Origin of the sequence: Pseudomonas sp. 86_A, assembly GCF_017491705.1 — a bacterium.
GTDB lineage: Bacteria > Pseudomonadota > Gammaproteobacteria > Pseudomonadales > Pseudomonadaceae > Aquipseudomonas > Aquipseudomonas koreensis.
Window position 1 is genome coordinate 112,765 of the sequence record NZ_JAFGYS010000003.1, and the last position, 115,343, is coordinate 228,107.

Consider the following 115,343-nt stretch of genomic DNA (forward strand, 5'->3'; position numbering starts at 1 on the left):
CTTTGCCCCGGCGACTGGCGCTCAAGGGTCGCGAGTGCGGTGCTCGACGGCAGCAGCGAAATGCGTTCGTCGCTGGTCGACAGCAGCAACTGCCCGGGCAAGCCTTGCGGCACGCTGCCCTTGTGCAGAAACAGGTCGTAGTTGCTGTGTTCCAGGCTGTCGGGGTCGTAGCCGAAATAGCTGGTCATCGAGCCGTGCGGGTCGAGATCGACCACAACCACGCGCTTGCCCGCCTCCGCCAGCAATCCGGCTAAAGCGATGGAAGATGTGGTTTTACCGACACCACCCTTTTGATTGGCGACTGCCCAGACTCTCATTCAGTTCGTTCCTCCCGGCCGAGATGCTCGACCGAGACATAGCTCAGCGTATTAATGCGGGTGACGGAGAATTGACGGCACTCTCGCGTCCCGGCGTCTTGACCGGGGTCGGTGCAGTTTGTGTGCCAGCGCGCTTCAATGCCGCGTCCGGTTGTGCATTCGCGGTTCCGGTGCCGGTCAGACTGCGGCGCACATCGAGATTGCGCGACACCACCAGCACCACCCGACGGTTTTTCGCGCGGCCCTCGGCCGTGGCGTTGTTGGCCACTGGCTGGAACTCGCCGTAGCCCACCGAGGCCAGACGGCCGGGGTTCACCCCCTGCATCGCCAGCATCCGCACGATGCTGGCCGAACGCGCCGAGGACAGCTCCCAGTTGGTCGGGTACTGCGCGGTGCGAATCGGCTGATCGTCGGTAAAGCCTTCGACGTGGATCGGGTTGTCGAACGGTTTGAGGATCGCCGCCACCTTGTCGATGATGTTGAAGGCGATGTCGCTCGGCATGGCGTCGCCGCTGCCGAACAACAGGCTGGAGTTGAGTTCGATCTCGACCCACAACTCGTTGCCGCGCACGGTCATCTGGTTGGAAGCGATCAGGTCGCCGAACGCGGCGCTGATGTCATCGGCGATGCTTTTCAACGGATCGCTGGCCCCGGCGATACCGGCGTCGACCTGCTCGGCGTCCTTGACCAGCGGCTTGGCCGGGGTCACGGTCTTCGGTCGTTCATCACCGATCGGGATCGGCTTGAGCGAGCGGTCGGAGTCGGTGAAAACCCCGATCAGCGCTTCGGAAATGACCTTGTATTTGCCTTCGTTGATCGACGAGATCGAGTACATCACCACGAAGAACGCGAACAGCAGCGTGATGAAATCCGCGTAGGACACGAGCCAGCGCTCGTGGTTGACGTGTTCTTCCTGATGCCTGCGACGGGCCATGAGGTTATTCCCTTAATCCATGAAGCCTTGCAGCTTCAACTCAATGGAGCGAGGGTTTTCACCTTCGGCGATCGACAAGATCCCTTCCAACAACATTTCGCGATAACGCGACTGCCGCAACGCGATTGACTTGAGCTTGGCCGCCACCGGCAGCAACACCAGGTTGGCACTGGCAACACCGTAGATTGTGGCGACGAAGGCCACGGCGATGCCGCTGCCCAGCTGGGTCGGATCGGCGAGGTTGCCCATCACGTGAATCAGGCCCATCACCGCACCGATGATGCCGATGGTCGGCGCGTAGCCGCCCATGCTTTCAAAGACTTTGGCGGCTTCGATGTCGCGGGCTTCCTGGGTGTAGAAATCCACTTCGAGGATGCTGCGGATCGCTTCCGGCTCGGCGCCATCGACCAGCAGTTGCAGGCCCTTGCGCGAGTAGTTGTCCGGTTCGGCATCGGCTACGCCTTCCAGCCCGAGCAGGCCTTCCTTGCGTGCGGTGAGGCTCCAGTTGACCACGCGGTCGATACCGCCGGCCAGGTCCACCCGCGGCGGAAACAGGATCCAGGCGAGGATCTGCATGGCGCGCTTGAAGGCGCTCATCGGCGATTGCAGCAGCGCGGCACCGATGGTGCCACCGAGGACGATCAGCGCCGCCGGGCCGTTGGCCAGCGCGCCGAGGTGACCGCCTTCAAGGTAGTTGCCGCCGATGATGGCGACGAACGCCATGATGATCCCGATAAGGCTAAGAACATCCATCAGATACACGCCTCGACGATGTGCTTGCCGATGTCGTCCAGGCCGTACACCGCGTCAGCCAGATCGGCTTTGACGATGGCCATCGGCATGCCGTAGATGACGCAGCTGGCTTCGTCCTGCGCCCACACCGAGCTGCCGCCCTGCTTGAGCAGACGCGCGCCTTCGCGGCCGTCGGCGCCCATGCCGGTCAGCACCACCGCCAGAACTTTGTCACCGTAGGACTTGGCGGCGGAACCGAAGGTGATGTCCACGCACGGTTTGTAGTTCAGACGCTCGTCGCCCGGGAGGATTTTCACCGCGCCACGGCCGTCGATCATCATCTGCTTGCCACCCGGCGCCAGCAGCGCCAGGCCCGGACGCAGGATGTCGCCATCCTCGGCTTCCTTGACGCTGATGCGGCACAGCTTGTCCAGACGCTCGGCAAACGCTTTGGTGAACGCCGCCGGCATGTGCTGGATCAGCACGATCGGTGCCGGGAAGTTCGCCGGCAACTGGGTCAGCACCCGTTGCAGGGCCACCGGGCCGCCAGTCGAGGTGCCGATGGCGACCAGTTTGTAGGCTTTGCGTTTCGGTGCCGGCGACGAAGCGCTGGCCGCCGGGGCGCGGCTGGCAACAGGTGCAGGCGCAGGCGCCGGACGTGTCGGAGCGCTGCTGCCGTGGCTGCTGAAGCTCGATGCCGGCGGAGCCGGCGCAGGCGTCGGTGCAGCGGCCGGAGCCGGCGCACTGTAAGCACTGAAACGACGATTACTGCGCGAGATGCTGTGAACCTTCTCGCACAGCAGTTGCTTGACCTTCTCGGGGTTACGCGAGATGTCTTCGAAATTCTTCGGCAGGAAATCCACCGCGCCAGCGTCCAGCGCATCCAGGGTCACCCGGGCGCCTTCATGCGTCAGCGAGGAGAACATCAACACCGGGGTCGGGCAGCGCTGCATGATGTGCCGCACCGCCGTGATGCCATCCATCATCGGCATCTCGTAGTCCATGGTGATCACGTCCGGCTTGAGGGCCAGGGCCTGATCGATCGCCTCTTTACCGTTGGTGGCCGTGCCGACCACCTGGATGCTCGGATCCGCTGAAAGAATTTCCGAGACGCGGCGGCGGAAAAAACCCGAATCGTCCACCACCAGGACTTTGACTGCCATAAACACTCCATTAGGTGCAGCGGGACGTTGTCGCCCCGCCGCCCCGGATTCAAATACGCCGTGCGGCGTAACGCTTGAGCATGCTTGGAACATCGAGGATCAGAGCGATGCGGCCGTCACCGGTGATGGTGGCGCCGGACATGCCCGGAGTGCCCTGCAGCATTTTGCCCAATGGCTTGATGACCACTTCTTCCTGGCCGACCAGTTGATCGACAACGAAGCCGATCCGCTGGGTGCCCACCGAAAGGATCACCACGTGGCCTTCGCGCTGCTCTTCGTGAGCGGCGGAGCTGACCAGCCAGCGCTTGAGGTAGAACAATGGCAGCGCCTTGTCCCGCACGATCACCACTTCCTGGCCATCCACCACGTTGGTGGTCGACAGGTCGAGGTGGAAGATTTCGTTGACGTTGACCAACGGGAACGCAAACGCCTGATTGCCGAGCATCACCATCAGGGTCGGCATGATCGCGAGCGTCAGCGGCACCTTGATGACGATCTTCGAGCCCTGGCCCTTGGTCGAGTAGATGTTGATCGAACCGTTGAGCTGGGAAATCTTGGTCTTCACCACGTCCATGCCGACACCGCGGCCGGACACGTCGGAGATCTCGGTCTTGGTCGAGAAACCCGGGGCGAAAATCAGGTTGTAGCACTCGGTATCGCTCAGGCGATCGGCCGCATCCTTGTCCATCACACCGCGTTTTACCGCGATCGAACGCAGGACGTTCGGGTCCATGCCCTTGCCGTCGTCAGAGATCGACAACAGGATGTGGTCGCCTTCCTGCTCGGCCGCCAGCACCACACGACCGCCACGGGCCTTGCCCGACACTTCGCGTTCTTCCGGCGACTCGATGCCGTGGTCGACGGCGTTGCGCACCAAGTGGACCAGCGGGTCGGCCAGGGCCTCGACAAGGTTCTTGTCGAGGTCGGTTTCTTCACCCACCAGTTCCAGGTTGATCTCTTTCTTGAGCTGACGCGCCAGGTCGCGAACCAGACGCGGGAAGCGTCCGAAGACCTTCTTGATCGGCTGCATCCGGGTCTTCATCACCGCGGTCTGCAAGTCAGCCGTGACCACGTCGAGGTTCGACACGGCCTTGGACATGGCTTCGTCGCCGCTGTTCAGACCCAGGCGCACCAGACGGTTACGCACCAGTACCAGCTCGCCGACCATGTTCATGATTTCGTCGAGACGCGCGGTGTCGACCCGCACGGTGGTCTCGGCTTCGCTCGCCGGTTTTTCCGGTGGCGGATTTGCCGGAGCACGGGCCGGCGCCGGTGCCGCAGCGGCAGCCGGTTTTGGCGTTTCAGCTTTTGGCTCAGGCTTGGGCGCAGCTTTCGGCGCGGCGGCCGGAGCGGCAGCCGCCTTGGCAGCTGGCGCAGCGACTGTCGACGCGGAGCCGGCGGTCGCCGCGCCTGCATCGAACTTGCCTTTGCCGTGCAATTCGTCGAGCAACGATTCGAATTCGTGATCGCTGATCAGATCACTGCCGGCAGCCGCCGCTGCCGGCGCGGCTGGCGCAACCGGTGCCGAGGCGATCGCCGACTCCAGCGCTTCAACGGCAAAGTTGCCCTTGCCGTGCAACTGGTCGAGCAGCGCTTCGAATTCGTCGTCGGTGATGTCCGAGCTGTCGCCTGCAGCAGGCGCCGCCGCAGCAGTGGCTGTCGGTGCGACAGCGTCCGGCGCGAACTGGCCTTTGCCGTGCAACTGATCGAGCAACGACTCGAATTCAGCGTCGGTGATTTCATCGCTGGCGGCCGCATCGGCAGCCGGCGCAGGTGCAGCAGCGGCCGGGGCTTCGGCTTCGGCCTTGGCGGCGTTCAGCGAATCCAGCAGCTGTTCAAATTCGTTATCGGTGATGTCGCCCGAATCGCCGGCATCGCTTTCGACGACCAGTTCTTCGATCATCTCGGCCACCGGCGAAGCCGGGGCTTCATCGGCCGATTGCGGCTCGGCCAGACGCGCCAGCGCGGCCAGCAGTTCCGGAGTCGCAGCCGTGATCGGGGCACGTTCACGGACTTCGCTGAACATGCCGTTCACCGCGTCCAGTGCTTCAAGCACCACGTCCATCAGTTCTGCATCAACGCGACGCTCACCCTTGCGCAGGATGTCGAACACGTTTTCGGCGATGTGACAGCACTCCACCAGCTCGTTGAGCTGAAGGAAGCCGGCGCCCCCTTTTACAGTGTGGAAACCGCGAAAAATTGCGTTGAGCAGATCTGCGTCATCCGGGCGGCTTTCCAGCTCGACCAGTTGTTCGGACAGTTGCTCAAGAATCTCGCCGGCCTCAACCAGGAAATCCTGAAGGATCTCTTCATCGGCGCCGAAGCTCATTAATGGGGTGCTCCTACAGGTCTAAAAACCCAAAAAACCTAAAATTCCAAAACTCTAGAATCCGAGGCTGGATAACAAATCGTCCACATCGTCCTGACCGGACACAACGTCTTCTCGTTTATCGGCATGAATCTGCGGACCTTCACCCTGCGAGAGATGTTTTTGTGGATCTTTTTCTGCAAGCATCGCGGCGCGGTCATGTTCGATGCCCGCAAAGCGGTCGACCTGACTGGCCATGAGCACGAGTTTGAGCAAATTGCTTTCGACTTCGGTGACCAGTTGGGTCACACGCTTGATCACCTGACCGGTCAGGTCCTGGTAATCCTGAGCCAGCAGGATGTCGTTGAGGTTGCTCGACACCGCACGGTTGTCCGTGCTGCTGCGCGACAGAAAACCGTCGACCCGGCGCGCCAGTTCGCGGAACTCTTCAGCCCCGACCTCACGGCGCATGAAACGGCCCCAATCGGTGCTCAGGGCCTGGGCTTCTTCAGCCAGGCCATTGACCACCGGGGTAGCGCTTTCCACCAGATCCATGGTGCGGTTGGCCGCGGCTTCGGTCAGCTTGACCACATAGCCCAGGCGTTCGGTGGCGTCGGTGATTTGCGACACTTCCTCGGCCTGCGGCATGTGCGGATCGATCTGGAAGTTGACGATCGCACTGTGCAGTTCGCGTGTGAGCTTGCCCACTTCCTGATACAGGCCGCGGTCACGGGTCTGATTGAGCTCATGGATCAGTTGCACAGCGTCGCCGAACCTGCCTTTTTCAAGGCTCTCGACCAGTTCGACCGCGTGTTTTTTCAGGGTCGATTCGAAATCGCCCTGTGAAGATTCTTTATGCTCCATAGCTCCCCCGCGCGTTCATCAGCCGATGCGTTCGAAAATCTTCTCGATTTTTTCTTTCAGCGCCTGAGCCGTGAAAGGTTTGACCACGTAGCCGTTTACACCGGCCTGGGCCGCTTCGATGATCTGCTCGCGCTTGGCTTCTGCCGTCACCATCAGCACCGGCAGGTGCTTGAGTTTTTCATCGGCACGCACGTGGCGCAGCAGGTCGATACCGGTCATGCCCGGCATGTTCCAGTCCGTTACCAGAAAGTCGATGCTTCCGCTGTTGAGCACCGGAATGGCAGTGGTGCCATCGTCGGCCTCGACGGTGTTGGTGAACCCCAGATCACGCAGCAGGTTCTTGATGATCCGCCGCATCGTTGAGAAGTCATCAACGATGAGGATTTTCATGTTCTTGTCCAATTCGACCTCCAAGCAGTCTTAAACGCGCCCAGCACCTGGACGCGCCATTTCAATCAATCCGGCAAAGCACTCGATGACTGTCTGGAGCACAACAGAGCAAGACCGGTGCCGTTCATCACCGCACCAGCCTCGTTCGCAGTGTCCCCACACTGCCTTCAGCGCGCTCGCCACTCCCCCAAACGCCCCCGCAAGCGGGCCGCGCACTGGCTGTGTAACTGGCTGACCCGCGATTCACTGACGCCAAGGACTTCACCGATTTCCTTGAGGTTCAGCTCTTCGTCGTAGTACAGCGCCAACACCAGTCGCTCACGCTCCGGCAAATTGGCAATCGCGTCCGCCAGCGCTGCCTGGAAGCGTTCATCTTCCAGATCGCGTGACGGCTCAAGATGAGCACTGGCGCCATCCTCGTGCAGCCCTTCGTGTTCGCCGTCCTGCAACAGGTCGTCGAAACTGAACAGCCGGCTGCCCAGCGTGTCATTCAAAATCCCGTAGTAATCGTCGAGACTCAATTGGAGTTCGGCCGCAACTTCGTGATCTTTAGCATCACGGCCGGTTTTAGCTTCAATTGAGCGAATTGCGTCGCTGACCATACGGGTGTTGCGGTGAACCGAGCGTGGTGCCCAATCCCCTTTGCGCACTTCGTCGAGCATCGCGCCGCGGATTCGAATGCCCGCGTACGTTTCGAAACTGGCGCCCTTGCTGGCGTCATATTTGGTCGAAACTTCAAGCAGACCGATCATCCCGGCCTGAATCAGATCCTCGACCTGCACACTCGCCGGCAAGCGCGCCAGCAAGTGATAGGCAATGCGCTTGACCAGTGGCGCGTAACGCTCGATCAACTCGTACTGCGCGTCACGTGCCGACTTCTTGTAGTAGTTCATACCGCTCGCGGTCATAACACAGGCCCTGCTGTTTGCTGCACGAGGCGCTCGACGAAAAACTCCAGGTGACCGCGCGGGTTGGCAGGCAGCGGCCAGGTATCGACCTTCTGCGCGATCGCCTTGAACGCCAGCGCGCACTTGGAACGCGGGAAGGCTTCATAGACCGCTCGCTGCTTCTGCACTGCCTTGCGCACGCTTTCGTCGTACGGCACCGCGCCGACGTATTGTAAGGCGACGTCGAGGAAACGATCCGTGACCTTGGTCAACTTGGCGAACAGGTTGCGCCCTTCCTGCGGGCTCTGCGCCATGTTGGCGAGGACGCGGAAGCGGTTCATGCCATAGTCGCGGTTGAGCAGTTTGATCAGCGCGTAGGCGTCGGTGATCGAGGTCGGCTCGTCGCAGACCACCAGCAACACTTCCTGCGCTGCGCGAACGAAACTGACTACCGAGTCACCAATACCCGCAGCGGTATCAATCACCAGCACATCGAGGTTGTCGCCGATGTCGCTGAAGGCCTGAATCAGACCGGCGTGTTGCGCCGGGCTCAGATGAACCATGCTTTGCGTGCCGGACGCGGCCGGCACGATGCGGATCCCGCCGGGACCCTGCAACAGCACGTCGCGCAGCTCGCAGCGGCCTTCGATCACGTCGGCCAGTGTACGTTTGGGGGTCAGTCCCAGCAGAACGTCAACGTTCGCCAGCCCCAGGTCGGCGTCCAGCAGCATGACCCGACGGCCAAGCTCTGCCAGCGCCAGAGACAAGTTCACTGACACGTTAGTCTTGCCGACGCCACCTTTGCCGCCGGTCACCGCGATCACCTGTACGGGATGCATGCTGCCCATGTTATTTCTTTACCTTGTCTTGCATAGACGGAGGCCACATTACTGGCTGCGCGTTCTCAACCGGAACAATGCATGGCAGACCATCGATGTAGGTACAAAAACTGTTCATTACCTCAGCCAACCTGCTTGGTCGGGCTGTGGTAGATATCAGCGAACATGTCAGCCATGGCTTCTTCGCTGGGTTCTTCCTGCATTTGCACGCTGACGGCGCGGCTGACCAGTTGATGACGCCGCGGCAGATGCAGATCATCCGGAATCCGTGGGCCATCGGTCAGGTACGCGACCGGCAATTCATGACTGATCGCCAGGCTCAACACTTCGCCAAGGCTGGCCGTCTCATCCAGTTTAGTCAGGATGCAGCCGGCAAGCCCGCAACGCTTATAACTGTGATAAGCGGCGGTTAGAACCTGTTTCTGGCTGGTGGTTGCCAGAACCAGATAATTTTTTGAACGGATGCCACGCCCGGCCAGGCTTTCCAGCTGCATGCGCAGTGCCGGATCGCTGGCCTGCAGGCCGGCGGTATCGATCAGCACCACGCGTTTGCGCAGCAACGGATCCAGCGCCTGCACCAGCGACTGGCCCGGATCAACGTGGGTCACCGGCACATTGAGAATCCGCCCCAGGGTCTTGAGTTGTTCCTGCGCGCCGATGCGGAAGCTGTCCATGCTGACCAGCGCGACATTCTGCGCGCCGTACTTGAGCACGTAGCGCGCGGCGAGCTTGGCCAGGGTGGTGGTCTTGCCCATGCCGGCCGGGCCGACCATGGCAATGATACCGCCCTCTTCCAGCGGCTCGACTTCCGGTACGGAAATCATCCGCGCCAGGTGCGCGAGCAGCATGCGCCAGGCCTGACGCGGTTCTTCGATGTCAGTGATCATCGCCAGCAGGTCGCGCGACAACGGGCCGGACAGGCCGATACGTTGCAGACGGCGATACAGGTTGGCTTGCGCCGGACGACTGCCCTGCAGTTGATTCCAGGCCAGGGTGCCGAGTTGCACTTCCATCAGCTCGCGCAGGCTGTTGAGTTCGAAACGCATCGAGTCCAGTGCACGCGGATCGACACCGCCGGACGCCTGTGCAGGTGCCGGGGCCGGACGCGCCGGGGCGGCGTAAGTCGGTTCGCTCAGCGGCTCGGCAGCGGTCAGCGGCAGGCCGGCCGTCAACGGCAGCCCGGCGAAGATCTGGCGATTGCTATTGCCATCGGCTTCGCCACGCAGGCTCAGCTCGGCCTGGGCGGTGACGATGCGCGACTGGGTCTTGCGCAGCTCATCTTCGAGTTCCATGTTCGGTACCCGTGGCGCCAGCGCCGACAATTTGTAATCCAGTGCCGCCGTCAACTCGACACCGCCGGCAATGCGGCGGTTGCCAATGATGGCGGCATCAGCGCCCAGCTCATCACGAACCAGCTTCATGGCCTGACGCATATCGGCGGCAAAGAAACGCTTAACTTGCATAAACCACTACCTCAGCCGTTGGGCCCTACTGTCGCAACGATGGTCACTTGCTTGTTGTCCGGTATTTCCTGGTAGGCCAGCACGTGCAGCCCTGGGACGGCGAGGCGGCCAAAGCGCGAGAGCATCGCGCGGATCGGGCCTGCTACCAACAGGATCACCGGCTGACCTTGCATTTCCTGACGCTGCGCCGCTTCGATGAGCGAACGCTGCAGCTTCTCGGCCATGCTTGGCTCCAGCAGAACGCCCTCTTCCGAGCCTTGTCCTGCCTTCTGCAGACTATTGAGCAATATTTGTTCCAACCTTGGTTCCAAGGTGATCACAGGCAGCTCGGAGTCAGTGCCTACAATGCTTTGGACGATGGCGCGGGATACGCCGACGCGTACGGCGGCCACCAACGCGGCGGTATCTTGACTCTTGGCGGCGTTGTTGGCGATCGCTTCGGCAATGCTGCGGATATCGCGCACCGGCACGTGTTCGGCCAGCAGCGCCTGCAGCACTTTGAGCAACTGCGACAGCGAGACCACACCCGGCACCAGCTCTTCAGCCAGTTTCGGCGAGCTTTTGGCCAACAATTGCATGAGTTGCTGCACTTCTTCGTGGCCGATCAGCTCACTGGAGTGCTTGTACAGAATCTGGTTCAAGTGGGTCGCGACCACGGTACTGGCGTCGACCACGGTGTAACCGAGCGACTGCGCCTGCGCACGCTGGCTGACTTCGATCCACACCGCTTCCAGACCGAAAGCCGGATCTTTGGCGGTAATGCCGTTGAGCGAGCCGTAGACCTGTCCCGGGTTGATCGCCAGTTCGCGGTCCGGGTAGATCTCGGCTTCGGCGAGGATCACGCCCATCAGGGTCAGGCGATAGGCGCTCGGCGCCAGATCGAGGTTGTCGCGGATGTGCACGGTCGGCATCAGAAAGCCCAGATCCTGCGAAAGCTTCTTGCGCACGCCCTTGATCCGCGCCAGCAATTGCCCACCCTGATTGCGATCCACCAGCGGGATCAGGCGATAGCCGACCTCGAGGCCAATCATGTCGATCGGGGTCACGTCATCCCAGCCCAGCTCCTTGGTTTCCATGGCGCGGGCCGGCGACGGCAGCAGTTCCTGCTGACGCTGAACTTCTTGCAGCGCCTGGACCTTGGCGACGTTCTGCTTTTTCCAGAACAGGTAAGCGCCACCGGCCGCCAGCGCAGCCATGCTCAGGAACGAGAAGTGCGGCATGCCCGGCACCAGGCCCATGACCGCCATCAGACCGGCCGCCACCGCCAAGGCTTTGGGCGAAGCGAACATCTGCCGATTGATCTGTTTGCCCATGTCTTCCGAACCGGAAGCACGGGTCACCATGATCGCGGCCGCTGTCGATAACAACAGTGATGGCAATTGCGCCACCAAACCGTCACCGATGGTCAGCAAGGCGTACACCTTGCCAGCGTCGGCGAACGACATGTTGTGCTGGAAGATACCGACGGCCATGCCGCCGATGAGGTTGATGAACAGAATCAGCAGGCCAGCGATGGCGTCACCACGGACGAACTTGCTGGCACCATCCATCGAACCGTAGAACTCGGCTTCCTGGGCCACTTCCTGGCGGCGCAGCTTCGCCTGGTTCTGGTCGATCAGGCCGGCGTTGAGGTCGGCGTCGATCGCCATTTGTTTGCCGGGCATCGCATCGAGGGTGAAACGCGCGCTCACCTCGGAAATCCGCCCGGCACCCTTGGTCACCACGACGAAGTTGATGATCATCAGAATCGCGAAGACCACGATACCGACCACGTAGTTACCGCCGATCACCACCTCACCAAAGGCCTGGATCACCTTACCGGCGGCGGCGTGGCCGTCCTGACCGTGGAGCATCACCACCCGCGTCGAGGCCACGTTCAACGCCAGCCGCAGCAGCGTCGCCACCAGCAGAATGGTCGGGAACACCGCAAAATCCAGCGGTCGCAGCGCGTACACGCAGACCAGCAGCACGACAATCGACAGGGCGATGTTGAAGGTGAAGAACACGTCCAGCAGGAACGGCGGCACTGGCAGCATCATCATCGCCAGCATGACCAGCAGCAACAACGGCACGCCCAGATTGCCTCGACTGAGGTCGGCAATGTTCGAGCGTGCGCTGTTGATTAACTGAGAGCGATCCACCGGTTTTCCCCGTTCCTTTAAAGCAAACTTTTGACGCCCAAAGCAGGCGCACGGCGGCTACTGCAAGAAGCCTTCCAACTTTTGCCGGGGAATGAAATAGAGAGGAAGGTGAACGCGACCAATGTAGGCCTTCGCCTGCTCGCGATGAGGATTTTCCAGTCAATACAATCAAACCACACAGACCGCTATCGCGAGCAGGCGAAGGCCTACAGGGAAATGCATTGCAAATGTCAGATTGAAATGCAATCCAAATGTGGGTGCGAGCCCGCTCGCGAAGGGGCCAGTGCAGTCAGCGCAAATCGTCTTTTAAACTCCGGCGTTTAAAAGACACCTTCAGACACGCCTCCAAGGCTACACATCCTTGCGCCATTGCCTACAGCTACGCCAGAATCCGCCGGCTTGTGCGCCTTGGGGGCGGGCTCTACTGTGGATAGGTCGCTGACGAATCAGCGATCGGGTCTCGCAGCCCGTCGATCTCTGGACGCACAACACCCGCTTTTTTATGGCGGCTGTACGTGGGAGACCTTCGGGTCTGCCGGTTCTAGAGTCCCGGTCTGCGACCCGCGTATAGCTGCCACCTCCTTTTCGTATCGCAGCGAAAGGTCGCGGGCCCATCGACTCTAGGAGCTTCACATGATCAAACCAACGCCAAACCCGCCCGAAACCGACCCCACCTCCCCCTACGAATCCCTCGATTCGAAAAAGCTCCACGATGCCGCCGACCGTGCGCTCGACCACTACCTCTGCACGCCCGGCTCCACTCCACCGCCGCGTAGAACCCGCAGGATGTACGCCGTTACCGCCGACTTCAAAAACGAGGAGTTGCTGGCCAACGCCTGCGAAACACTGGCTTCAGCCAGAACCATCACCAACGACTTTGCCCATCTCATACCCGCATCACAGCGCAGGACGCTGCAGGGTATCGCGCAACTGATAATGCTTGGGGAACTGGCGGTGAATCGAGTGCTGGATAATCTGGAGCTGCCGGACTAAGAAGTCAGGCAAGCCCCTGTGGCGAGGGAGCTTGCTCCCGCTGGGCTGCGCAGCAGACCCAAACCTGCCCACTCGATCCTCCAGGCCGACCGCGCGCTCTGGTTTCACGACTGCTGCGCAGCCGAGCGGGAGCAAGCTCCCTCGCCACGGTGATTGCGGCAGGAGCCTAAGCATCATTGGGTCGGGCATAAAAAAACCGTCGCACCGGTCAATCGGGGCGGCGGTTTTTTCATCACAGTGAGGTCAAGAATCGCGGCGCAAATCCGGCGGGATCGGCAAATCGTCCTTCAGCGAATCCGGACGCTTGCCCTAGCCGGCGCGGTACTGGCGGATCTGGTAAACGCAGGCCAGCACCTGGGCGACTGATTTCTGGAAAACTAATACTTCAGGTTCGTGGCTTCGCCATCAGCCTTTGATGGCTTATCGAATTCGACCGCATTACCCTTTTTGATCTTCACGCGCCCGGCCTCGGCCAATGGAATGCTGAACGGGTAATCCTGCGCAAACATGACGCCCGCCGCCGCCGCGCCAAAAGAAAACCCTTGCGCTACAGGATCTGCATCTGGAGTGATGGTGCCTTTGCCGGTTTTCGGATCATAACGATTGAACGTACCTTTCATTGCCTTGCTCCCTTACAGGCGCGCGAAATGCGCGGAATCACCGCGCAATCAAACGGCAAAATGAAGGCAAGCACACCTGTCAGAGTTGACAGGTCATGCCCGTTTTCAGACCAAAGGCATCCGTCTCGGGAAAATGTCGGCGCCTGGAATGACGCTTTCGCGAGCAGGCCATCCGAGGCGCAGCAGGATCAAGAATCGCGGCGCAAATCCGGCGGGATCGGCAGATCGTCCTTCAGCGGGTCCGGACGCTTGCCCTTGCCGGCGCGGTACTGGCGGATCTGATAGACGTAGGCCAGCACTTGGGCGACCGCCAGGTACAGGCCGCCCGGGATTTCCTGCTCCAATTCGGTGGAGTAGTAGATCGAACGTGCCAGCCCCGGCGATTCGAGGAGCATGACGTTGTTGGCGACGGCGATTTCGCGGATCTTCAGCGCGAGGAAATCGCTGCCCTTGGCCAGCAGCATCGGCGCCCCGCCCTTCTCCGCGTCGTACTTGAGCGCAACGGCGTAGTGGGTCGGGTTGGTGATGACCACGTCGGCGTCAGGAATCGCCGCCATCATCCGCCGTTGCGACATCTCGCGCTGGGTCTGGCGGATGCGCTGCTTGACCTCTGGCCGGCCTTCCTGATCTTTGTGCTCGTCACGCACTTCCTGCTTGGTCATCAGCAGTTTCTTGTGGCTTTCCCAGAGCTGCACCGGCACATCGACGGCGGCGATGATGATCAGGCCGCAGGCCAGCCACAGCGAACTCCAGCCAACCAGTGTCACGCTATGAATGATCGCCTGCTCAAGCGGCTCGTGGGCGATGCGCAGGAAGTCATCGATGTCTGCCGACAACACCATCAGCGCCACGAACAGCGTGATCAGAAACTTGGCCAGCGCCTTGACCAACTCGATCACCGCTTTCATCGAGAACATGCGCTTGAGGCCGGCGCCCGGGTTCATCCGGCTGAATTTCGGCGCCATGGAGCCCGCCGCGAACAGCCAGCCACCGAGGGAAATCGGCCCGATCAGCGCAGCCAGCAACAGGGTGATCATGACCGGCTGAATCGCCACCAGGGCGATCTTGCCCGAGACCAGCAGAAACGTGCCCATGGATTTCTCATCCATGATCACTTCCCGCGACAGCGTGAAATTCAGGCGCATCAGGTCCATCAGCTCCTGCGCCAGCAGGCCGCCGAAGATCAGCAGGCCGCCGGCCCCCGCGAGCATCACCGCCAGGGTGTTGAGCTCTTTGGAACGAGCAATCTCACCCTTCTCCCGGGAGTCCTTTTTACGTTTCTCCGTGGGGTCTTCTGTTTTGTCCTGACCGCTTTCGCTCTCAGCCATGCCTCAGCGCGCCCGTGCCAGTTCGCGTAGCAACTGCAAGGCCTCGGTGGCCAGCGGTTGATACTGATTGAGAATGTCCGCCAGACCGACCCAGACAATGAACAGGCCAAGGACCAGGGTCAGCGGAAAACCGATGGAGAAGATGTTCAATTGCGGCGCGGCGCGGGTCATCACGCCGAACGCGATGTTGACCACCAGCAGCGCCGTGACCGCCGGCAACACCAGCAACAGCGCCGCCCCCAGCACCCAGCCGAGTTTGCCGGCCAGCTCCCAGTATTGCGCCGTCATCAACCCGCCGCCGACGGGCAGCGTGGTGAAGCTTTCGGTGAGCACTTCGAAGACCACCAGATGGCCGTTCATCGACAGGAACAGCAAGGTCACCAGCATGGTGAAGAACTGGCCGATCACCGCCACCGAGACGCCGTTGGCCGGGTCGACCATCGAGGCGAAGCCCATGCCCATCTGGATCGCGACAATCTGCCCGGCCACGGCAAACGCCTGGAAGAACAGTTGCAGGGAAAACCCAAGCACCGCACCGACCAGAATCTGCTCGGCGATCAGCAACCAGCCACTGAGCGCAAGCGGACTGACCTCCGGCATCGGCGGCAGCCCCGGGGCAATGCACACGGTAATGGCCACGGCGAAATACAGACGTATCCGGCGCGACACCAACGTGGTGCCGAACACCGGCATGACCATCAGCATCGAGGCGACGCGAAACAGCGGCAACATGAACGCCGCCACCCAGCTACTGATCTGGGTGTCGGTCAGCTGAAGCAGCGATTGCATGGCTCAGCCGATGACCATCGGGATGTTTTTGTAGAGCTGGATGATGTATTCCATGAAGGTCTGCACGATCCACGGACCGGCAACGATCAGGGTCACCAGCATCACCAGCAGACGCGGCAGGAAGCTCAGGGTCTGTTCGTTGATCTGCGTCGCGGCCTGGAACATCGCCACCAGCAGGCCGACCAACAGGCTCGGCACCACCAGAATGGCGACCATCATCGTGGTCAGCCACAGCGCTTCACGAAAGATATCGACCGCAACTTCCGGCGTCATGGCGAAACACCCCCGAAGCTACTGGCCAGAGTGCCGATGATCAGCGCCCAGCCATCCACCAGCACGAACAGCATGATTTTGAACGGCAGGGAAATGATCAGCGGCGACAGCATCATCATACCCATCGCCATCAGCACACTGGCCACGACCAGGTCGATGATCAGGAACGGAATGAAGATCATGAAGCCGATCTGGAACGCGGTTTTCAGCTCGGAGGTGACGAACGCCGGCACCAGAATGGTCAGCGGTGCCTGATCCGGAGTGGCAATGTCGGTGCGCTTGGACAGGCGCATGAACAGCTCCAGATCGCTGGTGCGGGTCTGGGCGAGCATGAAGTCCTTGATCGGCACCTGGGCCTTTTCCACTGCTTGCTGCGCGGTGAGTTTTTCTGCCAGGTACGGCTGCAGCGCATCGTTGTTCACCCGGTCGAACACCGGCGCCATGATGAACATGGTGAGGAACAGCGCCATGCCGGTGAGGATCTGGTTCGACGGCGTCTGTTGCAGGCCGAGGGCCTGACGCAGGATCGAGAAGACGATGATGATCCGGGTAAAACTGGTCATCAGAATCACGGCCGCCGGAATGAAGCTCAGGGCGGTCATGATCAGCAGGATCTGCAGGCTGACCGAATACTCCTGCGCGCCATCGGCGTTGGTGCCCAGCGTGATCGCCGGGATCGACAACGGATCGGCGGCGAACGCCAGCGGCGCGGCCAGCATCAGGGCCAGCGTCAAGACGATGCGTAGCGCACCCATTACTTCTTATCCTTCTGATCCTTGCCGAGAATCTTCAGCAGATGCTGGGCAAATTCCGGGGTCGCTTTCTCGGCAGTGCTCGGCACCTGTACCGGCTCCTTGAGCACATGCAGTGCGGTGATGGTGCCGGGGCTGAGGCCAAGCAGAATCTGCTCGTTGCCGACCTGCACCAGCATCAGCCGATCACGCGGACCGAGAGCGCGGGAGCCGATCAGCTCGATCACCTGACCCTTGCCCGCAGGACCCGCCTGCTGCACCCGGCGCAGCAGCCAGGCGAGGAAGAAGATCAACCCCAGCACCAGCAACAGGCCGAACACCAGTTGTGTCAGTTGACCCGCCACGCCACTGCCGATTGCCGGCGCGACCGCCGTGGCGGTCGTTGCAGCAGGTTCAGCGGCCAGCACACTCAACGGCAGCGCCAGCAGCGCCCACAGGAACCGTTTCACTCAGCGCAGCTTCTTGATGCGTTCGCTTGGGCTGATCACGTCAGTCAGGCGGATGCCGAACTTCTCGTTGACCACCACCACTTCACCGTGCGCGATCAGCGTGCCGTTGACCAGCACGTCCAGCGGCTCGCCGGCCAGACGATCGAGCTCGATCACCGAACCCTGGTTCAGTTGCAGCAGGTTGCGAATGTTGATGTCGGTGCTGCCCACTTCCATCGAGATCGACACCGGGATATCGAGGATCACGTCCAGGTTCGGACCGTCCAGGGTGACCGGATCGTTGTTCTTCGGCACGCTGCCGAACTCTTCCATCGGCAGACGGTTGGAGCTTGCGGCGCCAGCGTCGGCGGCCAGCAGCGCGTCGATGTCGGCCTGGCTGCCATCACCGGTCTCTTCCAGGGCCGCAGCCCATTCGTCGGCCAGTGCCTGGTCGTCCTGGGCGTTCATTTCGTCGTTCATCATTTGTCCTCGGCGGGCAACAATTCAGTTAAATGCGTGGGGGTGAGCGCGCCGCTTCAGCGACGCTCGATCGGCTCGATCACTTGCAACGCGAGGTTGCCTTTGTGCGAGCCCATCTTGACCTTGAAGGCCGGTACGCCGTTGGCGCGCATGATCATGTCTTCCGGCATTTCGACCGGGATCACATCCCCCGGCTGCATGTGCAGGATGTCGCGCAGCTTCAACTGGCGGCGGGCCACGGTGGCGCCGATCGGCACGTCGACATCGAGCACGTCCTGACGCAGGGCGTTGACCCAGCGCTCGTCCTGATCGTCGAGGTCCGACTGGAAACCGGCGTCGAGCATCTCGCGCACCGGCTCGATCATCGAGTACGGCATGGTCACGTGCAGGTCACCGCCACCGCCATCGAGTTCGATGTGGAAGGTGGAGACCACAATCGCTTCGCTCGGGCCGACGATGTTGGCCATGGCCGGGTTCACTTCCGAGTTGATGTACTCGAAATTGACTTCCATGATCGCCTGCCAGGCTTCCTTCAGATCGACGAACGCCTGCTCCAGCACCATGCGCACCACACGCAGTTCGGTCGGGGTGAACTCACGCCCTTCGATCTTCGCGTGACGGCCGTCGCCGCCGAAGAAGTTGTCCACCAGCTTGAACACCAGTTTGGCGTCGAGAATGAACAGCGCGGTGCCGCGCAGCGGTTTGATCTTGACCAGGTTGAGGCTGGTCGGCACGTACAGCGAGTGCACGTATTCGCCGAACTTCATCACCTGGACGCCACCGACGGCGACGTCTGCCGAGCGGCGCAGCATGTTGAACATGCTGATGCGGGTGTAACGGGCAAAACGCTCGTTGATCATTTCCAGAGTCGGCATGCGTCCGCGGACGATGCGATCCTGGCTGGTCAGGTCGTAGCTTTTGACACTGCCGGGTTCGGCAGCGTTATCGGTCTGTACCAGACCATCGTCGACGCCATGCAACAGCGCGTCGATTTCATCCTGGGACAGCAGATCCTGCACGGCCATGTCGTGTTCCTACTGCAGTACGAAATTAGTGAAAAGCAACTGTTCGATCACCACTTTGCCCAGCTCTTTCTGCGCCACTTCCTGGACGCTGGCTGTGGCCTTCTGGCGCAACATCTCTTGCCCGACCGGGGTCGCCAGCGTGGCGAAATCCTGACCGGAGAAGAGCATCACCAGGTTGTTGCGGATCACCGGCATGTGCACTTTGAGCGCCTCCAGATCGGCCTGGTTACGCGCCAGCATGGTGATGCTCACCTGCATGTAGCGCTGACGGCCGTTCTGGTTGTAGTTGGCGACGAACGCCGGCGCCATCGGCTCGAAAATCGCTGGCTGCTTGCCGGTCGGCGCGGCTTCGGCCGCTGCGGCAGGCTTGCTCTGAGCACTGTGCATGAAGTACCAGGTCGCGCCCACGGACACACCGATCGCCAGCAGCAGAGCCACCACGATCAGGATGATCATCTTGAGTTTGCCTTTGGTCGCGGGGTCTTTTACAGCTGCTGCTTCACTCTTCGCCATGCCAATAATCCGTCACTATTCGGGTTTTCACAGTCGCACGGCAAGGCAAGAGCAAGTGTTATGCCAGAAGTGTCGGAGGAAGGGGCCTGCAAGAAATCGACGAGAGCCAAAAGCAAAAGATCACAGCCTTCGGCAGCTCCTACATTGGAAGGTGTACACCCTGTAGGAGCTGCCGAAGGCTGCGATCTTTTAGTGTCGCCGCAATCGTCAGGCGTAATAGTCGACCGCGCTGCTGCCAATCACGCTGGTGGTTTGCGCAGCGGCTTCAGCCACTGCCGCCGGCGCCAATTCTTCATCGGCCGAATCCAGACGCCCCCCAGCGGCGCTGGTGCGGCCACTCTGGCCCTGCTGCGCCTGTTCCTGGCCCTGCTGACCCTGCCAGCCACGGCTCTGGTCGGAGACGTTGACGTCGACCTGGCCCATGCCCTGCTGGGTAAACATGTCGCGCAGGCGGTGCATCTGGCCGTCGAGGGCTTCACGCACACTTGGGTGCGCACTCATGAACGTCACTTGGGTCTGCTGGTCAGGAACCATGTTGACCCGAATGTCCAGACGCCCGAGCTCGGCCGGCTGCAATTGAATGTCGGCAGCCTTCAGGTTGGCGCTCGACAGGTACATGACGCGGTTGACGATTTCTTCGGTCCAGCCGCTCTGGTGCATGGCGATCGGTTGGTTCACCGGCACCGCGTTCGCGGTTTTCGGGGTGGCCGCCTGGGTCAGCGCCGCCAGACGGTTGGCGAAATCATCGACACGGGTATCGCTGGTGGCGGACTTGAGATCTTTAAGGCCGTCGTCAATCAGGCCGCTGAAGGTTTTCTCGCCATTCTGACTGGTGCTGTCCTTGTCGGCCTGCACGTCGAGCATGCTGGCCATGCCGGCGGCAAAGGTCTGCGCCGAAGTCAATTCACCGTCGGCCTGAGTCTGGGCCGGCGTAGCCTTGGGTTGTGCCTGACTGCTGGCGGAAATATGCCCGCCCTGCTCCATCGCCATGCGCACCGCTGGCAGCGAGTCGAGGGGATCGGCCGCCGGGTCGAAATCGCTGTCGGTGGAGGCCGCCGGATCTTTGACCACCGCCGGCGCGACGCTAGCCGCCACCTGCGGTGTTTCGGCTTTGGCCAGTGCCGGGGTTTCAGCAACGGGGGCTGGCACCACGGGCGTGGTCACCAGCGGCTGGACGGTTTGCGCCAGGGCCGGATCCAGCGCCGGATCAACCGGGGTGGCATCGGCCACCGGCGTCTGCGCCGAGTCGGCGGCAGCATCGTCGCTGGCTTGCTGATCATCCGCCGCCGTCGAGGCTGGCTTGTCGGCAGGCAAGGCATTGCCGCTATCGGCAACGGTCTGTTGCGCGGCGGCAGGGGATGACTTGCCGGCGTCCTGTTTATTGCTGTTGTCGGCGACCTTGTCACGCGCCGGTTTCAACGAGTTATCGGTGCTGACGAGGGTCTTTTTCGGGCCCTGATCGGCGAACACCTGAGCGAAGCTTGAGGCCTTGTCCCCGGTGTCTGCGGCCATGACCGGCGCTTTCGCTGCAGCGGCTTGCGCTTTGGCCTGGGCGGCAGATTGAAGAAGAACATTGGGGGTCGCAGGCATGACACGGTCTCCGCTGCACTGGGATCGTAGGTACAGTTGCGGTGGGTTATTGCAAGTGTCGGGCCAGATTTGTCCGGCGCTTGAGAAAAGCGCCGGACGGCGGGATCAGTGAGTATGAGCGTGGTGTTTTTCGTTTTCGTAAACCGGGCGAACTTCGGCAAACTCAACGCTGATCTCAGCGACCAGTTTGACGATTTCCGTCGGGCTCTTGTCTTTGGCGCCCGACTCCAGTTGCCGGCAAAGCTCGGCCAGGCGAATGGCGCCCATATTGCTGGCGCTGCCTTTGAAGCTATGGGCCACCTCCGACAACGCCTTGGGATCCGCTGCATCTCGCAGCTCGACCAAGCGATTTTCGGAATCCGTCAGAAAGGTATCCAGAAGCTCTGGATAGCCGTCCTCCATCACTTCGCGCAACGCGTTCAGCGCGTCGCGATCCACATTTTTATCAGCCACTTGTTCACTCCTTGATCAAGAATTGCGCGAATTATGCCTCAACCTCCCAGGAAAACTCCACGCGGGCACTGCGACCTTCGTCCGACCAACTGGCGTTTCGACCCAGTTGCCGGACCAGACTGACGCCGCGCCCCGACAAACGGACGCCGTCCAGCGGCCGCTCCATGACCCGCGCCACATCAAAACCCTTGCCGCTGTCTTCGACACGAATCACCAGGCTGCCGCCCGCGCCTTGTGGCTGCACCTGCAAATGCACGCGGACAAAGCCCTCCTGCAGCGCCTCCAGCCGCTCGCTGCGCTGTTGATAGTAGCGAGTGAAACCTGCCGCATCGCGCTTGAGACTGGAATCCAGACCGAGCACGCCGTGCTCCAGCGCATTGGAATACAACTCGGCCAGCACGCTGTACAAAGCACCACTCTGCCCGCGCAGCCCATGCACCTCAAGCAGCAACTGCAACAGGAACGGCAAGGGATTGAAACGCCTGAGCGTGGCGCCGCGAAATTCGAAGCTCACCGACCAGTCGAGCGGGCATGACTGACCGCTGTCGGAATACACCGGCGTCGACGGCTTGACCTGCGCAGGTTCCAGCAGGCTGACCTCGACCATGCTGACATCGTCGCGCGCCTCGCCACGAAAGTCCTGCAGCGCCTGCTCGATATCCTCGAACAAGCGATCCGGCTCGCGATTGGCGGCGAACACCTGCTGCAAACGCTCGACGCCGAACAGTTGATCATTGGCATTGCTGGTGTCGATCACACCGTCGGACAACAGAAACACCCGATCACCGACGAGCATCGGATGCACTTGCGTACGGTCATCGAACGCCTGCACGCTCAGCACTCCCAACGGCAAATGCCGGGCCGCCAGCGGCACGCGCTCGCCGCTGGCAATCCGGTGCAGATAACCGTCAGGCATGCCGCCGTTCCACACCTCCACCGAGCGCCGCTGGAAACTCAGGCAGAGCATGGTCGCGCAGCAGAACATGTCCACTGGCAGGATGCGCTTGAGCTTGGCGTTCATTTCGCGCAGGGTCTCGGCCAGGCCGTAGCCCTTGGCGGTCATGCCGTAAAACACTTCGGCCAGTGGCATCGCCCCCACTGCGGCCGGCAAGCCGTGACCGGTGAAATCGCCCAGCAGCACATGCATGTCGCCCGCCGGGGTGTACGCCGCCAGCAGCAGATCGCCGTTGAATAACGCGTAGGGCGATTGCAAGTAGCGAATGTTCGGCGCGCTCAGGCATCCCGAGTGCGCAACCTTGTCGAACACTGCTTTGGCAACACGCTGTTCGTTGAGCAGATAATCGTGATGCCTGGCGATCTGGTCGCGCTGTTGCAGCACCGTGGCCTGCAACCGGCGCAAGCGATCCATTGCCTTGATTTTGGCGGCGAGAATCACTGGGTTGTAAGGCTTCGCCAGAAAGTCGTCACCCCCGGCGTCCAGGCAACGGGCCAGCGCTTCGCTTTCGGTCAGCGAGGTCAGGAAGATGATCGGCACCAGGGTTTCCCCCGCCAGCGCCTTGATCTGCCGCGCCGCTTCGAAGCCATCCATCACCGGCATCATCGCGTCCATCAGCACCAGATGCGGCTGTTGCCGACGAAAGATCTCGACCGCTTCTGCGCCATTGGCCGCCGTCAGCACCTGGTGGCCTTGACGGCGAACGATGGTGGATAGCAACAGGCGATCAGCGGCGCTGTCTTCGGCAATCAGGATCGTCAGCGGCTCATCTTGCATGGCGCTCAGGCCACGTCGAATATTTGTTCGAAATTGGAGATCGCAAGGATTTTACGAACATCGGCGTTAGCGTTAGTCAGCTTGATCTTGGCACTCTCTCCGCCAGCATGATCACGCAATAGCAGCAACATCCCAAGTGCAGAGCTATCGAGATAAGTGGCCTCTTTCAAATCCACTTCGATAAATCCGGGTTTCTGGCTTACTTTTTCATAAGACTCTCGAAACTCCTGATGCTTGGCAAAATCGAACCGCCCCCTGACCAAAATCGTCAGTTTTTGACCATCCTGAGAGACTTCTGTAACGACTGACATTGACTGGCTTCCTTGTCATTGACGAACGTGTACAAGGTTTAGCACTTGGACAGGTTTGGGGCAAGGCGGGAAGCCAGATCAAAAGATCGCAGCCTTCGGCAGCTCCTGCACCGATTATCTGTAGGAGCTGCCGAAGGCTGCGATCTTTTGATCTTGTTTAAAACGGCTCGTGGCGCGGCAAGCGCTGCGACAACTCGTCCAGCAGTTTCTGCTCGCGCTTGTCTTCAAGGCGTTGCGCTTCTTCGCGATAGCGCTGCACCAGCTTGCGCAAACCTTCGACCTTGGCGAACGCCTGCTGCCATTCCTCACGGGCCTTGTCGAGCTTGTTCTGGTGCCAGACCAGGCTCTGGCGCTGTTGGTCGATGGCGGTGTCCAGTTGCGCCAGAAAGCCGTGGTAACCCAGCAGCCATTGCCCGGACACCCCGTCGCTGCCGCGCACGATCCACTGTTCCTGATAATCGAGACGAAAGGCATCGAGGTCGGCGAGTTTGCTTTCGGCCACTTTGACCTGGCCTTGGAAATAGCCCAGCCGCTGCACGGCGGTTTTCTCGGCCTTCTCGGCCATTTCCACCACCGGCGCCAGACGTGCGGCGCGACTCACGGCCATCGCCGGTTACCCGCCTGCCGCCGGCGCGAACAGGGTTTCCAGATAGGCCTGGCTTTCGCCCATGTTGATCTTGTCGTTCAGCCCCTGACGCTGGTAGCGGGTCAGTTGCGGCTGCAGCGAGATCGCCAGGTCCGTCTCGCGATCACCGCCGGCCACGTAGGCACCGACGCTGATCAGGTCGCGGCTCTGCTGATAACGCGACCACAGTTGCTTGAAGTATTGCGCACGCTGCATATGCTCTGCCGAGACCACGGCCGGCATGACCCGGCTGATCGAGGCTTCGATGTCGATGGCCGGGTAGTGACCTTCCTCGGCCAGACGCCGGGACAGCACGATGTGACCATCGAGCACGCCCCGCGCCGAGTCGGCAATCGGGTCCTGCTGGTCATCGCCCTCGGACAACACGGTGTAGAACGCGGTGATCGAACCCCCGCCCTTCTCCGCATTACCAGCGCGCTCCACCAGTTTCGGCAGTTTGGCGAACACCGAAGGCGGATAGCCCTTGGTTGCCGGAGGCTCGCCGATGGCCAAGGCGATTTCCCGCTGGGCCTGGGCAAAACGGGTCAACGAATCCATCAGCAACAGGACGTTCTTGCCCTTGTCGCGGAAATACTCGGCGATTCGCGTGCAGTACATGGCCGCGCGCAGACGCATCAGTGGTGCATCGTCCGCAGGGGACGCGACGACCACGGAACGCTTGAGGCCTTCTTCACCGAGAATGTGCTCGATGAACTCTTTAACTTCTCGACCCCGCTCACCGATCAGGCCGACGACGATGATGTCGGCCTCGGTGAAGCGCGTCATCATGCCCAGCAGCACCGACTTACCGACACCGGTACCGGCGAACAGACCCAGACGCTGACCGCGTCCGACCGTCAGCAAACCGTTGATGCAACGGATGCCGACGTCCAGCGGGACGTGGATCGGGTCACGGTTGAGCGGGTTGATCGTCGGGCCGTCCATCGGCACCCAGTCTTCGGCTTTCATCCCGCCCTTGCCGTCCAGCGCACGTCCGGCACCGTCGAGCACGCGGCCGAGCATGCTCATGCCCATTGGCAGGCGACCGGTTTCCGCCAGCGGCACCACGCGGGCCCCCGGGGCAATGCCGGCGACGCTGCCGACCGGCATCAGGAATACTTTGCTGCCGGAAAACCCCATGACTTCCGCTTCCACCTGGGACGGGTGGTAGCTGTCATCGTTGATCACCAGGCAGCGCGTGCCCATGGCGGCGCGCAGGCCTTCGGCTTCGAGGGTCAGGCCAACCATGCGCAGCAGGCGGCCTTCGAGAATCGGCGCACCGGCGATTTCAATAGCTTCGGCATAGGTGCTGAGGCGCTTGGCGAAGCTGGTGCGTTCAAGGCGCATCGGCGGCGTCCGCGAGCGGTTCGTCAGGGGTAGCGGCCGACTTGGGTTCTTCCGGCAGGTCCAGGCTCAGATCCGGCGCGGCCGGGTGCAACGCCTGTTCGTGCAACTGGTCGAACAGCTTGCCCATGACCTGGGTGATACGGGTTTCAATGCTGGCGTCGATCCGGCTGTGCGCGGTTTCAACCCGGCAACCACCGGGCATCAGCGACTCATCCTCGACGATGCGCCAGGATTCTTCGTGACGCTCGCGCAAGGCCTTGGCCTGCTCGAAATCCTGCGGATTGACGTACAGACGCACGTTGTCCACGCCCAACGGCAACAGCTTGAGCGCGTCGCGCATGACGTGTTCGATCTGGCTGGAATCAATCGCCAGTTCGCGCTTGATCACCTGTTTGGTGATGTGTTGCACGAGGTCGACCAGCGACTTTTCGATCTGCGTGTCCTGCTCGGCGATGGGCTCGAACAGGTGCGTCATCAGTTGCTCGAGGCTGGCCAGTTTCGCCGCCAGCGCGACTTCCGCTTCCTGTCGCACCTTGAGCGTGGCGCTGTGAAAACCTTCTTTCTCGCCGATGCCGAAGCCCTCGTTGTAAGCCTCCTGACGGATGCTTTCGAGTTCTTCCAGAGTCAGTGGCTGGACTTCCTCCAGCGGCACTTCTTCCATTTCCGGCGGTTCGGGCTCCGGCTCCGGCTCGGGTTCCGGTTTTGGCGGATCGAAGCTGGGCATGGCCCAGGATTCGAAACCACGAACATCCCGGGCGCGGATCAGATCCGTCACTGACTCGTCATGCTTGTCCATGGGCTTAGATCATTTCCTCGCCACCCTTGCCACCGAGCACGATTTCGCCGGCTTCGGCCATGCGACGGGCAATGGTGAGGATTTCCTTCTGTGCGGTTTCCACATCGCTGACGCGCACCGGGCCTTTGGCCTCGAGATCGTCGCGCAACAGTTCGGCGGCACGTTTGGACATGTTCTTGAAGATCTTCTCCTTGACGCCTTCGTCCGAACCCTTGAGGGCCAGCACCAGCACGTCGGAGGACACTTCGCGCAACAGCGCCTGGATGCCGCGGTCGTCGACGTCGGCCAGGTTGTTGAACACGAACATGAGGTCTTCGATCTGACCGGACAGGTCTTCGTCGACTTCACGGATCGAGTCCATGAGCTGGCCTTCGATCGAGCTGTCGAGGAAGTTCATGATGTCTGCCGCGCGCTTGATACCACCCAGGGTGGTGCGCGAGGCATTCGAGTTGCCGGAGAACTGCTTCTCGAGAATCTGGTTCAGCTCTTTCAGTGCGGCCGGCTGCACGGTGTTCAACGAGGAGACGCGCAGGATGATGTCCAGGCGCACCTTGTGGTCGAAGTTGCCGAGCACTTCACCGGCCTGATCCGGGTCGAGGTACGCGACCACGATGGCCTGGATCTGCGGGTGTTCGTAACGGATCACGTCGGCAACGGCGCGCGGCTCCATCCACTTCAGGCTGTCGAGGCCGCTGGTGTTGCCACCGAGCAGGATGCGGTCGATCAGGCCGTTGGCCTTGTCTTCACCCAACGCCTGGGTGAGCATTTTGCGCACGTAGTCGTCGGAGCCGACGCCGAGGCTGGTCTGGTCGCCGACGATGTCGACGAACTCGCTCATGACCTGCTCGACCTGCTCGCGATGGACGTTGCCCATCTGGGCCATGGCCACACCGACACGCTGAACCTCTTTGGGGCCCATGTGGCGCAGCACTTGCGCGGCATCGGTCGAACCCAGGGACAGCAGCAGAATCGCGGCTTTGTCGACCTTGTTCAGTTTGGCGATTGCTGCTCGGTTATCACTCATCTGCGTTAATCCACTCTTTCACGACCTGAGCCACGCGACCCGGATCCTCGGCCACCAAGCTCTTGATTGCATTCAGTTGTGCGTCGTAACCCTCGCTCGGGCTAGGCAACAGAATGCTCTGCGGACCACCGAGGCTCACGCGGTCGTTGGCCAGGTCGCCGTCCAGGCCGCCCATGCCACCGAGTTCCACGTCGCTGCCCAGACCGGCCAGCTCCTTGCCTTTGCCGCCACCGGTGATGTTGTTCAACACCGGACGCAGCACACCAAACACCAGCACCAGGATGAACAACACACCCAGCACTTGTTTGACGATGTCCCAGAACCATGGCTGGGAGTAGAACGGAATATCGGCGACCACTTCACCGCGCTCGGCGGAGAACGGCATGTTGATCACGCTGACGCTGTCGCCACGGCTGGCGTCGAAACCGACGGCGTCCTGCACCAGACGGGTGAAGCGTGCCAGCTCATCGGCGCTCCACGGCGCACGGGTGGTTTCACCGTTGGCCGCATTGACCTTGACCTGATCGTCGACCACCACCGACACCGACAGACGATTCAGGCGACCCTGCTGCTGTTTGGTGTGGCTGATGGAGCGATCAAGCTCAAAGTTCTTGGTGGATTGTTGACGCTTGTCCGCCGGGTACGGTGCGAGCATCGGCTGGCCGGTGGCCGGGTCCATGATCTGCTGACCGTTGGCGTCAACCAATGGCTGACCTGGCTGGATCATGCCGCTGGAAGCTTGCGCACCACCGGTGGTTTGCGGTGCCGAAGCCGGCGCCGGCGGCTGGTTGCTCAGGGCACCCGGCACACCTTGCGGGCCATTGCTGGCGGTGCGTTGTTCGTTCACCGACTGCTCGCTGCGCAACGCCGGTTGGTCCGGGTTGAACTGCTCGGCGGTGGATTCGACGGCACTGAAATCGATGTCGGCCGAGACTTCAGCCTTGTAGCGATCGTTGCCCAGTACCGGTTGCAGAATGTTGTGCACGCGCTGGGTGAGCATGCTTTCCATGCGGCGGCTGTAATCGAACTGCTTGCCGGCCATGGTCATTTCGGAGTTCTCCGCCTGATCGGAGAGCAGGTTGCCCTTCTGATCGACGACGGTGATCTGCGATTTGCTCAGCTCAGGAACGGAGGTCGCCACCAGGTTGATGATCGCCACCACCTGACCCGGCTCCAGCGAACGCCCGGAATACAGCTCGACCAGTACCGAAGCGCTTGGCTTGCGTTCATCCCGCACGAACACCGAACTCTTCGGAATCGCCAGGTGCACGCGGGCGCCCTTGACGTTGTTCAGGCTGGAGATGGTGCGCGCCAGTTCGCCTTCCAGACCGCGACGGTAGCGCGTCGCTTCCATGAACTGGCTGGTGCCCAGACCCTGTTCCTTGTCGAGGATTTCGAAACCGATGTTGCCGTCGCTGGGAGTGACACCAGCGGCCGCGAGTTTCATCCGCGCACGGGACAGATCGTCAGCCTTGACCAGCAAGGCGCCGGAGTTCGGCTCGACGGTATAGGGAATGTCGGCGGAGGCCAGGGTGTCCATGACCTGCTTGGCGTCCATGCCGGCAAGGCTGCCGTACAACGGACGGTAATCCGGCTGCTGCGACCACAGCACCACGGCAAAGCCAATCGCCACGCTCGCAGCCAGGCCGACCAACAGGCCCACCTGACGCAGCATGGTCATCTCGGAGAGGTTTTCCAGGAAGGACAGGCCGAACAGCGGCGGTTTGCCGTCTATCGGGGTGGCCTTGGCCGGAACGTTATCGGCGACTGCTTCTGCCATGACTCAATCTCGTCCTTAAACCGGCATCTGCATGATGTCTTGATAAGCCTGAACCAGCTTGTTGCGCACCTGGGTCAGAGCCTGGAACGACACGCTGGCTTTCTGCGAGGCGATCATCACGTCGGTCAGATCGACGCCGCTCTTGCCGACTTCAAATGCGTTGGCCAACTGAGTCGACGCCTGCTGGGTATCGCTGACTTTGTTGATGGCCTGACCGAGCATGTCGGAAAAGCTGCTGCCCGCCAGTTCAGGGACAGCGGAAGTCGATTTCGGCGCAGACATGGCATCCATTTGCATGGCCTTCATGTCCATCATCAACCGATTAAATTCAATACCTTGGCTCATGGTCTACTCTCTTGGGCGGCCCGCAATTTTTTGACACTCACTCGGCGGGTACACAGGTGTTAGCAACAAGGGTGCCAGCTATCGGGCAGCCTTTCAGAAAAGCGCGTCCAAACATTCGCGTCAGCGATCAGGTGGCGAACAGATAGCCTTCGACGTCCATCCCGGCATCACGCATTTGCGCCAGCTTGTAGCGCAGGGTGCGCGGGCTGATGCCGAGTTTTTCCGCAGCCTCCTTGCGCCGGCCACGCTCGGTGCGCAGGGTGTCGATGATCATCTGAAACTCCCGGCGCCGCAGGTCATCACCCAGCGCACCGGCGGATTCGGCCTCGACTTCAATCTCGCGCACCAGCGGTTGCACCGGCGCAACAAGGGGCGCTGCGGTAAACGTCACCGCCCCCGTCAGACAGAAATCCTGCGGCTGAATCAACCCGCCCTGTTGGAGAATCAGCGCCCGTTGAATGGCATTATCCAGTTCCCGCACGTTGCCCGGCCACGGGTAACCGGTCAGGCAAGCCTGGGCTTCTGGCGAAAGTTTCGCCGCCGCATGCTTCATTTTATTGACGTGTTTGTTCAGCAACCGCTCAGCCAGCGGCAAGATATCGGCAGTACGCTCGCGAAGTGGACGCCAGGCCAGGGGGAAAACCGACAGACGGTAAAAAAGGTCTTCACGGAAACGCCCCGCCGCGACTTCACCCGCCAGATCACGGTTGGTGGTGGCGACCACGCGAATGTCCAGGGTGATGGGCTTGCGCGCGCCGACGCGCTCGACTTCGCGCTCCTGCAAGACCCGCAGCAACTTGGCCTGCAGGCCCAAGGGCATTTCGGAAATTTCATCGAGCAGAATGGTGCCGCCATCGGCCTGCTCAAACTTGCCGGCCTGCGCCGCAATGGCGCCGGTGAACGAGCCTTTCTCGTGACCGAACAGCGTGGCTTCGAGCATGTTGTCGGGAATCGCCGCACAGTTGATTGCGATGAATGGCTGGCTGGCACGATGGGAATGCTGGTGGATGTAGCGCGCCAGCACTTCCTTGCCGGTGCCGGACTCGCCGGAGATCAATACCGTGGAATCGCTGCGGGCGACCCGCGCCGCCAGCTCCAGCAACTGTGCACTGGCCGGCTCGACCGCCACCGGGCCTTCACTGTCAGCAATGCTGATACTGCCCAGGGCATGCCGCGACACCAGGTCCAGCAGCGCCTTGGGTTCAAATGGCTTGACCAGATAATCCGCCGCGCCCTGGCGCATCGCATCCACCGCACGCTCGACCGCGCCATGAGCGGTCATCAGCAACACCGGCAATTGCGGCTGCCGGGCACGCAGCAGTCCAAGCAGTTGATGGCCGTCCATACCGGGCATGTTGACGTCGCTGACCACCAGACTGAACGCCTCGCGCTCGACTGCCTTCAACGCCTCTTCGGCGCTGCCGACGGCGTGATAGTCGTGCCCGGCCAGTAACAGCGTATCGGCCAGCGCCTCGCGCAACGAGCGGTCATCCTCGACCAGCAAAACCTTGATGCCCATGACGTTTACTCAGCTCCCTGTGCAGCGGAAAACAACGGCAGGATGACCTGCGCGCACGTGCCGCGCCCGACCCGCGAGCGCAGCAGCAATTCTCCCTGATGCGCCCGCGCCACTGCCTTGACCACGGTCAGGCCGAGGCCGGTACCGGTGACTTTGGTGGTGAAAAACGGCTCGCCGAGACGCTCGAGCACCCTCGGCTCAATACCGCTGCCACTGTCGCTCACGCACAGGCGCAGGCTGTTGTCGCGGGTGTAACAATGCACTTTCAGGCGCACGTTGCCGTCACTGGCCTGAATCGCGTTTTCAATCAGATTCAAGATCGCCCCGACCAGCGTGTCGCGATTGCACAGCAATTCGCCGGCATGACTGTCGCACTGCCAACGAATTGGCAAATCCTGCACATGGGTCAGCGCCGCCGCTTGCAGCGACTGCATCAGGGCATTGGGGGTAATGCGGTCGGTCAATGGCAGCTCGCCCCGGGCGAACACCAGCATGTCGCGCACCTGATGCTCGAGCTCATGCAGACGCTCCTTGAGACGTCCGGCAAAGCGCTGCTGGGTGGCGACCGGCAGCTCCTGCTCAGTCAAATGACTGGCGTAGAGCAACGCGGCGGACAGCGGCGTGCGAATCTGATGGGCCAGCGAAGCGACCATGCGCCCCAGCGACGACAAACGCTCATGGCGCGCCAGTTGGTCTTGCAGATGACGGGTTTCCGTCAGGTCGTTGAGCAGCACCAACTGCCCCGGCTCGGCATCCAGCGAGCGGGTCGCAATCGACAGGCGTCGACCGTTCTTCAGGGAAATTTCGTGACCGTCGTCTTCACGCGGAGCGAAGCAACGGGCGATGACGTGACGCCACAACTCGCCTTCCAACGGCAACCCGAGCAGGTCGGTCGCCGCCGGATTGGCTTCGCGAACCATACCGTGGCCGTCAATTACGATGACACCACCAGGCAACAGATCGAGGAGGTTTTGCAGACGGTTGGCCAGGCGTTCTTTCTCGGCCAGCTCCTGCATGCGCTGGGCGCTGACCACCGCCAATTCGCCCTTGAGCTCGGTGACCCGGGCTTCAAGCATGCTGTAGGAATCGGTCAGCTGGCTGGACATCTGATTGAACAGCGCAAATGCGTGCTCAAGCCCCTGACGGCTCGTCTGCTCGACGGACGACGATTGCCCCTCGGCATTGGAGGCAGAAGACATCTGGGCGTGGGGCATTGTGTTCTCTCGCTTGGCTGACCGTCAGTTAAACGGAACGTTGCGAGGGATGTAGCAATACCCGTGCCTAAAAAAAACCGCTTATAAATGAAGAGCTTGAAAAACAGGCGTCAATCATCCGCCTGTTCATCGCCTTCGCGCCGGCTCATGCCGTACTTGCGCATCTTCTCCACCAGCGTGGTGCGACGGATACGCAGGCGTTCGGCGGCACGCGCCACGATGCCATTGGCGTCGTCCAGTGCCTGCTGGATCAGGCCTTGTTCCAGACCACCGAGGTAGTCCTTCAGGTCCAGGCCTTCCGGCGGCAGCATGGCGTTGGCGGTGAAGTCCGGGGTATGCCCGTTGATCGCCACACGCTCTTCGAGATCGCTGCGCAGGCTGTCGACCATCTGCTCGTCTTCGTCGTCGACGTAGCGGAATTTTTTCGGCAGTTCGACCACGCCGATCACCCCGTACGGGTGCATGATCGCCATGCGCTCCACGAGGTTCGCCAGTTCGCGGACGTTGCCCGGCCAGCCGTGCCGGCACAGCGACATGATCGCCGCCGAGTTGAAGCGGATAGAGCCGCGCTTCTCGTGCTCCATGCGCGAGATCAATTCGTTCATCAGCAGCGGGATGTCTTCGACGCGCTCACGCAGCGGCGCCATCTCGATCGGGAACACGTTCAGGCGATAGTAGAGGTCTTCGCGGAAGGTACCGATCTCGATCATGCTTTCGAGATTCTTGTGGGTCGCGGCAATGATGCGCACGTCGACGCTCTGGGTCTTGTTGCTGCCCACGCGCTCGAAGGTGCGCTCCTGCAGGACGCGCAGCAGCTTGACCTGCATCGGCAGTGGCATGTCGCCGATTTCGTCAAGGAACAGCGTACCGCCGTTGGCCAGTTCGAAACGCCCGGCACGGCTGGTGATAGCGCCGGTGAAGGCGCCCTTCTCGTGGCCGAACAGTTCGCTTTCGAGCAGTTCTGCCGGGATCGCCCCGCAGTTGACCGGGACGAATGGCGCGTCGCGACGCTTGGAATGGTAATGCAGGTTACGGGCGACCACTTCCTTGCCGGTACCAGACTCGCCGAGGATCAGCACGCTGGCGTCGGTGTCGGCTACTTGCTGCATCATCTGCCGCACATGCTGGATCGCCCGACTGGTGCCGACGAGGCTGCGGAACAGGTTGGGTTCACGATGACGACCGCGCTCGCGGGCCTGGTCGTACATCTCGCGATAGACCTGGGCACGGTGCAGGGAGTCGAGCAGCTTGCTGTAGCTGGGCGGCATTTCCAGGGTCGAAAGCACCCGGCGGCGCTGGTCTTCCGGCAGGTCGACGGAAGAATTATCGCCCATCAGCAAAACCGGAAGGAACTCATCCCACGTCGAGAGTGTCTTTAACAAGCCCAAAAGTGCACCCGGAGCATTGACCGTCCCGATCAGTACACAGATGACTTCACGACTTGATGACAAAGAGCCGACAGCCTGCTGCCAGTCATGGCTGCCGCAGGGTAAATTTTCTTCACCGAGAAAATTTAAAATCACCGCCAGGTCGCGGCGGCGGACGCTATCGTCATCGATCAGCAGAATTTTGGTTTCACGCCACATGCAATAGCAACTTCCCTAGTCAACTCAATGCCCGAAAAATGGGGCAAGCGAGACGCTTGCAGGACACCTTGTGCCTGTAGACGCCTGAAATCTGAAAACAGCCACTAGTTAAGTCAAAAAACCGTGCACAGTCAAATTTATGGCGCACATGTCTGGATTAACTGGGGGTTAATTAACCAAACAGATGGTAAACCTTTGCCGCCTTTTGCGCTTGGGTGATCTGCGACATCTCGTTGGCTATCGCCTGCCGCTCACCCATGGCCGCCTCCAGAAGCTCCTTGTAGACATGGAGCAACTCCTCAAGGTTATTGCGCAAGGCCTCCTCATCCAGCGAGGCCTCGACCATGACGTCTTCCATGCAGGAACGGCAAGCCAGATCCAGCTCGCCAATGGCTTCCCAGTTGCGTTCGGCCAGCGCGCTGACCAACGCTTCACGGGTATCGGCGATTCGCTGCAATACAAGACTCATGGTGCTCTCCTTTAAAACTGCGGAGCAGGCTCGGGAGCGATGGCATCCCAGCCTTCTTTTACCGTGCTCAGCAAGCCGGCAACCTCATCAAGAATGCGCGGGTCGCTGTTGATGTTGGCCTCGGCGAGGCGCTTCATCATGTAGATGTACAGCCCGTCCAGATCGGCCAGCTCATCGGCACATTTTTCCAGGTCCAGACCTTCGCGCAGGCCGCTGACAATGCCAATGGCCTTGCTGATCGAGGTGCACTTGCCAGGAATATCCTTGCGCTCGATGGCACCCTTGGCCTGAGCGATACGGGCGAGCCCGCCTTCCATCAGCATTTGCACCAGACGGTGCGGGCTCGCCTCGGAGGTCTGGGCGTGCGCGCCGACTTTCTGATATTGCCGAAGGGCTAACATTGGGTTCATGTTCTACCTCATTGCCACAATGACTCGTATAACCAGTGTATCGCCAACGAATCACAGAACTTTAGATCAAAAGACAAAAACCCGGCGCACGCCGATAAAGCGTAGCCGGGTTTTTGTCGTTCTTGCAGGTTACTTCGCGGACTGCTGAGCGTTCAGCGAGCTGAAGAACGACGTGATGTTACTGGCCGTCGCCTTCATCTGCCCAACCAGCAAGTCCATGGCGTTGTATTTTGCCGTCAACGTCTTGGTCAGGTTGGCAACACGCAGATCCAGCGCCGTTTGCTGTGAAGTCAGGTTACGCGTGTTGTTGTTCAGAATGCTCATGCGCTGATCAAGCAAGCCTGTAGCCGTAGGGAGACTACCAGCAGGAGCCTTCAGATAGGGGTCCACCGCCTTGTTCATGCGCGCCAGCAGACCGTTGGTGTCGTTGGTCCCGGTGAAGATCTGCTGAACCTGGCCGGCCTTCCCGGGCTGAGCCATGGTTTTGGTGAACGCAGCAGTATCAAACGTCAGGTTGCCGGTGTTGCGGTCGGTCATCACACCGATCTCCGACAGGTAGGACATAGTACCAGTCGCACCAGCACCAGGAGCGGTCAGCTGGCCACGAATGTCGGCGATCAGCGAACGCGGCAGGGAGTCACCGGTGAAAGCGGCCTGCACCGTCAGCTTGCCATCGGCATCCGGGGTCGCCTTGGACAGGGTGTCGATGGTGGTCTTCAGGGTGTTATAGGCATCAACAAACGCCTGAACCGAGGCCTGCAGCCCCTTGGTGTTGGTATCGACGCTGACAACGGTCGGCGTCGCCGCACCGTTAACGACAGGGCTGACAGTGGTCAGATTCAGGGTCAAGCCGCTGATTGCACCGCTGACCGTGTTGCTCTTGCTGGAGACCTGGAGGCCATCAATGGTCACCTTGGCATCTTGTGCAAGACCGTTGACGTTGCCAGAGGCGCCTGCCGCCGGATTTGTACCCATCGACTGAGTGCCGTCGATTTCCAGACCAGCAATCCCGCTGACAGAGAGGTCGGAACCTGCGCCAGTCTTGTTCGAGCTGATCACCAGGCGCGAAGCACCGCTGCTGTCGGTCACGATGTTGGCAGAAATGCCATTGGTGCCCTGAGCCGTGTTGATCGCGTCACGAGTGCTCTGCAACGTCGCATTGGCCGGGATGGTGACATTGTAATCAGTGCCATTCTGACTGATTTTCAGGGTACCACTCGGAATGGCACTGGCAGCACCGCCGGCGAAAGAAGCGCTGGCAACTTTCGAGCCAGTGGCCAATTGGTTGACGACAACGTTGTAAGTCCCCGAAACCGCGGTGTTATCGGAGGTGGCGCCCAGAATCGCTGTATTGCTCGAGGTCGCCGAGAAGCCGGCAAACGCCGGGTTGGTCTTGCTGCCCAGGTTGTTCATCGCCGTCTGGTACGCGGTCAGCGCACTCTTCAACGTGCCGACACCGGAAATCTTCAGGGTATTGGTTTTGGTCGCGGAATCGATCTGCGTCTGCTTCGGCGACTTGTCGGCGTTGACCAGCGCGGTCACGATCGCGCCGATGTCCAGGCCGGAACCCAGTCCGGAACCCGGTAGAATTGGACTTGCCATGTGCATCTCCCTTCAGATTGTTGCCAGACTTTTGACCCTTCCAGGCGTCATTAAAGAAAGACAAACACTATTCATGCCAGCTATCAGACTTTGGCGTCGAACAACACATGGCTTGCGTTGGCGAGGCTGTCTGCCAGCTTGAGTGCTTCTGCGGAGGGGATCTGGCGTACCACCTCACCCGTCTCGCTTGCGATCACCTTGACGATGACCTTGCCAGAGTGCTCATCGATCGAGAACTCCAGGTTACGCTTGATCGATTGGACGAACTTCTCGATCTCCTGCACCGCCAGTTTCAACTTGGCGTCATCCGTTGACTGACTTTTCCTGTCAGCGACCGGAGCATCTGCCTGCGCAACTTTGGGCGTCTCTGACGGCTTGTCAGCAACAGGTGTCGCTGGCTTGGGAGCCGGATAAGACACGTTAAGCTTTACGCTCATGTCCATGCTCATCACCCTCTAACGTAAAAAAGCGAGAGAGCGCGACCAGCGCACTCCCCCGCCTAAACTCAATCCGAAATTACTGAAGCAGCTTCAGTACAGCGGATGGCAGTTGGTTGGCTTGAGCCAGAACAGAGGTCGAAGCCTGTTGCAGGGTTTGCTGCTTGGTCAGGTTAGCAGTCTCTGCGGCGAAGTCGGTATCTTGTACGCGACCTTGTGCAGCAGTGGTGTTCTCGGTGATGTTCTGCAAGTTCTGGATGGTGCTGGTCAGACGGTTTTGCGAAGCACCCAGGCTGGCACGAGTTGCACCGATTGCAGCGATAGCGGCGTCGATTGCGGTGATCGCGTTGTCGATGTTCTGCGAAGCAGAACCAGCGCCAGTACCGGTAGTACCGGTCAGAACGACAGTACCGCTACCAACGGACAGGCTGACGGCGTCGAACTTGGAGCTCAGTACCAGGTCGATGTGGTTAGCCGAACCAGTGTTTGCGCCAACTTGCAGGGTTACAGTACCAGCCGAACCGTCCAGCAGGTTTTTGCCGTTCAGGTTGGTAGCAGCCGAGATACGGGTGATTTCGTCAGACATCTGAGCGAATTCAGCGTTGGTTGCGGTCTGGTCAGCGGTGCCGTTGGTGCCGTTACGTGCTTTAACAGCCAGTTCACGCATACGCTGCAGGATGTCGGTCGAAGCTTGCAGAGCGCCTTCAGCGGTCTGAGCAACGGAGATACCGTCGTTGGCGTTCTGGATGGCTTGGGTGTTACCACGGATCTGCGAGGACATACGGTTCGAGATCTGCAGGCCAGCAGCGTCGTCTTTAGCGCTGTTGATTTTCAGGCCGGAAGACAGGCGCTGCATCGAAGTCGACAGAGCGTCGGAAGCACGGTTCAGGTTCTTTTGAACGTTCAGCGACGTGGTGTTGGTGTTTACTGTTAAAGCCATGACGAATTCCTCGTTGGTTGGGTACTGCGGCTTCCGGCCCTGGCAACCGCCTGGAATGGCCTAGAGAACCTTCGTAATAGTTATCGTCGGGTTGGCAGGTTGCTTGAGGGCTTTTTGAAAAAATTTTGCCATCACCCTGCCACCCCAGCGAAAACAAAGGCTTAGCGCCCTCCCACTTGCGAAAAAATGACGCCATAAAACCGACCCGCGCGCAAAGCTGCGGGCCAGTGCGGTCGGTCACTTTGTCGATCGTGCTTTTTGCAACAACTCGACCAACTCATACTCCATCCAGTCCGCCAGCCCCAACCAGTCCTGACGCTCCTGACAATCGAGCATGTGCGTGAGTACATAGGCCCAGTCCTGCTGAATCTGTGCAGGCCTGGCTATCAGCAACTGCTGTGCGCCCTCGAACACGTCGACCATATCCAGCGCAGCCTCGACATCACGCCCCAGACGAAACAGCCCGGCGCACTGCCGGCACTCGTCGACGCATTGCTCAATCGTCGTCATTGCACAAACTCCTGATTGAACTGCGTCCCGGCGATCAAGGCGCCCGCCCGGCTGCTGTTGAAAAACTGCACCTGCGGGTGCGCGGCGATATAACGCTCCAGCACACACAGGTAACCGCGAAAATTCAGCTGGGTGCTGACCCGCTGACCATGGCCGTCCTGCACCCAGTGCCGTGCCTGGTCGACCCCCGGCCCCAGATCGCCGTCGTTCCAGCCGGCATGGGTCTTGTTCATCGGGAAGGCGAAGTCGGCGCCAAACAGGGTAATGCGCGACGCGCCCATCTTCACCGCCAGGTCTACCGCTGGATGAATTACGCTGCCGCCCACATGCAGCTGTCCGCGCGGGTACTGCTCACGCAATGCGGCGTAAACCGGGCTGGCCGAGTAACCGCCATAACGCTTGCCCTTCCAGGCTTTCAGCACCGCAGGATCGCTCATCGGCAGATACACCAGCGGGATGCCGGCGGAGTCCTCGAACGGCAAATGCCGAAAGCTGATGCGTTGATCGATGGTAACCACCAGATCCGGGACGATTCCGTGCTCGCGCAATGGCCGGTAAGCGGTATCGACGCAGATCAACAATGGACGCTCGGCCTGCGCACGCACCGCCGCCAGACGCTGGAAATGCCCTTCCAGGGTCGGCCCGGTGCCGATCACATAGATCTCCCGGCCATTGGCAGTTCCGAACAACTGCGCCACATCGTCATCGCCCAGCAACACCGGCAAGCAGTCCTGCAGCCGCTGTTGAATGAACGGCAAGTGCGGATCGAACTCACGATTGTTAAAGCTCAGGTGCACTTCGCTGACCAGCCGATCGCGGATCTTCGCGTTGAAGTCGTCAGCCAGCAGCATTTCCGCCGGCAGGGCGAAAAACGGTGTGCAGATGTCTGACAGATCACCGGCGTAGAACAGCTGCACGCGTGGATCTTCCAGCCATTGCCGTTGATCGAGGAGTTGCAGCACCAGTGCGAACAACGCGCCATTGAGGATATGCACATACAGCTGCTCAAGCCCGGCACGCTCCAGCAGCACCGTTGGCAAGTCGCCGAGGCCAGTACCATAGACATGCAACTGCGGTTTTTCCGCCAGGCTGGCGGCCTGGATCCGGGCTTCGTGGACCCGGTCGTGGCGACTGGTCAGTTGCACGCCATTGACACTGAGCGTCGAGCCCAATCCCTGCACCAGCTCGGCTTGAACAGCTGAACTGTCTTCCGCCATCAGCCGCTCGAACAACGCTGGCCAGCGTTGCTGGATGACCTGGGCATTGGGTTGGAAAAACTCGCTCATGACGCCTCGCGTTTCGTTCGGGCAAAAAAATAGCGTTCAAGGGTAACCTTGAACGCTATTTTTGTATCCGCCGTTTTTGCTTGGCTCAAGGACGATAGATGATCGCCGAGCCCCACGACAGACCGACACCGAAACCGCTGATCGCAATGCGCTGCCAGTCGGAATCGAGCACGTGTTTTTCCAGCAGCAGCGGCACGCTCGACGACACCGTGTTGCCAGTCTCGACCATGTCCTTGATGAACTTCTCTGGCTCGCCTTCAAAACGTCGGGCCACCGCATCGACGATCGCCGCACTGCCCTGGTGAATGCAGAACGCGTCGATGTCGTCAGCCTTGAGGCCCGAGTCGTCGAGCAATTCGTGCAAGTGCGCCGGAACTTTGAGCAGCGCGAAGTTGAACACCTGACGCCCGTTCATGAAGAACACGCCATCGGTGACTTTCAGGTGCGGTGCGCCGGAACCGTCGGTGCCGAACTTGGCCTTGCCCAGCGCCCAGGCAGGATCTTCGCCCATCCAGGTGGCGGTGGCGGCATCGCCGAACAGCATGGTGGTGTTGCGGTCTTCCGGATCGACGATTTTCGAATACGGGTCAGCGGTGATCAGCAGGCCGTTCTTCAGGCCGGCGGCTTCCATGAAGCCCTTGATCGCATAGATGCCGTAGACGTAACCGGAGCAGCCCAGAGAAATATCGAACGCCGCCACATTGGTCGGCAGACCGAGTTTGTCCTGGACGATTGCAGCGGTGTGCGGCAGACCTTCTTCGTCACCGTTCTGGGTGACGACGATCAGCGCGTCGATCGATTCACGTTTCAGTTCAGGGTTGTTGGCAAACAGCGCGTTGGCCGCTTCCACGCACAGATCGGAGGTTTCCTGTTCAGCGTCTTTGCGCGGCAGGAAGGCCGAACCGATTTTACCGAGGATGAATTCTTCATCCTTCTCGAATTTTGCACCTTGTGCGTAATTGTCCACGCCGGCTACAGGAACGTAGCTCGCAATGCTTTTTATGCCAATCATTACGGCTTCCCAATAAAAAACAGCCCAAAACCACCGCTCGCAAGGATTCGAGGGGCGCCGACAAACAGAAAACGGCCGCCACAAAGGGCAGCCACGGGGAGCGCAAAGGGCTATCACTGGAACCGATCAACGGCCAGGCGCCATCTCCCCGGTCAATACAATACAGTGAAGATGCGCGTTATGACTCGCAGGTCACGCTATTTTGCCGAATCGGGTGCAGATCGGGTTATTCGACCAACGACCAGTCCAGCGGCGTGCCGCGTTTGATCGCCTGGCGAGCGCGGCGTCCGAGAACGGCATCGGTGTGCTTGGGCGGCAAACCGAGACCGGGACGAATAGCCCGCAGATTGGCGGCAGTGAAGGGCTCACCGGCGGCCATGTCGGCGGTGACGTACAACGAGCGGCGATAGACCAGCGACTTGCGCTCGGCTTCGGTAACGCCGTAATGCACCTGGCCCATGGCCTGCCAGGCACGTTCGGTTTCGATGACCAGGCTGGCCAGCTCGGCGGGCTCCAGCGAGAAACTGGCGTCGACCCCACCCGCCGAACGGTCGAGAGTGAAATGCTTTTCCACCACCGTCGCCCCGAGCGCCACAGCGGCCACGGACACACCAACCCCCATGGAGTGATCGGACAGCCCCACCTCGCAACCGAACAGTTCACGCAGGTGCGGGATCGTGCGCACATTGCTGTTGAGCGGAGTCGCCGGGTAGGTGCTGGTGCATTTGAGCAGCACCAGATCCTTGCACCCGGCCTCGCGGGCGGCGCGCACGGTTTCGTCGAGTTCGGCGATGCTGGCCATGCCGGTGGAGATGATCAGCGGTTTGCCGGTCGCGGCCACACGGCGGATCAACGGCAGATCGGTGTTTTCGAAACTGGCAATCTTGTACGCCGGCACGTCGAGGCTTTCGAGGAAGTCCACCGCTGTGTCATCGAACGGCGTCGAGAACGCGAGCATGCCCAGCTCTTTGGCCCGGGCGAAAATCGGCGCGTGCCACTCCCACGGGGTGTGGGCTTTCTCATACAGGTCGTACAGCGAAGTCCCGGTCCACAGGCTGTTCGGGTCCTTGATGAAAAACTCGCCCTCGGCCAGATCCAGGGTCATGGTTTGCGCGGTGTAGGTCTGCAACTTCAAGGCATGCGCGCCCGCCTTGGCGGCGGCCTCGACAATCTGCAGCGCCACCTCCAGCGACTGGTTATGGTTGCCGCTCATTTCGGCAATGATGAACGGCGGCGCATCAGCACCGATCAGACGCTCGCCAATCTTGAAACTACTCATCGCGGTGATCCTTCAAAATCTTGGTGAACGCGCAGGCACTCTGGGTGAATCCGGCGTCGCGAAATACATTCAATGAGGGGCGATTGCCCGGCAGGACCTGCGCGGTAATGGCGGTCATCTGCGGCCAATGCTCGCGGACGAACACCTCACCTCGCGCCAGCAGCGCCCGGCCCCAGCCCAGACCGAAACGCCCCTCAAGCAGATACAGCGACACTTCAGCCTCGCAGCCGCGCAGGTCATAACGCAAGACGCCGACCGGGCCTTCATCGGCCTCGGCGATCAACAACAGACGCTGCGGATTGCGCAGGCTCGCATTCAGCCAGTTCAGGTGCTGCGGCCAGTCGATTGCGCCGCTTTCCAGTGACCAGCGGCGCACAGCCTCGGCATTACGCCCGTCGAACAGCAAGTGCGCATCGTCGAGGGTCGCCGGGCGCAGCTTGAGCACTGCACCGGCCAGCGCTGCCGCCACGCGCAATGCACCGCGCCCATCGACCAGTTGGCGTGACCGCTCGGCCAGACTTTGGCGCAGATAGACATTGCCGACGACAAAGCCGATCGCGTCGCGCAGATGTTCGACGCTGACCTGCTCGCGGGCGCCCATGAACACATGCGCCCCGGCGGCGGCCATGACTTCGCCATTGGCCTGCTGATTGTTCGATACCGCGATGCACAGGGTTGGCAGGCCCAGGGCCGCGCGCTCCCAACTGGTACCGCCGCCAGCGCCGATAAACAGGTCAGCCTCAGTCATGCGCTGCTGGAAATCGCTGACAAAACTGTGCAGGCGCCAGTGCGGCCGCGTTTCGGCCAGCGCCTGCATTTGCGTCCACGCCGGGTTGTCTGCGCCGGCGACGAAATCCACTTCCAGTTCAGCGAAATCCTGCAGCGCCAGCATCGCGTGATGGGTCTGCATCGCCGCATCGAAACCACCAAAATTCACCAGCACCCGCCGGGCCTTGGGTTGGATCGCGATGGCCGGGCAGACGAACTCTTCGCGCAGCATGGCGTAGCGCGGCCCGAGCAAGGTGCGACAGCCTTCGGGCAGCAGCGGCGCGTAATTCGCAGAGAGTCCGGAGAGGTTCTGATTGAGCAGCAGATCAACGCTGTATTGCCGGGTGGCAAGATCGTCCACCGCCGCAATCCGTGGCGCCCAGCGCCGGGCGGCCGTCTGCCAGTGATGATCCAGACCGTAATGGTCGGCGATGATCCAGTCAAATGCGGCGCGACCTGCCAGCAAGGCATCCAACGCATCAATGTCGGCCTGCCACGGCAGCATCGATTCGATGGCCTGTTGCGGGTCTTCGTCAGGGTATAAGTCTGGTAACGCGAAGGTTTCGAAACCCTCATCGCTCAGCGCATCGAGCCGATGCCCGGGTAATCGGCGACAGGCAAACGCCACATGACCACCCTGCTTGCGCAGCACCCGCGCCAAGGTCAGGCAGCGGGCAATGTGGCCGCTGCCGATGGTCGGCGAGGCATCAGCGCGGATCAACACTCTCATTACAGTTCTCCGCCGGCCTTCAATGCGGCGTAAAGGTATTCGGCGCGCTTCCAGTCTTCAAGCGTATCGATGTCCTGTACCAGATGCCGCGGCAGAATCACCGGCAGACTGGCGGGCGAATACAGCACCTCACCGCGCAACCAGGCCTCGCTGCGACCCCAATAGAACTGACCGGCATCCTGAAAGGCTTCGGGCAGATCCTGCGAACGGGTGTTGCGAAATTCTGGGTACAACGCGCTGAGCGCGCCCTGCCCATCAAGCGTCAGCGCCCGCTGCACCGGGAAACCAAAACTGCACACGGAGAACGTAAAGGCTTTGTTCGGGTGCTGCTCCAGCAACTCAAATCCCTGCCGCAGATACCGCGCCTGCAACAACGGCGCGGTGGCATAGATGCAGCATGCGTAATCGAAGGCCGGGAGCTGCTGCAAGGCATGCACGATCACCGCCGCGGTACCGGTGAAATCATCCGCCAGATCAGCCGGACGCAGGAACGGCACTTGCGCACCGTGGGCCAGCGCCAGCTCGGCAATTTCGGCGTCATCGGTACTGACCACGACCTGTTCGAACAGGCCGCTGTCGAGCGCCGTACGGATCGAGCGAACGATCATCGGCACGCCGTCGAACGGCAACAGATTCTTGCGCGGGATGCGCTTGCTGCCGCCACGGGCCGGGATGATTGCAACGCACGTCACGTCGTCCTACTCCTCAAGAACCAGCCGCCGCAATTGCTCGACCACGTAGTCCTGTTGTTCATCGCTCAGCAACGGATACAGCGGCAGGCTGATCGCCTCGGCGTAATAACGTTCGGCTTCGGGGAAGTCGCCCTCTTCGAAACCCAGGTCGCGGTAGTACGACTGCAAGTGCACGGGAATATAGTGCAGGTTCACGCCGATGCCGGCGGCGCGCAAGCCTTCGAATACCTGACGGTGGGTCAGGCCGATGCGCTCGGTCTGCAAGCGCACCACGTACAGGTGCCACGCCGACTCCGCCTCCGGTTGAGTGCTGGGCAAGGTCAGCGGCAGATACGCCAGCAAACGCTCGTAGCGCGCCGCCAGCTCGCGGCGACGGGCGATGAACCCATCCAGTTTGGTCAGTTGCGACAGGCCCAGTGCCGCCTGCAAATCGGTGATCCGGTAATTGAAGCCCAGCTCGATCTGCTGGTAATACCACGGGCCGTGGCTGGGTTCGCTCATCTGTTGCGGGTCACGGGTCATGCCGTGGCTGCGCAGGCGTTGCAGGCGCTCGGCCAGTTGCGGGCGATTGGTCAGGACCATGCCGCCTTCGCCACTGGTGATGATCTTCACCGGGTGGAAACTGAACACGGTCATCGCCGCAAACTCCCCGCAACCCACCGGACGCCCGGCGTAGCGGGCGCCCACCGCGTGCGAGGCATCTTCGATCACGGTGACGTTGTAGCGCTCGGCCAGTTCGGCAATCTTGCGCATGTCGCAGCTCTGCCCGGAGAACGCCACCGCCACCAGCACTTTCGGCAACGTGCCGTCCTGCTCGGCCTGATCGAGTTTGGCTTCGAGGGCGAAGGCATCGAGGTTCCAGGTCAGAGGATCGATGTCGACGAAATCCACATCGGCGCCGCAATAGCGCCCGCAGTTGGCCGAGGCCAGAAAAGTGTTCGGCGTGGTCCACAAGCGATCGCCCGGGCCAAGGCCGGCCGCGAGGCAGGCAATGTGCAGCGCCGCCGTGGCGTTGCACACCGCAACGGCGAAGTCGGCCTGGCATCGTTCGGCCATCGCCTGCTCGAAGCGCTCGATGCTCGGGCCCTGGGTCAGCCAGTCCGATTGCAGCACCTCGACCACTGCATCGATGTCCGCCTGATCAACGCTCTGCCGACCGTAGGGAATCATGCCGACAACTTCGCGTGCAGCTCGGCGATCTGCCCGACCGAGAGGTAATGCGGATTGGTGTCGGAGCGGTATTCGAAATCTTCACTCACCGGCCGGCCCCGTTCGCCGAGTTTGTCGATGGAGAAATCGACATCGACGCTGGTGAAACGGATCGACGGCTGGATGGTGTAGTGGTCCTCAAACTCCAGGGTCATCCGCGCATCGTCCAGCGGCACCATCAGTTCATGCAGTTTTTCACCGGGACGAATACCGACGTTCTTGTGCGGCAGTTGCTCGGCCATGCCCCGCGCCAGATCGACGATGCGAATCGACGGGATCTTCGGCACGAACACTTCGCCGCCATGCATCCGCGCGAAACTGTCGAGGACAAACTGCACACCATGATCGAGGGTGATCCAGAAGCGTGTCATGCGCTCGTCGGTGATCGGCAGCTCTGTCGCGCCATCGGCAATCAGCTTGCTGAAGAACGGCACCACCGAACCCCGCGAGCCCGCCACGTTGCCGTAGCGCACCACGGCAAAACGCGTCTGCTGCTCGCCGGCAATGTTGTTGGCGGCAACGAACAGTTTGTCCGACAGCAACTTGGTTGCGCCGTACAAGTTGATCGGGCTCGCCGCCTTGTCGGTGGACAGCGCAACGACTTTCTTCACGCCATTGTCGATGGCGGCGGCGATGATGTTTTCCGCGCCATTGACGTTGGTGCGAATGCATTCGGTCGGGTTGTACTCCGCCGCCGGCACTTGCTTGAGCGCCGCCGCATGCACCACGTAGTCGATGCCGCGCATGGCCTGACGCAGACGGTCGGCGTCGCGCACGTCACCGAGAAAGTAACGCATGCACGGCGCGTTGAACGTCTGCTGCATTTCGTACTGCTTGAGCTCATCGCGGGAGAACACCACCACGCGCTTGGGCTGGTATTGCTCAAGCAGACGGGCGATGAATTTGCGCCCGAACGAGCCAGTGCCGCCGGAGATGAAGATCGATTTACCGTTGAACATAGTGTGAATCCCGTTCCTTGTGCTCCCGGCTCAGGCGAGCAACTGCGCCCAGTTCAGCGACGCGTTGTCGTTCAGACCATAGCCTTTGCCATTCAGGCTGAGGTTGGCGTTGTACGCCTGATCCTGAGCAAACGCGGCAGCCCATTTTTCCTGCAGGGCAGCCAGTGCCTGCGGCGCTTGAGCAATCTCGCCCGGATGCAGAACCTGCACCGCTGGCGTCCACACCGTGAGGTAGCCGGCCTGGGCGGCGCTCAGGCACAGGTCGACATCGTTGAAGCCTTCATTGAAGGCGCTGTCGTCCAAACCGCCCAGCGCGTCGAACAGTGCTTTGCGCACCATCAGACACACGCCCGATACCGCCGAGCAGTTCTGGTCCACCGACAACCGATAGAGGTAGCCGTCAGCGTCGTGTTTTTCACCGACGAACGCCGAGCCCACCCCGCCGTTCATACCGAGGATCAGGCCGGCCTGACTGACTTTGCCGTCGCGATCGACCAGCTTCGGCCCCACCACGGCGACCTCCGGACGCAAGGCATGGTTCAGCAGCGAGTCCAGCCAGTTAGGGTTGACCACTTCCGCGTCGGCCGCGAGCAATACCAGATACTCACCCTGCGCCTGGCGGCCGGCGGCGTTAAGCAACGCCGCTACGCTTAGCGATTGATCGGCGCGCAGCACCTGGACTTTCGGATGCTGGTAAGTACCGAGCCAGTCATTGACCTCGGCCGATTGCGTGGCGGTGGTGGCGATCAGGATTTCATAATGGTGATAACGCGTGCGCAGTTGCACCCCGTCCAGACAGCGCTGCAGGGCTGGCAGGTCGTTGCCGGCCGGAATCACGATCGACACCAGAGGACGATCGCTGTGGTGGTAGTCGATCTGATAAATGCCAGGCACCGCCGAGGTGACCTTGGCCTTGTAGCCGCGATTGCCCAGATGACGCAGCAGCGCCAAGCGCTCATGAGCGTTTTCTTCCAGCGACGCGGCTTCGGTGATCATCAGCGGCTCGTCGAGGTGGGCCAGGCTGTTCAAACCGTGCTCTTCGACAATGCGCAGCAGCACGTCAAATTCCAGAGCCTTGCTGAAATCGGCACGGTAGCCGCCGATGTCGATCAGCGTGTCACGCCGCACCAGCCAGTGCCGCGCCATCAGCCCCGGCAGGCTCAAAAGCAGATCGAGGTTGAAGCCAGGACGGAACACATCCAGCAGTGCGCCCTTCTCCCCGCGTTGGATCTCGTCGGTGGAAACAGCACGGCAATCGCCGGCAGCCATCAACTCCAGGCTGGCGCGCAACAAACCACTGGCGGTGAACTCATCCCCAGCCTCAGCCAGCAGCAGCCAGTCGCAGGGCGACTGACTGGCGCTCTGATTGAGCTTGTCGACCAGATTGGCCGGCGTGACGCGGACAAAGTGCAACGTGTTCTGCGCCGTGGTGGCCGCCGGTGCTTCACCGGTGGTGAACACGACAATCCTGAACGCCTTGCACTGACCTTCGAGCAGGCTGTCGAGGCTGACCTGCAACTTGTCGATGTCATCGTCCAGATCCAGCAGAAAGATGCCGAACTGCGGGCCACCGCCGTTGGCCGCAAGGTGCTTGGCAATCGCTGCCGCCTGCGCGGCATCAGGCTGGCGCGAATCCAGCCACTTGAGCAGACGCCCGGACTGCATCTGGTCGAACACCCGATGGTGATCTTCCAGCGTCAACGCCTCAAGCCGGGCATTCCAGTCACGCATGCTCTGCGCTTCTTCATCCTCGCCGGCCAACTCCAGCTGTTGCGCCAGGCGCTTGACCACCGTGCGGTTGAACGCATTGAGGTCGTGCGCCTGCCACAAACGGTCGAGGACGCTTTCCGCGGTGTCGTTGTTGCGCGCTTGCAGCAGGTGCTCCTGACGGGTCCACACGCCTTCCAGGCCCTGCAATTGAATGCGTCCGGCCGGCATGGCGTGCAGCATGAATTCGAACTGCGCCAGACGATCGAAAAAGGGCTGGTTGTAAAACGGCATCTCGACGTATTGCAAAGGCCCGAACCGACGATCAGGCACTTTGAGCGACTGATTCCAGGTGGACTGGATAATCAGTTCGGCCGTCAATGCACGGCCACTTTGCAGGCTGTCGACCATCGCCTCGAAGCTCTGCAAGGCAAACGCTTTACCCTGTTGTGCATCGAGATCCTTGATACCGGTGGGCAGCGAGGCGAGGAATTCGGCAAACGCTTCACGCTCAGCGACCGATTTGGCATCCACGTATGTCAGCGAGTGATACACCTCGGTACTGTGCTCGGAGTTGCCATAGTTGATCTCGCGCACCACGTAAGGCATTGGCAGGATCCGCGCCTTGGCACTCGCCAGCAGGAAATACACGTGGCCGATTTCCTGCCACTGGAAATTGGTTCCCGCCGGCAATGCCGAGTGCCAGGTCTTCATCAGATCAGTACGGGTCACCGCATAGAACGGCGGAATGTACTGACTCATATAATCGATGACACGGTCCTGAGCCCGCTCGGACGCATAGTCCTCCTGAACTTTCTTGTCGCGGCGGTAATAGCTCACACCACCCGACAGCGTCAGGTACATCAGGCAATAGCCGTGGCACATGCCGTAATCCGGGTTCGCTTGCAGAAAACCGACGGACTCGGCCAGCGAATCGTGCAGGATAAAATCGTCGTCGGCCGCCAGCACCATGTACGGCGTGGTCAGGCGCTCCACGCCATACGCCAGTTTGGCCTGCATGCCCCAATAGGCGAATTGCGGCACGTGGTGATAATCGACCGCGGAAAAATCGCCTTCAGGACGCTCGGGTGTGGAGTCGAGCACCATGATCCGGCAGGGCAAGCTGCTGTAATACTTCACCGCCCGGCGCAGGAACGCCGGCCGATTGTGAGTAATCAGCACCACGGTCAACAGCTCGTTGAGCGGTAGCGCCAGTTCAGAACTGTACTTGCCTTGCATAACTTCTCTCCACAACCGGCGACTCGCCGAGATAACGCTTGGGTGATGTTGCGAATTAACGAACGCGACGCAGATAGCCGTCCGGCGCCACGGTGATCAGCAGCTTGTTCTGCAATTGCTGGTCGATCTCGAAATCCTGGTTCTCTTCCAGGTACTTCCACACTGCGGTTTTCGGGTTATCACCCGGGCCCCATGGGCGATCCGGGAAGAAATCGGCCGGCATGTCTTCGACCACGGTGTCCATCACCACGCAGTAGCTGTCGACCGAGACCAGCGGCGCGTACAGGCGCAGCTCTTCGAGCACGTGGTCGTGGGTGTGGTTGGAGTCGAGCACCAGAATCACCTTCTTGCCCTTGGCCGCAGCCTGCACCTGTGCGGCGATGGCCGGATCAATGCTCGAACCTTCGATCATCTTGATGCGCTTGGCCATCGGATGGCTTTCGATCGCTTCACGGTTGTGCGGGCGAATATCGAGGTCGATGCCCAGCACTTCGCCGTGGCCTTGCAGCTCAAGCAGGGAGGCGTAGTAGATGATCGAACCGCCGTGGGCGATGCCGCACTCGATGACCAGATCCGGCTTGACCTGCCAGATGATCTCCTGCATCGCCATCATGTCTTGTGGCAACTGGATGATCGGGCGGCCCATCCACGAGAAGTGGTAGCTGTATTTGTGTTTGGCCGATTCGTTGAAGAAATCACGGGCCAGGCCAGTGAGTTTCTGGTCGTCACCCTGCTGGGCGATCTGCTCGCGGCACTCGGCTTCGAAGGCTTGGTTGATGCTGTTGTCGGTCATGTTCAAAGTCTCAATGGTCACTGGAACGAAGCGCTATCGACGGCGTGATAGACGTAGCGTCCACCGGTCATCCGCTTGATTTCTTCGAGGTAATTGGAGTTCATCACAAATAGGTTGGCGCCTTCGGGCAAGGCATCCATGGCCTCTTGCGGCGAGGACACCCGCGCGCCGCTCAGTGGCAGATAACGCCCCTGTTTGGCCGGGTTGATATCCACCACACGGTCCACTGCCACACCCGCGCGTTGCAAGAACAGCGAATAGATCACGCCTTTGGACGACGCGCCCCAGATCGCCGAACCCTGCTCGGGCGCGGCCTGAATGATCTGCACCGCGCGGTCGAGACTGGCGGTGAAATCGTCCGGCAACGTCAGACGTGGCACCGGTTGCTCAGGGGTCAGGCGCAACGTCGACAGGTCGGCGACGATGTACAGGTATTGGCCACCAAACAGGTGACCGGCCTCGTGCACGGTGCCGAACATCCGGCGCAGGTCATCGAGGCGGAAATAATTGACGTGCTCGTAGAACAGGTCGAACCAGGCCTTGTGCTCGAGAATCCAGTCCAAGCACGGCACTTCGATGTAGATCTGCCCGCCCTGATTGGCTTCAGCGATCACCGCCAGAAAGCTCACCGGGTCTTCGATGTGTTCCAGCACATGGCGCAGGACGATGGCGTCCGCCGCCAGGCCGAGACCACGAGTGAACGGCGCTTTGATCACATCGGCGTTGTCGCCTTCGTAGGCCGGGTCGATGCCGGTGATCGAATAACCGAGGCCTTTGAGCAGCTCGAGAAAGTAGCCCTTGCCGCAGCCGACTTCGATCAGCTCCTGGCCCTTGAAGTGCCTGGCGATAATGCCTTCGACGTCGCTCAGGTGTTTCTGGAACTGCCCCGAATGCGCCTGCTCGTTTTGGTAGTCGGCGTCATAGCTGAGCTTGTCGGCATCGAACGCGGCGTTGAAGATCAGGCCGCTGCGCTCATCCTGCACCAGCAGCATGTCAGCGCTGGCCGAGGCCTTGGCCGATTCAGGGTCGGCAAAGGTGCGGTTCTGCAACACCGGCAGGTCGGTGATCCGATACAACTCGTGCCTCATTGCGGCTCTCCCAGTAGCTGTTGCAAACGCTCGGTCACGGCCCAGAACGCCAGCGGTTCGTGGGTCGGGTATGGGTAGTGGCCGAGGTTTAATTCGATGGACTTGCCGCGCTCACGCAGACGTTGTTCGACCAGCGCGCGCACCGATACCGGCTGACCGCTGGCGCAATTGATCACGCCGTTGAAATCGCGGTTTTGCACAATCTCGGCGAGGTAGCCAGCAGCGGTCTTGATCGGTAGAAAATCGCGAAGCTGTTCCCCCGCCGACATGTTGAACGACGGCTCGCCAGCATCGATCGCCCTGTCCAGCGCCGCCAACAGGCTGTTGGGGTTCTGCCCTTCACCATGCAGATAAAACAAGCGCGCCCACTGCAACGTAAACGGATGCTCCTGCTGCAAGTTCTGCAAAAACAGGTTCAGGGTGTGCTTGGCCAGACCGTATGGATTGCTCGGCTGTGGCTCGGCGAGTTCGCTGAGCGGGCCGCTCTGCATGCCGTATTCGAAGCAGGTGCCGGTCACCAGAACCTGCTGCACACCGGCCTCGACCGCACCTTTGATAAAGCGGTAGTCGGCCATCAGGTTGTGCTCGAAATGGAACAGCGCCCGATAGTTAGGCAGCCCCGGCCAGGCCAGATGCGCCAGCACGTCGACGCCAGCGGTCAGCGCAGCGATATCCAGTTCAGTTGCGTGAATATCCGCCGCGACGAATTCAACGTCGTTGATCCACGGCATGCTCGCCGCGGTTTCTGCGTTACGTGCCACCGCACGCACAGTGCAGCCACGCGCGAGCAACGCCGCGACCAGATGCCGGCCGACGAAGCCCGTGGCCCCGGTTACCAGCACCTTCACAGGACTTTCAACTCAGGCACGGCGATCACGAAGCGTCCGTCCCACTGCCGGACTTGCGCCAGTTGCTGACTGACTTCGTGCAGCAGGTTCCACGGCAGCACCAGCACGTAGTCGGGCTTTTCGATATCGATCTGCGCCGGTGCGACAATCGGGATCCGACTGCCCGGCAGGAACTTGCCTTGCTTGTGCGGGTTGGCATCGGCCACCCACGCCAGCAGGTCCGGTTTGACCCCGGCGTAGTTGAGCAAGGTGTTGCCTTTGGCTGCCGCGCCGTAACCGACCACACGCTTGCCGTCGGCCTTGGCCTGCAACAGAAAGCGCAGCAGCTCATGCTTGATGCGTTCGGCAGCCGGCGCAAGGGTCGCGTAGTACTCAGGCGTTTTCACCCCGGCATCGAGCTCGGCCTGCAGCTGTTGCTGCACCGCCGGCTGCACCGCGCGACGCTGACCGTCCCGGCGCTGCACGAACACCCGCAGCGAACCGCCATGAGTGTTCAACTGACTGACGTCGAACACTTCCAGACCGTTGCGTTCGCACAGGGTCTGCACGGCGGTCAGCGACAGGTAGGAATAGTGCTCGTGATACAGGGTGTCGAACTGCGCACCGGCCATCAGCGTCAGCAGTTGCGGAAATTCGAAAGTGGCGACGCCGGTCGGCTTGAGCAGCGTGGCGAAACCACCGAGGAAATCATTGATGTCCGGCACATGCGCAAGCACGTTATTGGCCGCCATCAGGTCGGCGCCCCAGCCTTCGCTTTTCAGCTGTGCGGCGCTATCGCGACCGAAGAACACTTCACGAATCTCCAGACCTTTTTCCCGCGCCGCTTGCGCGGTGCTGCGGGTCGGCTCGACGCCCAGGCACGGGATACCGCGAGCAGCGACGTACTGCAGCAGATAACCGTCGTTGGCCGCGATTTCAACCACACGGCTGTCGGCGTTCAAATCAAAGCGCTCGACCATCTCGGCGACATAGCGCTCGGCGTGGGCCAGCCAGGTGCTGGAGAACGAACTGAAATAGGCGTACTCGGCATCGAACAGGCTGTCGGCGCGGGTGTAATCCTCGGTCTGTACCAGCCAGCATTGCTGGCACACGGCGACCTTCAGCGGCACCCATTGCTCAGCCTGTTCCAAGCGCTCGGCGTGCACGTAGGCGTTGGACGGTGGCGAGGTGCCGAGGTCGATCAGCGGCAGGCTCAGCGGTGCGGCGCACCCACGGCAGTTCATAGACGCACTCCAGCAAAGTGTTGATCGAGCGCGGGATGGCTGGAATCACGCGCTGACAAATTATTGACAGGCAACGGCCAGGCAATCGCCAGCCGTGGATCGTTCACCGACAGACCGCCCTCATGCTCCGGCGCGTAATCGGCGCTGTGCAGGTAAAGCAGCTCGGCGTCGTCGCTCAGGGTCTGGAAGCCGTGAGCGAAGCCGGCCGGGATCAACAGGCTGCGACCGTCGCCAGCCTTCAGATGCTCGGCGTGCCAGTGCAGAAAAGTCTCGGAGTCCGGTCGCAGATCCACCGCCACGTCCCATACCTCACCGCGCAGGCAGGTGATCAGCTTGGCTTCCGGAGCGTTGGCATTCTGGTAATGCAGACCGCGCACACTGCCCTTCTCGCGGGTGCAGGAATGGTTGATCTGGCGGATGTGAAATTCACTGCCGAACGCGCTCAGGCTGCCCTCGCAGAACAGTCGGGCGAAGTGTCCGCGCTGATCTTCGAAACGCTTGTGCTGGACGCTGAACAATCCGGCCAGCGGCAACGCCTTCAAGGAAAACTCGCTCACAGCGCGCCTCGGTACAGGTTCAGTTGGCCGAGGGTCACGGCGCGCATGTCATCGCCGTTCTGCCACGCCAGGTGCCAGTCGAGGGTCTGGGTCAGGCATTGCTGCAAGGTCCAGCGCGGCTGCCAGCCCAACACCTGACGAGCGCGACTGCTGTCCAGGCGCAACAGACCGGCCTCGTGCAGTTCGCTTTTTTCGATGCGCAGACCGCGTGCCTGTGGCCAGCGGCCGGCGAGCAATTCGACCACTTCGCCGACGCTGCACATGTCGGCCTCGCCCGGGCCGAAGTTCCACGCCCCGGCGTATTCCGGGCCTTGTTCGTAGAGGCCGGCGGCCAGTTGCAGGTAACCGGCCAGCGGCTCCAGCGCGTGCTGCCACGGGCGCACGGCTTGCGGGTAACGCAAGGTCACCGGCTCGTCGGCCGTCCAGGCCTTGAGCACGTCGGGAATCAGGCGCTCAGGAGCAAAGTCGCCGCCACCCAGCACGTTGCCGGCGCGCGCGGTGGCCAGGGCCAGACCGTGTTCGGCGTACTTGTCAGCCGGGAAGAACGACGCCGCATAAGACTGCGCCAACAGTTCACAGCAGGCCTTGCTGCTGCTGTAAGGATCGTGGCCACCGAGGGCTTCGTCTTCGCGGTACGGCCACAGCCATTCCTTGTTGGCGTAGACCTTGTCGGTGGTCACCAGCACGCAAGCGCGCACGCAGCCGACCTGACGGATCGCTTCGAGCAGGTTCAGCGTGCCCATGACGTTGCTGGAGTAAGTCCCCAACGGATCGCGATAGCCTTCACGCACCAGCGGCTGCGCGGCCAGGTGCAGGACGATCTCAGGCTCGGTGTCGGCGATGGTCTCCAGCAACGCGCCGAGATCACGCAGATCACCGCGTTGATCGTTGATCCCTTCGTGAACCCGCGCCAGTTCATACAGGCTCGGCTCGGTCGACGGATCAAGGGCAAAACCGCTGACTTGCGCGCCGAGGCTTTGCAGCCACAGGGTCAGCCAACTGCCCTTGAAACCGGTGTGACCGGTGACCAGTACGCGCTTGCCGCGCCAGAAATCCGCACTCAGGCCCATTGCTTCCATGGGGCCTCCCCGCTCTGCCACAACGCTTCGAGGTGGTTCTTGTCGCGCAGGGTGTCCATCGGATGCCAGAAGCCTTCGTGTTCGAAGGCGTTCAGCTGTTCGTCCTCGGCCAGACGCGCCAGCGGTTCGGCTTCCCAAGTGGTTTCGTCACCGGCGATGTACGACAGGACTTTGGGCGACAGCACGAAAAAGCCACCGTTGATCCAGCCACCGTCGCCACGGGGTTTCTCGGTGAAACCCAGCACCTGATCGCCTTGCCGCTCAAGGGCACCGTAACGTCCGGGCGGCTGCACCGCGGTGACGGTGGCCAGGCGACCGTGGGCTTTGTGGTAATCGACGAGCTGAGCAATGTTGATGTCGGAAACGCCGTCGCCGTAGGTGAAGCAGAACGCCTCTTCATCCTTGAGGTAACGGCCGGCACGCAGCAGACGGCCACCGGTCATGGTTTCCTCGCCGGTGTCGATCAGGGTGACGCTCCACGGCTCGCTGTAGTTCTGGTGCACGTCCATGCGGTTGTTGCGCATGTCGAACGTGACGTCGGAGGTGTGCAGGAAGTAGTTGGCGAAGAAGTCCTTGATCGCATAGCCCTTGTAGCCCAGGCAAATCACGAAGTCGTGGATTCCGTGAGCGGAATACTGCTTCATGATGTGCCAGAGAATTGGCTTGCCGCCGATCTCGATCATGGGTTTGGGCTTGAGGTGCGACTCTTCACTGATGCGTGTGCCGAGGCCACCCGCCAAAATAACTGCCTTCATCGTCTCCCCTCTCGTTCGTCACCGAGCTGCGCATGGCTTTCTTGAGCGATGCGCGCCGTCTGGCTAACCCTTTTGCCGCCTGCGGCGCCGCTGCGATGACCGCGAGCGCTCGTTTTATGGCGATTTGAGGGGGACTTGCAGGAAACGCGCCAGCTCCGCGAGCGCCACGTCAGGTGCGCTGCGAGGCATGAAAAAAGGGATGAATCCAGCAGCGGATTCATCCCTTTCATTGCGTTGCATCAACAGATTGAGCGATTAGCCGAACATGGCGAACCCATCGACAGTCGCAGGCAGGTCGTAGACCTGGCCGTCGGCCGTCTGCAGATGCTCGATGTTGTTGAACCCGGCATACCATCCCGTCAGTTTCACGCCGCTGTCCGGCACACCGCTGCTGCCGTCGTTGGCACTGTGCAGGTAGGCGTCGTCACCGATGCGGGTGACGTTCAGCTGGCTGATGTTGGCGAGGGTGTTGAGGATCAGGGTGTCATTGATTTCCCAGCCCTCGTCCTGGATCGATACCAGCCCGCTGGTGTTCACGATATAGGTGTCTTCACCCGTACCGCCCAGTGCGATACCGCCAGTGCCCGACTGCCCCGCAAGGTTGAGGACCAGCACGTCATTACCGCCACCACCGGACAACAGATAGTTATTGCCGGTGCCGGTGAGCACGTCATAACCGTCATCACCAAAGGCACTGCCGTTGTGGACAGTGATGGTGTCATTGCCCTGGTCACCGTGAGCCACTGTACCCAGGTCATTCACGGCGCTGACGATCACGTCGTCACCCGAGCCGCCAGACAGTGTGTCGGCCTGCGCGACATCACCGTCGAGACCGGACTTCAGCCCGCCATAGAGGTGATCGTTACCATCGTTGCCATTGATCACATCGTCGCCGTTGCCACCTTCCAGGATTGCGTCTTCGCGGCCGGCATCCATCACATCATTGAAACGACTGCCTTGCAGACCTTCGACGTCGTAATACATGTCCCCTTCGGCCGTTCCGTTCTGGCCGAGCTTCCACAGCCCGACCACCACACCCGTATCGCTGTCGTCATAGCTGACGATGTCCGTCCCCGCGCCGCCGATGAAGACATCCCGTCCGGCGCCACCGTAGAACAGATCATTGCCGCTGCCGCCGAAGAGGTGGTTATCGGAATCGTTGCCATAACCAGTGAAATCGGCTGTGCCGGTGTAGGTCATTTTCTCGATGAACGGGTCCATCTTCATGACCGACAGGCTGGTGTACAGCTCGTCGTAACCCGGGCCCGAGTCTGACTCGATGATGGTCACACCCTCGCTGTTGATCGTGTAGACGTCGCTGCCCCAGCCACCTTCGAGCGTCACGCCACCGGAGTTGGCGGTGAAGTGATCGTCCAGATTGGTTCCGACAATCTTTTCCACATTGATCAAGATGTCGCCCTCGGCGTAACCGCCGGAACCGAAGCCCTTGCCATCACGAAACTCGATGCTGACCGCATCGTTGGAACGGCTGTAATCGACGGCGTCAAAGCCATCGGCACCGTCCATGACCATCGCGCTTGCGCCGGCGAAGATCACGTCGTTGAAGTTCGAACCTTGCACGGCCTCGATGCTCGAGTAGGTATCGCCGAATGCAATGCCGGTGGCGCCCCAAATGCTTGAGAGCTCGATACTGACGCCTTCAAGGCTGTCGGTGTAGCTGACGGTATCGAATCCTTCACCGCCAATGAACTGGTCGCCACCATCACCGCCCCACAGCACGTCATTGCCTGCACCGGCGACAATCACGTTCGCCTCGGCATTACCGTAGCCCTTGAAGTCGCCGGTGCCGGTGAAGGTCATCTTGTCGAGGAACGGGTCCATCTTCTGGGTGTTGACGCTGGTGCGCAGCTCGTCGTAACCGCCGAGCTCGTCTTCGATGATCGTCACGCCCTCACTGCCGATGATGTAAACGTCATCCCCGCCGCTGCCTTCCAGCGTGACGCCGGAAACCGAACTGGCAAGGGTGTCATCGAGGAAGCTGCCGACCACTTTTTCGATGGCAACCAGCGTGTCAATGGAACCATCTGCCTTCGTGACGCTGGCAAGCCCCTGGCGGATATCGACGCTGACGCCCGAAGACATGATTCGATAATCCACGGAATCAAAACCCTCGCCACCATCCAGCAGATCGGCTCCGGCAGTCCCCCAGATCTGATCATCCGATTCCAGTCCGAAGAGCTCGTCATTGCCTTCACTGCCGATCATGATATCGGCTTCACTCGTCCCATAAATCACTGCCATTTGCTTCTTCCTTGCATTGTTGTTGAATCCGGAAATCTGCCTCCCGGTAACAAGCCGATCACGCCAGCAGCAACCGTCCGAGGTCAGCGAATAGAGAAGTATCGACAGGAAAAGCGCTGTGCTTGAGGCTCTGCGGTAAAAAAGTGTCAATACTGATACAAACAGGATATTGAAGACGCAAAAAAGGCGACTCGAAAGTCGCCTTTTTCAGCAGTGCCGATCAATCCGCCAGCCAGCCGTTTTCCCAATAGCGCAGGTTGTCGCCCCGCAGTACGTAGTCGCGCAATACGATTTCTCGCAGCTCATCGCCCATGCGATAGCTCGCATCGGGATCGGCCAGGTGCATGCGGATCGCCTGCAGCCATTCATCGGTGCTGTTGGTCTTGACCCGGGTGCACGGCAGGTAGCCGCGATAGGCCTCGGTATCGGTGCAGACAACCGGGTAACCGCAGGCGCCATACTCCAGCAGACGCAGGTTGCTCTTGCAGTCGTTGAAGATGTGGAATTCCAGTGGCGCCAGCGCCAGATCGAGATTCAGGCTTGCCAGTTTGGCCGGGTAGACTTCCAACGGAATCACCCCGTGGAACTCATGCATGTAAGGGCGCAGATCATCCGGGCACATGCCGAAGAACACCCAGTCGACTTCGTTGGCCAGCTCACGCACGACATCGGCGATCACTGCCAGATCGCCGTGGTGGCTGGTGCCACCGCCCCAGCCGACCCGGGGTTTTTTCGAAGTGCGGCGCTGGCTGCGCAGGTCAGTCCACAAGTTGCGCGCAAGCATATTGGGGACGACGCGAATGTCGTGATGCATGTCCGACAAGGCGTTGGCCAGTGGCTGGGTTGATACCACCACCCGATCACACAGGCTGATGGCGCTGCGTACCATACGCTCCATTTCCTGTTTGTTGGGCATGTTGCGGATATGCGCATTGCGATGCGGAACATCGATCACATAATCATCGAGCTCAAAGATGCGCCGGGCATGGCAGAACTTCTTCAGCGGCGGAATTTCATCGATGGCGCTTTGCGAATAACGCCCTTGCAGGACAATCACATCCGGGGACTGGCGCTCGATATCAATGATCGACGGCAGGCCATAGCAAATCCGTCCTTCGGCACGGTTGGCCGCTTCCAGTTCGATCAGCGGCTGACTCATGCGGTAATGACCGATGGCCGAGGCGTTGATCGGCACGGCAAGCACGTTCGGCAACTGCGCCTGGGAAAAAGCACTCCAGCCGGTACGCAGTCCCGGCTCCAGGCTGAAGCTCGTCGCTCCAACGCCCTGTAACGCCAGATTGACGTTGAACGCCGGGTCACGGGCAATGCGCGGCAGCCAGCGCTTGTAGAATGTTTCCTGCTCCTGGAGTTGCAGTTGCTCCTCTTCTGCCCTCGCCTGAACACTGGGGCGTGCGCCCAGCGCCAGCAAGGCATAAGGGGTCCACACCACCAGGTATCCTTCCTGACCGATCCGCAGGCACAGATCCACGACATTCAGCGCCTGTTTCAAATCGTGCTCATCAAGCCCGGCAACAGATTCATAAACCGCCTTGCGCACCATCAGGCAGTCGCCACCCACGGCACTCAGGTCATGGGTCGCTTGCAGCCGGAACATGTAGCCATCCGATTGCAGCGACTGACCGTAGAACGGCAGACCCACCGCCCCCTGCAGACCCAGAATCAGACCGGCGTGCAGCACGCATCCATCGGGATTGAACAGCTTGGCACCGACCACGCCGACTTCAGGCCGCTGCGCATGATTGAGCAGTTCGTCGAGCCAGTCGGCCTGAGTGATTACCGCAAACGAATTGAGCAACAGCACGTATTCGCCGCGCGCCTGCCCTACCGCAAAATTATGCAGTGCCGCAGCGTTGCCCTGCTGCGGATAGCTCAGAACGCGGATCCGCTCCCCGCCCAATTGCGCCATGCCGTCCAGCCAGGCCCGCGCTTCAGCGCTTTGACTGCCGTTGTCGATCAATAACAGCTCGTATTCGGAGTAAGCGGTCTTTTCCAGCAGTGTTTCGACGCAGCGCTGCAAGGCAGCCGTCTGGTCTTTGGTCACGATAATGATCGACACCAGCGGACGTCGGGCGTGCTGGTAGTCAACGCGGTTGAGCAGCTCGGAACTGCCGCGACGAATGCCATGAGCCACTCCCAGACGCTTGAGATGGGCCTCAAGTACCCGCGGGTTTTGCTCGATGACCGCCGGAGCCGCGAGCCAGGCGGACAGATCGAAGGGCGATTGCAGCAGCACTTCAGCGACATGCCCGACCACCTGCGTACCGTCGCTCTCGACCATGCGCCACAGCACGTCATGTGGAGCCAGCTCAGCGAACGTCGGCTCGAATCCACCCAGCGCCATAAAGCGTTCGCGCTTGAACGCCAGCGCTCGCCCGACATAGGGGTAGCTGCGCAGCAGGTCGAGGTTGAAATCCGGTTTGAATGCCGGCTCTGCCGATTCGCCGTTGCGCAGGCTGCCTTCGTCGCTGTACAGGCACGTCAGCGCCGGGGAATGGGCGATACGCTCGGCCATGATCAACAACGCCGGTACTACCGGACGATCGCCGGCCTGCAACAGGTAGAACCAGTCGGCCCCTTCCAGCTGTGGCAACAACGCGTTGATCTGCGCCAGCCCGTCGTCCTGCAACGGCATGCGGAACACCCGACCATCGAGTTCCGCCTCGGAACAGGCAGTGGACAACACCAGGATCAGTTCCGGCAGATAATCCTGTGCAGCAAGCGCTTGCAGCGTGCGCTCGACGCCGTCGCGACTGCCGTCGCGATCAATGATGATCGGAACGATGCGCGGCTGATGCGACCAGCCAGCCAGGGTCTCCGGCAGCAACTTGCGCTGCCCCTCGGTAAGCACCCGACACGCCAGCCATTGCGCATAGAGCTCGGCAAAACTCCAGCTGTCGATACCGACGCACCATTCCTGGCGGCTCTGCTTGGTACCGAGCGTGCGGCTCAGGGGCAGCTCTTCCCAGACCCGCGGCGTCTCGTCGGCCTTGCTCAGCGGGATGTAGCGAACCCAGCCCGGCGCAGGCGCAGATTCGCCGCTGCGCGCCTTGAGCATTTGCACAATCCACTCGCGCTCGACTTCAACCGCATCTTTCATCGCCTGTTGGGCGCTCAAGCGCTCCGGGTACAGACGCTCGGCACTGAGCACATTGTTGGACACCGCCACATTGCCGCGCCGCATCAGGCAGATAAACAACGCGAAATCCAGGGTTGCGACAAAGCAGTGGCCTTCCTGGGTCAACGCCGGCAGCAACTCGACAAGATCTTCCCGACGGAACAGCGCATTGGTGAAGCCGCCCAGTACGTTGACCGGAAATTTTTCAAAGATGCCCAGCAGGTCGTCACCCTTGAACAGGCCACTGCTCGGCGATAGCGAAGTGTTTTCCAGGCGTGCCGGAAGGATGATGTCGTCGGCATCCCAGAACAGGCGCTGAGCCAGCACCAGCCGGACGTCTTCACGCACCATTTCCTGCGTTTGCTGTTCAATGCAGGCGGCGTAGAGATGGTCGTCGTCACACAGAAACTTGATGAATTGGCCTTGCGCCTGTTCCAGGCAGGCCTTGAGATTGCCGACCATGCCCAGGGTGCGCGGATTGCGCACGTAACGCACAGCTACGCCGGACTGCTCGACCACTGTCGCGACAATGGTTTCAATCTCGCTGCCGCGACTGTCGTCGCACACAATGATTTCGAGTGGGCCATACGTCTGGCTCACCGCACTGTTCAACGTCCGCTCGAAGAAGCGCGGATTGAAGGCGGGAATGACCAGACTGACGAGAGGAAGTGGATTCACGGCGGGCTCACAGGCGGTACGAGCCCGCTCGGTGAAGCGAGCCCATGAAACCGCAAAAAAACATTAACTGAGGGACGAGACAAACGGGCGCTTGCGCGCCCGTCCAGCGTCAGATCTTGTTGAACAGACCCAACTGGCTGATCTTGCTGAACGCCAGTTGCGAGGCTTGCAGCATGGTCTGCTGCAAAGTCAGGCGGGTCATCACCTCGGCCGGATCCGAATCACGGATCGACCCCTGAGTCGTGGTGTTGGCCTGGATCAGACTCTGGTTGGTGGTGTCCTGGTCATCCAGCGACTGCCCACGAGCACCGATCGAGGTCACCGCAGCGCCAATCTGGTTGGACGCGCTGTCGATGTTGCCCAGCGCCGACTCCATGGCCCCCTGGAATTTCTGTTTGACCACCGGATCGCCATCGACCGGCAGGTTCAGCGCCGTGATCATCTGGCCCAGGGTGTCGAGCACGTTCTGGGTCTGGTGGTTGTTGGACTGGATCGAGAACTGATCGCCTGCCCCCGGCGTACCACCAATGGCGAAGGTCACACCGGCAGCTGTGGCGTTGGTGCCGACCATGGTGCCCGACGACACTGGCTTGCTGTCAGCAGTCACAGGTGCCGCGTACAGGTCGAAATCGGTGGCGCTGGTGAACTTCAGCACTGCACCGCCGCCCGACGGGAAGGCCGCGCTGTAGTCCGCCTGGTTGGTCACGCTGGAGCCAGTGATAACGGCGGTCGACGGGTTGCCCGGGCTGCGCGCTGTGGTGAACGAGTCAGGCGTGGCCGCCAGCTGGAAGCTGTGACCGGCGATGACCGCGTCCGGGTTGGTATCGCCGGCCTTGAGGTTGATGTTCAACTTCATGTCGACGCCACGGAAGCTGACGGTCTGGTTGGTACCGTTGCTGTTGCTGATCAGACCGTTCTGGCTGGCCTCGGACGTTACGTCGTTGCCCAGGGCATCGGTGATCTTCAACTGAGTGCTGCTGAGGAAGCTGACGGTGTACGGCTGACCACCGGTGAACTTGGCGTTGTACGTCGCAGCGGTACCGACCGTGCCGTTGGACAGCACCACACGACCGTCATCCACCGCCGGAGCGGTCATGGTGGTCTGGGTGCGGCTGGTATTGATGGTCTGCTGGAAAGCGTCCCAACCGGTGGTGTTGGTCGCGACCGACATGCCGTCGCCAATGCCCAGGTTGATCTGGGTCTGGTCACCGTTGTAGGTGTAGGTGCCGTCGACGTTCTGCGAGTACGGCGCGGTATCGGTCTTGGAACCGGAGAACAGATAGTTGCCGTTGGCATCCTTGGAGTTCATCAGGCCCAGCACTTGTTGCTGAATCTGGCCCAGTTCCGCCGCGTACGCCTTGCGGTTATCGTCGGTGGCGATACCGTTGTTGGCCGCCAGGCCGATTTCCTTGGCGCGCTGCAACGCCGCGGTGATGGAGTTCAACGTGGACTCCTGCACGGTCAGCGCACTCTTGGTGGTGTCGATGTTGCCCTGATACTGGTCGAGCATCGCACTTTGCTGACCCAGCTTGAGCAGACGACCGGCGCCGATCGGATCGTCGGCTGCCGTGTTGATGCGCTGCAGACTGCTCGCTTCGTTGGCGGTCGCGACCGTCTTGCTGTAATTGCGCTGATATTGAGCAGCTTGCGTCGCGTAATACTGGGCGGTGGAAATGCGCATGAATTACGACTCCTTAAAGACTGTTGATCAGCGTGGCGAAGGTTTCCTGCGCAGCTTTGATGATCTGCGAAGACGCTGTGTAGTACTGCTGATACTTGACCAGGTTGCCGGTCTCTTCATCGAGGTTGACCTGGGACAGCGAATCACGCGCGCCTTTGGCCTGATCCAGGATCGCCGAGGTGGCCTCACTGTCCGATTTGCTCTGCGCCGCTTTGGTACCGACGTTGGTCACCAGCTTGTTATAGGCGTCGGTCAGGCTGATGCCTTTGCTGCCGGTGCCGGTGTCAACGGTCTGCTTGGTCTGCAGGCCGACCAGGGCTTGCGCGTTGCGGTTGTCGGACGAGGCCGCGCCGGTCAGGTTGATCGTGAAGGTTTCGCCGGACTTCGGCGTCGCGCCCACGGTGGTCTGCACGGTGAAAGTCTTCTGCACGTTCGGCGTGACCGTGGTGTCCATCACCGGCGCGCCGGTGGAGTCGACCATGCCGACCTTCAGGTTCAGGGTGTTGGCCTGCCCCGGCACGATGGTGCCCGAGCCGATGGTGTTGCCCTTGGCGTCGACCATGTTGTACGACTGGCTGCCGCTGGCGACCGCACCGAACACCAGTTTCACTGGCGTGGAGTATTTGAGCGCATTCTGCAACTCGGCCTGGGAGGCGGGGTTGTAGATATCGACCGTTTCAGCCAGCGTCGGCTGGGTGTAGGTGCCGGAATTGTTGGCACTGGCCACGCCGGTCAACGGTGCAGCTGCGGCGATTTTCTTCGGATCGGTCAGTACCGTCTGAATGCTGGTTGCCGCGTTACGGGTCGGGGTCACCTTGAAGGTGTCGCCAGCGCTCAGGGCGCCGCCGTTGAGGGCCAGGGTGAAGCCGTCGATCACTGGCGGTGGCGTGGTCGTGGTGCTGAAAGAGCCCAGGTCGGTGCCATCGGAGCGCTTGACCGAATAGTTGGTGGCGCTGGTGAAGGTCACCTGATAATCGCTGGTGGTCAGCTTGCCGGTGTCCTTGATGGTGACATCGAGATTGCCCGAGCCGGCGCTGTTGCCCGACTGCGCAATGCTGCGCTGGCTGATCAGTGCAGCACTGTTGATGTTGTTGAAAATCGCTGCGCCGAAGTCACCGTTCTTGTCGATGCCCTGGGCTTGTTGACTGTTGACCTGGTCGGCCACCACCAGCGCGACACGCCCCAACTCATTGAGCGACGGGTCGAGCACTTCTTTGCGATAGGTCAGCAGGCCACCGATTTCACCACCGCTCATGGCCGACGTGATGTCGATGACGCTGGAGCCGCGGTCCATCTGAATGGCCATGCGCGTCGGATCGTCTTTGCTCGGCACGGTGCTCAGGGTGTTAGTGGTGTTGCCGATCACCAGCGGTTGGCCGGTGCCGATATACACGTCAAAACTGCTGCCACGTTCAACGACCTGCGCACCGGTCAACTCGGAGAGCTGGCGCACCGCTTCGTTACGGGTGTCGAGCAGATCGTTCGGCTGGCCGCCGCTGGTGGAAATCTCGCCGATCTTCTGGTTCAGATTGGCAATCGAAGTCGCCAGCTTGTTGACCTGGGCCGTCATGTCGCCCAGGTTGCCATTGATTGTGGTGTTCTGATCGTTCAGCTGTTTGGCCAGGGCATTGAAGCGGCTGGTCAGGGCCTGCGCACCGGTCAGCACCGACTGACGGGAAGTGTCGTCGGTCGCCGAGGTTGCAACGCCTTGCATCGTGGTGAAGAACTTCTGCAGCACACCGGTCAGGCCAGTGTTGGTATCGGACAGCGAACCATCCAGCGCGGTGGCCTGGGCGCCGTACGCAGCCGCTTCGCTATCGAGCGAGGTGGCGGTATGCAGCTGGTTTTCGAGGTAAGAGTTGTAGACCCGGCGCACGTCGGCCAGGGTCGTCCCCGTACCGATGAAGACGTTGCCGAACTGTTGCGAGGCCTTGGTGCTCTGCACGGTTTGCTGGCGTGAATAACCGGCGGTGTCGACGTTGGCAATGTTGTTACCTGTCGTCGCCAGAGAGGAAGAACTCGCGGCCAACCCCGACATCCCGATATTGAGCAAACTCATGATTCAAACCTTACCGTATGTTTATAGAGGCGTCGTTGAAACGCCGGCCGCAGCGTAGTTTTCGAAACTGTTCATCTGCTTGGCAATCTGCGAAATCTTGGTCGCGTAGTTGGGGTCGGTTGCGTAACCGGCCTTTTGCAACTCGCGTACAAACTGTTCTGGGTTATCGGCCGACTTCACAACATCTTGATAGCGATTGTTGGTCTGCAGCAAAGTCACCAGATCGTGGAAACTGTCTTTGTACGAGGCGTAGGAACGGAACTGCGCCGTCTCCTTGACCATCTGCCCGTTGCGGAACTCGCTGGTGATTGCCCGGGCCGAATCGCCGGTCCAGTTGCTGCTGGCCTTGATGCCGAACAGGTTGTGGCTGCTGCTGCCATCCTGGGCGCGCATGACCGATTTGCCCCAGCCTGTTTCCAGCGCGGCCTGCGCCACCAGATAACGCGGATCGACACCGATACGGGCCGCGGCTTCTTTGGCCATCGGCAGCATGGTGTTGACGAATTCGTCGGCGGAGCTGAAAGCGCGCTTGGCCGGTGCCAGCGGAATCTGCGCCATCGCCCGACCGTAGATCTGCATCTGCCCGCCGGACGCTTTGGCGTCTTCGGCACGGGTCAGCCAGTCGCCGTTGTACAACGGGCCGGCGCCGGTGGCGGCAGTGGTCGCGGCACGTTGCGGCAAGGCATTGGCGACCGTCGGCGTGGCGGGCGGCACCAGACCGGCGAGCAAACGATCAGCCAGTTTCGGCGGCAGTGCCAGACGACGCTTGTTGATCATTTCCATGTCGTTGGCGTGCGCCAGCTGCGTGTTCGGCGCATGCAGCGAACGCGAGGCCCACAACGGACGCTCGCCATTGAGCCGCGACAACGGCCCGGTGCCCGTGGTGCCGGCAGCAATCGGCGTCGGCACTGCAGCGGCTTTCGCCGCTTCCTGCTTGGCGGCGGATGCGGCAGCAGCCTCACCCGGCGCCAGCGGTTTGTTCCTCGACATCTGCTTCATCAGCACGTCGGCCAGACCAATACCACCGCCCTCGCGGGACAGCGACACTGCCAGTTGCTGGTCGTACATTTCCTGATACTGCTTGGCGGCCGGGGTGTTCATCGGGTTGTCTTTACCCAACGCCTCGGTGGCCGAACGCATCGACTTGAGCATTTCGCCAAGGAACAGCGATTCGAACTCCTGCGCCACCTTGCGCATGTTCGCATCGCTGTTCTTGTCGCCGACCTTGAGCTGGTTCAGGCGATTGAGGTCGGAGTACGAACCCGAATCGCCAGTGCCCACCAGACTGCCTTTGCGCATATCCATGGTCGCCGGCCTCAGATCACAATCAGGTCGGCTTGCAACGCGCCGGCCTGCTTGAGTGCTTCGAGAATGGCCATCAGGTCACCCGGTGCCGCGCCAACCTGGTTTACCGCCCGCACGATCTCGTCGAGGGTGGTGCCCGGGCCGAACTTGAACATCGGCTTGGCTTCCTGCTGGGCGTTGACCCGCGAGCGCGGCACCACAGCGGTCTGGCCATTGGACAACGGGCCCGGCTGGCTGACGATCGGGTCTTCGGTGATGGTCACGGTCAGGCTGCCGTGGGTCACAGCGGCCGGCGAAACCTTCACGTTCTGGCCGATGACGATGGTGCCGGTACGCGAGTTGATGATGACTTTCGCCACCGCCTGACCCGGGTCGACTTCGAGGTTTTCCAGGATCGACAGATAGTCGACGCGCTGGCTCGGATCGAGCGGCGCAGTGACGCGGATCGAACCGCCGTCGATGGCTTGCGCCACGCCAGGGCCGAGCATGTCGTTGATCTTGTCGACGATGCGCTTGGCGGTGGTGAAGTCGGAACGGTTGAGGTTCAGGGTCAGGCTGTTGCCCTGGTTGAAACCGCTCGGCACCGAACGCTCGACCGAGGCACCGCCCGGGATACGACCGGCCGACGGAACGTTGACGGTGATCTTCGAACCGTCGCGCCCTTCGGCATCGAAACCACCGACCACCAGGTTGCCCTGGGCGATGGCGTAGACGTTGCCGTCGATCCCCTTGAGCGGGGTCAGCAACAGGGTGCCGCCGCGCAGGCTCTTGGAGTTACCGATGGAGGACACCGTAATGTCGACCTGCTGACCCGGTTTGGCGAACGCTGGCAGATCGGCACTCACCGACACCGCCGCGACGTTTTTCAACTGCACGTTGCCCGACCCTGGCGGCACCTTGATGCCGAACTGCGAGAGCATGTTGTTGAAGGTCTGCAGGGTGAACGGGGTTTGCGTCGTCTGGTCACCGGTGCCGTTAAGCCCGACCACCAGGCCGTAACCGATCAACTGGTTGGAGCGCACGCCGGAAATGCTGGCGATATCTTTCAGCCGCTCGGCGTGGGCACCAAAGGCTGCGGACATCATGGCCGCCGCCAGCATGAAGCTTTTCAGATTCAACGTAGCCACCTAGAAAGGGAACAGCGGGCTGAGGAAGAAACGGTCGAACCAGCCTGGCTGACTCGCATCGGCAAACGAGCCGGTGCCCGAGTAGGTGATGCGCGCATCGGCGACACGGGTCGACGACACGGTGTTGTCGGTGGCGATGTCATCGGCACGCACCAGACCTGCGATCCGCACCAGCTCGTCGCCGGTGTTGAGGGTCATCCACTTCTCGCCGCGCACAGCGATGATGCCGTTGGGCAGCACGTCGGCCACGGTCACGGTGATCGAGCCGGTCAGGGTGTTGCCCTGCGCGGCCTTGCTGTCGCCCTTGGTCGCACGGTCGCCGCTGTAGCCGACGTCGAGGCTCAGGTCGTTACCGCCCAACGGGTTGTTGGTGGTGCCGCCGCCGCCAAACAGCGAGGTCAGGCCGATGCCGGTCTTGCTGTTCTTGGCCACCTGCGAGTTGGCGTTCTTGCTCGCCTGAGTCTTCTCGTTCAGGGTGATGGTGATGATGTCACCGACCCGGAACGCCTTGCGGTCGCTGTACAGGTTCTGCTCGAAGCCGGCCTGATAGATCGAGCCGTTGTTGGCCGCAGACGGCAATGGCGTGCGCGGCAACACCGGGGCGTAGTAAGGGTCATTGGGCTTGGGCGTCGGTGCGACGCAGCCCGCGAGCGAGACGACCCCACCCAATGCCAGAACAGATACGAAGCGTTTCATGACCCTACCTCACGGTGTTGCTGGCGGCCTCATGGCCGCCCCATAGACTTGATTACAGATTCTGCGTTACGAACGAGAGCATCTGGTCGGCGGTGGAGATCACCTTGGAGTTCATCTCGTAGGCGCGCTGAGTGGTGATCATGTTGACCATCTCTTCAACGGTGCTGACGTTGGAACCTTCCAGGGTGTTCTGCAGCGTGGTACCGAAACCGTTCAGGCCCGGGGTGCCAATTTGCGGCGCGCCGGAAGCAGCGGTTTCCAGGAACAGGTTGTTGCCCACAGCCTGCAGACCGGCCGGGTTGATGAAGTCGGCGGTTTGCAGGTTGCCGATCACCTGAGCGGCCGGGTTGCCAGGCACAGTGATCGACACGGTGCCGTCGGTGCCGACGGTGAAGCTCTGGGCGTTGTTCGGGATGACGATGGCCGGCTCCAGGGCGAAGCCGCTGGCGTTGACGATCTGGCCATTGGAGTCGAGGTGGAAGGTGCCGTCACGGGTGTAGGACGTGGTGCCGTCCGGCTGCAGGATCTGGAAGAAACCGCGACCGTCGATGGCCATGTCCAGCGGCTGCTCGGTGGTTTGCAGGCTGCCGGCGGTGAAGTTTTTCTGCGTGCCGACGATGCGCACACCGGTACCCAGTTGCAGACCCGACGGCAGTTCGCTGTCCTGGGTCGACTGGGCGCCTGGCTGACGCTTGATCTGATACAGCAGGTCCTGGAACTCGGCACGGTCACGTTTGAAACCCGTGGTCGAGACGTTCGCCAGGTTGTTGGAAATGGTGGTCAGGTTGGTGTCCTGGGCGGACAGACCGGTTTTGGCAACCCATAGAGCCGGAAGCATTCGATTCTCCTCGTGCGCCTGTTTTACGGCGCGACGTTCTGATAATTAGCTGATCTGCAAGACCCGAGCCATGGCCTGGTCGTCGTCTTTGGCGGTGTTCATCATCTTGACGTGCAACTCGAACTGCTTGGCCAGGGCCAGCACCGACGTCATTTCTTCCACGGCGTTGACGTTGCTCGACTCAAGGAAACCCGACACCAGTTTGACGTTGGCGTCGGCCGGCGCAGGCTGGCCGTCCTTGGTGTAGATCGAGCCGTCGAGGCCTTTGTTGAGGTTCTTGATGTCCGGGTTGACCAGTTTGATCCGGTCGACTTCCGCCATGACGCGCGGGCCTTCGCCCATCGCACGAATACTGATGGTGCCGTCTTCGCCGACTTCGACTTGCTGCTCTGGCGGCACGGCGATCGGACCGCCATTGCCGAGTACCGGCATGCCGTTGCCGGCGCGCAGTACGCCGAGGGCGTCGATGTTGAGACTGCCGGTGCGCACGTAGCTTTCGCCGCCGTTAGGGTTCTGCACGGCAATAAAGCCGTTGCCGGTCACGGCCACGTCGAGGTCACGACCGGTCTGCACCAGTGAACCTGCGGTGAAATCGGTGGCGGGCCGTTCGCTCATGGCAAACGCACGCGCCGGAAAGCTGTCACCGAACACCGGCATCGAACGCGCCTGCTCCAGGTCGCGCTGAAAACCATTGGTGGAGATGTTCGCCAGGTTGTTGGCATGCGCCTTTTGCGCCAGTGCGTTCTGACTGGCGCCAGTCATTGCCACATAAAGGTACTTGTCCACACTCTTTCCTCTGCATGCCGGACGTTTGCCGCCCACCGCTGTACTGCTGAGCCATAAGCAATTTGCAGACCAACTTTTTTCTGGCGGCCTGCGGCCCGGCAAACAAAGGACTTGAGGGCAAGCGAGGGGAAATTTGAAATGTATCGAAGTCGAAAAACCGGCGGTGTTATGCCGCTTGGCGGCAATCCCGGTTCTCGCTGATGGAAACGGGACCTGTGGCGAGGGAGCTTGCTCCCGCTCGGCTGCGTAGCAGTCGTAAACCCGGCGAATGCGGTATATCTGATTCCACCCTATTGAATGGATTTGGGTTCGCTGCGCAACCCAGCGGGAGCAAGCTCCCTCGCCACAATGGTCAATCGGCTGGATCCTTACCGACTTCATACTCACGCAGCTTATTGGCAATCGTGGTGTGCGAAACCCCCAGCCGCTTGCCCAGTTGCCGACTGCTCGGGTGTTCGGAATAAAGGCGCTCCAGCACCGCTTTCTCGAAGCGCCCGACGATCTCGTCCAAACCGCCCTCCAGCGAAAAATCGCCAAGCGGCTGACGCACGCCATAATCCGGCAAGCGAATATGCTCCGCCTTCACGGTCCCGCCGTCACACAGCGACACCGCCTGAAACAGCACGTTCTCCAGTTGTCGCACGTTGCCCGGCCAGTGATAGTGACTGAGGCGATCCATCGCTGCCGGCGCCAGTTTCGGCAGTGAGCAACCGATCTGGCGGCTGGCCTGATCGAGGAAGTGCTCCACCAGCGGCGTCAAACCGTCGAGGCATTCGCGCAGCGGGGGAATGTGCAGCGACAGCACATTCAAGCGGTGATACAAGTCCTGACGGAACTCACCACGGGCGCACAGCTCGGACAAGTCGACCTGCGTCGCACAGATCACCCGCACATCCAGATACACCTCTTCGTCGCTGCCCACTCGACGGAAGCAGCCGTCCTGTAGAAAGCGCAGCAACTTGACCTGCAAACGCGGGCTCATTTCCCCGACGCCATCGAGAAACAGCGTGCCGCCTGCCGTCAGCTCCAGCAGGCCGAGCTTGCCTTCCGCACGCGCCCCTTCGAACGCACCGGGGCCGTAGCCGAACAGCTCGGTCTCGGCCATCGACTCCGGCAGCCCCGCGCAGTTGAGCGCCATCAACGGCGACTGTCCGCGTGGACTGGCGAGGTGGCAGGCGCGCGCCAGCAACTCTTTCCCGGTGCCGGTTTCGCCTTCGATCAACAGCGGCGCATCCAGAGGTGCCATGCGCCGCGCTTCGCGCACCACCGCCGCCATGACCTTCGAACTCTGGAAGATGCTGTCGAAGCCGCGCAGCTCCTGTTTACGAACGTTATAGATGCGCTCGCCGACGCGGTCGGCGCGGTGCAAGGTCAGTACCGCACCGGCCATGGCTTCGCTGTCGTCGTGTTCCGATTGCAGCGGCGCGATGTCGGCGAGAAAGATGTCGCCCTTGACCTTGACGCGCATGCCGTTGATCCGCGACTTGTTGGCGCGCACCAGTTCCGGCAGGTCGAAATCCTCGGCATAACGCGACAGCGGAATCCCCGGCACCTCGTCCACCCGCACCCCGAGCAACTGCGCCGCGGCGCGGTTGGCGGCAACGATCGAGCCGCCCATGTCGATCGACAGCACCGGGAATTCCAGTGCGCCGAGCAAGGCGTTCAACTCCATGTGCCGGCGCTCGCTGGGCATCAGCCCGACGCGCTTGACGCCAAACACCCCGGCAATCGCCTCGAACTTCGGCCGCAGCGCCTGGAACTGGATGTTGATCAGGTTCGGGCAGTGCAGGTAAATCGCATTGCCATGCTCGCCACCGACCTCGCCGCGCGCGACGTTGATCCCGTACTCCACCAACAGATTGAGGATGTCGCGCAGGATGCCGATGCGGTTCTGGCAGTGGACTTTGATACGCATATAAATGACCCGTGAAGACAGTAATACCTGTAGGAGTGAGCCTGCTCGCGATAGCGGTGGGTCAGTTGATATTGATGCTGACTGATACACCGCTATCGCGAGCAGGCTCACTCCTGCAAGGGAACGGCGCCAGACTTTTCTGTCGAGGGCGCAGATAGTTGTCAAGATTATGTGACAGCCACAACCCTTTTCAAACCTGCAAATCACCGCAAACGCGAGATACCCGCCAAAGCGTAACGATTTTTTTACGAAATCCGCTGATTTTTCCTACAAGGTGCGCCTGCAACCTGCTGCATCCCTCCCTGCTCTGAGGTAAATCTGACCCCATCGCTGGACATAACAAGAACGAATTCCCCTAGCAGGAGAGCAGTATGAAGCAGACGCAATACGTGGCTCGCGAGCCCGATGCGCAAGGTTTTATCGACTACCCCGCCGAAGAACACGCGGTGTGGAACACGCTGATCACCCGCCAGTTGAAAGTGATCGAGGGCCGGGCGTGCCAGGAATACCTGGACGGTATCGAAAAACTCGGTCTGCCCCACGACCGCATCCCGCAACTGGGCGAGATCAACAAGGTGCTCGGCGAAACCACCGGTTGGCAGGTCGCCCGTGTCCCGGCGCTGATTCCGTTCCAGACCTTCTTCGAATTGCTCGCCAGCAAACAGTTTCCGGTCGCCACCTTCATTCGTACCCGCGAAGAGCTGGACTACCTGCAAGAGCCGGACATTTTCCACGAGATCTTCGGCCACTGCCCGCTGCTGACCAACCCGTGGTTCGCCGAATTCACGCACACCTATGGCAAGCTCGGCCTGCAGGCCACCAAGGAAGAGCGCGTGTACCTGGCGCGCCTGTACTGGATGACCATCGAGTTCGGCCTGGTCGACACCCCGCAAGGCCAACGCATCTACGGCGGCGGCATCCTGTCCTCGCCCAAAGAAACCGTTTACTCGCTGTCGGACGAGCCTGAGCATCAGGCCTTCGATCCGCTGGAAGCCATGCGCACGCCGTATCGCATCGACATCCTGCAGCCGCTGTACTTTGTCCTGCCCAACCTCAAGCGCCTGTTCGACCTGGCCCACGAAGACATCATGGGCATGGTCAAGCAAGGCATGCAGCTGGGGTTGCACGCACCCAAGTTTCCGCCAAAACCGAAAGCCGCGTGATCCGCGACTTTTGCTGACAATTGAGTCTGTCAGTCGCCGTCACTTTGGTTTAGCGTGACGGCATTGACGGCCCGATCGCTTCTATAAAAAAAACACACTCGATTTCAGGAATCACACCATGTCCACTTTGAACCAAGCCCACTGCGAAGCCTGCCGTGCCGATGCGCCACAAGTCAGCGACGAAGAGCTGCCGATCCTGATCAAGCAGATCCCTGACTGGAACATCGAAGTACGCGACAGCATCATGCAGCTGGAGAAAGTCTTCCTGTTCAAGAACTTCAAACACGCTCTGGCATTCACCAACGCCGTCGGCGAAATCTCCGAGGCCGAAGGTCACCACCCGGGCCTGCTGACCGAGTGGGGCAAAGTCACCGTGACCTGGTGGAGCCACTCGATCAAGGGCCTGCACCGCAACGACTTCATCATGGCCGCGCGCACTGACGAAGTGGCCAAGACCGCAGAAGGACGCAAGTAATGCACTTCGACGCCATCGGCCGGGTACCCGGCGACCCGATCCTCGGTTTGATGGAGGCCTATGCGCAGGACAACAACCCGCGCAAGTTCGACCTCGGCGTTGGCGTCTACAAGGATGCCCAAGGCCTGACGCCGATCCCCGAAGCGGTGAAAATCGCCGAGGCGCGACTGGTCGAAAGCCAGGACACCAAGACCTACATCGGAGGTCACGGCAACCCGCTGTTCGGCAAGGTCATCAATGAGCTGGTGCTCGGCGCCGACTCGAAGCTGATCGCCGAACAGCGTGCCGGCGCCACCCAGACGCCGGGCGGCACGGGCGCCCTGCGTCTGGCCGCTGACTTCATCGCCCAATGCCTGCCGGGCAAGGGCGTGTGGCTGAGCAACCCGACCTGGCCGATCCATGAAACGATCTTCGCTGCGGCCGGGGTCAAGGTCAGTCACTACCCGTATGTGGGCAGCGACAACCGACTCGACGTCGATGCCATGCTCGCCGTGCTCAACGACGTGCCGAAAGGCGATGTGGTGCTGCTGCATGCGTGCTGCCACAACCCGACCGGCTTCGACCTGAATCATGACGACTGGCAACGTGTGCTGGACGTGGTGCGCCGCCGTGACCTGCTGCCACTGATCGACTTTGCCTACCAGGGCTTTGGCGACGGGATGGAAGAGGACGCATGGTCGACCCGACTGTTCGCCGCCGAGGTGCCTGAGCTGCTGATCACCAGCTCCTGCTCGAAAAACTTCGGCCTGTACCGCGACCGCACCGGCGCGCTGATCGTCTGCGCGAAAACCGCCGACAAGCTGATCGACATCCGCAGCCAACTGGCCAACATCGCCCGCAACCTGTGGTCGACCCCACCGGATCACGGCGCGGCAGTGGTCGCGACCATCCTCGCCGACCCGGAGCTGAAAGCTCGCTGGGCCGACGAAGTGGAAGCCATGCGCTTGCGCATCGCCCAGTTGCGCAGCGGCCTGGTCGAAGCGCTGGAGCCGCACGGTTTGCGCGAACGCTTTGCGCACATTGGCGTGCAACGCGGGATGTTCTCCTACACCGGCCTCTCGCCGGAGCAGGTAAAACAGCTGCGTGAGCATTACAGCGTGTACATGGTCAGCTCGGGCCGGGCCAACGTCGCCGGCATCGACGCCACGCGTCTGGCGCTGCTGGCCGAAGCCATCGCCAGCGTCAGCAAATAGTCCAGGCACCGCAATACTCCCGTAGGAGCTGCCGAAGGCTGCGATCTTTTGATCTTGTTTTTTACAAGCAAAGTCAAAAGATCGCAGCCTTCGGCAGCTCCTACATGTGTTTTGCGCTGACCTTAGGTTTGATCGTCTGGACCTCCCCTGCGGCCATCTGTCGCATTAATTTGAATTAAAAGTCTGATTGTCATTTTTCCTGCTGTATCCTGCGCAGGCTTTCAAGAAGCGCGGATCTACCAGATCTATCAACAGACTTAGCGAGGAGCGCAACCATGCACGAGATTCCTAATCTCCCCTTCCCAAGCCTGCACGTACCTGAGCAGACGACCACGCAACAAGCCGGTGCGGGGCAGCCCGAGCCGAAAGAAGCCGTTGAGAGCCGCCAGGCCGACAGCGAAGAGTAAAACCCCGCCGTACAGACCGTGTGGAAAGCGCTAAGATGCGCTTTCCACACTGCCTGAAACCCGAGCCCGCCATGACCGACGAATTCTCTGAAAGCCAAGCCGCCGTCCTGATCGGTGCCACCGAGAAAATGATCGAGATCTGGAACCGCCTCTCCCCGGAAAAACAGGCCGCCCTGCTCGCCCGTTTCGGCAGCGAAGAAAACGCCCTCGCCGCCCTCGTCACCACGCAACTGGTCGCCCCGGCCAAACCCTGATTCCACCACCCGGCAAATAGTTTTACTTTTCCCCGCCCCTGACGCATTCGCGCCGGTATCATAAGCAGCCTATCTAATCCTGCTTTGCCGTGGATCGTGTCCCATGTCGCCCTCTATGTCACAACCCCAGCGTCCCCTGGCGGTCACGCTGCAAGTCGTTTCCATCGTCCTCTTCACCTTCATCGGCTACCTGAACATCGGCATCCCGCTCGCGGTGCTGCCGGGCTATGTCCACAGTGACCTGGGCTTCGGCGCGGTGATCGCCGGGCTGGTGATCAGCGTGCAATACCTCGCCACCCTGCTCAGCCGCCCGTACGCCGGCAAGATCATCGACAATCAGGGCAGCAAACGCGCGGTGATGATCGGTCTGGCCGGTTGTGGCTTGAGCGGTGTGTTCATGCTGATTTCGGCCTGGACTCCGAATCTGCCGATGCTCAGCCTGATCAGCCTGTTGATCGGCCGTCTGGTGCTGGGCAGCGCGGAAAGCCTGGTGGGCTCCGGCTCGATCGGCTGGGGCATCGGCCGGGTCGGTGCGGCGAACACCGCCAAAGTGATCTCCTGGAACGGCATCGCCAGTTACGGTGCGCTGGCGGTTGGCGCGCCGTTCGGGGTGTGGCTGGTCGGCCAGTTGGGGCTGTGGAGCATGGGCGTCAGCATCATCCTGCTGGCGGCCTTGGGGCTGTTATTGGCGTGGCCGAAGACCGCCGCACCGATTGTCGCCGGCGAACGCCTGCCGTTCATGCATGTGCTCGGCAAGGTCTTTCCGCACGGTTGCGGTCTGGCGCTGGGCTCGATCGGTTTCGGTACCATCGCCACCTTCATCACCCTGTATTACGCCACCCGGCATTGGGACAACGCCGTGCTGTGCCTGAGCCTGTTCGGCGCCAGCTTCATCGGTGCTCGATTGTTGTTCGGCAACCTGATCAACCGCCTCGGCGGCTTCCGCGTGGCGATTGCCTGCCTGTCGGTGGAAACCCTCGGCCTGCTGCTGTTGTGGCTGGCGCCGGACGCACATTGGGCGCTGGCCGGTGCGGCGTTGAGTGGCTTTGGCTTCTCGCTGGTGTTCCCGGCGCTGGGCGTGGAAGCGGTGAACCTGGTGCCGGCCTCCAGCCGGGGTGCAGCGGTCGGCGCGTATTCGTTGTTCATCGACTTGTCGCTGGGGATCACCGGGCCATTGGCCGGGGCGATTGCCGCCGGCTTCGGTTTTGCCTCGATCTTCCTGTTCGCCGCCCTCGCCTCGCTCAGCGGACTGGCGCTGAGCGTGTACCTGTACAAGCACACGGCGAAGTACCGCGAAGACTAGAAATCCACCTTGCCGCGGCCGGCCTTGATGCTGCCGCGCTTGGTTTTCGATTCAAGCCGGCGCTTCTTCGAGCCGAGGGTCGGCTTGGTCGGGCGGCGTTTCTTTTCAACCTTGATGGCGCTGAGGATCAGCTCGACCAGACGCTCCAGCGCATCGGCGCGATTGGCTTCTTGCGTGCGGTATTGCTGGGCCTTGAGGATCAACACGCCATCGCTGGTGATGCGGCTGTCACGCAGCGCCAGCAGCCGCTCCTTGTAGAACTCGGGCAAGGACGAGGCCGGAATGTCGAAGCGCAGGTGCACGGCGCTGGAGACCTTGTTGACGTTCTGCCCCCCGGCGCCTTGCGCACGGATAGCCGTCAGTTCGATCTCGGCATCCGGCAGATGCACGTTGTTGGAAATCACCAGCATGGAAAAGCGTCCGTATTCAGAGGGCACAGGATACCGCGAAACTGCCTGAGCCTCCCGAAGAACCCCCTCTAGGAGTGAGCCTGCTCGCGATAGCGGAGTGTCAGTCGACGAATATTTACCTGACTACCGCTATCGCGAGCAGGCTCACTCCTACAAGGGAATGGATGAACCCCAGAAACGACAAACCCGGCACATTGGCCGGGTTTGTCGTTTTTGCGTCAGCGCTTACTTCGAAGCACTCGCTGCGTGCAGCGCCTGCTGCGCCCCGCGCTTGTTCTTGATCACGTAGCAGACCCACATGAACACGACCCACACCGGAATCGCGTACACCGAGATCTGGATGCCCGGAATCAGCAGCATCACGCCAAGGATGAACGCGACGAACGCCAGGCAGACGTAGTTGCCGTACGGGTACCACAGCGCCTTGAACAGTGGCGTCTGCCCGGTCTTGTTCATGTGCTGGCGGAACTTGAAGTGCGAGAAGCTGATCATTGCCCAGTTGATCACCAGCGTTGCCACTACCAGCGACATCAACAGTTCCAGCGCTTGCTGCGGGATCAGGTAGTTAAGCAACACCGCCACCAGCGTGACCGCCGCCGACGCCAGGATCGAACGCACCGGCACGCCGCGCTTGTCGATCTTCGCCAAACCTTTCGGTGCATCGCCCTGCTCGGCCATGCCCAGCAGCATGCGGCTGTTGCAGTAGGTGCCGCTGTTGTACACCGACAGCGCCGCGGTCAACACCACGAAGTTGAGGATGTGCGCGGCAGTGTTGCTGCCGAGCATCGAGAACACCTGCACGAACGGGCTGCCGCTGTACGAATCGCCGGACGCATTGAGGGTGGCGAGCAGGCTGTCCCATGGGGTCAGCGACAGCAGGATCACCAGCGCGCCGATGTAGAAAATCAGGATCCGGTAGATCACCTGGTTGATCGCTTTCGGGATCACGGTCTTTGGCTTGTCGGCTTCGGCTGCGGTGAAACCGAGCATTTCCAGACCGCCGAAGGAGAACATGATGATCGCCATCGCCATCACCAGACCGCTGACGCCGTTGGGGAAGAATCCACCGTGGGACCACAGGTTGCTGACCGAGGCCTGCGGGCCGCCATGGCCGCTGACCAGCAAGTAGCTGCCCAGCGCGATCATGCCGACGATCGCCACGACCTTGATGATCGCGAACCAGAATTCGGCTTCACCGAAGACTTTGACGTTGGCCAGGTTGATAGCGTTGATCAGCACGAAGAAGGCGGCGGCGGTGACCCAGGTCGGGATGTCCGGCGCCCAGTAGTGGATGTACTTGCCGACCGCCGTCAGCTCCGACATGCCCACCAGAATGTACAGAATCCAGCAGTTCCAGCCCGACAGGAAACCGGCGAAGCCGCCCCAGTACTTGTGCGCGAAATGGCTGAAGGAACCGGCCACCGGCTCTTCGACGATCATCTCGCCGAGCTGGCGCATGATCATGAAGGCGATGAAGCCGCAGATGGCGTAGCCGAGGATCATCGACGGGCCGGCGGATTTCAGGACCCCGGCCGAACCCAGGAACAATCCGGTACCGATCGCGCCACCGAGGGCGATCAGTTGAATGTGGCGATTTTTCAGGCCGCGTTTCAGCTCGCCTGATTGCGAGTTTTGTCCACTCATGAAAAAGGTCTCACGCAAGGTTTGATGATGTTCAGTAGACGTTGCTGCAAGGTTGCGATTTCAGGCAGCCCCGATCAAACCCCAGCGCAGGCACCAGGAGTTCAGCTTAATTACAACGGTCATGCGTCACCTGTTTGTTTTTATCTGTGACGAAATCGAACCCGACACGCTTGTGGCGCGGCGGAGTGAACAAGGCGGATGGCCTTGAGGTTTGCGCGATTACGCAGAGGGTCACAGTTAAAACGCGGCGCATTGTACACCGCTAACCCCCTGCTGCCAGACCCCGCTGGATCAGCGTGGCGCTTGCCGGGATTGCGTGGGTCCGCCTCGAGATGTTCGGGCGGCTGCAAAAATTGAGTCAGGCCTTTGCAGGCCATCGACGGGGACGAGCGAAAAACCGTCCCACGGAGAGAAGTGAAGATCGATCACGGCGTTCATTGCGCCTCCTTCTTGTTATGCACCTGCACGGCAGGCATGAGGCGCATCTCACCCTGCAAACGGTGCTGAAACAAGCGCGCCAGAGCCTTGCGTGATGCCTTTGCGGCCTGGCTTCGGCAGGTTTTCCTTACAGCGTCGGCAAGGAGGTAAATCCACTGGGCTTTACCGGGCTTTTCGTAAACTTTTCTTTACGATGCGTAACGCAGATTTTCCATTTCGGAAATTTCTGTAAGACGTCTGCAAATTGACGGTAGCAAGCTAGCTAATGAAATTGGCCGCTTAGTTTTTTGTTTTCAAATGAGAAAATCGGCGTTTAAAAACAGAATAAAAAGTTTATTTAAATTTTAAATAAATAATTTTTTGCATTACAAAACACCGTGAACTAGGTTCTTCACGTCTTGCCGGCCACCTCGACCGGCCAGTCAAAACCGTGAAAGTCATCTAGGAGATCGACCATGCAAGCACTGGAAAAAGACTTGGATACCGAACTGCAACTGGACGAATGGTTTGAAGCACCGACCCATGAGGCCGCCGTGGAAATGATGCAAGCCGACGCGGTCGTTCCGTTCGGCACGGCGATGTGGCCACTGTAAGACATCCCCAGGCAGGCGCGAACCGGCCGGTCGTGCCTGCCGCTTTCTTCACGGTCAGTCAGGGAGGACACATGGATAAGCCCCGCGCGATCTCGCATTTCCTTTACTACCTCGAACATCACCCTGCCCTTGCCGGCCTTGAGTCCGCCAGGGTATTGCTCGGCCACACCGCCGATTACGAAGCCCTGACCGGCGCCATCGCCGAACAAGCCGGCGATCATCCGCGCTTCAGCTTCAGCGCCCGACGCCTGGACCTGGAAAGCACCGCAGCGCTGACCACGGCGATTGCCGACAGCGATCTGTACATTTTCTTCTACGACTCTTCCACCCTGCCCAACCCGCGCCCCGACGGCCCGGAATTTGTCCGTGCGCTACAAGGCGTGATGGCGGAAAACTGGAAGAAGTCGCTGCTGTTCAAAGATTACGGCGACTACTTCTACGACACCTTCAGCGTCACCCCGCAGCGTATCGCCGGGCTCAACAGCCACTTGATCCAGCGCATGTCCCAGGCGACGACGCTGAGTTTCAAGGACGAACACGGTTCCTGGTTCGAAACGCCGCTGAGCAGCATCAAGAAGTGGACCGACATCAACGGCGTCGGCAACTTCGACCTGGCCCCCGGCGAAATCGCCACCCACAGCGAAGCCATCAACGGCCATGTGAAATTCAAGGGCACCTTCCTCAGCACCATCCCCTTTGCGCGCAAGTACGGCGTGCTCGAATCGCCGCTGGAACTGTGGATCGAGAACTCGACCATCAGCCGCATCGCCACCGACGTGCCGGGGCTGGAGCATGATTTCAACAAGTACCTGGATGCCAACCCGTCGAACCGGCGCATCGAAGAACTGGGCATTGGCACCAACGAAGGGGTGAAGGATCTGTATGCGCGCAATGCCGGCTTCGAAGAACGGCACTGTGGTCTGCACCTGGGCCTCGGCGGTGGGGCCAAGGGCAGTCATCACCTGGACCTGATTTTTTCGGGCGGGGTGTTGGCGCTGGACGACAAGCCGGTGTTTGATGGGCGCTTTGTGTTCTAAATTGAAGTATTTGGGTTGAGGCCACCGACGTCATCGCGAGCAGGCTCACTCCTACAGGGGAACGCATTTCAACTTGTAGGAGTGAGCCTGCTCGCGATAGCGATCTCTCAGGCAACACAGCTCTTCGCCAGACGAAAAAAAACGCCAACCCTGCGGTTGGCGTTTTTTTGCTTTAGCTTGAAGCTTGCCGCTCAAAGCTTACAGCTGCTTCACTCAGGCTTCTTGCGACCGAAACCCGGACGCTGACCGGAACCGGCCGGCGCGCCACGGCGCTTGCCCGATGGCTTGTCACCGTCGACCAGTTTGATCCCCGGACGTTTCGGCGCCGGTTTGGCCGGACGCTTGTTGGTGGTGTCCGCAGGACGATCCGCCACTGGCGTACCGCGACCAGCAGGTGCACCACGTTCGCCACGCTCGGTGCGACCGTTAGCCGGACGCGGTGCGCGCTCGCCGTCACGGGCAACAGGCTTGCGAGCCGGACGCTCGCCTTCGATCTGCGGCTCGCGGCCTGGACGTGGGCCGGTCGGCGCGCCAGCGGCTGGACGCAGCGTGCGCACGCGCTCGGTCTTGGCCATCGGCCGCGACGATTTACGCTGCATACGCTCCAGCTTGTCCTTGCTCTTGGCATTCAGTTGCGGCATCGCCACCGGCGTCAGGCCGACTTCGGCGCTCAACACGTCGACTTCGTACTGACTCATTTCGCGCCAGCGGCCCATCGGCAGGTCGGAGTTGAGGAACACCGGACCGAAACGCACGCGCTTCAGACGGCTGACCACCAGACCCTGAGATTCCCAGAGGCGACGTACCTCACGGTTACGGCCTTCCATCACCACGCAGTGGTACCAGTGGTTGAAGCCTTCGCCGCCCGGTGCCTGCTGAATGTCGGTGAAACGCGCAGGGCCGTCTTCCAGCACCACGCCCGCCTTCAGGCGCTCGATCATTTCGTCGTCGACTTCACCGCGTACGCGCACGGCGTATTCACGGTCCATCTCGTAGGACGGGTGCATCAGGCGGTTGGCCAGTTCACCGTCGGTGGTGAACATCAGCAGACCGGTGGTGTTGATGTCGAGACGACCGATGTTGATCCAGCGACCTTCTTTCGGACGCGGCAGCTTGTCGAACACGGTCGGACGGCCTTCCGGGTCGTCACGGGTGCAGATCTCGCCATCGGGTTTGTTGTACATGATCACGCGGCGGACCGATTCGGCAGCCTCTTCGCGCTTGATCACCTTGCCATCGATGGTGATGGCGTCGTGCATGTCGACGCGCAGGCCGAGGGTGGCGTCTTTGCCATTGACCTTGATCCGGCCCTGGCTTATCCAGGCTTCGACGTCACGGCGCGAGCCGACGCCGATACGGGCGAGGACTTTCTGCAGCTTTTCGCCTGCTGGGCCGATTTCCTGGTCGTCTTTCTGATTGATGTCACTCATCTGGGCACCTCCCGGTGTGGTCTGTTCAGGCGGCGCCTGAAGCATTGAAATCTGGTTTTCGGGCGAAGGGATCGCCGAAGGGTCGCGAATCATACGCGGATGTGCGCCGTCGCGCATCAGAGACTAGCTGATCGACGGACAGTTATTTCTTTTTCCGCCGACCGGCACCACCGAGTTTGATCAGGCGCAGCGCGGCTTCCGCCAGCACCGTGCGCTTGTCGTCCTTGTCGAGTTTCTTCCAGGCGCGGATCTCGCGCTTGCTGCGGCCACAGCCGAGGCAGATGTCGTCGGTAAATTTGCAGAGGCTGATGCAGGGGTCTTTTGTCGAACTCATCAGCATCTCCTGGCTGAACGTAGATCCAAATGTGGGAGCGAGCCTGCTCGCGAAAGGGATCTTTCAGACGAAATCATCGTTGTCTGACACACCGAAACCCGTGGCGAGGGAGCTTGTCGGATCGCCGCACCGTCCCGCTGTGTCGCGAGGCGGCCCCAAAAGAGGGACTGCTACGCAGCCCAGCGGGAGCAAGCTCCCTCGCCACAGTCACAGTGTCGGGCTTAAGTGAACAGCATTACTTGTAGGAGTGAGCCTGCTCGCGATAGCGGTGTGTCAGTCGACATCTTATTGACAGATACACCGCTATCGCGAGCAGGCTCACTCCTACAGTGGGATAGCGGTGCTTCCAAGATCGGCTCAGTCTTCGAATTCGCGGCGTTCGGCCTCGATCGCTTCAGCCAGCGCGCGGGCTTCGGCTTCTTCTTCGCTCAGCTCGGGTTCTGGCGCCGGTTGCTCGAGAGCGGCGACGGCGGCCAACAGCTTTTCACGGGCTTCGGCAACACCAAGAATGTCCTCTTCCGGTTCGGCTTCGGGCTCGGCCTCAAGTTCAACTTCAATCACCGGTTCGGCGGTCTCAACGATCTCGGCTTCAGGCTCAGTCGTCGACGCTTCGCCATCAGCGGCATCCCGCAACAAATCATCGAAGTCGGTCTTGATCCCCTCCTCCATGCTGTCCAGCTCCAGCAGCAAGCTGTGGAAACTGGTTTCTTCCTTCGGCTCTTCCGGTTCGGCACTGGCGTCGGCCAGTTCTTGCAGGCCGGCGGGCACTGGCGCGTCGTCGAAATCGAGCACCGGCTCGGTTTCCATTTCGCGCAGTTCGGCCAGCGGCGGCAGGTCTTCGAGGTTCTTCAGGTTGAAGTGATCGAGAAACGCCTTGGTAGTGGCGAACATCGCCGGTTTGCCCGGCACATCGCGGTAACCGACGATGCGAATCCACTCGCGCTCGATCAGCGTCTTGACGATGTTGGTGTTGACCGCCACGCCCCGCACGTCTTCGATCTCGCCCCGGGTGATCGGCTGGCGGTAGGCGATCAGCGCCATGGTTTCCAGCAGCGCACGGGAATAGCGTTGCGGGCGTTCTTCCCACAAACGTCCGACCCACGGCGAAAACTGCTCGCGGATCTGCAAGCGATAGCCGGAGGCGACTTCCTTGAGTTCGAACGCGCGGCCCTCGCAGGACTTGGCCAGCAGGCTCAGGGCTTTCTTGAAGACTGGCGGTTCGGGCCGTTCGCCCTCTTCGAACAGTTCGTAGAGGCGTTCAAGCGATTGCGGCTTTCCCGAGGCCAACAGAAAGGCTTCAAGCAGGGGCGCCAGCTCGCGGGGTTCAGTCAGGTTCATGTTTCGACTCGTTATTCGGCTCGGGCTCGCACGTGGATCGCGGCGAACGGCTCATTCTGCACCAGCTCGACCAAGGATTCCTTGACCAGTTCAAGGATCGCCATAAAGGTCACCACCACGCCGAGGCGGCCTTCCTCGGCAGTGAACAGCTCGACGAACGGCACAAAGCCGCCGCCCTTGAGCCGTTCCAGCACATCGCTCATGCGCTCGCGGGTCGACAGCGCCTCGCGGCTGACCTGATGGCTCTCGAACATGTCGCCACGGCGCAGCACCTCGGCCATGGACATCAAAATCTCTTCCAGCGCGACATCCGGCAGCAGCTTGCGTGCACGGGCCTCCGGGGCGTCAAGCTTGGGCACCACCACGTCACGGCCAACCCGGCTCAGGCCGTCGATGCCCTCGGCAGCGGCCTTGAAGCGCTCGTATTCCTGCAAGCGGCGGATCAGTTCGGCGCGCGGGTCGTCCTCTTCCTCCTCGACCGTCTCGGCTCGAGGCAGAAGCATGCGCGACTTGATCTCGGCGAGCATCGCGGCCATCACCAGGTACTCGGCGGCCAGTTCCAGGCGCACCGACTGCATCAACTCGACATAGCCCATGTACTGGCGGGTGATTTCCGCCACGGGGATGTCGAGGATGTTGATGTTCTGTTTACGGATCAGGTACAGCAGCAGGTCGAGCGGGCCTTCAAAGGCTTCGAGAAAGACTTCCAGCGCATCCGGCGGGATGTACAGGTCCAGCGGCATTTCCGTGACCGCCTGGCCATAGACCATGGCAAACGGCAGTTCCTGCTGGGCGCCGGCCTGGGGATCGACAACGGTTTCCACTGCGGACATTCAGGCCTCGACCATGAACGGCGCGGGGTCGCCGCAACCGACGCGGATCACTTCCGGGTCGTCGCCGGTCAGGTCGATCACGGTAGACGCCTTGATCCCGCCGAAACCGCCGTCGATGATCAGATCCACCTGATGTTCAAGCAATTGACGCATTTCGTACGGATCGCTCAGCGGGTCTTCGTCGCCGGGCATGATCAGGGTCACGCTCATCAGCGGCTCGCCGAGTTCGGCCAGCAAGGCCAGGGCAATCGGATGGCTCGGCACCCGCAGGCCGATGGTGCGCTTCTTCGAATGCAGCAGCAGGCGCGGCACTTCGCGGGTGGCGTTGAGAATAAAGGTGTAAGGCCCCGGCAGATGGGCCTTGAGAATGCGGAAGGTGCCGGTGTCGATCTTGGCGTAGTTGCCCAGTTGCGACAGGTCGCTGCAGATCAGCGCAAAGTTGTGCTTCTCGTCGAGCTGACGCAGGCGTCGCACGCGCTCAATCGCGGTCTTGTCACCGATCTGGCAACCAATCGCGTACGAAGAGTCCGTGGGATAAATCACCACCCCGCCCTTGCGGATGATCTCGACCGCCTGTTTGATCAGGCGCGCTTGCGGGTTTTCCGGATGAATCTGGAAAAATTGACTCACATTCTCTACCTGTTCAGACGGCGGCAATAACTGTGTCATGTTTGAACCGACACCACAGGGGTGGAAGGTCCTCGGGAACCGGCCGGTACTGGCCAATCTCGGACCAGCCTCCAGGGCCATGGAAATCACTGCCGGCGCTGACCAGCAGACCGAACTCACGGGCAAGGATTGCCAGGCTGCCCACCTGTTCTGCGGGCTGAAAGCCATTGACCACTTCAATCGCATGCCCGCCCGCTTGAATATAGTCGGCAATCAGCTTTCGGCGCTTGCTGCGGGTGAAATCGTAGTGCCATGGATGCGCCAGGCTGACCCAGGCACCGGCGGCGCGCAGGGTCTCGACGGTTTCTTCCAGGGTCGGCCAGTGCTGCTTGACGTCACCCAGCTTGCCGGCGCCGAGCCATTTGCGGAATGCTTCGGCGCGATCCTTTACAAAACCTTCACGCACCATCCAGTCAGCGAAATGCGGACGGGCCGGGGCGTTGCCGCTGTCGCCCAGCTCCTGCTGGATCTGCCGGGCGCCGTCGAGGGCACCAGGCATGCCCTTGAGGGCGAGCTTGCGGCTTATTTCTTCGGACCGCAGCCAGCGGCCATCGTGCAATCTGGCGATGGCTTCGACCAAAGGCGCCGCGTTAACGTCGAAACCGTAGCCCAGCACGTGAATGGTCGCGCCGCCCCAGGTGCAGGACAGTTCAACGCCATTGACCAGTTGCATGCCCAATTCGTTGGCGGCGCTGCGTGCTTCGGCGAGGCCTTCGAGGGTGTCATGGTCGGTCAACGCCAGGACTTGCACGCCGTTCTCGAACGCACGCGCAACCAGAACCGCAGGCGCCAGGGCGCCATCGGAGGCCGTGCTGTGGCAGTGCAAATCAACATTCACGGGGAGTTGTAACCTCAAATCAGCTGGCGCTATCGCGCGCCCATATGTTTGTTATTATGCCGCCACATCCAGCTTCTGGCTCTCACTGTGAAACAATTCATCGATTTCATCCCGCTTCTGCTGTTTTTCATCGTTTACAAACTTGATCCGCGGGTCGTCGACCTGGCCGGCCACGAGGTCACCGTAGGCGGTATCTACAGCGCCACCGCGATGCTGATCATCAGCTCCCTGGTGGTCTACGGCGCGTTGTTCATCAAACAGCGCAAGCTGGAAAAGAGCCAATGGCTGACCCTGATCGCCTGCCTGGTATTCGGCAGCCTGACCCTCGCGTTCCACAGCGAGACATTCCTGAAATGGAAAGCCCCGGTGGTCAACTGGCTGTTCGCCCTGGCCTTCATCGGCAGCCACTTCATCGGTGACCGCCTGCTGATCAAACGCATCATGGGCCACGCGCTGACCCTGCCGGATCCGGTGTGGACCCGCCTGAACATCGCCTGGATCGTCTTCTTCCTGTTCTGCGGAGCCGCCAACCTGTTCGTGGCGTTCACCTTCCAGAGCATCTGGGTCGACTTCAAGGTATTCGGCAGCCTGGGCATGACCGTGCTGTTCCTGGTCGGCCAGGGCATCTACCTGTCCCGTCACCTGCACGACGCCGATACCACAACACCAAAAACCGAGGACTGACATGCTCTACGCAATCATTGCCACCGACGTTGCCAACTCGCTCGAAGCCCGCCTCGCCGCGCGCCCGGCCCACCTCGAACGCCTGCAAGTGCTCAAGGGCGAAGGCCGCATCGTGCTGGCCGGTCCGCACCCGGCGGTCGACAGCAATGATCCTGGCGCTGCGGGTTTCACCGGCAGCCTGATCGTCGCCGAATTCGACTCGCTGAGCGCTGCGCAAGCATGGGCCGATGCTGATCCGTACATCGCCGCCGGTGTCTACGCCAACGTGGTCGTCAAGCCGTTCAAGCAAGTCCTGCCTTAAAAGAGGCAACCCTGTGGCGAGGGAGCTTGCTCCCGCTGGACTGCGAAGCAGTCCCATTGCCTATGAGCTGGACCGGGGGGGCGCTTCGCGCCTCAGCGGGACCAAGCTCCCTCGCCACAATGACTCCCTGAGCTCAATTTTTTCAGCTCACCACTCTCGACATTGCCTCTGGCACTGAACCTTCCTGATTCTCACCGCTCTCAATCGCTCATTATTCTCGTTTGCCTGCCGACAACCTGCCCAATATCCATTTGCTAGCAGGAATCGCAATGCGCAAAGGTCCGTTGTGTCTGATGTGGGTCACGTTGTTGATCATGACGCCCGCCCATGGTGAGGAAACCACCGAAAGCGGCAGTTCCACGCCATTGTCGTTAAGTGCCGGCAGCCAGATTACCGAGTTGCAGCAGCGCCTCAAGGCCAGCGAGCAGCAGCGGGAAGAACTGAACAAACAACTGCAAAATGCCGACAACACCCGCGAAAGCGCCCAGCTCGCCCGGTTGCGCCAGGAGAACCAACGCCTGAAGCTGCAACTCAAGGAAGCCCAGGCCAGCCCGTTGCCGCGGCTGTTGACCGAACAGCAGCAATGGTTCGTCACGGGCGCCGGGGTAGCGCTATTGGCGCTGCTGTGCGGTATCTTTGCCAGTGGAGCAAGCCGAAAACGTCGGCAATGGCTAAATTGAGTGAGTCATGAGCGAGCTGTTACTGATTGATGATGACCAGGAGTTGTGCGAACTCCTGAGTAGCTGGCTGAGCCAGGAAGGCTTCCAGGTGCGCGCCTGCCACGATGGTCAGAGTGCACGCAAAGCCCTGGCCGAATCGGCTCCGGCGGCGGTGGTCCTGGACGTGATGCTGCCCGACGGCAGCGGTCTGGAGCTGCTCAAGCAATTGCGCAACGATCACGCCGATCTGCCGGTGCTGATGCTTTCGGCCCGGGGCGAACCGCTGGACCGCATTCTTGGTCTGGAGCTGGGGGCTGACGATTACCTGGCCAAGCCCTGCGATCCGCGTGAGCTCACCGCCCGCCTGCGCGCCGTGCTGCGTCGCAGTCACCCGGCTGCGGTGTCGACCCAGCTCGAGCTGGGCGACCTGAGTTTCAGCCCGATGCGCGGCGTGGTCAGCATCGACGAGAAAGAACTGACCCTCACCGTGTCCGAAAGCCGTTTGCTCGAAGCCCTGCTCAAGCAGCCCGGCGAGCCGCTGGACAAACAGGAACTGGCGCAACTGGCCCTCGGCCGCAAGCTGACCCTGTACGACCGCAGCCTCGACATGCACGTCAGCAACCTGCGCAAGAAGATCGGCCCGCACCCCGACGGCCGCCCGCGCATCGTCGCCCTGCGCAGCCGTGGTTACTACTACAGCCTGTAAATACCCATCTGTGGCGAGGGAGCTTGCTCCCGCCGGGTTGCGAAGCGACCCCGTCTTTATAGAAAAAGCCGAGGACTGCTGCGCAGTCCAGCGGGAGCAAGCTCCCTCGCCACAGAGGTTTGTAAGGCTGGAGACAAAGCGTCTTTACCCAAGCTTTACGCAGCGCTGACCGCCGCTGACCTTGATCTCCGTAATCTGTACTCATCCGGAACGTACCGGGAACGAGACAAGGAGATACACCATGCGCAAGACTCTTATCGCTCTGATGTTCGCTGCCGCTCTGCCAACCGTCGCCATGGCCATGCCACAAGATGGCGGCCCGATGGGTGGTCCGCTCGACGGCCCACGCCACGGCGGTCAGATGCACGGCGAGCACGGCAAAGGCCCGTACAGCCAACTCGACCTGTCCCGCGAACAGCGCGATCAGATCCGCAAGATCATGGGCGAGCAGATGCACGAGCGTCGTCAGGTGGTCGAGAAGTACCTGGAAAAACTCTCGCCGGCTGACCAGAAAGCCATGAAGGACGAGATGGCGGCCAACCACAAGAAAGCCGAAGCCGATGTACGCAACCTGCTGAAACCGGATCAACAGAAGAAATTCGACGAGATCCAGAAGAAACAGGCTGAACGCCGCGCCGAATGGGCCGAGTTCAAAGCGTGGAAGGCGCAACAGCCGCAAAAAGCGCAATAATGTGTTAACCACAGGCCCGACGGCTGACACCGTCGGGCCTGTTTTCACCGATCCACATGTAGGAGTGAGCCTGCTCGCGATAGCGTTGTGTCAGTCAGCAGTTTTTTGTCTGACCCACCGCTATCGCGAGCAGGCTCACTCCTACAGGGTTATGCATTGTTCTGAGGACTTTCTGTGCGTTCATTGTTCTGGCGTATTCTCGCGAGCTTCTGGCTGGCCATCGCTCTGGTGGCCGGGCTGTCCATTCTGCTTGGGCACATGCTCAATCAGGACGCGTGGATCCTCAGCCGTCATCCGGGCCTCAACACCCTGGCCGCCGAGTGGACGCAAACCTACGAAGCCCAGGGCGAAGACGCCGCGCAGGACATCCTCGAACAGCGCAAACGCCAATATCACATCGACGTTCAGGTGCTGAACGAAAGCGGCGACCCGGTGGTGCGCGGCACCTTCCCGCGCCGCGCCGCCGCGTTCGAAGCCCGGCAGAACAACGACGACCGACGCCTGCCATGGCGCCGTCTGACCGACGAGTTCACCAGCGAAAAAACCGGCGACACCTACCTGTTCATCTTCCGCATCCCACACCCGGAACTCGACGCCTGGCACCGCGAAAGCCTGCTGTGGCCGCTGAGTGCGCTGGGCATCGCGCTGGTGGTGCTGACCCTGTTCAGCTTGCTGGTGACCTTCTCCATCACCCGCCCGCTCAGCCGTTTGCGCGGCGCGGTGCATGATCTGGGGCAAACCACCTACCAGCAGAATAGCCTGGCGAAACTGGCCAACCGCCGCGACGAATTCGGCGTGCTCGCGACTGACTTCAACCGCATGGGCGCACGCCTGCAAAGCCTGATCGGCAGCCAGCGCCAGTTGCTGCGCGATGTCTCCCACGAACTGCGCTCACCGTTGGCGCGGTTGCGCATCGCCTTGGCACTGGCGGAACGGGCCAACCCGGAAGAACGGGAAAAACTCTGGCCACGCCTGACCCGAGAATGCGATCGCCTCGAAGCGTTGATCAGCGAAATTCTGGTGCTGGCGCGGGTCGATGCCGACAACGCCAGTGCTGAAGCGGTGGACTTGAACGCGTTGCTGGCGACGTTGCACAAAGATGCGCAGCTCGGCTCGCCGGAACAGACCGTGCGCCTGAACGCCGAGCCTCACCTGAACCTGACCGGCTGGCCGACCATGATCGAGCGCGCCGTCGATAACCTGCTGCGCAACGCCCAGCGCTTCAACCCCGAGGGCCAGGCGATCGAGATGCAGGCCTTGCGTCAGGGCGAACGGATTGTGGTCAGCGTGCGCGACCACGGGCCGGGGGTGCAGGCCGAGCATCTGAGCCAGCTGGGCGAGCCGTTCTACCGGGCGCCGGGGCAGACGGCGGCGGGACATGGTCTGGGATTGGCGATTGCCAAGCGCGCAGCGGAACGGCATGGCGGCAGTTTGACGCTGGCCAATCATCCGCAGGGTGGGTTTATTGCCAGTCTGGAATTGCCGTTGGTGCCGGGCGCGGTGGTCCAGCCCTGAGCAAAACTGTAGGAGTGAGCCTGCTCGCGATAGCAGTGGATCAGACAACAATTTATTGACTGATGCACCGCTATCGCGAGCAGGCTCACTCCTGCATTTGATCGGTGGTGTCAGGCCTTGCCCGGCCAGGCGCTGACGAATTCGGCCAGATCAACCTTCTCGGCCACACGCGGTTCTTTCTGCGGCGTACCCAGGTACAGGAACGCGATCACCTCTTCGCCTTCCGCCAGGCCCAACCCTTGGGCTACATGCTTCGAATACGCCAGATCACCGGTGCGCCACACCGCACCAATCCCTTGGGCGTAAGCCGCCAGCAAAATCCCGTGGGCCGCACAACCCGCCGCCAGCAATTGCTCGGCCTTCGGGTATTTGACGTGGTCCTGCAATTTTGCGATCACCACAACCACCAGCGGTGCCCGCAGCGGGCCGTTGCGCGCCTTGTCGATCATCGCTTCGGTGACTTCGCCGTCCTGCATCTGCGCCGCTTCAGCCAGCAACTCGCCCATTTGCTCGCGTGCCGCGCCTTCGACGGTCAGGAAACGATACGGCTGCAGGTGGCCGTGATCCGGTGCACGCAGGGCGGCGCCGAACAGGGCTTCGCGCTGCTGCGCGGTGGGGGCCGGTTCGACCAGTCGTGGAACGGAAACACGGTTGAGCAACGCGTCGAGAGCCTGCATCGGCCACCTCCTGAGAAAAATGTGCAGCTATTCTAGCTGCATCTGCCAACGGGATGCCGGTTTACATGCCCTGCCCCACGGGTAGAATGACGCCCTTTCCCACTTCAGCCCGAGCGGACTTCATGGCGTTGCCGACCTTACGGATCATTGGTTTCATCATCGGCATCTTCCTGATCACCCTGGCCGTCGCCATGGTCGTGCCCATGGCCACCCTGGTGATTTTCGAGCGCACCAGCGACCTGCCATCGTTCATCTGGGCGAGCATGATCACCTTCGTCGCCGGCCTCGCGCTGGTGATTCCCGGGCGCCCCGAACACATCCACCTGCGCCCGCGCGACATGTACCTGCTGACCGTCAGCAGCTGGCTGGTGGTGTGCATTTTCGCCGCGCTGCCGTTCTTGCTGACCCAGCACATCAGCTACACCGACTCATTCTTCGAAAGCATGTCCGGCATCACCGCCACCGGCTCGACCGTGCTCAGCGGGCTGGACACCATGTCACCAGGGATCCTGATGTGGCGCTCGCTGTTGCACTGGCTCGGCGGCATCGGCTTCATCGGCATGGCGGTGGCGATTCTGCCGCTGCTGCGCATCGGTGGCATGCGCCTGTTCCAGACCGAATCGTCGGACCGCTCGGAAAAGGTCATGCCCCGCTCGCACATGGTGGCGCGGCTGATCGTGGCGGCCTACGTCGGCATCACCATCCTCGGCAGCCTGGCATTCTGGTGGGCCGGGATGAGCCCGTTCGATGCGATTAACCACGCGATGTCGGCCATTTCCACCGGCGGTTTCTCCACCTCCGACCAGTCGCTGGCGAAGTGGACGCAGCCGGCGGTGCACTGGGTCGCGGTGGTGGTGATGATTCTCGGCAGCCTGCCGTTCACCCTGTATGTGGCGACCATGCGCGGCAACCGTCGTGCATTGATCAAGGACCAGCAGGTGCAGGGCCTGATCGGCATGTTGCTGGTGACCTGGCTGGTGCTCGGCACCTGGTACTGGTGGACCACCAAGCTGCATTGGCTGGAAGCGCTGCGGCACGTGGCGCTGAACGTGACCTCGGTGGTCACCACCACCGGTTTTGCCCTCGGCGACTACAGCCTGTGGGGCAACTTCTCGCTGATGCTGTTTTTCTATCTGGGCTTCGTCGGCGGCTGCTCCGGTTCAACGGCGGGCGGGATCAAGATCTTCCGTTTTCAGGTCGCCTACATCCTGCTCAAGGCCAACCTCAACCAGCTGATTCACCCGCGCGCGGTGATCAAGCAGAAGTACAACGGTCACCGCCTCGACGAAGAGATCGTGCGCTCGATTCTGACCTTCTCGTTCTTCTTCGCCATCACCATCTGCGTGATCGCCCTGCTGCTGTCGCTGCTCGGCGTCGACTGGATGACCGCACTGACCGGCGCCGCCAGTACCGTGTCCGGCGTCGGCCCGGGCCTGGGCGAGACCATCGGCCCGGCGGGCAATTTCGCCACCTTGCCGGACGCGGCCAAGTGGATCCTGTCGTTCGGCATGCTGCTCGGCCGACTGGAGATCATTACGGTGTTTGTGCTGTGTATTCCGGCCTTTTGGCGTCACTGATCGGCGCCTGCAGCAGCCGCGCCCGGTAATCGCCGGGCGTGGTGTCGAACCAGCGGCGGAACGCGCGGAAGAAGTTGCTCGGATCGGCAAACCCCAGCAAGTAAGCAATTTCCAGCAAGGTCATGCTCGGCTGGGCCAGATACTGTTCGGCCAGTTCGCGGCGGGTGTCGTCGAGCAACTGCTGAAAACTCGTGCCCTCCTCCTGCAACCGCCGTTGCAGGGTGCGCTGCGACAGGTGCAGGGTCTGCGCCACCGTATCGCGCTTGGGTTCGCCCTGAGGCAGCAAACGGCAAAGCACCTGGCGCGCCTTGTGGGTCACGCGGCTTTCGGAAAAGCGCGCCAGATACTCCCCGGCAAACCGGTCATGCAACAGCGCCATGGCTTCGTTGGCGGTCGGCAGCGGTGCTTCCATGTCGGCCCGTTCGAAGATCAACGCATCGTACGGCGCGTTGAACATCAGCGGTGCATGAAAAGCTTGTCTGTAGGGTTGCAGGTCATCGGGCTCGTCACCCTGAAACAACACTTTGACCGGGTGCAGCGTGCGCCCGGTCAGCCAGCCGCACAGGCCCAGTGCGCAGGCCAGCGAGGCTTCGGCGCTCTGGCGGGTCGGTGGCAGGTGATCGCCATGCACCGTCAGGATCAGCGCATAGCCTTCTTCGAGCAGGCGAAAACTCAGGTCGGCGCTTTCGGCGATGATCCGCTGATAACGCACCAGCCGTTGAAAACCTTCGGCCAAGGTGTTGCTCGACATCAGGGCGTAGCCGGCGACATGAAACGAGGCCGGGCGCACCACCTTGCCCATGTTCAGGCCGATCGCCGGGTTGCCGGACAGCTCGACCGCCCGTTGCCACAGGCGGGTCATGGAATCTTGCGGGAAACGCGCATCCGGATCATCCAGGGCGGCGTAATCGAGCCCCAGTTGCTTGAACAGTACCCGGCAATCCAGGCCGTCCATCTCCAATGCTTTGACAATCCCCATCGCCCAGCTTGCAGAAGTCGTTCGTTCGCTCATGGCGTTATTCTTTTACATGATGGGTCGCATGCCACGACCCGATTTGCGAAGGATACTAAAGTGGCGCCCATTGTCACTGGCTGATGCCACTGTTCACTCTAGACTCAAATAAGCTACCCGCCGAACAACTTGCCGTCAGAACAATAACCACAGAGATCGCAGTCGTGGAAAACATCAAACAATTCAACACGTTTGCCGAGTTCTATCCGTACTACCTCAGCGAACACAGCAACAGTACCTGCCGCCGGTTGCATTTCGTCGGCACCACGCTGGTGATTTTCATTCTGGCCATGACCATCGCCAAAGGCGCCTGGCTGCTGTTGCTCGCGTTGCCGCTGGCCGGTTACAGCTTTGCCTGGGTCGGGCACTTCTTCTTTGAAAAGAACCGCCCGGCGACCTTCCAGCACCCGCTGTACAGCCTGCTCGGCGACTTCGTCATGTACCGCGACATGATCCTCGGCCGCGTGGCGTTCTGAACCCCGATCCACCAGGAGGCTTGCCGATGAACGCCAACGCGCGCTTCACCCACATGCAGGACGGCACCCAGGAAGACTGGGCGATCATCGCCGCGGATTTCAGTGCCTACGCCCGGCAACTGCCGTCGCGAATCGTCGCGCACCTGAAGTTGTTGGAGGGCGATTTCGGCGGTTTCCCGGTGGATCGCCTGACCCATTCGCTGCAAACCGCGACCCGCGCCTATCGCGACGGCCGCGACGAGGAATACGTGGTGTGTGCGCTGCTGCATGACATCGGCGACACCCTGGGCTCCTACAACCACCCGGACATCGCGGCGGCGATTCTCAAGCCGTTCGTCAGCGCCGAGAACCTGTGGATGGTCGAAAAGCACGGCATCTTCCAAGGCTACTACTTCTTCCATCACCTGGGCATGGACCGGCACCTGCGCGAGCAATTCGCCGCGCACCCGCAGTATCAGGCGACGGCGGAGTTCTGTGCCAAATACGATGCGGCGGCGTTTGATCCGGCGTATGAAACCCTGCCGCTGAGCTTTTTCGAGCCGATGATGGAGCGGCTGTTTGCCCAGCCGAAGCACTCGATCTATAAGGCGGCGATGGACGAACACAGCCCGGTGTAAGGCGAACCGCTACGCGGTTCATCGCGAGCAGGCTCACTCCTACAGTTGATCGCATTCCAACTGTAGGAGTGAGCCTGCTCGCGATGAGGCCCTCCCTGACAACCGAAGACTCAGGCGATTTCAGCGACGTTGGCCGCCTTGAGCTGCGCCTCCCGCGCCTGTGCATCCGCCAGTCGATACAGCTCGATCGTGCCGTCCCAGTGCTCGATCAACGCCGTGCATGACTCCACCCAGTCGCCGCAATTGAGGTAGTCCACCTCGCCGACCTTGCGGATTTCGGCATGGTGAATGTGCCCGCAGACCACGCCGTGCAATTCGCGTTTGACGCATTCATGGGCGATGGCTTCTTCGAAGTCGCTGATGAAACTCACCGCCGTCTTCACCTTGTGTTTCAGGTACGCCGACAACGACCAGTAGCCGTAGCCATAGCGGGCACGCCAGTGGTTGAGCCAACGATTGAGGGTCAACGTGAATTCGTAGGCCGAGTCGCCGAGGAAGGCCAGCCAGCGGTGATAGCGCGTGATCACATCGAACTGATCGCCGTGAATCACCAGCAGGTGCCGGCCATCCGCGGTGACGTGTACCGCCTCGTCGACCAACTGGATATTGCCGAGGATCAGCTTCGAATAACGGCGCAGAAACTCGTCGTGGTTGCCGGTGACGTAGATCACTTCGGTGCCGCGCTTGCTCATGGTCAGCAGGCGGCGGATCACGTTGGTGTGCGCCTGCGGCCAGTACATGCCACCGCGCAGCTTCCAGCCGTCGATGATGTCACCCACCAGGTAGATCTTGTCGGCGTGGTAGCCCTTGAGAAATTGCGACAAGTGCTCGGCCTGGCAATCGCGCGTGCCCAGGTGCACGTCGGAAATCCACAGGGTACGCACCCGTTGTTTACGGCTGGGTCTGGCGAGCTCGGCGCTGGTCATGGGCAACCCTCTGCGATGTTTTCGCAAGAGTGCGCCTGCCGGGTTAATCGGCCATGACAACTGTGCGTCAGTCCTGTGACAGCGCAGACCCGGCGCGCCGGTGTAGACTGGCGGCCTGCCCGGAGACTTTGCCATGCGTCCGATCCTGACCCTGCGCCAATACACCCACGACCTGATCGTCCACAGCCACGACCACGCGCAACTGGTGTTCGGCCTGTCGGGTGCGCTGGATTTCGAGGTCGAGGGCCGTGGCAGTCAGGTGCGCCAGCAGAGTTTCGTGGTCGTCCCCAGTGGCGCGCATCACGCCTGCGGCAGCCCTGACGGCAGCCGTTGCCTGGTCATGGACATCCCGGATGAACAATGGCTGCGCGATTCCCTCGGCAACCATGCCGACGCCAGTCGCCGCCTGCTCGATCAACCGGCGCGCTTGTCCCTCGACGCGGGGCAAAGCCAATTGGTCAGTTGGCTGGCGAACAGTCCGGTCAGCGATCCGCTGATCGCCCAGCAAGGCGCGGTGTTGCTGCTGGCCAGCCTCAATCACGCCCGCCCCGCTGAACTCGCCCACCGCCGCCTGCCTTACGCGGCGCTGGATGCGCACATCGATCAATACGCCGCGTATCCGTTGCAAGTCGCCGATCTGGCCCGGGTTGCCGGCCTGTCCAGCGCACGCCTGCACGCCCGGTTCATGGCCGAATGCGGGCAGACGCCGATGGATTACATCCGCAGTCGCCGCCTGCACAAGGCCGTCAGCCTGTTGCGCGAGACGGCCCTGCCCGTCGGCGAGATCGCCAGTCGTGTAGGTTACAGTTCGCAGAGTGCCTTTTGCGCAGCCGTCCTGCGCGAATTCGGCGCATCGCCCGGACGACTTCGGCGCGATTCCTACAACAAAAGACGATAGCCTGCCGACAGACTTCTGAGCCGCAACACGCTTCAATGTCCCCCATGTTCCCCTGTAGGAGCTGCCGCAGGCTGCGATCTTTTGATTTTGGCTTTTCAAGATCAAAAGATCGCAGCCTGCGGCAGCTCCTACAGTGATGGTGTTGTGTATCGACAGACTCAAGAAGGATTGCAATGACTCCGCGTACCGCCCTCGGCGCCCTGCATATCGGCGCTCTGATGTTCGGCCTGACCGGTGTGTTCGGCAAACTCGCTGCCGCGTCGCCGGCGGTGATCGTCTTCGGACGCGCCGCGTTCGCCGTGCTCGCCCTGGCCTTTTTTGCCCGCTTCGCCAGCCAGCACGGCTGGCAGAAACTGCAGGCGGTCGATTGGCGGCGTCTGGCACTCAGCGGCGTGTTGCTGGCCGGGCACTGGGTGAGTTTTTTCATCGCGGTGAAAGTGGCCGGCGTGGCGATCGCGACGCTGGGCTTTGCCAGTTTCCCGGCGTTCACGGTGATTCTGGAAGGGCTGATTTTCCGCGAGCGCATCCGCGCCAATGAAATCGTGCTGGTGGTGCTGGTCAGTGTCGGTCTGGTACTGGTCACCCCCGCGTTCGACCTCGCCAGCGGTGCCACCACCGGCCTGCTCTGGGCGGTGCTGTCAGGCCTGTTGTTCGCCCTGCTCTCGCTGACCAACCGCGCAAGCTCCGGGCGTATCCCGGCGGTGCAGGCAGCGCTGTGTCAGAACGTGGTGGTGGCGCTGTGTCTGCTACCGGTCGCCGCCCCACAGCTCAGCGAAGTGCGGGCTCTGGACTGGCTGTGGATCGGCCTGCTCGGGGTGTTCTGCACCGGCGTCGCCCACAGCCTGTTCGTCGCCAGCCTGGCGGTGATCAAGGCACGCACCGCCGCCGTGGTGTTCGCCATGGAACCGGTCTACGGCATCACCATCGCCTGGCTGCTGTTCGATGAAAACCCGACGCTGCGCATGCTCCTCGGCGGCGCGCTGATCATCGTCGCCATCGTGGTCTCGGCGCGGATGTCAGGCAGCGCCAACAAAAAAGCCGTCGCCGCCGAAGCCGCGGCTCACTGAGTACGGTCGTTGTGACCGAGGTCGCGGTCAGGGTCGATCTGATCGCGCACCCGCTGCTTGAGCACCTTGGCCTCCGGGAAACCGCCGTCCGCCTTGCGCTCCCAGATCTGCACGTCATCGCAACTGATGTGAAATACCCCGCCGGTGCCGGGCACCAGCGAGACCTTGCCGAGGTCATCGCCGAAGGTGCTGAGCAGCTCCTGCGCCAGCCACGCGGCGCGCAGCAGCCACTGGCATTGGGTGCAATAGGTGATGACGATTTCCGCTTTGGCGACGGTCATGTTCGCTGAAACTCCTGAGACAGAGGGCGCCGCTATAATAGCCGGCTTTATCGCTTGCCCCGAGACTCACCATGCGCCGATTGTTGTTCTGCCTGCTGCTGGGCTTCCTGCCGTTTTTTGTTGATATCAGCGTTCACGCTGCCGAAACGCCTCGCCCGAAAGTCGGCCTGGTATTGTCCGGCGGTGCTGCCCGTGGCCTGGCGCACATCGGCGTGCTCAAGGCACTGGAAGAACAAGGCATCAAGATCGATGCGATTGCCGGCACCAGCATGGGCGCGGTGGTTGGCGGCCTGTATGCCTCGGGCTACAAGATCGATGAACTGGAAAAACTCGCGCTGAACATCGACTGGCAGCAGGCGCTGTCCGACGCGCCCCCCCGGGAAGACGTGCCGTTTCGCCGCAAGCAGGACGACCGCGACTTTCTGGTGAAACAGCAACTGAGTTTTCGCGATGACGGCAGCCTCGGCCTGCCGCTGGGGGTGATTCAGGGTCAGAACCTGGCGTTGATGCTGGAAAGCCTGCTGGCGCACACCAGTGATACCCGGGACTTCGACAAACTGCCGATCCCGTTCCGCGCTGTCGCCACGGACATTGCCAACGGCGAAAAAGTGGTGTTCCGCAAGGGCCACCTGCCGCAGGTGATCCGCGCCAGCATGTCGATCCCGGCCGTATTTGCCCCGGTCGAACTGGACGGGCGGCTGCTGGTGGACGGCGGCATGACCGACAACATCCCGCTCGACGTCGCGCGGGAAATGGGCGTCGACGTGGCAATCGTGGTCGACATCGGTACCCCGCTGCGCAACCGCAAGCAACTGAGCACCGTGGTCGACGTGCTGAACCAGTCGATCACCCTGATGACCCGCCGCAACTCCGAAGAGCAACTGGCGGCCCTCAAACCCTCGGACGTGCTGATCCAGCCGGCGCTGGCGGCATTCGGCGTCACCGATTTCGGCAAGGCCCAGGAAATGATCGACGCCGGTTACCGCGCCACGCGGATTCTCGATGCGCGTCTCGCCCTGCTCAAACCCCAACAATCCCAGGACGCCGAACTCGCTGCCGCCCGCGCTCCGGGGCAGCGCACGCCGATCATCACCGCGATCAAGGTCGAGAACGATTCGAAAGTCGGCGACGACGTGATTCGCTATTACATCCGGCAGCCCATCGGTGAACCGCTGGACCTCGGCCGGCTGCACTCGGACATGGGCACGCTGTACGGCCTGGACTACTTCGAGCAGGTACAGTATCGCGTGGTGCACAAGGGCCAGGATCACACCCTGGTGATCAGCGCGCGGGGCAAGCGCAGCGGCACCGATTACCTGCGGGTGGGCCTGAACCTGTCGGACGACATGCGTGGTTCCAGCGCCTTCAACCTCGGCGCCAGCTACCGCATCAACGGCATCAACCGCCTCGGCGCCGAATGGCTGACCCGGGCGCAGATCGGCGACAAACAGGAGCTGTACAGCGAGTTCTACCAGCCGCTGGATGTCGGCTCGCGCTATTTCATCGCGCCTTCGGTGGTCTTCGAGGCACAGAACGTCGACGCGGTGCTCGACAATGATCCGGTCGCCCAGTACCGGGTCGAACGCTACGGTCTGGCGCTGAATGTCGGTCGACAGATCGGCAATAACGGCGAAGTGCGTTTTGGCGTGGGCGAGGCCTGGGGCAAGGCCGACGTGCGCATTGGCGACCAGGACCTGCCGAGCGAACATTTCAACGAAGGCTTCTACTCGCTGAAGTATTCGTTCGACTCGCTGGACAACGTCTATTACCCCCATGAAGGCAAGGACATCAGCCTGACATTGCTGCAATTCGAACCGAGCCTGGGCTCGGACACGCGCTACCGGCAGTGGGAGTTCAAACTGGACAAGGCCATGAGCCGTGGCCCGGATACGCTGATTCTCGGTGGGCGCTATGGCCGTACGCTGGACGATACCAATGTGGTGACCTCGAGCTTCCTGCTCGGCGGAGCGCGACAGCTCTCGGGTTTCCGCCAGGACTCGATTTCCGGGCAGAACGTCAGCCTGATGCGTGCGGTGTATTACCGCCGGTTGACGCCGCGTTCGTACCTGCCGCTGGACTTCCCGCTCTACGCCGGCGCCTCGCTGGAACGGGGCCGGGCGTGGAACAACGACAATGAATTCGACAGCGGCTACATCAACGCCGCCAGCGTGTTCATCGGTTTCGATACGCCGCTGGGGCCGTTGAATTTCACCTATGGCTTGAACGATGCGAATGAGCAGGCGGTTTATCTGAACCTGGGGCAGACGTTCTGATCACTTTCGCGAGCAGGACGGGCACCGCAGCTGCGCATGACACTCACATCAACGGATACCGGCCAATAAGGTTCTGGCCGTTTGCTTGAGCGGCTCATCCCCTTCCTTGAGCAGTTCATTGAGCAAGGCAATCGCGCTGTCGATGTCGCCGTCATCGATGCAGGTCTGCGCCTGTTCGAGTTTCTCTGAGGCGCCAGCCGGCTCCTGCTCCTGCAACGTCAGCGGCTCCAGGGTGAGTGAAGACGGTGGATCGCTGAACGCATTGAGAAAGTCATCGTCCAGCGGCTGCGCGTCCGGCTCGGGGATCCATTCCAGCTCGGCCTCGTCATTCACGCTGGTTTCGGGCAATTCGAAGTCCGTCGGCAACATCTCAAGGCTCGAATCCGACGCGGAGGGGCTTGCTGAAGTTTGATCGGCTGTCGTGTGGCCGTCCTCCAGATCCCAACTGGACGCCATCGACAGCTCACCCAGATTCAATTCGAATTCATCCTCCGGCGCCGGTTGCGCCGCCGCAATCGGTGCAGCGGCGATGACAGGCAACACCGGCGCTATCGCAGCCACACTGTTGAGCTTCGGATGCCGCGCACGAATCGCCTCCAATTGCTGCGGATCAACTCCTGCCCCGCGCAACCGGTGTTCCTGTTGCTCATATTCTGCGCTGGCACCCTGGCGCCCCAGCACTTCAAGCAATTGCACCCCCAGATCGGTGCGCTCCGGCTCCTTGTCCAGGGCATTGCGTAACAGCCCGACGGCTTCGTTCAGGCGCCCATAGGCCAAGTAAATCCCCACCGCCTCCAGCACATCGCCCGCCGCCGGTTCTTCACGATGCTCGGGTGCTGCGCTGATGCCGGCCGAGGGGGCGACCGGTGTGTCATCCAGGTCCGGGGGAAGACCTGCCGGGACAATCGCCATCGGAGCAACATCCTGAGCCCGTTGCCGGCGACGGCGCATCAATAGCCCGCCACCCAACAATCCCAGCAACAGCAGCAAACCGCCGAGCAGCGGCCAGTTGAGACCTTCGTCTTCGGCTGGCGGCGCGATGGGCGCTGGCGCAGGTGCCGGCGGCGTGATGGCCGGTGCCGGAGGCTTTTGCAGCTCGGTCAAACGCGTTTGCAGATCGCTGACCTGTTTTTTGCCATCGGCAATCTGGGCATCCTGCGCCTGCAGTTTCGCGTTCAGCTCATCGACGGTCTTTTGCAGTTGCTGGTTCTGCAGCACGCTGGCCGCCAACTGCTCGGTCAGTGCCGCATTGGCCGATGCGGCAGGCGTGGATGACACCGGCGCGGAAGGTGCGACGTCGCGTTGGCCCTGGGCAGCCTGGGGCGCCGTCGTGGCGGGTTCAACGGTGGGAAATTCAGAAGATTGCGGGCGTGGGTCGGGCTCGTCCGTGGCCGGCACGATGTTCGGCGAACCGGGCGGATCGATCAGCACCGTGTACTCGCGCAGCAAACGGCCGTTAGGCTGATTGAGCTGCAGCAGAAAATTCAGAAAGGGTTCTTTGACCGGTTTGCGCGAGGTCACCCGGATCATCTGGCGATTGCCATGCAGGATCGGCGCGAACTGAAGGTCGTTGAGGAAAAACACCCGCTCGACCCCGGCCCGGCCGAACTCATCGGCCGTGGCCAGGCTCACCGAGAGGTCGCTGGCACTGAGGCCGCCGGCATCGACCAGCGCGATGTCGGCCTTGAGCGGCTGATTGAGGCCCGAGTGAACAGTGATGTCCCCCAGGCCCAGAGCCATCGACCAGGTCGAATAGCTGAATACGCCAGCGACCAGCAGCCATTTGGCGCCACCGCGCAGTACCACGTGCCGACTTGCGAGCATGAGCATCCCTTAAATAAGCAAAACCGACTTCTATGCGTTCGCACATCCGGTACGAACACGATATTGCCCAGTAGTTCTTATAGTCTGCTCAGCGCAATCCCTCAAAAAACCGGCGCGCGGTTATGCCTCAAGATTTTTCCAGGTTGGCCAGAATGTGCCCGTGAACGCGCATGCACACCTTCATATCCGCCTCATCGATACCGACGAACAGTTCGCTGCGCAGTTGCGTGGCAATGGTCTCGATTTGTTCGATCAGCGGCAGCGCCGGCGCGCACAGAACGATTTTTTTCGCCCGGCGGTCTTCCATCACGGACTGGCGTTGCACCAGGCCCTGACTCTCCAGGCTATCGAGCAAGCGCGCGAGGGTCGGGCCTTCGACGCCGACGCTTTGCGCCAGCTCGCGTTGGGTCGGTGCGTCTTCGAAACGCGCCAGATGCAGCAGCACCAGCCAGCGCGCCTGGGACAACCCCAGACCCGCCAGCCGGCGGTCCAGTTCGGCACGCCAGCCGCGGGACATCTGGGCCAGTTGCATGCCAAAGCGGTGTTGATCGGTTAACGGCATAAAACACTCATGAGTAGACTGACAAATAGAGAAAAACTAATTATTAGTCAGCTAAGCATGACATTTGGCTATAGGCAAGAGCCGACCTGTACTGAATCGTTACAACTGCCTGACGGTTGGCGCAAACGCCGTCTTACATTTCGAATTCAGATTGCAGCGCAGCCCTTACGCAGTAAAGGACGCCTTCCGGAACCCGACCGGCGAACAGCTCGGCAACTTCGGCGACCGACGGCAACTCGCCCTCGCCGTCGAGGAACGCGTCCTGCACTTCGCCCATCAGCTCTTCAGGCAGATCCAGCGCCTGTTCCAGCGACAGCTGCTGCTTGCCGATGGCCTCGGCGAGCATGGTGTAGACGTTCTTTTCCGAGCACTGCAGCTGCCCGGCGATCTGCATCGGGGTCATGCCGGCGCGGGCCAGGGTGATCAGTTCGTGACGCACGTCGGCCACCACTTTCGGCGCTTCGGCCTCGCCGCCGAGCACTTCGAGGAAGGCCTCGCCGTAACGCTCCAGCTTGCGCGCACCGACACCGCTGACCCGGGCCATGTCGGCCAGCGAGGTCGGCTGGCTGCGGAGCATTTCCAGCAGCGTCGAGTCAGGGAAGATGACGTACGGCGGCACGCCATGTTCTTCCGCCAGTTTACGCCGCAGGGCACGCAGGGCTTCCCACTGTTCGCGCTCCTCAAAGCGCACCAGTTGGCTGGCCGGGCTCTTGCTGGCGGTTTTGGCGGTGACTTGCGGCTTGAGGTCGCGGCGCAGCTCCAGGGTCACTTCACCCTTGAGCAGCGGCCGGCAGGTGTCGCTCAGGCGCAAGCCGCCATAGCCTTCATGATCGACATCCGCCAGACCGCGCGCTACCAACTGGCGGAACAGCGAGCGCCATTCGCTCTCGCTCAGCGCCTTGCCGACGCCGAATACCGACAGGTGCTGATGGCCGAAGCTGCGGACCTTTTCGTTGTCCTTGCCCAGCAGCACGTCGACCAGATGGCCGACGCCATAACGCTGGCCGGTGCGATAGATCGCCGACAGTGCCTGACGCGCCGGCTCGGTGGCGTCCCAGGTCTGCACGCCATCAACGCAGTTGTCGCAGTGGCCGCACGGTTCGGGCATGTCCTCGTCGAAATACGCGAGCAGGGTCTGCCGCCGGCAGCGGGTCTCTTCGCAGAGCGAGAGCATGGCGTCGAGCTTGTGTTGCTCCAGACGCTTGTGGCGCTCGTCGCCTTCGGAGTTCTGCAGCATCTGCTTGAGCATCACCACGTCTTGCAGGCCGTAGGCCATCCACGCATCCGCCGGCAGGCCATCGCGACCGCCGCGACCGGTTTCCTGATAATAGGCTTCAAGGGATTTCGGCAGATCGAGGTGCGCGACGAAACGCACGTTGGGCTTGTCGATGCCCATGCCGAACGCCACGGTGGCAACCATGATCAGGCCTTCCTCGTTGAGGAAGCGTTTCTGGTGATAGGCACGCAGATCATTGGGCAGACCGGCGTGATACGGCAGCGCCGGGAAGCCCTGCTCGCTCAGGAATGCGGCCACTTCCTCGACCTTCTTGCGCGACAGGCAATAGACGATGCCGGCATCGCTGCGCCGCTCGGCAAGGAACGCCAGCAACTGCTTGCGCGGCTGCTCCTTGGGCACGATGCGGTAGAAAATGTTCGGCCGGTCGAAGCTCGACAGGAAGCGCTCGGCGTTCTGCAGGTGCAGGCGCTCGACGATTTCTTCGCGGGTGCGCTTGTCAGCCGTGGCCGTCAAGGCGATGCGCGGGACATTGGGGAATAACTCCGCCAACTGCCCCAGTTGCAGGTATTCGCGACGGAAGTCATGACCCCATTGCGACACGCAGTGCGCTTCGTCGATGGCGAACAAGGCGATCTCGAGGCTTTGCAGGAAGGCCAGCATGCGCGGCTGCACCAGACGTTCCGGCGCCAGATAGAGCATCTTCACTTCGCCACGCTTGATCCGCGCCGCGAGGTCGCGCTGCTGTTCGGCGCTCAACGTGGAGTTCAGCGCCGCAGCGGCCACGCCCAGCTCTTCGAGGGTGGCGACCTGATCGTCCATCAAGGCGATCAACGGCGACACCACCACCGCCAGGCCGTCGCGCAGCAGCGCCGGCACCTGGAAGCACAAGGACTTGCCGCCACCGGTAGGCATCAGCACCAGCGCATCACCGCCGCTGGCCACGCGCTCAATGATTGCACCCTGACGGCCACGGAAACTGTCGTAGCCGAAGATGTCCTTGAGGACGCGTTGAGCCTGTTCGAGCATAGAAACTCCAAAAATCTACCGAAACATCCCTGCACAGGCTGGTTCAGGACAGCCACAGCTGCTTAAACAAAACGTAAGAGCGCATTGCCAGACCACCGCAATACGAGCAGGGAGCGCAAAACGCGGCAGTATACCCGAGCCCTCCCCGGCAGGGGGTGCCGCTGAGTAGAGTCATCCAGACACAACTCCCTGCCCCCCCTGTAGGAGCTGCCGAAGGCTGCGATCTTTTGATGTTGATCGTTGAAAAACAAAATCAAAAGATCGCAGCCTTCGGCAGCTCCTACAGGGATAGGCGGTGGATCTGCCAGGCCGTGACGGGGCAAATCTGCCGTGCGGCTGGCTTGAGCGCTCAAGAAGGCCTAGAATTCCCGCATTGTTTATTCCCCCAAGGTAGCCCCGTAATGTCCTTCGCTGAGCAACTAACCCGCCTGCAAGTCTTTCTCGACGCCGACGAGCTGCACGAAGAGGCGCTGGATTACGTGGCCGCCCACGGTTACCTGACCGCGCTGTCGATCTGTGCAGAAGAAGTGCCGGAGCGCGAGTGGATCGACGCCCTGTTCGCCGAAGAGCCGCATTACAGCAGCGACGCGCAGCGCGAAGAGATCGAAGCCACCCTGATCGGCCTCAAGGCGCACATCGCCCGTCAACTCGCTTCCGACGAAGAGTTCGAGCTGCCGTGCGAACTGGACCTGGGCGAAGACCCGGACGACTCCGAACTGCGCGGCTGGTGCATCGGTTTCATGGAAGGCGTGTTCCTGCGTGAAGCGGCCTGGTTCGAAACCGCCGAAGAAGAAGTCAGCGAAATGCTCCTGCCGATCATGGTCGGTTCCGGCCTGTTCGACGAACAGCCAGAGTTCGAAGACATCGCCAAGGACGCCAACCTGATGGACGACATGATCGTGCAGATCCCGGAAGCCCTGACCGCGCTGTACCTGCTGTGCCAGGCGCCAGACGAAAAACCGGCGATCCTCAAGCCACGTCACCACTAAGATCCGGCCTATGGACAACCCCATAGGCAACCGCCCCCTGATGTTGCGCTACATCCTGCTGGCCATCGGCTGGCTCAGCGTGGCATTGGGGGTGATCGGGATATTCCTGCCGGTCCTGCCCACCACTCCTTTCCTTCTGCTCGCAGCGGCCTGCTTCGCGCGCAGCTCTCCGCGTTTCTATCGCTGGCTGGTCGAACATCCGAAACTCGGCCCATGGATCCGCGACTACCTCGACGGCAACGGCATTCCGCTCAAGGGCAAGGTCTACGCGATCGGGCTGATGTGGGCGAGCATTCTGTTCTCCTGCTATCTGGTGCCACTGCCGTGGGCGCGGGGGTTCATGCTGACCAGTGCGGTGCTGGTGACGATCTATATCCTCCGCCAGAAAACCCTGCACAAACCTTGATTCCCGCTGTAGGAGCTGCCGAAGGCTGCGATCTTTTGATCTTGTTGTTTAAAAATCAAAGATCGCAGCCTTCGGCAGCTCCTGCAGGGGACGGCGTTCGCGGAGGATTTTGTTGTTTTAGCCCGAACCTCTGTGACCGCTCGTCTTAAACCTGCCCGCACCTGTCAGATCTGACAGTAGGCAGCCGCCTCCACCTGATGTGAGATGAGTCAGGTCCGTCTGGACAGACTTCTTTCACTCAAGGTACGCGCCATGGATATCCAGTCATCAACTCTGAATCAGTTATTTGTGTTGTACCCGTTGATCATCCAAGGCTCGATAACACCGGTCAAACCCGATGGCATCGCTGACGTGGGAGTGTCCAGAGCGCTCGTAACCGCCGACCCACGCGGGCTTGAAGTATTGATTGACCCTTGGGTCGAACTGCAAATGCTTGCCTCGACCAAGGCCGCCAATGATCGAGTCGACGTCTACGTTGACGGCGAAAAAACCACCGCGGGCAAGACCATTGCTCCAGGTGAAGAAAATCAACGCCTCTCGCTGTACATACCATCCGATTTTTTCATCCAAGGGGTCATTGCGCTTTACTACGTCGTCACTCGTGTGGGTGGGAATGTTGAACAATCAAGAACATTAACCGTGCTGTATAACCTGCGTCCTTCGACGAGTCTGGAACTGACAATTCCATCCGACGTCGTCACCCATGGTGTGAGTGCCGAGCGGGCCGCGCAGGGCGTGTTGTTCACGTTCACTTACAGTAACCGCTGGCCATTCGATCGTATCGAGCTTCGGTTGGGCAACACGGTCATCAGATTCAACGTCCCGGATGCCCCGGCTCCGATCACCCTGACGCTGTTCACGGCAGACTTCGAAAAGGCAGGCGACAGCCGCGATGCGGTCGCTGAGTTCTACGTCATCGATCAGTTGGGTAATCGCGCACGATCGTCTGAGAAAATCATAGACATACACCTCAGCCGCCTTGATCTGCGCGCCCCGACCGTCATCGGTCAGTCCGGCAACAACTTCAGCCCGACCCAGCCGCAAATCCGCGTGGTGGTGCCTGCGGGCTCGCTCCTGTCCACCGACCAGTTGACTGTGCAATGGACCGGTTCGACAGCCGCCGCTGAGGGCTCCTACACCAGTCCGTCGCGCGCGGTCAGCGCTGGCCTGGAAATCGCGGTGCCTCGTTCGGTGCTGGCCTACAACCTGGACAGCCTCATCACCGTGGACTACACCGTTATCCGCAACGGCGTATCCACCACATCACCACCGCTGAAACTGAACATTCTTCCGCTACCCGCATCGGCCCTGATCCCTCCAAAAATCATCGACGCCGACGCAAACAACGTGCTCGACGTCAACGCACTCGGCACTAAAGACGCGACCATCCACGGCTTGCTCTGGACGCTGATCGACGTCGGTCAGCACGTATGGCTGTGGCTGGAAGGCAAGAAAGCCGATGGCAGCGCGCACAACCTGACGGTCTGGAATGGCGGCGGCAATTACGTCAACGCGACGTGGTTGAACCAAGGGTTCTGGCCACGGACATTCGCCAACAGCTTCCTCAAGCAACTTGGCCACGATACCGACCTGAACCTCCACTTCCTGGTAGCGCTGGATAAGAGCAACATCAAAAACAACGCGGTGGTGTTTCCGCTTCGAACCTACACCGTCCGATCGGTTGCCCTGGTGGCCCCGACGATCACTTCGGTGAAGGACTTGAGCGGCTGGGAAATTCCCGACAACGGCTACACCGTGCATAAAGAAGTGACCGTCAGCGGCACGGCGCCCGCCGGTCAGGAGGTGGAGGTTTTCGTCGACAGCCTTGCCAAAGGCAAGGCCAAGGCCGCAACGAACGGCGCATGGAGCCTCCCGCTCAGCGGCCTCACGCAGGACGTGCCGCTTAGCATCAAAGCCGTCGGCCAATACGGCGCCAATCCATCATCGAACGTGAGAAAACTCACCGTCGTGTACGGCCAAAGACCGGCCATTACCGCCGCGCATGACGCCAGCGGCGTTGCGATTGCCAATGGCGGCACGACCTCCGATACCAGCGTCACACTGTCGGGTACGGCCAACGCATTTCTTGAAGTCGAAATCTTCGATGGCACTACGTCAAAGGGCAAGGTCAAGGCTGACGCCAGCGGTAAATGGAGATTCACGCTCACGGGTCTGACCCGAGCCAGTCACGGATTCACGGCGAAAGCGCTGTACGGTTCGAGTACTGTTTCACCAGTGTGGACGGTGATCGTCGGGCAGGAGGTGGCGCCGACGATTACCTCTGTCAAAGGCTCACCCAGCGGTATAGAAATTCCGAATGGCGGCACCACGGTCGAGACCGCCGTTACCCTCACCGGTATGGCGGCCAAGGGTATGCAGGTTGAAGTATTCAACGGTACGGTTTCCAAAGGCAAAGCCATCGCGAATCCCTCGAACGGGATCTGGACATTATTGATTACCGGGCTGGCAGTGGCGACACACAACCTGCACGCCAAAGCACTGTATGGCTCAGGGCAAACCACAGCCAAAAGGCAGTTCTACATCATCGCTGAGCTGCAGCGGGATTTCACCGACTTTGCTGACAGTAACCGGAATGGCTGGGCTGACGGGGCGGGCGTTGGCCGAGACGATGTGAAAATGGTGACCGTCGCCAACAACGTGAGACTTCAAAACTACACGTACACCAATGCCTCCAGTGGCGTCATCCTTCACAAAACCTTTAACAATCTACGCCCCAAAGCTTCGTATCGATTCACCATCAAGGTCGTTCGGTTCGATGGCCGGTTCGCGGTTCCACGCTTATCGCTCAGAGCCGCCGGCGCCACGGTTGCAGGCCCTATGAACATTACGTCAATGTCTACCTGGACGGTTCTGTCGGGCACATTTACCGCCACCCAATATCAAGCCGTGCTGGATGTTTATAGCCATATTGCGACAGGAGAAGGTAACGACTATCAGATTGACGACATTGAGGTCGTCCGTGTGTAGTTGACTGAAGCAGGGTTGGTCGCGCAGGGAGGCCAACACCGAATCGCTGCAGGTCAATGCCTGCAAGTCCATGGCGTCGACCAGTGTGATGCACAGCGAGCTCGCAAGGACGCTGAATACGCCGTATCGCAACAAAAAACGGGGGCGGATCAAATGATCCGCCCCCTTTGTATTTCCGCATTATCTGCCGTGTTCAAAGCCTGCTCGCGATGAGGCCACCACGGCTGGCGCCTAATCCTTGGGCGCGACGTTATCCAGTGCCTGATTCACCGCCAACTCGCCCAGCATCACCACTTGGGCAATGCCCAGCGCTGTATTGCGACTCGGCCCTTCCAGCGTGCCGGCGAAATCACCGAGCATCACCGTGACCGAGGCCAGGGATTCGCAGGCGTTGGCCAGCAGGGATTCGGTATCGGTTTGCGGGTTGACCATGAACATGCTGCTGGGGGTGTACGGCGTCGCCATGATGTGCGCGGGCGCGAGGTAGTGGTCGAGGGCGCGCTCGGCGGCTTCGTGGAGTTTTCGGGAGTTGAGTGATTCGTAGGGTGATACCGCTTCTGTGGGCGGCGGATTGGGGGTGGTTTCGGACATCAGCTGGAACTCCGATCGAGGCACTTTGAAAGAATGAGTCTCTGTAGGAGCTGCCGAAGGTTCGGGCCGCGTTCGGACGATCTTTTGATGTTGCTTTTTAAAACAAGATCGAAAGATCGCAGCCTGCGGCAGCTCCTACAGGGACCGGTCAGTTAGTTCGGCACGCGGCGGCCGTCCAGGACTCGGTTGACCATTAGTTCACTGAGCATGATCACCTGATGCAGCATCAGCACGGCGCGGCGGTGTGAGTCGTCGAGCGCGCTGCCGATATCGCGCGCCATGTCGCTGGCGGCGGCTAGCGATTCGCAGGCTTCGACGAGCAAGGTTTCTTCGTCCACGGTCGGGTCGATGAGGAAGATTCTGTTCGATTTGCGTGACGAGGTTGAAGGGATCGAGATCTTCAGTGCGCCGGGGTTGAGGTAGAACTTGATGGCGCGGTCGGTCGCCTCTTTTATCTTCTGCGGGTCGAGGGCCGGGTCGTAGGGGATCGGGTCGACGTCTGGGGGGTTGGGTGTGGATTTGAACATAGGTGAAGCTCCTGCTTAGCAAAAGTTAGGAGCCATCACTCTCGCTACCAAACGAGGGTGGCGGCCATACGCAGGTTGGTAGACCGGTCTAAGCAGGAAAACCCGGCGCTCTCGAAAGAGCCCCACGCATGGCCACCATATAAAATTGAGCCCCGCTGAAAAGGGACCGCATATGGTGTCGCCATCACACTTAGAAACGGGCTACCAAACCCGATCACTGTTTTCAGTGACAAGGAAACGATATAGCCCGGCCCATAGCCGTGTAAGCCGGCGGATTCTGGCGTAGGCGTAGGTAACGGCGCAAGGCGTTGTAGCCGTTATGGCGTAACGGCTCGTGTACTTTAAACAGGTTCGCGCGGGTTACGTTTAAGTGCAGACAGTGGCCGAATGTTGTCCCCGTGCTGTTGATGTTGTTGGCCAGGACGCCATCGCTGGCAAGCCAGCTCCCACAATATGATCGAGTGCATTCAGTCAGGGATTCGTCGGCTTGTAGGCCGCCATCGCCAGCAGGCTGGCTCCCACAATTTGATCGAGTGCATTCAGTCAGGGACTGGTCGACTGTGAGGTCGCTTTCGCGAGCAGGCTCGCTCCCACAGGGGACTTTTTGTCGGGCATGAAATAGCTGAGCACCACACATCCACTGTGGGAGCGAGCCTGCTCGCGAAGGCTGACTCACTGGCAACACCGTTCTCCAGACAGAAAAAACCCGCCGTCCCGATCAACCGGGGCGGCGGGTTTTGTCGTTTCAGGCCTTGATCACACCGTGTCCACCTTCAGCGAATGATCATTGAGCATGCCGCTGATGATCGTCGCCGTGTCGTGCCCGCCGGCCACCACGCCGCCCGCCCCCGGCGTCACGCCGTAGTGGCTGGCGAGGTTGACGCCGGCCAGGTCGATGGTCTGGTTCGGCGTGGCGCCGGCCAGGGCGCTGACGTCGATGCTGGTGAGCACCGAGGCGCCGCTGCCGGTGACGGTGAAGTGCAGGTAGTCGTCCAGCGACGCCGTGGTGCCGTTTTCACCTTGCAGCAGTTGCGACAGGTCGAGCTTGTCGGTGCCCGGGGTGAAATCGGTGATGGTGTCGTGACCACTGTTGCCCTTCAGGTACTGGAAGGTGTCGGCGCCCGGCCCACCGGTGAGGGTGTTGTTGCCCATGCCGCCAATCAGCAGGTCGTCACCGCCGCCGCCGTTGAGGATGTCGTTGCCCAGGCCGCCGTTGATCACGTTGTTATTGTTGTCGCCGGTCAGGGTGTCGTTGAAGTTCGAGCCGACGAGGTTTTCGATGTTGCTCAGGGTGTCGGTGCCGGCGCCAATGGTGTTCTGCGCGCCGAGCAGGCCAAGGTTGACCGTGACCCCGGCGGTGGCGTGGGCATAACTGACGGTGTCGATGCCGGTGCCGCCGTCGAGAATGTCGTTGCCCGGGCCGCTGTAGAGCAAGTCATTGCCCGCACCGCCGTGCATCTCGTTGTTGCCGGAACCGGCGGTCAGCACGTCGTTGCCGTCGCCGCCATTGAGGATGTTGTTGCCGGTACCGGCCACCAGAATGTCGTCGCCGGCGGTACCGGTGAGGGTGTGACCATCCTGATAGCTGATGCTGACGTTGGCCGTGTCGCTGCCACCGTGGTTGTCGTTGGCGGTGTAGGTGCCGTTGAAATCCGGCGTCACGTCGTGGGCGCCGGCGTAGTTGACCGTCATGGTCAGTTGGTAGTTTTCCGCCGCGTTGGTGTTGCTGCCACTGGTGTTGGTGATGTTGGTGACATGAATCTGGTACGTGCCATCGGCGCCGGCGGTGATGGTGCCACCGTCGGCAATGCTGGTGAACGTGCCGCCGTTGACCGAGTACTCCAGCGTGATATGCCCGGCCGCCAGGTTGTGATCCAGGTTGAGGGTTTCGCCCTGTTTCAGTTTGACGGTGATCAGGTCTTCATCGTTGGCATTGGCGTTGGTCACCGCGCCGAGATAGCCACTGACCACCAGCACTGCCGTCATCGCGGCGGTGTTGGCGGCGAATGCGTTGCGCACGTCGGCCAGGGCCTGGTTGGCGGCGGTGTTGCCGGTGCCGGCGAAGTTGATCGCGCCGGTGCCGGTGAAGTCCGCGCCCTTGGCTGCCCACCCGGTGTTGAAGGTGGTCGGCGAGGCGTTGAGCGTGTCGCCGTCCGGGTCGCTGTCGTTGGCCAGCAACAGCTCGCCCGGCACGACGATATTGCTCGACAGCACGTTGGTGATGACGTGGTCGTCCACCGCCACCGGTGGCGAGTTGGGGATCACTTTCACGTTCAAGGTGGAGCTGGCGAGGTCGCCGTCGTTGTCGCTGAGGGTGAAGCCGATGTTTTCGGTGATCACCGTGGTCGTGGTTTTTTGCGAGGTGTAGCTGTAGTCGCCGGTGTCGAGGTTGATCACCAGAGTGCCGCTGTTGTTGGTGGCGATGCTCAGGCTGTTGTTCACCGTGTTGAACGTGCCGTGGTTGGTGCCGCCGGATGCAGTCAACGAACCCTGACCGCTGTTGGCGCGCGGGTCATAGGTGTAGGTGGTGCCATCGACCACGATGGATTTGATGAACCCGCCATCGGCGCCGAACGTACCGCCCTCGCCCAGCAGCGAACCGGTGACCGGCGCGCCTTCCACAGTGCCCGACAGCACCGAGTTGAGCTGATTGAGGTCAGTGACCACCACCGCGTTGGTGTTGGTGTGGCTGATGCCGTCATAGGCCAGCGGGTCGAGGTTGGCGTTGCTCACGCCGCTGCCCAGGCCGATCGCGTAGTTCTTGATGTTGTTGGCATCGAGAAAGTTTTTCAGCGCGGTCTCGTCAGCGGTGCCGATTTCCTGGCCTGTGGTCGGTTTGCCGTCGGAGAAGAAGTAGCCAACGTTCTGCGCCCCGGTGAGTTTGCCCGAGGTGTTGAAGGCGGTTTGCATCGTCGCCACGGCCGCATCGTAGTTGGTGCCGCCACCCGCCGTGAGGCCGGCGAGAAGCGATTTGGCGGTCGCCACGTCAACCCACACCGACGTTCTGTCGGTGGCGCTGCTGCTGAAGGTGACGAGTTGCACCTTCACGTCGCCGAGGTCGTCGTATTTGTCGAGCAAGGCACTGATCGCCTGTTTCGCCAGATCCAGCCGCGACAGCCCCGGCACGCCGGACGGATCGACCATGCTGCCGGAAATGTCGAGGACGATAAGGATGTTGGAATCAATCTCCACCGCCGCCACCGAGCGATCCGATGGCACGGCTTTGGGCACGTCGTCGACGATGTTGACCACGATTGTGCTGGTGGTGCTGTTGCCCAGTGCATCGGTGGCTTTGTAGGTGAAGCTTTCACTCAGGGTGTTGGCGCCGTCGTTGGCGTTCGGCGTGGTTTTCGGCGCCGAGGTCAGGGTGTAGGTGTAAGTGCCGTCGGCGTTGAGCTGGATCTGCCCGTACGTGCCGGTGGCGCTGCCGACCAGGCTGTAGGTGAGCGCCCCGCTGCCGCCGGTGACCGCGCCGACCAGCGTGCCGGTGGCGGTTTCACCGGTATTGGTCGGGTCACTGCCGGTGACCGTGCCGGGGGCCAGGTCCTGGCCGTCCTTGGTCAGGTCGAGGGCTTTTTCATAGACCGTCACGTCTTGATCCACCGACGCCACGAGTTTGCTGTCGGCGACATTGATGGTGATGGTGGTGGTGCTTTCGTCGCCGTCACCGTCGCGAATGGTGTAGGTGAAAGTGTCGGTGGCGCCCGGCGGGCTCACCGAGTTCGGGTTGCTGTGGTAGACGGCGTTGCCCGCTGCGTCCAGGGTCAGGTAACCGTAGGTGCCGTTGATGTTGCTGTTGAGGCCGCCGATTGCCGAGCTCGCGGTGTTGCTGCCGGCACGCACGCCGACCACTGCCCCGCCCGCCGCTGCGCCATCGGCGCCGGTGACGTCGTTACCGAGCACGCTGATGTTGACCGTGCCACCCTCCGTCACCGAGCCGGTGTCGGCCTTGGCGGTCGGCAGGTCATCGATGATGTTGACGTTGATCTGCCCCGACGCCGTGCTGCCGTCGCCGTCGGTGGCGACCACGTTGAAGTTCTCGGTGAGGCTGTTGGCGCCATTACCGGTCGGGTGCGCTTCGTTGTCCACCAGGGTGTAGCTGTAACTCACCACGCCCGTGGCCGGGTTGTAACCGGTGATGGTCAGCGTGCTGCCCAATGGCGTGACCGCCGATTGCGGGAAGCCTGCGGCGACACCATTGGTGACCACGGCGATACCGCCGACGGTGAGGGTTTGCAGACCGTCGAGCGCGGTTACGGTGAATGTGCCGCTTTGGGTCAAAGCGGATGGGTTCGGGCTGCTGCCGTCGCTGAGGTTTTTCTCGTAGACCGTCAGCTCGCCACCGTTGACGTCGAGACCATTGAGGATCACCGGATCGTCGTTGTTGTGGATGTTCAGCACCAGATTGGCGGTGCTCGCGTCGCCGTCCGAGTCGGTAATGGTGTAGGTGAAGGTTTCGGTGCCGTTGCCATTGCCGTGCAGGTTCTTGAAGTCGGCGTCGTTGGTGTTGAGGGTGTAGGTGTAGGTGCCGTTGGCATTCAACACCAAGGTGCCGTAGGTGCCGGTGAACGTGCCGGCAGTAACAGGGCCGGTGGGTACGCGGTCGGCGCCTTGCACGTCATTGGTCAGGACGTTGCCGGTCAGCGTCAGGTTGGTTTCTGACGCGGTGTTGGCGTTGCTGTCGTTCAGCGCTTTCGGCAAGTCATCGATGATGTTGACGTCGAGGGTTGCGTTGGCGGTGGTGCCGTTGTCGTCCGTTACCGTTACGGCGAATTGCTCGGGCAGGTTGTTTGCACCGTTAGCCGTTGGGTGGGTTTCGTTATCGACCAGGGTGTAGC

At 61.2% G+C, this 115,343-nt stretch carries 106 protein-coding genes and 1 pseudogene (2 of these 107 only partly in view); 24 read left to right on the plus strand and 83 right to left on the minus strand.

Features of this window, described 5'->3' with window-relative positions; translation table 11 throughout:
- From J5M57_RS06105 to flhA, 11 genes are all read right to left on the minus strand, one after another.
- Window positions 1–317, minus strand: partial view of a ParA family protein gene (locus tag J5M57_RS06105; RefSeq protein WP_003222933.1) — the 5' end (the start) only. Its footprint begins 472 nt before the window's first position; 317 of the gene's 789 nt are visible here — the first part of the coding sequence; it begins with the start codon at window positions 315–317; its stop codon lies off the left edge, out of view.
- A 43-nt stretch (window positions 318–360) separates the two neighbouring features.
- Window positions 361–1,251 (minus strand): flagellar motor protein MotD, encoded by an 891-nt coding sequence (gene motD / locus J5M57_RS06110; RefSeq protein WP_064586597.1) that lies wholly within the window; start codon window positions 1,249–1,251, stop codon window positions 361–363.
- A 12-nt stretch (window positions 1,252–1,263) separates the two neighbouring features.
- Window positions 1,264–2,004 carry a flagellar motor protein gene (locus J5M57_RS06115; protein ID WP_003222929.1) on the minus strand — a complete coding sequence of 247 codons (741 nt, stop codon included), beginning with the start codon at window positions 2,002–2,004 and terminating at the stop codon, window positions 1,264–1,266.
- Window positions 2,004–3,146, minus strand: a complete 1,143-nt coding sequence (locus tag J5M57_RS06120; protein ID WP_207848208.1) for a chemotaxis response regulator protein-glutamate methylesterase — start codon at window positions 3,144–3,146, stop codon at window positions 2,004–2,006. Before J5M57_RS06120 ends, J5M57_RS06115 begins: the two co-directional genes overlap by 1 nt.
- 49 nt (window positions 3,147–3,195) lie before the next feature.
- Complete coding sequence (locus J5M57_RS06125; RefSeq protein WP_207848209.1) at window positions 3,196–5,475, minus strand: chemotaxis protein CheA; 2,280 nt, start codon at window positions 5,473–5,475, stop codon at window positions 3,196–3,198.
- 54 nt (window positions 5,476–5,529) lie between these two features.
- Window positions 5,530–6,318 carry a protein phosphatase CheZ gene (locus J5M57_RS06130; RefSeq protein WP_064586594.1) on the minus strand — a complete coding sequence of 263 codons (789 nt, stop codon included), beginning with the start codon at window positions 6,316–6,318 and terminating at the stop codon, window positions 5,530–5,532.
- Between the two features lie 18 nt (window positions 6,319–6,336).
- Window positions 6,337–6,708 carry a chemotaxis response regulator CheY gene (locus tag J5M57_RS06135; protein ID WP_003183998.1) on the minus strand — a complete coding sequence of 124 codons (372 nt, stop codon included), beginning with the start codon at window positions 6,706–6,708 and terminating at the stop codon, window positions 6,337–6,339.
- 167 nt (window positions 6,709–6,875) lie between these two features.
- The gene (gene fliA, locus J5M57_RS06140; protein ID WP_007920004.1) at window positions 6,876–7,616 is read right to left on the minus strand and encodes an RNA polymerase sigma factor FliA; all 741 of its coding nucleotides are present in this window, start codon (window positions 7,614–7,616) and stop codon (window positions 6,876–6,878) included.
- Window positions 7,613–8,443, minus strand: a complete 831-nt coding sequence (fleN, locus tag J5M57_RS06145) for a flagellar synthesis regulator FleN (protein ID WP_003222917.1) — start codon at window positions 8,441–8,443, stop codon at window positions 7,613–7,615. The genes fliA and fleN overlap by 4 nt, the downstream gene beginning before the upstream one ends.
- A gap of 113 nt (window positions 8,444–8,556) precedes the next feature.
- Entirely contained in the window at window positions 8,557–9,897 is a 1,341-nt protein-coding gene (gene flhF / locus J5M57_RS06150; protein WP_064586593.1) for a flagellar biosynthesis protein FlhF, read from the minus strand.
- A gap of 11 nt (window positions 9,898–9,908) precedes the next feature.
- Entirely contained in the window at window positions 9,909–12,038 is a 2,130-nt protein-coding gene (gene flhA / locus J5M57_RS06155; protein ID WP_207848210.1) for a flagellar biosynthesis protein FlhA, read from the minus strand.
- 633 nt (window positions 12,039–12,671) lie between these two features.
- Between flhA and J5M57_RS06160 the strand changes: the two genes are divergently transcribed.
- The gene (locus tag J5M57_RS06160) at window positions 12,672–13,031 is read left to right on the plus strand and encodes a hypothetical protein (protein WP_169840960.1); all 360 of its coding nucleotides are present in this window, start codon (window positions 12,672–12,674) and stop codon (window positions 13,029–13,031) included.
- Between the two features lie 243 nt (window positions 13,032–13,274).
- On the opposite strand, the pseudogene J5M57_RS06165 reads toward J5M57_RS06160, so the two are convergent.
- The 54 genes and pseudogenes from J5M57_RS06165 to J5M57_RS06430 form a co-directional block, all read right to left on the minus strand.
- Window positions 13,275–13,397, minus strand: a pseudogene (locus J5M57_RS06165) (flagellar biosynthetic protein FlhB); the annotation flags it as partial.
- Between the two features lie 11 nt (window positions 13,398–13,408).
- Window positions 13,409–13,651, minus strand: coding sequence for a hypothetical protein (locus J5M57_RS06170; RefSeq protein WP_207848211.1), 243 nt, complete (start codon window positions 13,649–13,651; stop codon window positions 13,409–13,411).
- A gap of 188 nt (window positions 13,652–13,839) precedes the next feature.
- The gene (gene flhB, locus J5M57_RS06175) at window positions 13,840–14,979 is read right to left on the minus strand and encodes a flagellar biosynthesis protein FlhB (protein ID WP_064586588.1); all 1,140 of its coding nucleotides are present in this window, start codon (window positions 14,977–14,979) and stop codon (window positions 13,840–13,842) included.
- Between the two features lie 3 nt (window positions 14,980–14,982).
- Window positions 14,983–15,768 carry a flagellar biosynthetic protein FliR gene (gene fliR / locus J5M57_RS06180; RefSeq protein ID WP_064586587.1) on the minus strand — a complete coding sequence of 262 codons (786 nt, stop codon included), beginning with the start codon at window positions 15,766–15,768 and terminating at the stop codon, window positions 14,983–14,985.
- A 3-nt stretch (window positions 15,769–15,771) separates the two neighbouring features.
- Window positions 15,772–16,041: a flagellar biosynthesis protein FliQ gene (gene fliQ, locus J5M57_RS06185; protein ID WP_064586586.1), complete on the minus strand. Its 270-nt coding sequence runs from the start codon at window positions 16,039–16,041 to the stop codon at window positions 15,772–15,774.
- Window positions 16,038–16,796 carry a flagellar type III secretion system pore protein FliP gene (fliP, locus tag J5M57_RS06190; RefSeq protein ID WP_003222895.1) on the minus strand — a complete coding sequence of 253 codons (759 nt, stop codon included), beginning with the start codon at window positions 16,794–16,796 and terminating at the stop codon, window positions 16,038–16,040. The genes fliQ and fliP overlap by 4 nt, the downstream gene beginning before the upstream one ends.
- Window positions 16,796–17,242: a flagellar biosynthetic protein FliO gene (gene fliO / locus J5M57_RS06195; RefSeq protein WP_207848212.1), complete on the minus strand. Its 447-nt coding sequence runs from the start codon at window positions 17,240–17,242 to the stop codon at window positions 16,796–16,798. The genes fliP and fliO overlap by 1 nt, the downstream gene beginning before the upstream one ends.
- The gene (gene fliN / locus J5M57_RS06200) at window positions 17,243–17,704 is read right to left on the minus strand and encodes a flagellar motor switch protein FliN (RefSeq protein WP_164747895.1); all 462 of its coding nucleotides are present in this window, start codon (window positions 17,702–17,704) and stop codon (window positions 17,243–17,245) included.
- 53 nt (window positions 17,705–17,757) lie between these two features.
- Entirely contained in the window at window positions 17,758–18,726 is a 969-nt protein-coding gene (gene fliM, locus J5M57_RS06205; protein ID WP_003222890.1) for a flagellar motor switch protein FliM, read from the minus strand.
- Window positions 18,727–18,735: 9 nt separating this feature from the next.
- Window positions 18,736–19,239 carry a flagellar basal body-associated protein FliL gene (fliL, locus tag J5M57_RS06210; RefSeq protein WP_064586583.1) on the minus strand — a complete coding sequence of 168 codons (504 nt, stop codon included), beginning with the start codon at window positions 19,237–19,239 and terminating at the stop codon, window positions 18,736–18,738.
- Between the two features lie 207 nt (window positions 19,240–19,446).
- A complete protein-coding gene (locus J5M57_RS06215) occupies window positions 19,447–20,829 on the minus strand; it encodes a flagellar hook-length control protein FliK (protein WP_207848213.1) in 1,383 nt (460 codons plus the stop codon).
- Between the two features lie 105 nt (window positions 20,830–20,934).
- Window positions 20,935–21,282, minus strand: a complete 348-nt coding sequence (locus J5M57_RS06220) for an Hpt domain-containing protein (protein ID WP_207848214.1) — start codon at window positions 21,280–21,282, stop codon at window positions 20,935–20,937.
- A 31-nt stretch (window positions 21,283–21,313) separates the two neighbouring features.
- A complete protein-coding gene (locus tag J5M57_RS06225; protein WP_169840965.1) occupies window positions 21,314–23,014 on the minus strand; it encodes a fused response regulator/phosphatase in 1,701 nt (566 codons plus the stop codon).
- Between the two features lie 5 nt (window positions 23,015–23,019).
- Window positions 23,020–23,325 carry an STAS domain-containing protein gene (locus J5M57_RS06230; RefSeq protein ID WP_207848215.1) on the minus strand — a complete coding sequence of 102 codons (306 nt, stop codon included), beginning with the start codon at window positions 23,323–23,325 and terminating at the stop codon, window positions 23,020–23,022.
- Window positions 23,326–23,482: 157 nt separating this feature from the next.
- Entirely contained in the window at window positions 23,483–23,932 is a 450-nt protein-coding gene (gene fliJ / locus J5M57_RS06235) for a flagellar export protein FliJ (RefSeq protein WP_064586578.1), read from the minus strand.
- Between the two features lie 6 nt (window positions 23,933–23,938).
- Window positions 23,939–25,297, minus strand: coding sequence for a flagellar protein export ATPase FliI (gene fliI, locus J5M57_RS06240; RefSeq protein WP_207848216.1), 1,359 nt, complete (start codon window positions 25,295–25,297; stop codon window positions 23,939–23,941).
- A complete protein-coding gene (gene fliH / locus J5M57_RS06245) occupies window positions 25,287–26,093 on the minus strand; it encodes a flagellar assembly protein FliH (protein ID WP_169840969.1) in 807 nt (268 codons plus the stop codon). Before fliH ends, fliI begins: the two co-directional genes overlap by 11 nt.
- A gap of 4 nt (window positions 26,094–26,097) precedes the next feature.
- Window positions 26,098–27,117, minus strand: coding sequence for a flagellar motor switch protein FliG (gene fliG, locus J5M57_RS06250; protein ID WP_207848217.1), 1,020 nt, complete (start codon window positions 27,115–27,117; stop codon window positions 26,098–26,100).
- Complete coding sequence (fliF, locus tag J5M57_RS06255) at window positions 27,110–28,897, minus strand: flagellar basal-body MS-ring/collar protein FliF (protein WP_064586575.1); 1,788 nt, start codon at window positions 28,895–28,897, stop codon at window positions 27,110–27,112. The genes fliG and fliF overlap by 8 nt, the downstream gene beginning before the upstream one ends.
- A gap of 15 nt (window positions 28,898–28,912) precedes the next feature.
- Window positions 28,913–29,242: a flagellar hook-basal body complex protein FliE gene (gene fliE, locus J5M57_RS06260; RefSeq protein WP_064586574.1), complete on the minus strand. Its 330-nt coding sequence runs from the start codon at window positions 29,240–29,242 to the stop codon at window positions 28,913–28,915.
- Between the two features lie 127 nt (window positions 29,243–29,369).
- Window positions 29,370–30,761 (minus strand): sigma-54 dependent transcriptional regulator, encoded by a 1,392-nt coding sequence (locus J5M57_RS06265; RefSeq protein ID WP_169840970.1) that lies wholly within the window; start codon window positions 30,759–30,761, stop codon window positions 29,370–29,372.
- A gap of 5 nt (window positions 30,762–30,766) precedes the next feature.
- The gene (locus J5M57_RS06270) at window positions 30,767–31,960 is read right to left on the minus strand and encodes an ATP-binding protein (protein WP_162276304.1); all 1,194 of its coding nucleotides are present in this window, start codon (window positions 31,958–31,960) and stop codon (window positions 30,767–30,769) included.
- A 125-nt stretch (window positions 31,961–32,085) separates the two neighbouring features.
- Window positions 32,086–33,561 (minus strand): sigma-54 dependent transcriptional regulator, encoded by a 1,476-nt coding sequence (locus tag J5M57_RS06275; RefSeq protein WP_003222863.1) that lies wholly within the window; start codon window positions 33,559–33,561, stop codon window positions 32,086–32,088.
- 172 nt (window positions 33,562–33,733) lie between these two features.
- Window positions 33,734–34,030: a hypothetical protein gene (locus J5M57_RS06280; protein WP_041073003.1), complete on the minus strand. Its 297-nt coding sequence runs from the start codon at window positions 34,028–34,030 to the stop codon at window positions 33,734–33,736.
- 11 nt (window positions 34,031–34,041) lie between these two features.
- A complete protein-coding gene (gene fliS / locus J5M57_RS06285) occupies window positions 34,042–34,440 on the minus strand; it encodes a flagellar export chaperone FliS (protein ID WP_027614233.1) in 399 nt (132 codons plus the stop codon).
- Window positions 34,441–34,569: 129 nt separating this feature from the next.
- Window positions 34,570–36,042, minus strand: a complete 1,473-nt coding sequence (fliD, locus tag J5M57_RS06290; RefSeq protein ID WP_169840971.1) for a flagellar filament capping protein FliD — start codon at window positions 36,040–36,042, stop codon at window positions 34,570–34,572.
- A gap of 83 nt (window positions 36,043–36,125) precedes the next feature.
- Entirely contained in the window at window positions 36,126–36,485 is a 360-nt protein-coding gene (locus J5M57_RS06295) for a flagellar protein FlaG (RefSeq protein ID WP_169840972.1), read from the minus strand.
- Between the two features lie 73 nt (window positions 36,486–36,558).
- The gene (locus J5M57_RS06300; RefSeq protein ID WP_007958307.1) at window positions 36,559–37,419 is read right to left on the minus strand and encodes a flagellin domain-containing protein; all 861 of its coding nucleotides are present in this window, start codon (window positions 37,417–37,419) and stop codon (window positions 36,559–36,561) included.
- Window positions 37,420–37,656: 237 nt separating this feature from the next.
- On the minus strand, window positions 37,657–37,929 hold the full coding sequence (locus tag J5M57_RS06305; RefSeq protein WP_169840973.1) for a hypothetical protein: 273 nt from the start codon (window positions 37,927–37,929) through the stop codon (window positions 37,657–37,659).
- A complete protein-coding gene (locus J5M57_RS06310; RefSeq protein ID WP_207848218.1) occupies window positions 37,926–39,215 on the minus strand; it encodes a 6-hydroxymethylpterin diphosphokinase MptE-like protein in 1,290 nt (429 codons plus the stop codon). Before J5M57_RS06310 ends, J5M57_RS06305 begins: the two co-directional genes overlap by 4 nt.
- A gap of 85 nt (window positions 39,216–39,300) precedes the next feature.
- Window positions 39,301–40,227, minus strand: a complete 927-nt coding sequence (locus J5M57_RS06315; RefSeq protein WP_169840975.1) for a ketoacyl-ACP synthase III — start codon at window positions 40,225–40,227, stop codon at window positions 39,301–39,303.
- A gap of 226 nt (window positions 40,228–40,453) precedes the next feature.
- Entirely contained in the window at window positions 40,454–41,506 is a 1,053-nt protein-coding gene (pseI, locus tag J5M57_RS06320; RefSeq protein ID WP_169840976.1) for a pseudaminic acid synthase, read from the minus strand.
- On the minus strand, window positions 41,499–43,004 hold the full coding sequence (pseG, locus tag J5M57_RS06325; RefSeq protein WP_207848219.1) for a UDP-2,4-diacetamido-2,4,6-trideoxy-beta-L-altropyranose hydrolase: 1,506 nt from the start codon (window positions 43,002–43,004) through the stop codon (window positions 41,499–41,501). The genes pseI and pseG overlap by 8 nt, the downstream gene beginning before the upstream one ends.
- Window positions 43,004–43,696 carry a pseudaminic acid cytidylyltransferase gene (gene pseF / locus J5M57_RS06330; protein ID WP_207848220.1) on the minus strand — a complete coding sequence of 231 codons (693 nt, stop codon included), beginning with the start codon at window positions 43,694–43,696 and terminating at the stop codon, window positions 43,004–43,006. Before pseF ends, pseG begins: the two co-directional genes overlap by 1 nt.
- 6 nt (window positions 43,697–43,702) lie before the next feature.
- Window positions 43,703–44,866, minus strand: coding sequence for a UDP-4-amino-4,6-dideoxy-N-acetyl-beta-L-altrosamine transaminase (pseC, locus tag J5M57_RS06335; RefSeq protein ID WP_207848221.1), 1,164 nt, complete (start codon window positions 44,864–44,866; stop codon window positions 43,703–43,705).
- The gene (gene pseB / locus J5M57_RS06340; RefSeq protein WP_169840980.1) at window positions 44,863–45,864 is read right to left on the minus strand and encodes a UDP-N-acetylglucosamine 4,6-dehydratase (inverting); all 1,002 of its coding nucleotides are present in this window, start codon (window positions 45,862–45,864) and stop codon (window positions 44,863–44,865) included. Before pseB ends, pseC begins: the two co-directional genes overlap by 4 nt.
- Window positions 45,865–45,894: 30 nt before the next feature.
- Window positions 45,895–48,810, minus strand: a complete 2,916-nt coding sequence (locus J5M57_RS06345; protein ID WP_207848222.1) for a TIGR00180 family glycosyltransferase — start codon at window positions 48,808–48,810, stop codon at window positions 45,895–45,897.
- Between the two features lie 55 nt (window positions 48,811–48,865).
- Window positions 48,866–49,603, minus strand: coding sequence for a cephalosporin hydroxylase family protein (locus tag J5M57_RS06350; RefSeq protein WP_027614220.1), 738 nt, complete (start codon window positions 49,601–49,603; stop codon window positions 48,866–48,868).
- A 17-nt stretch (window positions 49,604–49,620) separates the two neighbouring features.
- Window positions 49,621–50,691 (minus strand): class I SAM-dependent methyltransferase, encoded by a 1,071-nt coding sequence (locus J5M57_RS06355; protein ID WP_207848223.1) that lies wholly within the window; start codon window positions 50,689–50,691, stop codon window positions 49,621–49,623.
- Complete coding sequence (locus J5M57_RS06360; protein ID WP_169840983.1) at window positions 50,688–51,539, minus strand: NAD(P)-dependent oxidoreductase; 852 nt, start codon at window positions 51,537–51,539, stop codon at window positions 50,688–50,690. Before J5M57_RS06360 ends, J5M57_RS06355 begins: the two co-directional genes overlap by 4 nt.
- The gene (locus J5M57_RS06365) at window positions 51,536–52,762 is read right to left on the minus strand and encodes a class I SAM-dependent methyltransferase (protein ID WP_207848224.1); all 1,227 of its coding nucleotides are present in this window, start codon (window positions 52,760–52,762) and stop codon (window positions 51,536–51,538) included. Before J5M57_RS06365 ends, J5M57_RS06360 begins: the two co-directional genes overlap by 4 nt.
- Window positions 52,759–53,319, minus strand: coding sequence for a dTDP-4-dehydrorhamnose 3,5-epimerase (gene rfbC / locus J5M57_RS06370; protein WP_169840985.1), 561 nt, complete (start codon window positions 53,317–53,319; stop codon window positions 52,759–52,761). Before rfbC ends, J5M57_RS06365 begins: the two co-directional genes overlap by 4 nt.
- Window positions 53,316–54,398 carry a CDP-glucose 4,6-dehydratase gene (rfbG, locus tag J5M57_RS06375; protein WP_207871955.1) on the minus strand — a complete coding sequence of 361 codons (1,083 nt, stop codon included), beginning with the start codon at window positions 54,396–54,398 and terminating at the stop codon, window positions 53,316–53,318. Before rfbG ends, rfbC begins: the two co-directional genes overlap by 4 nt.
- On the minus strand, window positions 54,380–55,153 hold the full coding sequence (gene rfbF, locus J5M57_RS06380) for a glucose-1-phosphate cytidylyltransferase (protein ID WP_095139348.1): 774 nt from the start codon (window positions 55,151–55,153) through the stop codon (window positions 54,380–54,382). Before rfbF ends, rfbG begins: the two co-directional genes overlap by 19 nt.
- A gap of 255 nt (window positions 55,154–55,408) precedes the next feature.
- The gene (locus J5M57_RS06385; protein ID WP_207848226.1) at window positions 55,409–57,415 is read right to left on the minus strand and encodes a calcium-binding protein; all 2,007 of its coding nucleotides are present in this window, start codon (window positions 57,413–57,415) and stop codon (window positions 55,409–55,411) included.
- A gap of 220 nt (window positions 57,416–57,635) precedes the next feature.
- Complete coding sequence (locus J5M57_RS06390; RefSeq protein ID WP_207848227.1) at window positions 57,636–61,229, minus strand: glycosyltransferase; 3,594 nt, start codon at window positions 61,227–61,229, stop codon at window positions 57,636–57,638.
- Window positions 61,230–61,338: 109 nt separating this feature from the next.
- A complete protein-coding gene (locus tag J5M57_RS06395; protein ID WP_169840989.1) occupies window positions 61,339–62,910 on the minus strand; it encodes a flagellar hook-associated protein 3 in 1,572 nt (523 codons plus the stop codon).
- 13 nt (window positions 62,911–62,923) lie between these two features.
- Entirely contained in the window at window positions 62,924–64,969 is a 2,046-nt protein-coding gene (gene flgK, locus J5M57_RS06400) for a flagellar hook-associated protein FlgK (RefSeq protein ID WP_207848228.1), read from the minus strand.
- Window positions 64,970–64,990: 21 nt separating this feature from the next.
- On the minus strand, window positions 64,991–66,274 hold the full coding sequence (flgJ, locus tag J5M57_RS06405; RefSeq protein WP_207848229.1) for a flagellar assembly peptidoglycan hydrolase FlgJ: 1,284 nt from the start codon (window positions 66,272–66,274) through the stop codon (window positions 64,991–64,993).
- An 11-nt stretch (window positions 66,275–66,285) separates the two neighbouring features.
- A complete protein-coding gene (locus J5M57_RS06410; RefSeq protein ID WP_150113624.1) occupies window positions 66,286–67,374 on the minus strand; it encodes a flagellar basal body P-ring protein FlgI in 1,089 nt (362 codons plus the stop codon).
- Window positions 67,375–67,401: 27 nt separating this feature from the next.
- Complete coding sequence (gene flgH / locus J5M57_RS06415) at window positions 67,402–68,097, minus strand: flagellar basal body L-ring protein FlgH (protein ID WP_169840992.1); 696 nt, start codon at window positions 68,095–68,097, stop codon at window positions 67,402–67,404.
- A 52-nt stretch (window positions 68,098–68,149) separates the two neighbouring features.
- Entirely contained in the window at window positions 68,150–68,935 is a 786-nt protein-coding gene (gene flgG, locus J5M57_RS06420; RefSeq protein WP_003222804.1) for a flagellar basal-body rod protein FlgG, read from the minus strand.
- 45 nt (window positions 68,936–68,980) lie between these two features.
- Window positions 68,981–69,721 carry a flagellar basal body rod protein FlgF gene (locus J5M57_RS06425; protein ID WP_007965507.1) on the minus strand — a complete coding sequence of 247 codons (741 nt, stop codon included), beginning with the start codon at window positions 69,719–69,721 and terminating at the stop codon, window positions 68,981–68,983.
- A gap of 352 nt (window positions 69,722–70,073) precedes the next feature.
- On the minus strand, window positions 70,074–71,636 hold the full coding sequence (locus J5M57_RS06430) for a sigma-54-dependent transcriptional regulator (RefSeq protein ID WP_169840993.1): 1,563 nt from the start codon (window positions 71,634–71,636) through the stop codon (window positions 70,074–70,076).
- Window positions 71,637–72,007: 371 nt separating this feature from the next.
- On the opposite strand from J5M57_RS06430, the gene phhA reads away from it, so the two are divergent.
- From phhA to J5M57_RS06455, 6 genes are all read left to right on the plus strand, one after another.
- Window positions 72,008–72,799 (plus strand): phenylalanine 4-monooxygenase, encoded by a 792-nt coding sequence (gene phhA, locus J5M57_RS06435; protein WP_047292472.1) that lies wholly within the window; start codon window positions 72,008–72,010, stop codon window positions 72,797–72,799.
- 118 nt (window positions 72,800–72,917) lie between these two features.
- Window positions 72,918–73,274: a 4a-hydroxytetrahydrobiopterin dehydratase gene (locus J5M57_RS06440; RefSeq protein ID WP_003222798.1), complete on the plus strand. Its 357-nt coding sequence runs from the start codon at window positions 72,918–72,920 to the stop codon at window positions 73,272–73,274.
- On the plus strand, window positions 73,274–74,467 hold the full coding sequence (locus J5M57_RS06445; RefSeq protein ID WP_207848230.1) for an amino acid aminotransferase: 1,194 nt from the start codon (window positions 73,274–73,276) through the stop codon (window positions 74,465–74,467). Before J5M57_RS06440 ends, J5M57_RS06445 begins: the two co-directional genes overlap by 1 nt.
- A 275-nt stretch (window positions 74,468–74,742) precedes the next feature.
- Window positions 74,743–74,874, plus strand: a complete 132-nt coding sequence (locus J5M57_RS29065) for a hypothetical protein (RefSeq protein ID WP_257737112.1) — start codon at window positions 74,743–74,745, stop codon at window positions 74,872–74,874.
- A 71-nt stretch (window positions 74,875–74,945) separates the two neighbouring features.
- A complete protein-coding gene (locus tag J5M57_RS06450) occupies window positions 74,946–75,128 on the plus strand; it encodes a hypothetical protein (RefSeq protein WP_003222790.1) in 183 nt (60 codons plus the stop codon).
- 115 nt (window positions 75,129–75,243) lie between these two features.
- Window positions 75,244–76,431 carry an MFS transporter gene (locus J5M57_RS06455; protein ID WP_207848306.1) on the plus strand — a complete coding sequence of 396 codons (1,188 nt, stop codon included), beginning with the start codon at window positions 75,244–75,246 and terminating at the stop codon, window positions 76,429–76,431.
- On the opposite strand, the gene arfB is transcribed toward J5M57_RS06455, so the two are convergent.
- Window positions 76,428–76,841: an alternative ribosome rescue aminoacyl-tRNA hydrolase ArfB gene (gene arfB, locus J5M57_RS06460; RefSeq protein ID WP_207848231.1), complete on the minus strand. Its 414-nt coding sequence runs from the start codon at window positions 76,839–76,841 to the stop codon at window positions 76,428–76,430. The genes J5M57_RS06455 and arfB overlap by 4 nt on opposite strands.
- Window positions 76,842–77,066: 225 nt before the next feature.
- A complete protein-coding gene (locus J5M57_RS06465) occupies window positions 77,067–78,485 on the minus strand; it encodes an amino acid permease (protein WP_064586539.1) in 1,419 nt (472 codons plus the stop codon).
- Between the two features lie 893 nt (window positions 78,486–79,378).
- Here J5M57_RS06465 and J5M57_RS06470 point away from each other — a divergent pair.
- Both J5M57_RS06470 and J5M57_RS06475 read left to right on the plus strand, forming a co-directional pair.
- Complete coding sequence (locus tag J5M57_RS06470; RefSeq protein WP_003222780.1) at window positions 79,379–79,516, plus strand: hypothetical protein; 138 nt, start codon at window positions 79,379–79,381, stop codon at window positions 79,514–79,516.
- Between the two features lie 71 nt (window positions 79,517–79,587).
- Entirely contained in the window at window positions 79,588–80,553 is a 966-nt protein-coding gene (locus J5M57_RS06475) for a leucyl aminopeptidase (RefSeq protein ID WP_083366628.1), read from the plus strand.
- A gap of 209 nt (window positions 80,554–80,762) precedes the next feature.
- Here J5M57_RS06475 and rluB read toward each other — a convergent pair whose 3' ends face one another.
- The 6 genes from rluB to J5M57_RS06505 form a co-directional block, all read right to left on the minus strand.
- Window positions 80,763–81,983, minus strand: a complete 1,221-nt coding sequence (gene rluB, locus J5M57_RS06480; RefSeq protein WP_169840996.1) for a 23S rRNA pseudouridine(2605) synthase RluB — start codon at window positions 81,981–81,983, stop codon at window positions 80,763–80,765.
- 142 nt (window positions 81,984–82,125) lie between these two features.
- A complete protein-coding gene (locus J5M57_RS06485) occupies window positions 82,126–82,317 on the minus strand; it encodes a DUF1289 domain-containing protein (protein WP_003222773.1) in 192 nt (63 codons plus the stop codon).
- A 357-nt stretch (window positions 82,318–82,674) separates the two neighbouring features.
- Window positions 82,675–83,655 (minus strand): SMC-Scp complex subunit ScpB, encoded by a 981-nt coding sequence (gene scpB, locus J5M57_RS06490; RefSeq protein WP_207848232.1) that lies wholly within the window; start codon window positions 83,653–83,655, stop codon window positions 82,675–82,677.
- A gap of 11 nt (window positions 83,656–83,666) precedes the next feature.
- Window positions 83,667–84,365: a ScpA family protein gene (locus J5M57_RS06495; RefSeq protein WP_169841264.1), complete on the minus strand. Its 699-nt coding sequence runs from the start codon at window positions 84,363–84,365 to the stop codon at window positions 83,667–83,669.
- A gap of 123 nt (window positions 84,366–84,488) precedes the next feature.
- Window positions 84,489–85,118, minus strand: a complete 630-nt coding sequence (locus J5M57_RS06500) for an L-threonylcarbamoyladenylate synthase (RefSeq protein ID WP_207848233.1) — start codon at window positions 85,116–85,118, stop codon at window positions 84,489–84,491.
- A 13-nt stretch (window positions 85,119–85,131) separates the two neighbouring features.
- Window positions 85,132–85,995, minus strand: a complete 864-nt coding sequence (locus J5M57_RS06505) for a PHP domain-containing protein (protein ID WP_169840998.1) — start codon at window positions 85,993–85,995, stop codon at window positions 85,132–85,134.
- Window positions 85,996–86,082: 87 nt separating this feature from the next.
- Here J5M57_RS06505 and J5M57_RS06510 point away from each other — a divergent pair, with 87 nt between their 5' ends.
- From J5M57_RS06510 to J5M57_RS06535, 6 genes are all read left to right on the plus strand, one after another.
- Complete coding sequence (locus J5M57_RS06510) at window positions 86,083–86,679, plus strand: septation protein A (protein ID WP_064586533.1); 597 nt, start codon at window positions 86,083–86,085, stop codon at window positions 86,677–86,679.
- Between the two features lies 1 nt (window position 86,680).
- Window positions 86,681–86,980: a YciI family protein gene (locus J5M57_RS06515; protein WP_096512859.1), complete on the plus strand. Its 300-nt coding sequence runs from the start codon at window positions 86,681–86,683 to the stop codon at window positions 86,978–86,980.
- 269 nt (window positions 86,981–87,249) lie between these two features.
- On the plus strand, window positions 87,250–87,660 hold the full coding sequence (locus J5M57_RS06520; RefSeq protein ID WP_207848234.1) for a translation initiation factor 2: 411 nt from the start codon (window positions 87,250–87,252) through the stop codon (window positions 87,658–87,660).
- Between the two features lie 7 nt (window positions 87,661–87,667).
- Window positions 87,668–88,345 carry a response regulator transcription factor gene (locus J5M57_RS06525; protein WP_064586531.1) on the plus strand — a complete coding sequence of 226 codons (678 nt, stop codon included), beginning with the start codon at window positions 87,668–87,670 and terminating at the stop codon, window positions 88,343–88,345.
- 241 nt (window positions 88,346–88,586) lie between these two features.
- Entirely contained in the window at window positions 88,587–89,036 is a 450-nt protein-coding gene (locus J5M57_RS06530; RefSeq protein WP_047600020.1) for an LTXXQ domain protein, read from the plus strand.
- Between the two features lie 174 nt (window positions 89,037–89,210).
- The gene (locus J5M57_RS06535; protein ID WP_083366630.1) at window positions 89,211–90,551 is read left to right on the plus strand and encodes a HAMP domain-containing sensor histidine kinase; all 1,341 of its coding nucleotides are present in this window, start codon (window positions 89,211–89,213) and stop codon (window positions 90,549–90,551) included.
- A 110-nt stretch (window positions 90,552–90,661) separates the two neighbouring features.
- Here J5M57_RS06535 and J5M57_RS06540 read toward each other — a convergent pair whose 3' ends face one another.
- On the minus strand, window positions 90,662–91,228 hold the full coding sequence (locus J5M57_RS06540; RefSeq protein WP_207848235.1) for a nitroreductase family protein: 567 nt from the start codon (window positions 91,226–91,228) through the stop codon (window positions 90,662–90,664).
- Between the two features lie 122 nt (window positions 91,229–91,350).
- Between J5M57_RS06540 and J5M57_RS06545 the strand changes: the two genes are divergently transcribed.
- Window positions 91,351–92,805, plus strand: coding sequence for a TrkH family potassium uptake protein (locus J5M57_RS06545; RefSeq protein WP_064586528.1), 1,455 nt, complete (start codon window positions 91,351–91,353; stop codon window positions 92,803–92,805).
- Here the strand turns inward: J5M57_RS06545 and J5M57_RS06550 are convergent.
- Complete coding sequence (locus tag J5M57_RS06550) at window positions 92,762–93,817, minus strand: AraC family transcriptional regulator (RefSeq protein ID WP_198402858.1); 1,056 nt, start codon at window positions 93,815–93,817, stop codon at window positions 92,762–92,764. The genes J5M57_RS06545 and J5M57_RS06550 overlap by 44 nt on opposite strands.
- A gap of 164 nt (window positions 93,818–93,981) precedes the next feature.
- Between J5M57_RS06550 and J5M57_RS06555 the strand changes: the two genes are divergently transcribed.
- Window positions 93,982–94,293: a DUF962 domain-containing protein gene (locus tag J5M57_RS06555; protein ID WP_064586526.1), complete on the plus strand. Its 312-nt coding sequence runs from the start codon at window positions 93,982–93,984 to the stop codon at window positions 94,291–94,293.
- Window positions 94,294–94,319: 26 nt separating this feature from the next.
- Window positions 94,320–94,910 carry an HD domain-containing protein gene (locus J5M57_RS06560; RefSeq protein WP_083366633.1) on the plus strand — a complete coding sequence of 197 codons (591 nt, stop codon included), beginning with the start codon at window positions 94,320–94,322 and terminating at the stop codon, window positions 94,908–94,910.
- A gap of 110 nt (window positions 94,911–95,020) precedes the next feature.
- On the opposite strand, the gene J5M57_RS06565 is transcribed toward J5M57_RS06560, so the two are convergent.
- On the minus strand, window positions 95,021–95,836 hold the full coding sequence (locus J5M57_RS06565) for a UDP-2,3-diacylglucosamine diphosphatase (protein WP_064586524.1): 816 nt from the start codon (window positions 95,834–95,836) through the stop codon (window positions 95,021–95,023).
- A 133-nt stretch (window positions 95,837–95,969) separates the two neighbouring features.
- Between J5M57_RS06565 and J5M57_RS06570 the strand changes: the two genes are divergently transcribed.
- Both J5M57_RS06570 and J5M57_RS06575 read left to right on the plus strand, forming a co-directional pair.
- On the plus strand, window positions 95,970–96,734 hold the full coding sequence (locus J5M57_RS06570) for an AraC family transcriptional regulator (RefSeq protein WP_207848236.1): 765 nt from the start codon (window positions 95,970–95,972) through the stop codon (window positions 96,732–96,734).
- 173 nt (window positions 96,735–96,907) lie between these two features.
- Complete coding sequence (locus J5M57_RS06575; protein WP_169841006.1) at window positions 96,908–97,801, plus strand: DMT family transporter; 894 nt, start codon at window positions 96,908–96,910, stop codon at window positions 97,799–97,801.
- On the opposite strand, the gene J5M57_RS06580 is transcribed toward J5M57_RS06575, so the two are convergent.
- Window positions 97,795–98,082: a SelT/SelW/SelH family protein gene (locus tag J5M57_RS06580; protein ID WP_064586521.1), complete on the minus strand. Its 288-nt coding sequence runs from the start codon at window positions 98,080–98,082 to the stop codon at window positions 97,795–97,797. The two genes, J5M57_RS06575 and J5M57_RS06580, sit on opposite strands and share 7 nt — an antisense overlap.
- A 71-nt stretch (window positions 98,083–98,153) precedes the next feature.
- On the opposite strand from J5M57_RS06580, the gene J5M57_RS06585 reads away from it, so the two are divergent.
- A complete protein-coding gene (locus tag J5M57_RS06585; protein WP_083366637.1) occupies window positions 98,154–100,355 on the plus strand; it encodes a patatin-like phospholipase family protein in 2,202 nt (733 codons plus the stop codon).
- 48 nt (window positions 100,356–100,403) lie between these two features.
- On the opposite strand, the gene J5M57_RS06590 is transcribed toward J5M57_RS06585, so the two are convergent.
- The 3 genes from J5M57_RS06590 to recQ all read right to left on the minus strand — a co-directional run bounded on the left by J5M57_RS06590 (window position 100,404) and on the right by recQ (window position 105,004).
- Window positions 100,404–102,179, minus strand: coding sequence for a FimV/HubP family polar landmark protein (locus tag J5M57_RS06590; RefSeq protein ID WP_207848237.1), 1,776 nt, complete (start codon window positions 102,177–102,179; stop codon window positions 100,404–100,406).
- Between the two features lie 127 nt (window positions 102,180–102,306).
- Window positions 102,307–102,741, minus strand: coding sequence for a MarR family transcriptional regulator (locus tag J5M57_RS06595; RefSeq protein ID WP_064586519.1), 435 nt, complete (start codon window positions 102,739–102,741; stop codon window positions 102,307–102,309).
- Between the two features lie 133 nt (window positions 102,742–102,874).
- On the minus strand, window positions 102,875–105,004 hold the full coding sequence (gene recQ, locus J5M57_RS06600; RefSeq protein WP_064586518.1) for a DNA helicase RecQ: 2,130 nt from the start codon (window positions 105,002–105,004) through the stop codon (window positions 102,875–102,877).
- Between the two features lie 401 nt (window positions 105,005–105,405).
- Between recQ and J5M57_RS06605 the strand changes: the two genes are divergently transcribed.
- The 3 genes from J5M57_RS06605 (at window position 105,406) to J5M57_RS06615 (ending at window position 109,387) form a co-directional block, all read left to right on the plus strand.
- The gene (locus J5M57_RS06605; RefSeq protein WP_207848238.1) at window positions 105,406–105,993 is read left to right on the plus strand and encodes a YecA family protein; all 588 of its coding nucleotides are present in this window, start codon (window positions 105,406–105,408) and stop codon (window positions 105,991–105,993) included.
- 10 nt (window positions 105,994–106,003) lie between these two features.
- Window positions 106,004–106,399: a YbaN family protein gene (locus J5M57_RS06610; protein ID WP_207848239.1), complete on the plus strand. Its 396-nt coding sequence runs from the start codon at window positions 106,004–106,006 to the stop codon at window positions 106,397–106,399.
- Between the two features lie 252 nt (window positions 106,400–106,651).
- On the plus strand, window positions 106,652–109,387 hold the full coding sequence (locus tag J5M57_RS06615; protein ID WP_207848240.1) for a hypothetical protein: 2,736 nt from the start codon (window positions 106,652–106,654) through the stop codon (window positions 109,385–109,387).
- A gap of 231 nt (window positions 109,388–109,618) precedes the next feature.
- Here J5M57_RS06615 and J5M57_RS06620 read toward each other — a convergent pair whose 3' ends face one another.
- The 3 genes from J5M57_RS06620 to J5M57_RS06630 all read right to left on the minus strand — a co-directional run.
- The gene (locus J5M57_RS06620; protein ID WP_207848241.1) at window positions 109,619–109,978 is read right to left on the minus strand and encodes a DUF6124 family protein; all 360 of its coding nucleotides are present in this window, start codon (window positions 109,976–109,978) and stop codon (window positions 109,619–109,621) included.
- A 152-nt stretch (window positions 109,979–110,130) separates the two neighbouring features.
- The gene (locus J5M57_RS06625; protein WP_207848242.1) at window positions 110,131–110,505 is read right to left on the minus strand and encodes a DUF6124 family protein; all 375 of its coding nucleotides are present in this window, start codon (window positions 110,503–110,505) and stop codon (window positions 110,131–110,133) included.
- Between the two features lie 756 nt (window positions 110,506–111,261).
- Window positions 111,262–115,343: the end of a retention module-containing protein gene (locus J5M57_RS06630; RefSeq protein WP_207848243.1), read on the minus strand. Its footprint extends 4,522 nt past the window's final position; only the last 4,082 of its 8,604 coding nucleotides appear in the window; its start codon lies beyond the right edge, outside the window — the gene reads right to left on this strand; it ends in the stop codon at window positions 111,262–111,264.

Bases quoted from the DNA above. Each gene is read 5' to 3' on its own strand.
- motD (WP_064586597.1), bottom strand. From the start codon at position 1,251: ATGGCCCGTCGCAGGCATCAGGAAGAACACGTCAACCACGAGCGCTGG.
- J5M57_RS06115 (WP_003222929.1), bottom strand. From the start codon at position 2,004: ATGGATGTTCTTAGCCTTATCGGGATCATCATGGCGTTCGTCGCCATC.
- J5M57_RS06120 (WP_207848208.1), bottom strand. From the start codon at position 3,146: ATGGCAGTCAAAGTCCTGGTGGTGGACGATTCGGGTTTTTTCCGCCGC.
- J5M57_RS06125 (WP_207848209.1), bottom strand. From the start codon at position 5,475: ATGAGCTTCGGCGCCGATGAAGAGATCCTTCAGGATTTCCTGGTTGAG.
- J5M57_RS06130 (WP_064586594.1), bottom strand. From the start codon at position 6,318: ATGGAGCATAAAGAATCTTCACAGGGCGATTTCGAATCGACCCTGAAA.
- J5M57_RS06135 (WP_003183998.1), bottom strand. From the start codon at position 6,708: ATGAAAATCCTCATCGTTGATGACTTCTCAACGATGCGGCGGATCATC.
- fliA (WP_007920004.1), bottom strand. From the start codon at position 7,616: ATGACCGCGAGCGGTATGAACTACTACAAGAAGTCGGCACGTGACGCG.
- fleN (WP_003222917.1), bottom strand. From the start codon at position 8,443: ATGGGCAGCATGCATCCCGTACAGGTGATCGCGGTGACCGGCGGCAAA.
- flhF (WP_064586593.1), bottom strand. From the start codon at position 9,897: ATGCAAGTTAAGCGTTTCTTTGCCGCCGATATGCGTCAGGCCATGAAG.
- J5M57_RS06160 (WP_169840960.1), top strand. From the start codon at position 12,672: ATGATCAAACCAACGCCAAACCCGCCCGAAACCGACCCCACCTCCCCC.
- J5M57_RS06170 (WP_207848211.1), bottom strand. From the start codon at position 13,651: ATGAAAGGTACGTTCAATCGTTATGATCCGAAAACCGGCAAAGGCACC.
- flhB (WP_064586588.1), bottom strand. From the start codon at position 14,979: ATGGCTGAGAGCGAAAGCGGTCAGGACAAAACAGAAGACCCCACGGAG.
- fliR (WP_064586587.1), bottom strand. From the start codon at position 15,768: ATGCAATCGCTGCTTCAGCTGACCGACACCCAGATCAGTAGCTGGGTG.
- fliQ (WP_064586586.1), bottom strand. From the start codon at position 16,041: ATGACGCCGGAAGTTGCGGTCGATATCTTTCGTGAAGCGCTGTGGCTG.
- fliP (WP_003222895.1), bottom strand. From the start codon at position 16,796: ATGGGTGCGCTACGCATCGTCTTGACGCTGGCCCTGATGCTGGCCGCG.
- fliN (WP_164747895.1), bottom strand. From the start codon at position 17,704: ATGATGAACGACGAAATGAACGCCCAGGACGACCAGGCACTGGCCGAC.
- fliM (WP_003222890.1), bottom strand. From the start codon at position 18,726: ATGGCCGTGCAGGATCTGCTGTCCCAGGATGAAATCGACGCGCTGTTG.
- fliL (WP_064586583.1), bottom strand. From the start codon at position 19,239: ATGGCGAAGAGTGAAGCAGCAGCTGTAAAAGACCCCGCGACCAAAGGC.
- J5M57_RS06215 (WP_207848213.1), bottom strand. From the start codon at position 20,829: ATGCCTGCGACCCCCAATGTTCTTCTTCAATCTGCCGCCCAGGCCAAA.
- J5M57_RS06225 (WP_169840965.1), bottom strand. From the start codon at position 23,014: ATGCAAGATGAGCCGCTGACGATCCTGATTGCCGAAGACAGCGCCGCT.
- J5M57_RS06230 (WP_207848215.1), bottom strand. From the start codon at position 23,325: ATGTCAGTCGTTACAGAAGTCTCTCAGGATGGTCAAAAACTGACGATT.
- fliJ (WP_064586578.1), bottom strand. From the start codon at position 23,932: ATGGCCGTGAGTCGCGCCGCACGTCTGGCGCCGGTGGTGGAAATGGCC.
- fliI (WP_207848216.1), bottom strand. From the start codon at position 25,297: ATGCGCCTTGAACGCACCAGCTTCGCCAAGCGCCTCAGCACCTATGCC.
- fliH (WP_169840969.1), bottom strand. From the start codon at position 26,093: ATGGACAAGCATGACGAGTCAGTGACGGATCTGATCCGCGCCCGGGAT.
- fliG (WP_207848217.1), bottom strand. From the start codon at position 27,117: ATGAGTGATAACCGAGCAGCAATCGCCAAACTGAACAAGGTCGACAAA.
- fliF (WP_064586575.1), bottom strand. From the start codon at position 28,897: ATGGCAGAAGCAGTCGCCGATAACGTTCCGGCCAAGGCCACCCCGATA.
- fliE (WP_064586574.1), bottom strand. From the start codon at position 29,242: ATGAGCCAAGGTATTGAATTTAATCGGTTGATGATGGACATGAAGGCC.
- J5M57_RS06265 (WP_169840970.1), bottom strand. From the start codon at position 30,761: ATGGGCATCAAGGTTTTGCTGGTCGAGGATGACCGCTCGTTGCGCGAG.
- J5M57_RS06270 (WP_162276304.1), bottom strand. From the start codon at position 31,960: ATGTCTTCTGCCTCCAATGCCGAGGGGCAATCGTCGTCCGTCGAGCAG.
- J5M57_RS06275 (WP_003222863.1), bottom strand. From the start codon at position 33,561: ATGTGGCGTGAAACCAAAATTCTGCTGATCGATGACGATAGCGTCCGC.
- J5M57_RS06280 (WP_041073003.1), bottom strand. From the start codon at position 34,030: ATGAGTCTTGTATTGCAGCGAATCGCCGATACCCGTGAAGCGTTGGTC.
- fliS (WP_027614233.1), bottom strand. From the start codon at position 34,440: ATGAACCCAATGTTAGCCCTTCGGCAATATCAGAAAGTCGGCGCGCAC.
- fliD (WP_169840971.1), bottom strand. From the start codon at position 36,042: ATGGCAAGTCCAATTCTACCGGGTTCCGGACTGGGTTCCGGCCTGGAC.
- J5M57_RS06295 (WP_169840972.1), bottom strand. From the start codon at position 36,485: ATGGACATGAGCGTAAAGCTTAACGTGTCTTATCCGGCTCCCAAGCCA.
- J5M57_RS06300 (WP_007958307.1), bottom strand. From the start codon at position 37,419: ATGGCTTTAACAGTAAACACCAACACCACGTCGCTGAACGTTCAAAAG.
- J5M57_RS06305 (WP_169840973.1), bottom strand. From the start codon at position 37,929: ATGACGACGATTGAGCAATGCGTCGACGAGTGCCGGCAGTGCGCCGGG.
- J5M57_RS06310 (WP_207848218.1), bottom strand. From the start codon at position 39,215: ATGAGCGAGTTTTTCCAACCCAATGCCCAGGTCATCCAGCAACGCTGG.
- J5M57_RS06315 (WP_169840975.1), bottom strand. From the start codon at position 40,227: ATGATTGGCATAAAAAGCATTGCGAGCTACGTTCCTGTAGCCGGCGTG.
- pseI (WP_169840976.1), bottom strand. From the start codon at position 41,506: ATGAGTAGTTTCAAGATTGGCGAGCGTCTGATCGGTGCTGATGCGCCG.
- pseG (WP_207848219.1), bottom strand. From the start codon at position 43,004: ATGAGAGTGTTGATCCGCGCTGATGCCTCGCCGACCATCGGCAGCGGC.
- pseC (WP_207848221.1), bottom strand. From the start codon at position 44,866: ATGATTCCCTACGGTCGGCAGAGCGTTGATCAGGCGGACATCGATGCA.
- pseB (WP_169840980.1), bottom strand. From the start codon at position 45,864: ATGTTCAACGGTAAATCGATCTTCATCTCCGGCGGCACTGGCTCGTTC.
- J5M57_RS06345 (WP_207848222.1), bottom strand. From the start codon at position 48,810: ATGCAAGGCAAGTACAGTTCTGAACTGGCGCTACCGCTCAACGAGCTG.
- J5M57_RS06350 (WP_027614220.1), bottom strand. From the start codon at position 49,603: ATGACCGACAACAGCATCAACCAAGCCTTCGAAGCCGAGTGCCGCGAG.
- J5M57_RS06355 (WP_207848223.1), bottom strand. From the start codon at position 50,691: ATGAGGCACGAGTTGTATCGGATCACCGACCTGCCGGTGTTGCAGAAC.
- J5M57_RS06365 (WP_207848224.1), bottom strand. From the start codon at position 52,762: ATGAACTGCCGTGGGTGCGCCGCACCGCTGAGCCTGCCGCTGATCGAC.
- rfbG (WP_207871955.1), bottom strand. From the start codon at position 54,398: ATGGAAGCAATGGGCCTGAGTGCGGATTTCTGGCGCGGCAAGCGCGTA.
- rfbF (WP_095139348.1), bottom strand. From the start codon at position 55,153: ATGAAGGCAGTTATTTTGGCGGGTGGCCTCGGCACACGCATCAGTGAA.
- J5M57_RS06385 (WP_207848226.1), bottom strand. From the start codon at position 57,415: ATGGCAGTGATTTATGGGACGAGTGAAGCCGATATCATGATCGGCAGT.
- J5M57_RS06395 (WP_169840989.1), bottom strand. From the start codon at position 62,910: ATGCGCATTTCCACCGCCCAGTATTACGCGACGCAAGCTGCTCAATAT.
- flgK (WP_207848228.1), bottom strand. From the start codon at position 64,969: ATGAGTTTGCTCAATATCGGGATGTCGGGGTTGGCCGCGAGTTCTTCC.
- flgJ (WP_207848229.1), bottom strand. From the start codon at position 66,274: ATGGATATGCGCAAAGGCAGTCTGGTGGGCACTGGCGATTCGGGTTCG.
- J5M57_RS06410 (WP_150113624.1), bottom strand. From the start codon at position 67,374: ATGCTGGCGGCGGCCATGATGTCCGCAGCCTTTGGTGCCCACGCCGAG.
- flgH (WP_169840992.1), bottom strand. From the start codon at position 68,097: ATGAAACGCTTCGTATCTGTTCTGGCATTGGGTGGGGTCGTCTCGCTC.
- flgG (WP_003222804.1), bottom strand. From the start codon at position 68,935: ATGCTTCCGGCTCTATGGGTTGCCAAAACCGGTCTGTCCGCCCAGGAC.
- J5M57_RS06430 (WP_169840993.1), bottom strand. From the start codon at position 71,636: ATGCGTATCAAAGTCCACTGCCAGAACCGCATCGGCATCCTGCGCGAC.
- phhA (WP_047292472.1), top strand. From the start codon at position 72,008: ATGAAGCAGACGCAATACGTGGCTCGCGAGCCCGATGCGCAAGGTTTT.
- J5M57_RS06440 (WP_003222798.1), top strand. From the start codon at position 72,918: ATGTCCACTTTGAACCAAGCCCACTGCGAAGCCTGCCGTGCCGATGCG.
- J5M57_RS06445 (WP_207848230.1), top strand. From the start codon at position 73,274: ATGCACTTCGACGCCATCGGCCGGGTACCCGGCGACCCGATCCTCGGT.
- J5M57_RS29065 (WP_257737112.1), top strand. From the start codon at position 74,743: ATGCACGAGATTCCTAATCTCCCCTTCCCAAGCCTGCACGTACCTGAG.
- J5M57_RS06450 (WP_003222790.1), top strand. From the start codon at position 74,946: ATGACCGACGAATTCTCTGAAAGCCAAGCCGCCGTCCTGATCGGTGCC.
- J5M57_RS06455 (WP_207848306.1), top strand. From the start codon at position 75,244: ATGTCACAACCCCAGCGTCCCCTGGCGGTCACGCTGCAAGTCGTTTCC.
- arfB (WP_207848231.1), bottom strand. From the start codon at position 76,841: ATGCTGGTGATTTCCAACAACGTGCATCTGCCGGATGCCGAGATCGAA.
- J5M57_RS06465 (WP_064586539.1), bottom strand. From the start codon at position 78,485: ATGAGTGGACAAAACTCGCAATCAGGCGAGCTGAAACGCGGCCTGAAA.
- J5M57_RS06470 (WP_003222780.1), top strand. From the start codon at position 79,379: ATGCAAGCACTGGAAAAAGACTTGGATACCGAACTGCAACTGGACGAA.
- J5M57_RS06475 (WP_083366628.1), top strand. From the start codon at position 79,588: ATGGATAAGCCCCGCGCGATCTCGCATTTCCTTTACTACCTCGAACAT.
- rluB (WP_169840996.1), bottom strand. From the start codon at position 81,983: ATGAGTGACATCAATCAGAAAGACGACCAGGAAATCGGCCCAGCAGGC.
- J5M57_RS06485 (WP_003222773.1), bottom strand. From the start codon at position 82,317: ATGAGTTCGACAAAAGACCCCTGCATCAGCCTCTGCAAATTTACCGAC.
- scpB (WP_207848232.1), bottom strand. From the start codon at position 83,655: ATGAACCTGACTGAACCCCGCGAGCTGGCGCCCCTGCTTGAAGCCTTT.
- J5M57_RS06515 (WP_096512859.1), top strand. From the start codon at position 86,681: ATGCTCTACGCAATCATTGCCACCGACGTTGCCAACTCGCTCGAAGCC.
- J5M57_RS06520 (WP_207848234.1), top strand. From the start codon at position 87,250: ATGCGCAAAGGTCCGTTGTGTCTGATGTGGGTCACGTTGTTGATCATG.
- J5M57_RS06525 (WP_064586531.1), top strand. From the start codon at position 87,668: ATGAGCGAGCTGTTACTGATTGATGATGACCAGGAGTTGTGCGAACTC.
- J5M57_RS06530 (WP_047600020.1), top strand. From the start codon at position 88,587: ATGCGCAAGACTCTTATCGCTCTGATGTTCGCTGCCGCTCTGCCAACC.
- J5M57_RS06540 (WP_207848235.1), bottom strand. From the start codon at position 91,228: ATGCAGGCTCTCGACGCGTTGCTCAACCGTGTTTCCGTTCCACGACTG.
- J5M57_RS06545 (WP_064586528.1), top strand. From the start codon at position 91,351: ATGGCGTTGCCGACCTTACGGATCATTGGTTTCATCATCGGCATCTTC.
- J5M57_RS06550 (WP_198402858.1), bottom strand. From the start codon at position 93,817: ATGAGCGAACGAACGACTTCTGCAAGCTGGGCGATGGGGATTGTCAAA.
- J5M57_RS06560 (WP_083366633.1), top strand. From the start codon at position 94,320: ATGAACGCCAACGCGCGCTTCACCCACATGCAGGACGGCACCCAGGAA.
- J5M57_RS06565 (WP_064586524.1), bottom strand. From the start codon at position 95,836: ATGACCAGCGCCGAGCTCGCCAGACCCAGCCGTAAACAACGGGTGCGT.
- J5M57_RS06570 (WP_207848236.1), top strand. From the start codon at position 95,970: ATGCGTCCGATCCTGACCCTGCGCCAATACACCCACGACCTGATCGTC.
- J5M57_RS06575 (WP_169841006.1), top strand. From the start codon at position 96,908: ATGACTCCGCGTACCGCCCTCGGCGCCCTGCATATCGGCGCTCTGATG.
- J5M57_RS06580 (WP_064586521.1), bottom strand. From the start codon at position 98,082: ATGACCGTCGCCAAAGCGGAAATCGTCATCACCTATTGCACCCAATGC.
- J5M57_RS06585 (WP_083366637.1), top strand. From the start codon at position 98,154: ATGCGCCGATTGTTGTTCTGCCTGCTGCTGGGCTTCCTGCCGTTTTTT.
- J5M57_RS06590 (WP_207848237.1), bottom strand. From the start codon at position 102,179: ATGCTCGCAAGTCGGCACGTGGTACTGCGCGGTGGCGCCAAATGGCTG.
- J5M57_RS06595 (WP_064586519.1), bottom strand. From the start codon at position 102,741: ATGCCGTTAACCGATCAACACCGCTTTGGCATGCAACTGGCCCAGATG.
- recQ (WP_064586518.1), bottom strand. From the start codon at position 105,004: ATGCTCGAACAGGCTCAACGCGTCCTCAAGGACATCTTCGGCTACGAC.
- J5M57_RS06605 (WP_207848238.1), top strand. From the start codon at position 105,406: ATGTCCTTCGCTGAGCAACTAACCCGCCTGCAAGTCTTTCTCGACGCC.
- J5M57_RS06610 (WP_207848239.1), top strand. From the start codon at position 106,004: ATGGACAACCCCATAGGCAACCGCCCCCTGATGTTGCGCTACATCCTG.
- J5M57_RS06615 (WP_207848240.1), top strand. From the start codon at position 106,652: ATGGATATCCAGTCATCAACTCTGAATCAGTTATTTGTGTTGTACCCG.
- J5M57_RS06620 (WP_207848241.1), bottom strand. From the start codon at position 109,978: ATGTCCGAAACCACCCCCAATCCGCCGCCCACAGAAGCGGTATCACCC.
- J5M57_RS06625 (WP_207848242.1), bottom strand. From the start codon at position 110,505: ATGTTCAAATCCACACCCAACCCCCCAGACGTCGACCCGATCCCCTAC.